This is a genomic window from Archangium minus, from assembly GCF_044360475.1.
GTDB classification, from domain to species: Bacteria; Myxococcota; Myxococcia; order Myxococcales; family Myxococcaceae; genus Archangium; species Archangium minus.
Genome location: NZ_CP043494.1, coordinates 1,774,622 through 1,889,964, shown reverse-complemented (window position 1 = coordinate 1,889,964; position 115,343 = coordinate 1,774,622). Strand labels below are relative to the sequence as shown.

At 67.3% G+C, this 115,343-nt stretch carries 94 protein-coding genes (2 of these 94 running past the window's edge); 41 read left to right on the top strand and 53 right to left on the bottom strand.

The annotated features are described in order from the left end of the window. Together F0U60_RS07940 and pcaF are read left to right on the top strand one after the other, a co-directional pair. Positions 1–362, top strand: partial view of a chondroitinase-B domain-containing protein gene (locus tag F0U60_RS07940; protein WP_395816088.1) — the 3' portion only. Its footprint begins 1,495 nt before the window's first position; only the last 362 of its 1,857 coding nucleotides appear in the window; the start codon falls outside the window, past its left edge; the stop codon is at positions 360–362. 113 nt (positions 363–475) lie between these two features. After that, positions 476–1,684 carry a 3-oxoadipyl-CoA thiolase gene (gene pcaF / locus F0U60_RS07935; RefSeq protein WP_395816085.1) on the top strand — a complete coding sequence of 403 codons (1,209 nt, stop codon included), beginning with the start codon at positions 476–478 and terminating at the stop codon, positions 1,682–1,684. Between the two features lie 21 nt (positions 1,685–1,705). On the opposite strand, the gene F0U60_RS07930 is transcribed toward pcaF, so the two are convergent. From F0U60_RS07930 to F0U60_RS07915, 4 genes are all read right to left on the bottom strand, one after another. Next, positions 1,706–2,368 (bottom strand): DNA-binding protein, encoded by a 663-nt coding sequence (locus F0U60_RS07930; protein WP_395816083.1) that lies wholly within the window; start codon positions 2,366–2,368, stop codon positions 1,706–1,708. A gap of 434 nt (positions 2,369–2,802) precedes the next feature. Next, positions 2,803–3,786 carry a type VI immunity family protein gene (locus tag F0U60_RS07925; RefSeq protein ID WP_395816081.1) on the bottom strand — a complete coding sequence of 328 codons (984 nt, stop codon included), beginning with the start codon at positions 3,784–3,786 and terminating at the stop codon, positions 2,803–2,805. Positions 3,787–3,818: 32 nt separating this feature from the next. Further along, complete coding sequence (locus F0U60_RS07920; protein ID WP_395816078.1) at positions 3,819–4,364, bottom strand: hypothetical protein; 546 nt, start codon at positions 4,362–4,364, stop codon at positions 3,819–3,821. 546 nt (positions 4,365–4,910) lie between these two features. After that, positions 4,911–5,915, bottom strand: a complete 1,005-nt coding sequence (locus F0U60_RS07915; protein WP_395816075.1) for a hypothetical protein — start codon at positions 5,913–5,915, stop codon at positions 4,911–4,913. Positions 5,916–6,897: 982 nt separating this feature from the next. Here F0U60_RS07915 and F0U60_RS07910 point away from each other — a divergent pair. The 6 genes from F0U60_RS07910 (at position 6,898) to F0U60_RS07885 (ending at position 14,033) form a co-directional block, all read left to right on the top strand. Then, positions 6,898–8,010, top strand: coding sequence for an S-(hydroxymethyl)glutathione dehydrogenase/class III alcohol dehydrogenase (locus tag F0U60_RS07910; RefSeq protein WP_395816072.1), 1,113 nt, complete (start codon positions 6,898–6,900; stop codon positions 8,008–8,010). Then, entirely contained in the window at positions 8,010–8,861 is an 852-nt protein-coding gene (gene fghA / locus F0U60_RS07905) for an S-formylglutathione hydrolase (RefSeq protein WP_395816069.1), read from the top strand. Before F0U60_RS07910 ends, fghA begins: the two co-directional genes overlap by 1 nt. A 182-nt stretch (positions 8,862–9,043) precedes the next feature. Continuing rightward, entirely contained in the window at positions 9,044–10,084 is a 1,041-nt protein-coding gene (locus F0U60_RS07900) for a heparin lyase I family protein (protein ID WP_395816066.1), read from the top strand. A gap of 1,052 nt (positions 10,085–11,136) precedes the next feature. Then, a complete protein-coding gene (locus F0U60_RS07895; protein WP_395816062.1) occupies positions 11,137–12,018 on the top strand; it encodes a DUF6345 domain-containing protein in 882 nt (293 codons plus the stop codon). A gap of 37 nt (positions 12,019–12,055) precedes the next feature. Next, entirely contained in the window at positions 12,056–13,129 is a 1,074-nt protein-coding gene (locus F0U60_RS07890) for a hypothetical protein (protein ID WP_395816059.1), read from the top strand. A gap of 505 nt (positions 13,130–13,634) precedes the next feature. After that, positions 13,635–14,033 carry an erythromycin esterase family protein gene (locus tag F0U60_RS07885; protein WP_395825124.1) on the top strand — a complete coding sequence of 133 codons (399 nt, stop codon included), beginning with the start codon at positions 13,635–13,637 and terminating at the stop codon, positions 14,031–14,033. A gap of 87 nt (positions 14,034–14,120) precedes the next feature. Here the strand turns inward: F0U60_RS07885 and F0U60_RS07880 are convergent, their stop codons facing one another. From F0U60_RS07880 to F0U60_RS07870, 3 genes are all read right to left on the bottom strand, one after another. Then, positions 14,121–15,410, bottom strand: a complete 1,290-nt coding sequence (locus tag F0U60_RS07880; protein ID WP_395816056.1) for a nucleotide disphospho-sugar-binding domain-containing protein — start codon at positions 15,408–15,410, stop codon at positions 14,121–14,123. Positions 15,411–15,634: 224 nt separating this feature from the next. After that, on the bottom strand, positions 15,635–16,963 hold the full coding sequence (locus F0U60_RS07875; RefSeq protein ID WP_395816053.1) for a porin: 1,329 nt from the start codon (positions 16,961–16,963) through the stop codon (positions 15,635–15,637). Positions 16,964–17,170: 207 nt separating this feature from the next. Further along, complete coding sequence (locus tag F0U60_RS07870) at positions 17,171–18,538, bottom strand: cellulose binding domain-containing protein (protein WP_395816051.1); 1,368 nt, start codon at positions 18,536–18,538, stop codon at positions 17,171–17,173. 173 nt (positions 18,539–18,711) lie between these two features. Here F0U60_RS07870 and F0U60_RS07865 point away from each other — a divergent pair, with 173 nt between their 5' ends. Together F0U60_RS07865 and F0U60_RS07860 are read left to right on the top strand one after the other, a co-directional pair. After that, positions 18,712–20,298 carry an endo-1,3-alpha-glucanase family glycosylhydrolase gene (locus F0U60_RS07865; RefSeq protein ID WP_395816048.1) on the top strand — a complete coding sequence of 529 codons (1,587 nt, stop codon included), beginning with the start codon at positions 18,712–18,714 and terminating at the stop codon, positions 20,296–20,298. Between the two features lie 110 nt (positions 20,299–20,408). Further along, the gene (locus F0U60_RS07860) at positions 20,409–20,621 is read left to right on the top strand and encodes a hypothetical protein (protein WP_395816045.1); all 213 of its coding nucleotides are present in this window, start codon (positions 20,409–20,411) and stop codon (positions 20,619–20,621) included. Between the two features lie 64 nt (positions 20,622–20,685). Here the strand turns inward: F0U60_RS07860 and F0U60_RS07855 are convergent, their stop codons facing one another. Then, a complete protein-coding gene (locus F0U60_RS07855) occupies positions 20,686–21,396 on the bottom strand; it encodes a DJ-1/PfpI family protein (RefSeq protein ID WP_395816042.1) in 711 nt (236 codons plus the stop codon). 87 nt (positions 21,397–21,483) lie between these two features. Between F0U60_RS07855 and F0U60_RS07850 the strand changes: the two genes are divergently transcribed. Beyond that, positions 21,484–22,488, top strand: coding sequence for a GlxA family transcriptional regulator (locus F0U60_RS07850; RefSeq protein WP_395816038.1), 1,005 nt, complete (start codon positions 21,484–21,486; stop codon positions 22,486–22,488). Then, on the top strand, positions 22,469–22,684 hold the full coding sequence (locus tag F0U60_RS07845; protein WP_395816035.1) for a hypothetical protein: 216 nt from the start codon (positions 22,469–22,471) through the stop codon (positions 22,682–22,684). Before F0U60_RS07850 ends, F0U60_RS07845 begins: the two co-directional genes overlap by 20 nt. 45 nt (positions 22,685–22,729) lie before the next feature. On the opposite strand, the gene F0U60_RS07840 is transcribed toward F0U60_RS07845, so the two are convergent. Further along, on the bottom strand, positions 22,730–23,983 hold the full coding sequence (locus F0U60_RS07840; RefSeq protein ID WP_395816033.1) for a PQQ-dependent sugar dehydrogenase: 1,254 nt from the start codon (positions 23,981–23,983) through the stop codon (positions 22,730–22,732). Between the two features lie 621 nt (positions 23,984–24,604). Here F0U60_RS07840 and F0U60_RS07835 point away from each other — a divergent pair. From F0U60_RS07835 to F0U60_RS07825, 3 genes are all read left to right on the top strand, one after another. Next, positions 24,605–25,264, top strand: coding sequence for a hydrolase (locus tag F0U60_RS07835; RefSeq protein WP_395816030.1), 660 nt, complete (start codon positions 24,605–24,607; stop codon positions 25,262–25,264). Between the two features lie 88 nt (positions 25,265–25,352). Continuing rightward, positions 25,353–27,188, top strand: a complete 1,836-nt coding sequence (locus tag F0U60_RS07830) for an amidohydrolase (RefSeq protein WP_395816026.1) — start codon at positions 25,353–25,355, stop codon at positions 27,186–27,188. Continuing rightward, on the top strand, positions 27,178–28,809 hold the full coding sequence (locus F0U60_RS07825) for an MFS transporter (RefSeq protein ID WP_395816023.1): 1,632 nt from the start codon (positions 27,178–27,180) through the stop codon (positions 28,807–28,809). Before F0U60_RS07830 ends, F0U60_RS07825 begins: the two co-directional genes overlap by 11 nt. Positions 28,810–28,927: 118 nt before the next feature. Here F0U60_RS07825 and F0U60_RS07820 read toward each other — a convergent pair whose 3' ends face one another. Then, positions 28,928–30,430, bottom strand: coding sequence for a hypothetical protein (locus tag F0U60_RS07820; protein ID WP_395816020.1), 1,503 nt, complete (start codon positions 30,428–30,430; stop codon positions 28,928–28,930). A gap of 382 nt (positions 30,431–30,812) precedes the next feature. Here F0U60_RS07820 and F0U60_RS07815 point away from each other — a divergent pair, with 382 nt between their 5' ends. The 3 genes from F0U60_RS07815 to F0U60_RS07805 all read left to right on the top strand — a co-directional run bounded on the left by F0U60_RS07815 (position 30,813) and on the right by F0U60_RS07805 (position 34,619). Next, positions 30,813–32,468: a M14 family metallopeptidase gene (locus F0U60_RS07815; protein ID WP_395816017.1), complete on the top strand. Its 1,656-nt coding sequence runs from the start codon at positions 30,813–30,815 to the stop codon at positions 32,466–32,468. A 70-nt stretch (positions 32,469–32,538) separates the two neighbouring features. Next, positions 32,539–33,198 (top strand): class I SAM-dependent methyltransferase, encoded by a 660-nt coding sequence (locus F0U60_RS07810; RefSeq protein WP_395816014.1) that lies wholly within the window; start codon positions 32,539–32,541, stop codon positions 33,196–33,198. After that, positions 33,195–34,619, top strand: coding sequence for a DUF4082 domain-containing protein (locus tag F0U60_RS07805; RefSeq protein ID WP_395816012.1), 1,425 nt, complete (start codon positions 33,195–33,197; stop codon positions 34,617–34,619). The genes F0U60_RS07810 and F0U60_RS07805 overlap by 4 nt, the downstream gene beginning before the upstream one ends. 39 nt (positions 34,620–34,658) lie before the next feature. Here F0U60_RS07805 and F0U60_RS07800 read toward each other — a convergent pair whose 3' ends face one another. From F0U60_RS07800 to F0U60_RS07790, 3 genes are all read right to left on the bottom strand, one after another. Beyond that, positions 34,659–35,678: a hypothetical protein gene (locus F0U60_RS07800; protein ID WP_395816009.1), complete on the bottom strand. Its 1,020-nt coding sequence runs from the start codon at positions 35,676–35,678 to the stop codon at positions 34,659–34,661. Positions 35,679–36,030: 352 nt separating this feature from the next. After that, positions 36,031–36,834 (bottom strand): phytanoyl-CoA dioxygenase, encoded by an 804-nt coding sequence (locus tag F0U60_RS07795; protein ID WP_395816006.1) that lies wholly within the window; start codon positions 36,832–36,834, stop codon positions 36,031–36,033. A gap of 320 nt (positions 36,835–37,154) precedes the next feature. Beyond that, positions 37,155–37,370 carry a hypothetical protein gene (locus F0U60_RS07790; protein ID WP_395816003.1) on the bottom strand — a complete coding sequence of 72 codons (216 nt, stop codon included), beginning with the start codon at positions 37,368–37,370 and terminating at the stop codon, positions 37,155–37,157. 273 nt (positions 37,371–37,643) lie between these two features. On the opposite strand from F0U60_RS07790, the gene F0U60_RS07785 reads away from it, so the two are divergent. Continuing rightward, positions 37,644–38,690, top strand: a complete 1,047-nt coding sequence (locus F0U60_RS07785; RefSeq protein WP_395816000.1) for a hypothetical protein — start codon at positions 37,644–37,646, stop codon at positions 38,688–38,690. A gap of 56 nt (positions 38,691–38,746) precedes the next feature. On the opposite strand, the gene F0U60_RS07780 is transcribed toward F0U60_RS07785, so the two are convergent. Next, a complete protein-coding gene (locus F0U60_RS07780; RefSeq protein ID WP_395815998.1) occupies positions 38,747–39,331 on the bottom strand; it encodes a TetR/AcrR family transcriptional regulator in 585 nt (194 codons plus the stop codon). Positions 39,332–39,543: 212 nt separating this feature from the next. Here F0U60_RS07780 and F0U60_RS07775 point away from each other — a divergent pair, with 212 nt between their 5' ends. From F0U60_RS07775 to F0U60_RS07765, 3 genes are all read left to right on the top strand, one after another. Then, positions 39,544–40,554: an NAD(P)-dependent oxidoreductase gene (locus F0U60_RS07775; protein WP_395815995.1), complete on the top strand. Its 1,011-nt coding sequence runs from the start codon at positions 39,544–39,546 to the stop codon at positions 40,552–40,554. 39 nt (positions 40,555–40,593) lie between these two features. Beyond that, on the top strand, positions 40,594–41,601 hold the full coding sequence (locus F0U60_RS07770; protein WP_395815992.1) for an NAD(P)-dependent oxidoreductase: 1,008 nt from the start codon (positions 40,594–40,596) through the stop codon (positions 41,599–41,601). Between the two features lie 81 nt (positions 41,602–41,682). Next, a complete protein-coding gene (locus F0U60_RS07765; RefSeq protein ID WP_395815989.1) occupies positions 41,683–42,594 on the top strand; it encodes an MBOAT family protein in 912 nt (303 codons plus the stop codon). Positions 42,595–42,718: 124 nt separating this feature from the next. Here F0U60_RS07765 and F0U60_RS07760 read toward each other — a convergent pair whose 3' ends face one another. Further along, positions 42,719–43,549, bottom strand: a complete 831-nt coding sequence (locus F0U60_RS07760) for a hypothetical protein (RefSeq protein ID WP_395815986.1) — start codon at positions 43,547–43,549, stop codon at positions 42,719–42,721. A 208-nt stretch (positions 43,550–43,757) separates the two neighbouring features. On the opposite strand from F0U60_RS07760, the gene F0U60_RS07755 reads away from it, so the two are divergent. After that, on the top strand, positions 43,758–44,312 hold the full coding sequence (locus F0U60_RS07755) for a dihydrofolate reductase family protein (protein ID WP_395815983.1): 555 nt from the start codon (positions 43,758–43,760) through the stop codon (positions 44,310–44,312). A gap of 27 nt (positions 44,313–44,339) precedes the next feature. Here the strand turns inward: F0U60_RS07755 and F0U60_RS07750 are convergent, their stop codons facing one another. After that, positions 44,340–45,002, bottom strand: coding sequence for an RNA 2'-phosphotransferase (locus tag F0U60_RS07750; RefSeq protein WP_395815980.1), 663 nt, complete (start codon positions 45,000–45,002; stop codon positions 44,340–44,342). 103 nt (positions 45,003–45,105) lie between these two features. On the opposite strand from F0U60_RS07750, the gene F0U60_RS07745 reads away from it, so the two are divergent. Then, on the top strand, positions 45,106–45,960 hold the full coding sequence (locus F0U60_RS07745) for a LysR family transcriptional regulator (RefSeq protein WP_395815977.1): 855 nt from the start codon (positions 45,106–45,108) through the stop codon (positions 45,958–45,960). Positions 45,961–45,970: 10 nt separating this feature from the next. Here F0U60_RS07745 and F0U60_RS07740 read toward each other — a convergent pair whose 3' ends face one another. From F0U60_RS07740 to F0U60_RS07710, 7 genes are all read right to left on the bottom strand, one after another. Beyond that, positions 45,971–46,300 (bottom strand): hypothetical protein, encoded by a 330-nt coding sequence (locus F0U60_RS07740; protein WP_395815975.1) that lies wholly within the window; start codon positions 46,298–46,300, stop codon positions 45,971–45,973. Between the two features lie 182 nt (positions 46,301–46,482). After that, positions 46,483–50,709 (bottom strand): kelch repeat-containing protein, encoded by a 4,227-nt coding sequence (locus F0U60_RS07735; protein WP_395815972.1) that lies wholly within the window; start codon positions 50,707–50,709, stop codon positions 46,483–46,485. Between the two features lie 599 nt (positions 50,710–51,308). Then, positions 51,309–52,292, bottom strand: coding sequence for a hypothetical protein (locus F0U60_RS07730; protein ID WP_395815969.1), 984 nt, complete (start codon positions 52,290–52,292; stop codon positions 51,309–51,311). A gap of 393 nt (positions 52,293–52,685) precedes the next feature. Beyond that, positions 52,686–52,928, bottom strand: a complete 243-nt coding sequence (locus F0U60_RS07725) for a hypothetical protein (protein ID WP_395815966.1) — start codon at positions 52,926–52,928, stop codon at positions 52,686–52,688. Positions 52,929–53,139: 211 nt separating this feature from the next. Beyond that, entirely contained in the window at positions 53,140–53,982 is an 843-nt protein-coding gene (locus F0U60_RS07720; RefSeq protein ID WP_395815963.1) for a carbohydrate ABC transporter permease, read from the bottom strand. Then, on the bottom strand, positions 53,982–54,902 hold the full coding sequence (locus F0U60_RS07715) for a carbohydrate ABC transporter permease (protein WP_395815961.1): 921 nt from the start codon (positions 54,900–54,902) through the stop codon (positions 53,982–53,984). Before F0U60_RS07715 ends, F0U60_RS07720 begins: the two co-directional genes overlap by 1 nt. A 5-nt stretch (positions 54,903–54,907) precedes the next feature. Next, a complete protein-coding gene (locus F0U60_RS07710) occupies positions 54,908–56,218 on the bottom strand; it encodes an ABC transporter substrate-binding protein (RefSeq protein WP_395815958.1) in 1,311 nt (436 codons plus the stop codon). A 401-nt stretch (positions 56,219–56,619) separates the two neighbouring features. On the opposite strand from F0U60_RS07710, the gene F0U60_RS07705 reads away from it, so the two are divergent. Continuing rightward, positions 56,620–60,546 carry a serine/threonine-protein kinase PknK gene (locus F0U60_RS07705; protein ID WP_395815955.1) on the top strand — a complete coding sequence of 1,309 codons (3,927 nt, stop codon included), beginning with the start codon at positions 56,620–56,622 and terminating at the stop codon, positions 60,544–60,546. A 14-nt stretch (positions 60,547–60,560) separates the two neighbouring features. Here F0U60_RS07705 and F0U60_RS07700 read toward each other — a convergent pair whose 3' ends face one another. Together F0U60_RS07700 and F0U60_RS07695 are read right to left on the bottom strand one after the other, a co-directional pair. After that, a complete protein-coding gene (locus tag F0U60_RS07700; RefSeq protein ID WP_395815952.1) occupies positions 60,561–62,333 on the bottom strand; it encodes an OPT/YSL family transporter in 1,773 nt (590 codons plus the stop codon). A gap of 35 nt (positions 62,334–62,368) precedes the next feature. Beyond that, positions 62,369–64,675: an ATP-binding protein gene (locus F0U60_RS07695; protein ID WP_395815949.1), complete on the bottom strand. Its 2,307-nt coding sequence runs from the start codon at positions 64,673–64,675 to the stop codon at positions 62,369–62,371. A 204-nt stretch (positions 64,676–64,879) separates the two neighbouring features. On the opposite strand from F0U60_RS07695, the gene F0U60_RS07690 reads away from it, so the two are divergent. Together F0U60_RS07690 and F0U60_RS07685 are read left to right on the top strand one after the other, a co-directional pair. Beyond that, positions 64,880–66,271, top strand: coding sequence for a serine/threonine-protein kinase (locus F0U60_RS07690; RefSeq protein WP_395815947.1), 1,392 nt, complete (start codon positions 64,880–64,882; stop codon positions 66,269–66,271). 360 nt (positions 66,272–66,631) lie between these two features. Further along, a complete protein-coding gene (locus F0U60_RS07685) occupies positions 66,632–67,591 on the top strand; it encodes a hypothetical protein (RefSeq protein WP_395815945.1) in 960 nt (319 codons plus the stop codon). Positions 67,592–67,667: 76 nt separating this feature from the next. Here the strand turns inward: F0U60_RS07685 and F0U60_RS07680 are convergent, their stop codons facing one another. After that, a complete protein-coding gene (locus F0U60_RS07680; protein ID WP_395815943.1) occupies positions 67,668–70,142 on the bottom strand; it encodes an esterase-like activity of phytase family protein in 2,475 nt (824 codons plus the stop codon). Between the two features lie 58 nt (positions 70,143–70,200). Continuing rightward, positions 70,201–70,965 carry a YqjF family protein gene (locus F0U60_RS07675; RefSeq protein WP_395815941.1) on the bottom strand — a complete coding sequence of 255 codons (765 nt, stop codon included), beginning with the start codon at positions 70,963–70,965 and terminating at the stop codon, positions 70,201–70,203. A gap of 161 nt (positions 70,966–71,126) precedes the next feature. Between F0U60_RS07675 and F0U60_RS07670 the strand changes: the two genes are divergently transcribed. Next, the gene (locus F0U60_RS07670) at positions 71,127–72,317 is read left to right on the top strand and encodes a hydroxymethylglutaryl-CoA synthase (protein WP_395815939.1); all 1,191 of its coding nucleotides are present in this window, start codon (positions 71,127–71,129) and stop codon (positions 72,315–72,317) included. 151 nt (positions 72,318–72,468) lie between these two features. Here F0U60_RS07670 and F0U60_RS07665 read toward each other — a convergent pair whose 3' ends face one another. Beyond that, the gene (locus tag F0U60_RS07665) at positions 72,469–73,803 is read right to left on the bottom strand and encodes a M24 family metallopeptidase (protein WP_395815937.1); all 1,335 of its coding nucleotides are present in this window, start codon (positions 73,801–73,803) and stop codon (positions 72,469–72,471) included. A 134-nt stretch (positions 73,804–73,937) separates the two neighbouring features. On the opposite strand from F0U60_RS07665, the gene F0U60_RS07660 reads away from it, so the two are divergent. Beyond that, positions 73,938–74,171 carry a hypothetical protein gene (locus F0U60_RS07660; RefSeq protein ID WP_395815935.1) on the top strand — a complete coding sequence of 78 codons (234 nt, stop codon included), beginning with the start codon at positions 73,938–73,940 and terminating at the stop codon, positions 74,169–74,171. 3 nt (positions 74,172–74,174) lie between these two features. Here F0U60_RS07660 and F0U60_RS07655 read toward each other — a convergent pair whose 3' ends face one another. Next, entirely contained in the window at positions 74,175–74,603 is a 429-nt protein-coding gene (locus F0U60_RS07655) for a hypothetical protein (protein WP_395815933.1), read from the bottom strand. Positions 74,604–74,947: 344 nt separating this feature from the next. Between F0U60_RS07655 and F0U60_RS07650 the strand changes: the two genes are divergently transcribed. Beyond that, the gene (locus tag F0U60_RS07650; protein WP_395815931.1) at positions 74,948–76,921 is read left to right on the top strand and encodes a thiamine pyrophosphate-binding protein; all 1,974 of its coding nucleotides are present in this window, start codon (positions 74,948–74,950) and stop codon (positions 76,919–76,921) included. A 66-nt stretch (positions 76,922–76,987) separates the two neighbouring features. After that, entirely contained in the window at positions 76,988–78,529 is a 1,542-nt protein-coding gene (locus tag F0U60_RS07645) for a peptide MFS transporter (RefSeq protein WP_395815929.1), read from the top strand. Positions 78,530–78,547: 18 nt separating this feature from the next. On the opposite strand, the gene F0U60_RS07640 is transcribed toward F0U60_RS07645, so the two are convergent. Genes F0U60_RS07640 through F0U60_RS07570 form a run of 15 tightly spaced genes read right to left on the bottom strand, consistent with a single transcriptional unit; the run spans position 78,548 to position 93,052 of the window. Beyond that, positions 78,548–79,312 carry a hypothetical protein gene (locus F0U60_RS07640; protein ID WP_395815927.1) on the bottom strand — a complete coding sequence of 255 codons (765 nt, stop codon included), beginning with the start codon at positions 79,310–79,312 and terminating at the stop codon, positions 78,548–78,550. Further along, positions 79,309–79,863 carry a hypothetical protein gene (locus tag F0U60_RS07635; protein WP_395815925.1) on the bottom strand — a complete coding sequence of 185 codons (555 nt, stop codon included), beginning with the start codon at positions 79,861–79,863 and terminating at the stop codon, positions 79,309–79,311. Before F0U60_RS07635 ends, F0U60_RS07640 begins: the two co-directional genes overlap by 4 nt. Before the next feature lie 2 nt (positions 79,864–79,865). Beyond that, entirely contained in the window at positions 79,866–81,233 is a 1,368-nt protein-coding gene (locus F0U60_RS07630) for an amidohydrolase family protein (protein WP_395815923.1), read from the bottom strand. Positions 81,234–81,293: 60 nt separating this feature from the next. Continuing rightward, the gene (locus F0U60_RS07625; protein WP_395815921.1) at positions 81,294–82,202 is read right to left on the bottom strand and encodes a MerR family transcriptional regulator; all 909 of its coding nucleotides are present in this window, start codon (positions 82,200–82,202) and stop codon (positions 81,294–81,296) included. 28 nt (positions 82,203–82,230) lie between these two features. Then, positions 82,231–83,091, bottom strand: a complete 861-nt coding sequence (locus F0U60_RS07620; protein WP_395815919.1) for a MerR family transcriptional regulator — start codon at positions 83,089–83,091, stop codon at positions 82,231–82,233. Next, positions 83,088–83,771 carry a lysophospholipid acyltransferase family protein gene (locus F0U60_RS07615; RefSeq protein WP_395815917.1) on the bottom strand — a complete coding sequence of 228 codons (684 nt, stop codon included), beginning with the start codon at positions 83,769–83,771 and terminating at the stop codon, positions 83,088–83,090. The genes F0U60_RS07620 and F0U60_RS07615 overlap by 4 nt, the downstream gene beginning before the upstream one ends. After that, positions 83,768–84,115, bottom strand: coding sequence for a lycopene cyclase domain-containing protein (locus F0U60_RS07610; protein ID WP_395815915.1), 348 nt, complete (start codon positions 84,113–84,115; stop codon positions 83,768–83,770). Before F0U60_RS07610 ends, F0U60_RS07615 begins: the two co-directional genes overlap by 4 nt. Beyond that, positions 84,112–84,495, bottom strand: a complete 384-nt coding sequence (locus F0U60_RS07605; protein ID WP_395815913.1) for a lycopene cyclase domain-containing protein — start codon at positions 84,493–84,495, stop codon at positions 84,112–84,114. The genes F0U60_RS07610 and F0U60_RS07605 overlap by 4 nt, the downstream gene beginning before the upstream one ends. Continuing rightward, on the bottom strand, positions 84,492–85,646 hold the full coding sequence (locus F0U60_RS07600) for a glycosyltransferase (RefSeq protein ID WP_395815911.1): 1,155 nt from the start codon (positions 85,644–85,646) through the stop codon (positions 84,492–84,494). Before F0U60_RS07600 ends, F0U60_RS07605 begins: the two co-directional genes overlap by 4 nt. Further along, positions 85,643–86,620, bottom strand: a complete 978-nt coding sequence (locus F0U60_RS07595) for a carotenoid 1,2-hydratase (protein WP_395815909.1) — start codon at positions 86,618–86,620, stop codon at positions 85,643–85,645. Before F0U60_RS07595 ends, F0U60_RS07600 begins: the two co-directional genes overlap by 4 nt. Continuing rightward, positions 86,617–88,074, bottom strand: coding sequence for a phytoene desaturase family protein (locus F0U60_RS07590; protein WP_395815907.1), 1,458 nt, complete (start codon positions 88,072–88,074; stop codon positions 86,617–86,619). Before F0U60_RS07590 ends, F0U60_RS07595 begins: the two co-directional genes overlap by 4 nt. Next, positions 88,071–89,393, bottom strand: a complete 1,323-nt coding sequence (locus F0U60_RS07585; RefSeq protein WP_395815905.1) for a hydroxymethylglutaryl-CoA reductase, degradative — start codon at positions 89,391–89,393, stop codon at positions 88,071–88,073. The genes F0U60_RS07590 and F0U60_RS07585 overlap by 4 nt, the downstream gene beginning before the upstream one ends. Further along, positions 89,390–90,415, bottom strand: coding sequence for a phytoene/squalene synthase family protein (locus F0U60_RS07580; protein ID WP_395815903.1), 1,026 nt, complete (start codon positions 90,413–90,415; stop codon positions 89,390–89,392). Before F0U60_RS07580 ends, F0U60_RS07585 begins: the two co-directional genes overlap by 4 nt. Beyond that, positions 90,412–91,956, bottom strand: coding sequence for a phytoene desaturase family protein (locus tag F0U60_RS07575; protein ID WP_395815901.1), 1,545 nt, complete (start codon positions 91,954–91,956; stop codon positions 90,412–90,414). Before F0U60_RS07575 ends, F0U60_RS07580 begins: the two co-directional genes overlap by 4 nt. Before the next feature lie 13 nt (positions 91,957–91,969). Then, positions 91,970–93,052 (bottom strand): polyprenyl synthetase family protein, encoded by a 1,083-nt coding sequence (locus F0U60_RS07570; RefSeq protein WP_395815899.1) that lies wholly within the window; start codon positions 93,050–93,052, stop codon positions 91,970–91,972. Positions 93,053–93,165: 113 nt separating this feature from the next. Here F0U60_RS07570 and F0U60_RS07565 point away from each other — a divergent pair, with 113 nt between their 5' ends. From F0U60_RS07565 to F0U60_RS07550, 4 genes are all read left to right on the top strand, one after another. Beyond that, positions 93,166–93,720 (top strand): peroxiredoxin family protein, encoded by a 555-nt coding sequence (locus F0U60_RS07565; protein ID WP_395815897.1) that lies wholly within the window; start codon positions 93,166–93,168, stop codon positions 93,718–93,720. Beyond that, positions 93,717–94,622, top strand: a complete 906-nt coding sequence (locus tag F0U60_RS07560; protein ID WP_395815895.1) for a TIGR01777 family oxidoreductase — start codon at positions 93,717–93,719, stop codon at positions 94,620–94,622. Before F0U60_RS07565 ends, F0U60_RS07560 begins: the two co-directional genes overlap by 4 nt. 73 nt (positions 94,623–94,695) lie before the next feature. Beyond that, positions 94,696–95,889 (top strand): metallophosphoesterase, encoded by a 1,194-nt coding sequence (locus tag F0U60_RS07555; RefSeq protein ID WP_395815893.1) that lies wholly within the window; start codon positions 94,696–94,698, stop codon positions 95,887–95,889. 37 nt (positions 95,890–95,926) lie between these two features. After that, entirely contained in the window at positions 95,927–96,577 is a 651-nt protein-coding gene (locus tag F0U60_RS07550) for a TetR/AcrR family transcriptional regulator (protein ID WP_395815891.1), read from the top strand. A gap of 141 nt (positions 96,578–96,718) precedes the next feature. Here F0U60_RS07550 and F0U60_RS07545 read toward each other — a convergent pair whose 3' ends face one another. After that, the gene (locus F0U60_RS07545) at positions 96,719–101,398 is read right to left on the bottom strand and encodes a lamin tail domain-containing protein (protein WP_395815888.1); all 4,680 of its coding nucleotides are present in this window, start codon (positions 101,396–101,398) and stop codon (positions 96,719–96,721) included. 202 nt (positions 101,399–101,600) lie between these two features. Here F0U60_RS07545 and F0U60_RS07540 point away from each other — a divergent pair, with 202 nt between their 5' ends. Beyond that, positions 101,601–102,149, top strand: a complete 549-nt coding sequence (locus F0U60_RS07540) for an FHA domain-containing protein (RefSeq protein ID WP_395815886.1) — start codon at positions 101,601–101,603, stop codon at positions 102,147–102,149. Between the two features lie 18 nt (positions 102,150–102,167). Here the strand turns inward: F0U60_RS07540 and F0U60_RS07535 are convergent, their stop codons facing one another. From F0U60_RS07535 to F0U60_RS07515, 5 genes are all read right to left on the bottom strand, one after another. Next, on the bottom strand, positions 102,168–102,857 hold the full coding sequence (locus F0U60_RS07535; protein WP_395815884.1) for a tetratricopeptide repeat protein: 690 nt from the start codon (positions 102,855–102,857) through the stop codon (positions 102,168–102,170). Then, complete coding sequence (locus F0U60_RS07530) at positions 102,829–104,283, bottom strand: serine/threonine-protein kinase (RefSeq protein WP_395815882.1); 1,455 nt, start codon at positions 104,281–104,283, stop codon at positions 102,829–102,831. The genes F0U60_RS07535 and F0U60_RS07530 overlap by 29 nt, the downstream gene beginning before the upstream one ends. 176 nt (positions 104,284–104,459) lie before the next feature. Then, positions 104,460–106,085 carry a hypothetical protein gene (locus F0U60_RS07525; protein WP_395815880.1) on the bottom strand — a complete coding sequence of 542 codons (1,626 nt, stop codon included), beginning with the start codon at positions 106,083–106,085 and terminating at the stop codon, positions 104,460–104,462. A gap of 2 nt (positions 106,086–106,087) precedes the next feature. Further along, complete coding sequence (locus tag F0U60_RS07520) at positions 106,088–107,341, bottom strand: PEGA domain-containing protein (protein ID WP_395815878.1); 1,254 nt, start codon at positions 107,339–107,341, stop codon at positions 106,088–106,090. Positions 107,342–107,406: 65 nt separating this feature from the next. After that, complete coding sequence (locus F0U60_RS07515) at positions 107,407–108,570, bottom strand: M20 family metallopeptidase (protein ID WP_395815876.1); 1,164 nt, start codon at positions 108,568–108,570, stop codon at positions 107,407–107,409. 195 nt (positions 108,571–108,765) lie between these two features. On the opposite strand from F0U60_RS07515, the gene F0U60_RS07510 reads away from it, so the two are divergent. From F0U60_RS07510 to F0U60_RS07500, 3 genes are all read left to right on the top strand, one after another. After that, positions 108,766–109,200: a host attachment protein gene (locus F0U60_RS07510; protein ID WP_395815874.1), complete on the top strand. Its 435-nt coding sequence runs from the start codon at positions 108,766–108,768 to the stop codon at positions 109,198–109,200. A gap of 173 nt (positions 109,201–109,373) precedes the next feature. Then, positions 109,374–111,272, top strand: coding sequence for a methyl-accepting chemotaxis protein (locus F0U60_RS07505; protein ID WP_395815872.1), 1,899 nt, complete (start codon positions 109,374–109,376; stop codon positions 111,270–111,272). Positions 111,273–111,280: 8 nt separating this feature from the next. After that, on the top strand, positions 111,281–111,883 hold the full coding sequence (locus tag F0U60_RS07500; protein WP_395815870.1) for an HAD family hydrolase: 603 nt from the start codon (positions 111,281–111,283) through the stop codon (positions 111,881–111,883). 6 nt (positions 111,884–111,889) lie between these two features. Here the strand turns inward: F0U60_RS07500 and F0U60_RS07495 are convergent, their stop codons facing one another. Both F0U60_RS07495 and F0U60_RS07490 read right to left on the bottom strand, forming a co-directional pair. Further along, complete coding sequence (locus F0U60_RS07495; RefSeq protein ID WP_395815868.1) at positions 111,890–112,540, bottom strand: glutathione S-transferase family protein; 651 nt, start codon at positions 112,538–112,540, stop codon at positions 111,890–111,892. A gap of 36 nt (positions 112,541–112,576) precedes the next feature. Continuing rightward, positions 112,577–113,179, bottom strand: coding sequence for an adenylate/guanylate cyclase domain-containing protein (locus F0U60_RS07490; RefSeq protein WP_395825121.1), 603 nt, complete (start codon positions 113,177–113,179; stop codon positions 112,577–112,579). A 292-nt stretch (positions 113,180–113,471) separates the two neighbouring features. Here F0U60_RS07490 and F0U60_RS07485 point away from each other — a divergent pair, with 292 nt between their 5' ends. Continuing rightward, positions 113,472–113,870: a hypothetical protein gene (locus F0U60_RS07485; RefSeq protein ID WP_395815866.1), complete on the top strand. Its 399-nt coding sequence runs from the start codon at positions 113,472–113,474 to the stop codon at positions 113,868–113,870. 77 nt (positions 113,871–113,947) lie between these two features. Beyond that, positions 113,948–114,487 (top strand): OsmC family protein, encoded by a 540-nt coding sequence (locus F0U60_RS07480; protein WP_395815864.1) that lies wholly within the window; start codon positions 113,948–113,950, stop codon positions 114,485–114,487. A gap of 60 nt (positions 114,488–114,547) precedes the next feature. Here the strand turns inward: F0U60_RS07480 and F0U60_RS07475 are convergent, their stop codons facing one another. Then, positions 114,548–115,343, bottom strand: the end of a protein-coding gene (locus F0U60_RS07475) for a S46 family peptidase (protein WP_395815862.1). Its footprint extends 1,199 nt past the window's final position; only the last 796 of its 1,995 coding nucleotides appear in the window; its start codon lies beyond the right edge, outside the window — the gene reads right to left on this strand; its stop codon occupies positions 114,548–114,550.

The window sequence follows — 115,343 nt, the reverse complement described above, 5'->3', positions numbered from 1 at the left end:
TGGACTCGAAGGTCGCCAACAACCTCATCCGGAACACGACGGGCACGCTCTACTCCGAGTCCAAGACGAGCAACACCCTGTTCCAGGGCAACATCGGGTACGGCTCGACCCTGAGCAACAAATCGCGGACGTCCAGTGAGATCCGCAACGTGAATCCGTCCCTCACCACGGTCAACGGTCTGCAGAAGCTGAGCGCCACGAGCCAGGCCATCAACGCGGCGACGGGCACGTACGCCTACGTCGCGGAAGACATGGATGGGCAGCTGCGCGCCACCAACGACGTCGGCGCGGATGAGTACTCCACCGCTCCCATCGACCGCGGGCCGTTGTCGTTGGCCGATGTCGGCCCGAACGCACCCTAGGGAAGCCCCCTACCACCTCCGCGAGTCCGGCCGCATGGACGCGCGGAGGTGGCAGGGGCCCGGTAGCGGTCCCCACCACCCCAGGTATCATCTCCAGGAGCTGGAGATGAATCATGAGCGAAGCGTTCATCTGTGATGCGGTGCGCACGCCCGTGGGCCGCCATGGCGGTGTGCTGGCCGGAGTGCGTGCCGATGACCTCGGCGCCATTCCCCTGAGGGCCCTGCTCTCACGCCATCCCAAGCTCGATCCTCGGCTCATCGACGAGGTCTATCTGGGCTGCGCGAACCAGGCGGGCGAGGACAACCGCAACGTGGCCCGCATGAGCCTGCTGCTGGCCGGCCTGCCGCACGAGGTGCCCGGTGTCACGCTCAACCGCTTGTGCGGCTCCGGCATGGAGGCGGTGGGCAGCGCGGCGCGCGCCATCCGCGTCGGCGACATCTCCCTGGCGCTGGCCGGTGGCGTGGAGTCGATGAGCCGCGCGCCCTTCGTGCTCGGCAAGGCGGATGCGGCGTTCTCCCGTGCGCAGACGCTGGAGGACACCACCCTCGGCTGGCGCTTCATCAACCCGGTGTTCCAGAGCCAGTATGGCGTGGAGAGCATGCCTGAGACGGCGGAGAACGTGGCTGCCGAGTTCGGCATCTCGCGCGCCGACCAGGATGCCTTCGCCCTGCGCAGCCAGCAGCGTGCCGCGCGCGCGCAGCAAGCCGGATTCTTCGCCGAGGAGATCGTCCCGGTGGACGTGCCAGGACTCAAGCGCGGCGAGACGGTGCGGATCGACCGTGACGAGCACCCGCGCCCGGACACCACCCTGGAAGGTCTGGCGAAGCTGAAGGCCCTCTTCCGCGACAATGGGACGGTGACCGCCGGCAACGCGTCGGGCATCAACGACGGCGCGGCCGCGCTGCTCATCGCGTCCGAGGCCGCGGTCGAGCGGTTCGGGCTGACACCACGGGCGCGCGTGCTGGGTATGGCCACCGCGGGTGTACCGCCCCGCATCATGGGCGTGGGCCCGGTGCCAGCGACGCGCAAGCTGTGCGCACGGCTGGGATTGGAGCCGAAGGACTTCGACGTCATCGAGCTCAACGAGGCTTTTGCCAGCCAGGCCTTGGCCTGCCTACGGCAGCTCGGCCTCCCGGACGATGCCGAGCACGTCAATCCCCATGGCGGCGCCATCGCGCTGGGGCATCCGCTCGGCATGAGCGGTGCGCGCCTCGTGCTCACCGCGGTCCACCAGCTCCAGAAGAGCGGCGGACGGCGCGCGCTCGCCACCATGTGCATCGGTGTGGGCCAGGGCATCGCCCTGGCCCTCGAGCGCGTGTAGCTCCGTCACCCGCTCCGTGCGTTACTGCACCACGATGTCCGAGGGCTGCCGGGGCGCCACCTCATAGGTGGACTCGTACTGCGCCGAGAGGCCCGTCACCTGGATTCTCTGTCCCACCGTGAGGGCACGCACCGCGGCCGGGTCGAAGCCCGCCGACCCGTGGATGTACACCTGCACCTCGCCCGAGCCGTCATTGACATACAGCTCGTAGCCGTAGGGCAGCTCGTCATTGGCAGCCTGGGTCACCGTGGCGGTCACACGCACGAGCAGCCCCTCGGTGGACTCGCCCACGTCGCCGGTGCGCACATCCCTGGCGCGCACCTGCCGAGTGCCCCCCAGCGTCTCGACGGAGCCGGGCTCACTCTCGAGGATGCGCAGATTGTTCTCATCATTCAACGTGCCCTTCACGCGAACGTGGGTGCCCAACCCGAAGTCGAGCTTCTGCGCCAACTTCACGTAGATGCCAGCGGTGTTGTCCTGGATGGCGAAGCCCTCGTTACCCAAAGCCGAGGAGAAGGCCCCTGGCGGCACCGTGACGTACCCCTCCACCGTCACCTGGGTGCCGTTGTCGAGGTTGCGCGCCTCGGAGATGGGAGTGCAGGCCGCGAGCACCGAGAGCGTCAACAGCAGGAAGCGCGGCCCCATGGGCACGCGCGAAGAGAGCGCCGAGGAAGAGAGGGTCATGAAGCGCTCAATACTGAGCACTCGAATGGAGCGTCAAGGCACAGACGGGAGGAGCGCGAGGAGCCGTTCAAAACTCAGCGCATCCACCCCTCTGCCTTATTGGCTCGACATTCAGACGCGCGGTTGCGCCTCGATGATCGCGAAGCCATAGACCAGGTCGATGGTCCGAGTCAGCTCGAGCCCGGCCTGCGCGAATAAGGTCTGGAACTCCTTCGTTGACGGCATGAGGGAGCTGCGCCCAACCCCGCCAGAACCACTCGGAGCCCGCCAGCATCAAATAGCCCCACAGCGAGTCTGGCACATCCGAGCGCAGCGTCTGGGATAGCGGCGTCAACTCGAAGCGCCCGTCCTCCTTCAAGAAGTCGGAGACGCGCCATTTCCATCTCTCGTCTACCCCTCTCCATCCATATCGAGAAAAGCGCATCGTCCGCATCTCAGCCAAGGAAGCGGCGCCACCATCCTAGAGCCTCTTCCTCAGTGAAGCGCATGAAGGAATTCCCAGCAGCCATCCAGGTTGCGGAAGATGATCTCTCCAGCGGTTCGAGCAGCGGCTCGAGAACGTGCGCGAGCTCCCGGTAGGCAGGCAGGGTAAGTCCCTGGTGCAAATCACCCGACTCAGGCCACTCGCCAAGAGCGACAACCACACGCTCTCCATCGATCTTCTCGACGCGCGTGTCGTCGGAGCGTAATCGCGCTCGAAGACCATATGCGCCTCCGAGTTTGTCGAGCACTGGCGGAGCGAAGAAGTTCATCCAGTGGACCCCATCCACGTGGAAGCCCACGTCCTCCTCCCAAAGCCAGGCCGGACGCAAATCGATGCCTGGATATCGGAAGGCCATGGCACGAAGAGAGTCATCCGTGGACCGCAAGGGCCAGTAGAGTTGAAGGGAGAGGCCCGCGTGCCCCGTAGCGAATCGAAGCGGAGCGGCCATGGTGCGAGCGAGTTCCGCCACACGAGCAGGCCCACGGGACTCCAGGTACTCGGTGGGAACAGTCGCCGTCAGCAGACTCACCTTGTTCGGAGCAGGCGTCCGCCATGGGATACGCGCTCGATACCGAAAGGTGTAACCAGTCCGAGCTCCGCCTCCATCGAGGAAGAGCTGCGTCTCGTAGCGTCTTTTCTCCACCCGGTTCGCGTAGCCCTCGCTGAAGTCGTCAGCGAAGCGCCAATGGCGCTCGGGCCGGAGGCGCTGGTGGATTGCGCTCCACCGTTCCGTCGAAAGCGGAGCCCCTTCGTCGTCATCGATGAAAGCCTCGTTGATCGTCTCGGACCCCTCCCCCACAGCCAGCATGAAACTCTCAAGGGCAAGACTCACACCCGAAGCGATGTCCGGATGATCGTAGGGCAGGTAGAAGGCGAGTCGGACAACCTCGCGGGCGAGCAACTCCTCGCCGCTCGCGGAGTCTATGGGGGGCACACCAACAGGACGAATTCGAGGGTAGCGGTACGTCATTGAGGTAGGCGGGTAATACCTAACTGGGGGGTCACGACAGCGGGCCGACACTCAATGGTCAAAGGCGTATAACTCAGAAGCTGCTGGAGGGTATCCGGGTCGTCGAGCGGGTTACCCATCCGCTTCGGAAGGCACGGAAACTTGAAATCGAAGACGCACTGTATTCGCGTCGCGTTCCGCGTGAAGTGCAGAACGATATCCGGCTTGAGCGAGCCAATCTTCCGATCGGTCAGAACGTATCCGCTTGCACCCGGGTCTGGATCTCGCCGGTACCGCGGCTCGACAGAGAAATTATGCGGGAACCTTTGAGAGAGGCGGGCCCGCACACACGCGAAGGCTGCCGTGTGTTTCAACATACCGAGTTCCCTGGCGAGCGTCACTTCGTCATCTCCCTCTAAACGGAGGACCCTGGCGCATTCGCGCTCATTGGGGAATTGCCTGTTCTTGAAGCTACCGATGTCCTCGCGCTCCTGGGCTGACCGATTTACGTCCGCTTCGGCTTGCCTGGCGCAGTCCATCAAAATGTCCTCCACCTCGCTCATTTCAGCTTCGGTGAGCAACCGCTCGAGGGTGATGAAGCCCTGAACCGTCTCGACGACTCGCGCAGCCGTCTTGACCGCCCGAACGGCTCTACCCGTTGCTGGAATGAGGGCTTCCCCGGTGCTGGTTGACGTCGGGGCGTTGCAGACCCCAGCACCCGCCGGAGTCGAGCATGACTGATTGTACCGGGTCGGGGCACCCGCACAGGAAGAACCCCAACCCACCCCAGAGGGAGGCACGCCATCGAGCCGAGGTGCAGTGGCGCAAGATGCGAGGAGCAGGAGTTGCGCCAAAGAAAGCCAGCGTCCAGCCGCAGCCACCACAGGGCAATTGGATTGAACCGCGGACAGGAGTGAGGACATGACACATCCCGGATGTCATCAACGTGGCCAGCGACAGCGGTCCAGAAGTATACGAAGGAACCGGCGCGACCGTCATGCCTCCGGGCAGGGCGGAAAGGTGAACGAGGCGCGCCGACACTCGAGCGCCTCCAGAGCCGACATACCCTCACCCCGACCCTCTCCCAGAGGGAGAGGGAGGTGGTGGTGTTAGTCCTTCTGGCGCACGTAGATGTCCACGTAGGAGAGGTTCCACACCGCGTCCACCGCGGACGGGTACTGCTCGCCCACCTCGACCTCCGCTTCCGCGATGGAGGTGTTGAGCGCGTACCCGCCACAGCGCTTGCCGCCCGCAGCGCTCCCATCCAGGCTGAACGTCAGGCGATACCACCCCGCGGGACTCACGTGCATGGGCAGCGCGGCACGCCACAACTCCCAGTCGTACCGGAAGAGGGCCTTGCCGCTTACGTCCACCACTGCCGCGAGACCACTGCTCCGGCCTCGGTCACCCTTCTCCCACACCGCGCTGCTGACGAGCGTGTACGCGGCGCCGTTCCACTCGCCCGTGACTGCGTTCCAATGGAAACGCTCTGGCTGTGGCCGTTGCGCGCTCGCCGAGGACTCCAGCTTCTGGATGGTGAGCCGCGCGCACGGCGTAATCACCGTGGCGTCCCCGCTCTCGGTACGCGAGGCAATGGCCGGTTCTGTATTCGACGCCACCACGCCCCGCATCTCCCGGACACCCTGGCCATGGAGGTGCTGCATCTCGTAGGCCGGCAAGGGCTCGTCGAGCGCGGTGTACAGCGTGGTCTCCACGCGAATGGTGGACGCGGTGCTCCAGGTGGTGTTCTCGAGCCCGTCGCTCCAGTCCACCTCGGACACGCCCACGGTGGCGCCCGGCGTCCCATTCAAGACGCCCGCCTGCCAGTGTCCCCCCTCTTCCTGGGGGTACACGCGCCACACGTCCACGCCGGGCGGAGGCGTACAGGTGCTCGGGGCGCACGCCACCGGCTCCTGTCCCTCCATCCATCCGTACCACCAGCGGCCCTCGAGGCGGGGGGCCGTCAGGCCCATGCGCAACGACAGTCCAGCGCCTTCCGGGAGCACCACCGGGTACGACAGGTTGTGGTTCCCCGCCCAGGCCGCCACGGGAAGCAACACAGCTCCCGTGAGCACACAGGTCCTGGTGGCCCGATTCACGACTCCCCGCTTCATGTGAGCGCCTCCTCCGCCTCTCCACGCCCGCCGCTCCGTCAGGTGCTCGGGCGTCTTCGAGGTGCGCAAGGAGGTGGGGATGGGGCTGCGCGGCTTCAAGTGTCCACGAGGGCTCGGGGCCCCGCCGCGAATGAGGAGTGTCTGGCAGGACACCTCCCGCCCAAAGCGTGGTGCCGCCCGGCAACGGGCTCTCGAGGTCTGAGGGTTCGGTGGCGTGGATCCACCTCCCTCGTACGACACCCGGCACCTGCGCTCGACCGCGGCCGACTCGGGCCTCCTGCCGCGGTGCTCCGATGACGACAACTGCCTGACGGATGGCCTCCACCGGTGCCTCACCGGCGGCCACTTGCCGCGCCACTCCCTCGGGCGCGGTCACCCGTGTCCGCGCCATGGCGGACCCGACACCGGGTGCGAGCACCTTCTTCACCTGCGGGTGCTCGGCTCTCCGGGCCTGCCTCGGAGGCTGTGCCTCCTGGCCCGGGGGGTACCGTCGGAGCTCGGTACCCACTGGCATGGGCGGGGTTTCCGCGCGGCTAACCGCGAGGCCCGCGATGAGCATCCCCCGTATCCGGGCGGCGCTCGGCTGCGTGGGCTCCGGCTCCCGCACCGAGGCGAGGTGCTGGGAAGCCGTGCCCTGTCCGGACTTCCCGGCGGTGTCGTGCCGGGGCCGGTCCATCTCCTCCAATCGGAGGATGAGGGAATCAATGGAATCGTTGAAGCGGGTACACCCGGACGCCATCAGGGCAAGCAGCAGCGACACCAGCAGGACACTCGTCCCGCCGGGCCGCACGACCGCTCGCGCTCTGTCGGCCACGCATCTCATGCGTCTCGTCCGATGCTCCTCGATGACCCGCACATCCGACCATGTGTTACCGCGACTGTCGGGAAGCGCAATTCTTCGGCCGGTGAAGCCCCCCGGCCTCCCACGTGCCCGCTACCCTCCGCTGCGCCTCGCTACATCTCGCAACCGGAGGACACGAGCATGGACATCCAAGCCGCCGTGGCGTTTGAACCCGGCAAGCCCCTGCGCATCGAAACGGTACAGCTCGAAGGACCCAAGGCCGGCGAAGTGCTCGTCGAGCTGAAGGCCACGGGCATCTGCCACACCGACGCGTACACCCTCTCGGGCAAGGACCCCGAGGGCATCTTCCCCAGCATCCTCGGCCACGAGGGTGCGGGGGTGGTGGTGGACACTGGCCCCGGTGTCACCTCGGTGAAGAAGGGCGACCACGTCATCCCGCTCTACACCCCCGAGTGCCGCCAATGTAAATCCTGCCTGTCGCGCAAGACGAACCTCTGCACCGCCATCCGCGCTACCCAGGGCAAGGGCCTCATGCCCGATGGCACCAGCCGCTTCCGGCTCGGCAAGGATCCCATCCACCACTACATGGGGACGTCCACCTTCGCGAGCCACACGGTGCTCCCGGAGATCGCCGTGGCGAAGATTCGCGAGGACGCGCCCTTCGACAAGGTCTGCTACATCGGCTGCGGCGTGACCACGGGCATTGGCGCTGTCATCTATACCGCCAAGGTCGAAGCGGGCGCCCGCGTGGTCGTCTTCGGACTGGGCGGCATCGGCCTCAACGTGGTGCAGGCCTGCCGCATGGTAGGCGCGGATCAAATCGTCGGCGTGGACATCAACCCCGCCCGGCGTGAAATGGCCGAGAAGTTCGGCCTCACCCACTTCGTCAACCCGACCGAGGTGGGCGCGGACCTGGTGCCCTACCTCGTCAACCTCACCGGGGGCGGCGCCGACTACAGCTTCGAGTGCATCGGCAACGTGCAGACCATGCGGCAGGCGCTCGAGTGCTGCCACCGCGGCTGGGGCGAGAGCATCATCATCGGCGTGGCCGCGGCCGGACAGGAGATCAGCACCCGCCCCTTCCAGCTCGTCACCGGACGCGTGTGGAAGGGCAGTGCCTTCGGCGGCGCTCGGGGCCGCACCGACGTGCCTCGCATCGTCGACTGGTACATGGACGGGAAGATCCAGATCGACCCGCTCATCACCCACACCCTGCCGCTCGAGCGCATCAACGAGGGCTTCGACCTGATGCACCGGGGAGAGTCCATCCGCGCCGTGGTGAGGTATTCGTGATGGGAGCGGACCTCCGGCTCGCCTCCGAGCACCGCTGCTTCGGAGGCACCGTCGCCTACTACCGCCATGACTCGCAGGTGTGTGGCGGCGAGATGCGCTTCGCCGTCTACCTGCCGCCCCAGGCCCGGGCGGGCAAGGTGCCCGTCCTGTATTACCTCTCGGGGCTCACCTGCACGGAGGAGACCTTTCTCATCAAGGCCGGTGCGCAGCGGCTCGCCGCCGAGCTGGGGCTGATGCTCGTCGTCCCCGACACCAGCCCGCGCAACACGGGCATTGAGAAGGAGGACGTCGACTGGGAGGTGGGCACCGCCGCCGGCTTCTATGTGGATGCCACCTCGCAGCCCTGGGCCTCGCGCTTCCACATGTTCAGCTATGTCACTCGGGAGCTGCCCGAGCTCGTGGGCAGGAGCTTCCCTGCTCGCATGGATCGCGAGGGCATCTTCGGCCACTCCATGGGCGGGCATGGCGCCCTCGTCTGCGCCCTGCGCCAACCGGGCCGCTATCGCTCTGTCTCCGCGTTCGCGCCCATCTCGGCCCCCATGCGCTGTCCCTGGGGGCAGAAGGCCTTCGGTACCTATTTTGGGCCCCATACCGAGGCCTGGCGCGCGTGGGACACCACCGAGCTGCTGCGCTCCGGGGGCTCGCGACTCCCGCCCCTGCTCGTGGATCAGGGCACGAGCGACAAGTTCCTCGTGGAGCAGCTCAAACCCGAGCTCCTCCGTGAGGCCTGCGAGCAATCAGGGCAGCCCCTGACGCTCCGTTTCCAGGACGGGTATGACCACGGCTACTACTTCGTCTCGACCTTCATGGCCGACCACCTCCGCCACCACGCCGCGGCCCTAACCGCCTGAAATAATGAGGGACTCGTGCCTCCTCGCAGGGCTCACCTGCCACGAGTCCCTCGTCTCCCCAAACACAGAGCAAGCAAGACAACGAGCCCCCACTTCAAGGAGGGCTGACAGGGAGGCATGTCGGGAAGTGGGAAGGGGTTCCGTTTGTCGGTGGGGACCCGAACGGAACGAAAGGACCGAGCTTGAAGCGTTTGCTGAGACTTGCCCCCTTCGCGCTGCTGTTGCCTACCCTGGCCATTGCCTCCCCCGTGTGGAAGGGGGACTTCGAGACTGGAAATCTCTCGCAGTGGGACCGCGAGCAGAGTGTCTCCTCGAGCCGCCTGTTGGTGGTCAACTCGCCCGTGCGAGAGGGCCGCTATGCGCTGAAGGTCACCGTCCGCAAGGGCGATGACCCCATCAACGCCAGCGGCAACCGCAACGAGGTTCTCTATCTGGGCCGCGAGGAGCCCGGCTCCGAGTACTTCTACAAGTGGAGCACCCTCTTCCCGAGCAGCTTCCCCCGCTCGTCCAAGTGGGCGCTCTTCACCCAGTGGCATCACGACGGCAACGGTGGCTCGCCGCCCATCGAGTTCTACGTGGTGGATGATCAGCTGCGCCTGCGCGTGGGTGGCAGCAGCGGGAAGATCGTTTGGACCTCGCCGCTCCAGCGCGAGCACTGGAACGACTTCGTCCTGCACGTGAAGTGGTCGCCCGACCCGAAGGTCGGCTTCGTCGAGCTGTACCACGATGGCAAGGTCGTCCTGCCAAAGATGAAGGTGGCCACGCAGTACTCGGGCCAGCGCAACTACCTGAAGATCGGCCTCTACCGCGACGAGTCCATTTCGCAGGAAGGCGTGGTCTTCCACGACGGCTTCATCCAGGCCACCAGCAAGGATGATGTGATTCCCCCCGTTGTCGCCACTCCGGAGACCCCGGCCCCCGAGACCCCTGACTCCGAGCCCGACTCCGACCCCGGTGATGTCTCCGCTCCCCCGGACGACTCCACCGATGGGCAGCCCGGAACCATCGACCAGGGGCCCTCGGAGCCCGGTGATTCCACTCCAGGTGTGGACGGCGTCATCCCCGGTGACGCGGCGCTCGGAGGCGGGATGCAGGCCGCGAGCTGCGGTGCCTCCTCGACGGGAGGGACGCCCCTGCTCGTCGCCGCCGCGCTGACCCTGGCCGCCCTGCTCGGCCGGCGCAAGGCGGCACCGGCCCACGCACGCGCTCGCCGCACACGCTGAGACAAACCCCGGCCCGGGCCTGTCCGCGAGCCGTGGATGCACCCTCGAGCTGGCGCGCACGGGCCCGGGCCACACATAGCTCATCCTGCTTCATCGACGTCTTCGCCAGCATCAAATCGGTGTTCGGCTCCTGCCTCGCCGCTGCATCTGGCGCCACGCGTGCTTACTGTGCACCCGATTGGGGAGCAGAAATGGCCGGAGCTGCGCGCCAGGAGCGAAAACGACGGCTCAGCGTGCGGCAACGGCCCTCCGATGCTGCCACCTTCATCCGTGAGCTGGTCTTGATGTAGGCTCTCACGAACGGACTCCCCACGCTGCTGCACATGAGGCGGCTGGACGAGGTGGAGGAGTGACTGCTCAAGAAGATGCTGGTGGCACTGGACGAATCTCCTCGCTACGCTGGGCCACAACTGCCACGCGGCGCTCGTCGCCCATCGCACCAGCAAAGACACCCAAGCCAGAAGTCCACGCGCTGGTGGGATTACGCCTGATGCGTCAGCGCGCACTTTGTGCTGTTCTGGCGCAAGCGTGCCTGTCCTTGTAGGAGGAGTCACAGTTGGCAAGAGACATCAAGGCCATCGAGCCTCGGAACCTGGCCAACAAGGCGAACTGAGCCCTGCACAAGGCGAGACGGCGCTACCCCGTGGTCCACATGGCCTTGGGGGCACCCGGACCTCGCTCGAAGACCAACCTGGGAGAACACAGGTGCGTGGCACCGTGCCCTCGGCCATGCGCCCCTCCAGATGCCCACCGACGAGAGCTTCGTTCGCCCAGGCCCGTCGCAGCTTCAAGCGCCTAGGGGTCAGGGGCGCACTGTAACTCCTCGGCCTCAATGCCTCCCGCCCCCCGCACGCCAGACGGCTCGCTGAGCACCCGCCCTTCACAGCGGGCGCTTCTCCCTACAGAACCCGACCCACTCCGCCCACGCCTTGACTTGCACCTGCTGGCCTGGATGGAGCCCTGGCATGTCAGAGGGTTTCGTTAAGAGCTACATGCCCTTTTTGAGGGGGGACTCCGGCCACACACCTGCGCCGGAAACATTGGAGACACTTGTGAAATCACTCTCTCGACGCGCGTCCGCGTCCTTGGCCGCTGCATCCCTGGCCTTGCTCACCGAGCTGCCGATGGCGGCCCACGCCTACACCTATACCTACTCCAGCGCCTACATCAACGACTGGAGCAACTGCGACTCTCCATGCAGCAATTATGGTCATCTGAACTACACGGATGAGCAGATCAACATGTTCGACTCGCGGATGACCGTCCACGGGAACACCCGTAAGCACAAGTACAGCAACACAAGCGTCTGGGCGAGCGACTACATCGAGGACCAGCTCTCGTTCTCGCCCGCCTACAGCATGGGAGGGCAGGACTATTACCACACCGACGATTCGGAAATGGTGGCCTACGCCGGCCAGGGCCGCTCCTTCTCCTATACCGTCGATAGTGGGCAACTCTTGCAGATGCACTTGTGCAAGAAGGGCACCGCGGCCAATGGGTGTTGGATCAACTCGGATTACATCCGCTTTGGCGAACAGCGGGGAGAGTACGCGCTCAACCCGGGCCAGGCGCGCTTCATGTTGCTGATGGTCGACTTCAGTGTGGACGAGCGTCCCAACGAGCAATGGGGGCAAGCCATGTACCGCGGACTCGAATACACCATGGGCTATCGCGGCTGGTCGTCCGATGATGCCCGCACGGACGAGGTGGGCGGAGACTGGGCCGACAAGGCCATGGGCGAGTCGTGGACCTTCAAGAGCGCCTGGTTCTGGGCCGTCGAGGACTGGTGGCTCAACGACGTCGGCTCGCTGGTCTCCGTGGGGGTGAATGCGGCGGAGGCCGATATCCGCCGCGACAATCTGGACAAGAACTGGGCCCCGCGCAGCGCTCTCGATGTGAGTAATTGGTACTCCTGGTCCTACCATCAGGGTTGATCTCATCCGCACCATTCGAGACGAAGAAAGACACGACATGAACAAGAGAATCTTCTTAGGGCTGGTGCTCGCCGGGTTGACCGGGACAGGCTGCTCCGAGACGACCGAAGCTGAGCCGGTGCACGAGGCCAAGTCAGTCATCGCTGGCAAGCTGGGGGCCCACGCGGCGCAGGAGGCGCTCGATGAGGACACCATCGCCGTGCAGGCTTATGAGCGGGTGCGGCAAGCGCACGCGGCCCGCCAAGCGCAGAGCGTGAGGCTGGCGGTCTATTCCCTACAGCCGGTGGACGACGTTGTAGCCCAGGTGGATGCACGTGCGCGCACCGTGGGTCTGGAAATGGGGGCCGCGCGCAAGAGCGGGCATGAGCTGATGGTGGAGGCGGGACACCGGGTGCTGTCCATCGACGCCCGCAGCGGGACAGAGCGGTACGTGGACCGCTCGCGTTTCCACTCCGGGCGAAGCGTCGCCACCCTGCCGCTGGCGCGGGCCGACTACATCGCGCGGGCACGCGAGCACGTGCAGCGGGCACTACCCGAGGTGGCGACCCGGAACATGCGAGCCTACAAGTTCCGCCAGTACGTGAACGAGTCCGCCGGCCCCAACGGGGAGCGCACTGGCCCTCAGGTGTACCAGGTAGCGGTGGCCTTCCAGGAGATGGTGGGGGACCTGCCCGTCATCGGGTCGGGAGGCAAGGTGGCCGTGCACCTGACGCCCAACGGCGAGATCATCGCGCACGAGTCGGCGGCGCGCGGCGTGGGCCGACGCCTGGCCGATCTGTCTGGCAGCGAGGTGTTGGATCCGGAGGTAGCCCGCCGGCAGGCCGAGGAGCGGCTGGCAGCGCGCGGAGTGAGGCTCGAAAACTACCGACTCGTCCGAGCGGAGCTGGGCTACCTGCGCCATGGACGGCATAGCCCACAGTCGGTGATGGCACCCCACTATGCCTACCTCTACGAGCCCCTCTCCCCTGCGGTCGGCGGCCGCAAGGTGGTGGAGGTCGTCCCCGCCGTCACCAACCCTGAGGTGCTCGCCCAGCTGCGCCAGGATGCGCAGGCCGAGGCCCAGCGCAAGGCGGAGCGCATGGCCTACGCCCAGCCCGAAGACGTCCGCTGAGCGGACGGCTCGTTACGGCACACGCCAGCCAGAACCGCTGAGGTCCTCAGCCTCGGCGGGTAGGGCCGCCAGGCCACGAGAGCCGAAGGTTGCAGGCAGCCTGACCCTATGTTGGTGGCCGGTGGCAGGGATACGGCATGGACGCGACACTCTCCGTTGGACCGGCACGGGCGATGCTCGACTACCTTGCCCAGGTGGACCCAGCGTACCGGGCGGAAGCAGAGCCGTGGTTGACGAGGCTGCTATCGACAAGCGAGCTCAACGGAGGGAACACGGGGGGGGGCCGTGCGGCTCCGAGCCCCCAAGCACGCAGAGCCCGTGCGGCAATTGAGGGCATGGGCTCGCGGAGCAGCGCGAAGCATACGTCCGCGCCTCAAGAGAGGAGGCCCATTTCAGGGCGGCGCGGCATGCGCACATCCTGGAGCAGGCCATGCTCCAGTCCTCCCTGGCGGGGGACGATCGGCTCCACCGGCGTGACGAGTACATGGCGGAGAACGCACGCTGAATCCTCGAGCACGAGGGACCCGAAGCGAAGATGGCCGTCTGGGCGCACGACCTGCACCTCATGGGAGCGAGTGATTCCACCCTCCCGCTGGGGGCCCACCTGCGGCGCCTGTATGGCGACGCCTTCTACATGTTCCGGCTCAGCTTCAATCAGGGGGAGTTCCGCTCCCACCTCTACCCCTTTGGGGGTCCTATCGGAGACCTCCAGACGCATCGCATCGGACCCGCGTCTCGGGAATCACTCGATGCGTCCCTCGCCCGTACCGGCCTGCCCCTATTCGCGCTCGACCTGCGCGGCGCGCCCACGGACGGGCCGGTGGCCACGTACCTGGAGACGCCTGTGGGGATGCGGGAGATTGGCGCGGCGTCCCCCCTGGTCACGACGACCTCCACCAACTGAGCCCGCGCGGCGCGTTCGACGGCGTGCTCTTCGTGGAGACGACCACGGCCTCGCGGCCCAACCCGCCCCTCACCCCCTGAGGGAGTTTCATTCGGCGTTCTTCAGAATCCCCTCGAGGATACGGGCGGCGTCCTGCGGGCCCTTGCGCGACTGCATGGAGGCGCTGGTGGCTTTCAGCTTCGCCCGCATGACCTCGTCACTCAGACAGGTGGCGATCTTCCCGGCCAGCTCTTCTTCGGTCCACTCGTAACGGTCGAGCTTGAAGCCGTGGCCCGTTTCCTGGGCGCGCATGGCGTTGTCATGACCATCCCAGACATAGGGCATGACGATGGCTGGCTTACCGAAGAACAGGCACTCATTGAAGCTGTTGTTGCCACCATGGTGGATCACCGCGTCCACCTGGGCGATCACCGACGGCTGCGGATACCACCTGGCGATCAGCACGTTGTCCGGCAGCGCGTCGTACCGGTCCAGGTATTCGCCAACGTTGAAGAGTGCCCGGTATGGCAGCTTGCCGATCACCTTGATCAGCCGCTTCAGCAGTTCCACATCGCCGGAGCCCAGGCTGCCGAAGCTGACGTACAGCAACGGCTTGTCGTTGTTGGCCTTGAAGGTGGGAATCTCGTACGGCTTGTCCTTGCGCACGCAGCCTTGCAAGTAATGAAAGCGCTCGGGAGGCAGCGGTTTGCTGCGCGGGAACCTCACCGGGTCCGGATAAAGCAGCAGGTTCATGTAGGGCGACGCTTCGAAGAAGGTGCCCAGCGGATACGGCTGCTCGCCGCACTCGACGAGGAAGCTGTTGAAGTCATCATGGATCGGCTTGATCACTTCCTCGAAGCGCGCGCGGAAGCGTGCATGACCCTCCTTGTCGTCGACGCTCATTCCGGACAGGTGCGGCGGAATGTCCGGGGCCGCCACCTCATTCTCCGAACAGGAGATGATCCGCACCCAGGGCTTGCCGTACTGCTTGATGGCCGGGAACAGGATCACGTTGTCGACGCAGATCAGGTCCGGCTTGATCTTGTCCAGCACGGCCGGCAGTTCCTTCTGCGCCCACCTGGCGGTGTTGACGATGGCTTCCCAGCAATCCTTCACATAGTTGTCGAGCTGCTCGAAGGGCGACTTGCGGAAGTTGGGGATGTGACCATTGATGAAATCAACCCAGTAGCGCGCCATGTCCTCCGGCGGCATGGGGGCTGACATGTTCACGGAGTGCTCCTCGAAGCCGTAGCCGGAGTACACACCCGTCATGCCCGGGTCGGTGAGGAATACCACCTTGTGGCCCAGCGCCTCGCATGCCTGAGCGATGCCCACTGAGTTGAGAGCCGGGCCGTAGGCCGCCTCGGGGAAGAAGGCGATGACTTTCTGCGTGCTCATGTCGAACTCCTTATCGGGAGGGTACCCAGTCGTGACGGGCATCCTAGCCGGGAGGAATGAGCATCAAGGGGCTGAAGCTTGACTGCGCGCCGTGCGCCTCACCCCCACACGCAGCAGTGCAGCAACCAGCACCGATAACCCGAAAGTAACAAGGCCCGAAGCCGCCAACACGTGGCCGAGCTTCGGGCCGGGTCCCCTGCCGAGGAGCAGGGGGCGAGCCGCCGTCAGTAGTTCACCTGGACCTGGAGGCGCGTCACGTGCCCCTGCTCCTGCTCATAGGGAGCGCGCGAGGAGGTGCGATCCGAGATGAGATAGGTGCCCGTCACCTCCAGGGCCTTGAGGATCTGCCACTCCACGCCCATCTCCAGCTCGCGCACATCGTAGCGGGGGGCGTTCGTATCGAACTTCTTTCCGCCCTCGTACAGGGTCCCTCTCACGTAGGGAATCAGCGTGGTGCCGAGCACGTTGTCGAGCCTGTACATGAGCTGCGCATAGCCACCGCGCAGCGGGCGGCTGGCGATGACGGTGCTCTCAAGACCCTCGCCCAGAGACGGTCCCCGGCCCACGTTGTACTCGGCCATGAAGCCGATCGGCTGCGGGTAGATGACCAGGCTCGCGACCGCGCGGGCATCCACGAGGTCGTTCCCGTCCTCGAGCGTGTACGGGGTGCCCGAGCCGACGGAGACGTTATAGCGGCCGTAATAACCCGCCGCGCCGACCTCGACGTACTGCTTGCCGAACAGGAAGGGCCAGGTGACCCGGCCCACGACGTGCAGGTTGTCGTTGCGCTCGGGGCGGTTGGCGGTCTGCCCGTTGTACACGCCGAGGCCCACCACACCGTAGTCGCCCGAGCCCTTCAGCTTGCTATTGGCCAGCTCCTGGAAGCGCTGGCGGATCTCCGCGGGCGCCCAGTAGAAGAACGCGCCCAAATCACGCTCGTCCTTGAGCGCGCTGTTGATGGCATCGTTGCGGTCCAGGGCGACACGGTTCTGGCTCGACTGGAGGTTCTCGAAGCCGAACGGCACCTTCGACTGGCCCAGGCGCAGCCGGAACTCCTTCTTCGCATCGAAGAAGATGTCGGCGTACCAGTCGCGCATGATGGCGACGTGGTACTGATCCCCGATGACGGACGCGAAGTCGGGCTGCAGGTAGATGGAGACGTGCTCGTGGACGTCGGCGGAGATGACGAGCCGCGCCCGCCGGATGCCGAAGCCGTTGTTCTTCCCGAGGAAGCGATCTCCCTGATCATTGATGAGATCATCGTTGACGTCGAAGCTCGGGAGCCGGTTGTAGCGGAACTGCGTGTAGCCCCGGAGCTTGATGCGCTCGTACCAGGGCGACTCCTTCTCCTTCTTGGCCTCGGGCGCTGGCGCGGGCGTAGGCGCGGCGGGAGGAGTCGCGACCTCGGGCGGCTGCGCGGGCTGGGCGGGCTCGGAGGGAGGCGTCTGTGGAGCCGGCTCCTGCTGGGCCAGGGTGACGGGGGACAGCAGGAGGGTGGCGCCCGACAGCAGCGCATGGAGAACGGGGCGGTAGGAAGAAACCATGGGCGTCATGAATGCTTCGCGCCTGCGAGAGCGGAAGTGCTCCCAGGCCGTTGTGACGCTCCCGGTACCTAATTAGACAGGCGACTGCAATGCAGAGAACCGCTGTTGCAGTGACGTCACATAGGCGCCTCCTGCGTGTTGCATTCCACACCCGCCGTGGCCTGACGACCTGCGCCAACGACCACGGCGGGCATGTCCCTGCTACATCGGAACCGCTCAGGGCACGGTGTCCTTACGGGTGACGGCGGCGGAGCGGAAGCCGGACACCTTCGCCTCCACCTGGTTGGGCGACAGGAGCACGTCCTTGGCGAAGTACACCCAGTCCGCATCCTCGTAGTACGTGCGCGAGGTGTTGTTGCTCGTGTCCAGCTCGATGAACCACAGCTGGTAGGCGATGTACTGGCCGATCGTCGGGGCGTACTCGGGGCCGTGGGACGCCCGCTGCACGCCGTCGATGTAGTAGACGATGCCCGAGGGGGACACATGCAGCACGAGCGTGTGCCAACCCGCATGGCTCGCGGAGACCTGGTTCGACCTGGACCCCTTGTTCCTGTCCCACGAGGTCAGGAACATGGTGCTGGTATTGCCCTGGCCCCAGCCGCCGTTGGGCAGGTACTCGTAGTCCTGCTCCGAGTAGTTGGGAGAGCTGTAGGGGGTGATGGTGAAGAAGGTCTCCACGTACTTGTCGCCGAAGAGGCGCGGACCGGACAGCGTCGCGTCGTTGAACCTGAACCGTGACGCGTAGGTGCCGTAGCGGAACTTCTGCGCCTTGGAGAGAACCTCGACCTGGGTCGTGCCGCTCGCGGTCCCGTTCGTGCTCCCGCGCAGCCGCAACAGCCGGTTGCTGGTGGTGCCGTCATTCACCAGCGAGGCGTTGGACGGCAGCCACTGCGCGCCGCTGACGCCAGGACCTCCCGCGTAGTTGCGCAGCTGCCACCAGCTCTGGAACCCGGCATCCGCCGTGCTCGTGTAGCTGAAGTCATCGAAGAACTCGGCCGAAACCGTGCCACCCCCGTCACCGCCACCCCCGTCACCACCGCCACTCGCGCTGGGAGGCGTGCCGCCGCGCAAGCCGCTCAGGGGCGCCGAGCCCGCGTCGTGCACGGTGATCTTGCTCCAGTTGGCGAACGAGGTCTGGTTGCCGTACGAGTAGTCATCCGTCTCATTGACGGAGGCGCCGAACGTGATGCCCAGATCGATGGGCACGCTCGTCTCGCCCGGCGCGAGGCTCCCGGCGGCGCTGGTGAAGCGGACCTCCACGTACTGATCAGCGCCCGTGGCGGACACGCTCCCGCTCGTCAACGTGATGCCCGCGCAGTCCGCCGTCTTCCACCACCAGCACGCCGGAGATGGCGTCCGGCCGTTGTTCGTGAACCAGTAGCGCACGACCACGCTGCTCAAGGGGATGGAGGCCGCGGTGTTGTTGCGCAGCTGGATGCCCGCCTCAACGATGTCATCGTTGGGACCCGCGGCATTGTAGTTCTGATACTGAACAGTGAAGTCCGCCGTCCCGGCGAGGCTCTCTCCCGCCGGCACCACCAACGACAGCAGGGCCAGAAGGCTCGGTTTCCAGATCGTCTTCATCGGCTCTTGACCTTCCCTCCGGGCACGCCCGGGGTTTTCCCCTTTCGAGGGGTTGTTCGGGCTGAAGGAGAGAGGACCGGATTTTTTCGGGTTACTGGTATTTTCCAGGTTCCCCCTCGGGTTCGTTTTCTCAGAAAGAGAGCCAGCCTTTGTTCAGCATGAGTGTCTCCCGTTTGAAGCACGGTCTCTTCCTACTCTTCGCAACAGCAGCGGCCGCGTCAGCCTGCGCCCCTCCCGATGAGGCTTTCGAGCTGGAAGGGACGGAGGGCTCCGATGGCTCGAGCCTGGCCACCAAGGCCCCCTTTGAGCTGAACAACGCGCTCCTGCCGTTCGACATGCCGGCACGCGCGGACCTCGCCCAAAGCGAGTACAAGGTCTTCGCCCACTGGCACAACTTCCCGCTGCGGAGCTATGGCACCAACTCCTCGGGCCAGTACTACGACAACTACACCAACTGGCTCAAACCCACGGGAAACCATGCCTCCATCGGGGGGTGGTTGCGCGATCGACCCGTGCCGATCCTCGCCGTCCCCGCGGTGGAGACGGACTACGGCAAGCGGGACATGAAGACGGACATCCAGACGGCCGCCGCCGTTGGTGTCGATGGCTTCCTCTTCAACCTCTGGTTCCGGCCCAGCGATAACCGCTGGAAGTGGCTGACGAACCTCTTCAATGCGGCAGACGAGTTCAACGCCGAGAACCCGAGCGCGCCCTTCTACGTCATCCCCAACATCGACAGTCACATCCTCTCGACGGGCAGCGGAGCAAATGAGCCGCGTCAGCGGGCCGACGATCTCGCGACCTTCAAGAACCGTGCTTCGTGGAGGAAGCTCAACGGCAAGTTCGTGGTGGGCAGCTTCAGGCCCGAGGCCCTGCCAGTCTCCTGGTACCAGCAGTTCTTCGATCAGCTGAAGACCGTCCATGGGATGGATGCGGTGCTGTGGGGAACCCTGCTCAACCCCTCGGAGGCCAATCGCAACGCGCTGAAGCCCTTCATGGTGGGAGCGACCTTCTCGCGTTGGGACAACCTTCCCTACACCGCCACTCCCCTGACGGGCATCAACACCCTGAAGGCCTGGGGCGACCAGAACGGAGTCCCCTACTCTCCGCCGGTCAGCCATACGGATAACCGCCCCACCGATTCCATCACCACGGAGACGGCGGGCTTCAAGACCCAGTACAACACCTGGAAGGCGGCGATCGACTCGGGCGTGAAGATGGTGCAGATCCTCACCTGGAATGACCACTACGAAGGTCACGCCCTGCGGCCCAACTCGGCCGTGCAGTACGCCTTCTACGACCTGACGGCCTACTACTCGACCTGGTTCAAGACCCGCAAGCAGCCGGCCATCGTGCGCGATGTCCTCTACTACGCGCACCGCATGCACCTGAGCAACGAGCCTTACGATACGGCCCAGCAGGCCAAACCCACCGCCTCGAAGAATGGTGTGACCCTCGTGGACCGGGTCTTCGTCCTGGGCATGCTCAAGTCGAGCGGGCGCGTGCAGATCACCTCGGGCGGGACCGCCTACGGCGCCGATCTTCTCGCGGGCCCACAGTTCTTCGACGCACCGTTGAATGCGAACAACCAGCCTTCCTTCCAACTGAGCAGGAACGGCACAGCGGTCATCAATCTCACGAGCGCCTTCCGGACACGCTCGCCCATCGTCTGGCAGGACTTGCTGTACCGCGCGGGAAGCTCGTCACGCCCGGTGGTCTCGGGGGTGCAGAACAACCTGCCGCAGGATCGCCTCCCCTAACGGCGCTGAAGGTCAAAGCATCGCGTAGACAGCCTGTGCTCGCGTCACATGCTGGCGAGGCCACTCCATCTGTTGGGACCCATGGAGGGTCCCAACACAAGGAGAGCCTCATGGCCTTTGACTTCCAGCGGAGGAGAGCGAGCTTTCCGACGCATAGCGGCAGCCCTCAAACCATGGAGTTCGCGTTTGAGTTTCCGTCCAACGTGCGGTCAGCCGAAGCCGCGCTCAACGGCTTCAACGTTGGATACACCAATGGCGATCATCACCTGCTCAGGACGGAGATCGACACTCTCGCTCCGCGACAGCTCTGGCACGTTCGATGATCCCTACAACGGCTACATAGACTTCATGGTGATCGTGGATCGCGTATGAAGCTCGCCTCAACACTTATGCGGCCGGATTCGAGCCCCGACGGTAGTCCGCGCCCAGGCGCTGCACGACCGCCTCCTCCTTGGCCATGTCGAACCCGAGCGCCGCGGCGACGGTGGGAAGCCGGCCCAAGACCTCCTCGGAGGCCAGCTCGGGGCGTCCGGCGTTGAACGGGGGCGCGGGCGCGTACTCAAGCAGGAGCTGGATGGACTGGGCGGTGACAGGGCCCGCCAGCTCAGCGACGAGGGTCAGTGCGAAGTCGATTCCCGCGGTGACACCTCCGCCCGTCAGCACATGGCCGTCGCGCACCACGCGCGCCGCGTCCGGGATGGCGCCGAAGAGGGACAGCTGCTCGCGTGCGGACCAATGGCAGGCGGCCCGCCGATTCTCGAGCAGCCCCGCCGCGCCGAGGATCAGCGAGCCCGTGCACACGGACGTGACGAAGCGCGCCGTGGAGGCCAGACGGCGCAGCGCGTCCATGAAGACCCGGTCCTCCACCGCGTGCGTGATGGGACCGCCCGGAACACAAAGCACATCACACCGCTGGACGTCCTCGAGCCGGGCCAGGGGCGAGAGCGTCAGGGAGCCCTCGCGGATGGGCTGCCCGCCCACGGAGGCGAAGATCTGCCTCGCCCCGGGGAGCAGCCCGAACACCGCCTGCGGTCCCATGAAATCCAGATACGACACACCCGGGTAGAGAGGGAAAACAATGTCGAGGTTCGACGCCATGGTTTGGACTCCTTGTCTGGGTTTGACGAACGCACTCTCCTCCTTCAGACTCGTGGCGGAAAGGACGTAGTTCCCTCAATTTCCGCCATGGTCCGCGACATCGGGTTCCTCATCTTCCCCGCGTTCCAACTGCTGGACCTGACCGGCCCCATGTCCGTGTTTGAGGCGCCGTCACTCCACGGGGCGACGCCCTATCGGATGTGGCTGCTGTCCGAACACGGCGGTGCAGTGAAGAGCTCCGCGGGGGTCGACATGCTGACGCAGCGGGTGGACGAGGCACCACCGCTGGACACGCTCGTGGTCGCGGGGGGACCTGGAACCGAGGCGGCGATGGAGTCCCCGGCGCTGCTGGACTTCCTGAGAGCCTCGGTGTCGTCCAGCCGGCGTGTCGCGAGCATCTGCACGGGCGCCTTCCTCCTGGCCGCCGCGGGCCTGCTTGATGGCCGGCGTGCGACCACCCATTGGCGCGTCGCCGCCGGGCTGCAACGGCGCTTTCCTCGGGTTCACGTCGACGCGGAGCGAATCTTCATCCAGGACGGCCCGATCTGGACGGCGGCGGGGGTCACCTCGGGAATTGATCTCTCGCTCGCGCTGCTCGAGGAGGACCTGGGCCTGGAGGTGTCACGCACCGCGGCGCGCGACCTGGTTGTCTACCATCGCCGGCCCGGGGGCCAATCCCAGTTCTCCACGCTGCTCGACCTGGAACCGCCCTCGGATCGCATCCGCCTCGCGTTGACCTTCGCCCGCGAGCACCTGCATGAGCCCCTCAACGTCGAGCGGCTCGCTCAGGTGGCGTGTCTGAGCGTCCGTCAGTTCGGGCGGGCGTTCCTCGAGGAGACGGGACAGACGCCAGCGAAAGCGGTCGAGCAACTGAGGGCCGAAGCAGCCCGGGTGCGCGTCGAGACCAGCGCCGAGCCCATCGAGGACGTGGCGCGAGCGGTCGGCTTCTCCGACCCCGAGCGGATGCGCCGAGCCTTCCTGCGCGTGTTCGGCCAGCCCCCCCAGGCGCTCCGGCGCGCGGCGCGGGAAGGCAGCGAAGTGCTCGACAGAACCACCACCTCTCGGAGACCTCATGCAACCGCTGCACGATGACGAAGTCCTGGAGATCATTCGAAGGCTGCAGTCCGGTGGCTACGCGACGGAGCACGAGACGAGCGAGAAGGCACACCGCATCGTCTCGCGCTACCCCGGAGTCTTGGACTTGATCTTCCATGACCCCAGGGAGCTGACACCTGAGCAGATTCTCGCCGAGGCAAAGAATCGGCGGCCGATCCTGCTCGGGCCTTGAGCGACGCTTCCCTGCGCCGATCTCAAGGCCCGGCGACGTGGCGGGTCAGCGCGGCGTGACCTTGAGCAGCTGACCGTTGGTGGCGTCCGTGAGCAGGTAGAGCGCCCCGTCGGGGCCCTGGACGACCTCGCGGATGCGCGCCTTCCTATCGGTGAGCAACCGCTCCTCGCCCACTACGCGGTCATTCCTCACCATGAGCCGCACCAGCGCCTGACTGGACAGTCCTCCGATGAAGACGTTGTTGCGCCACTCGGGGAAGAGGTCCCCGGAGTAGATGGTCATCCCCGAGGGGGAGATCACCGGATCCCAGTAGTACACGGGCTGCTCCATGCCCGGGGCCTGGGTGCTCTGGTGAATGGGCGCGCCCGAGTATTCCTCGCCGTAGCCGATGGTGGGCCAGCCGTAGTCCTTGCCGGCCTCCGGGCGGTTGAGCTCGTCACCCCCGCGCGGCCCCATCTCCACCGTCCACAGGCGATTCTGGCTGTCGAGCGCCGCGGACAGGATGTTGCGGTGCCCCAGCGACCAGATCTCCGGCCGAGCACCCGCAGTGTTGAAGAACGGGTTGTCCTGAGGCACCGAGCCGTCGGGGTTGATGCGGACAACCTTCCCGAAGTGGCTCTTGAGGTCCTGAGCCTGAACCCGGCCCTCGAGGATGGAGCGCTCACCGAGCGTGACGAACAGCTTGCCGTCCGGCGTGAACACGAGCCGTCCCCCTGCGTGCAGGGTCGAATCGAGCGTGGGCAGCATTCGGAAGATGACCTGCACGTTCTCCACGCGCGGCTGCTCGCCGTCCACGAGGCGCGCACGAGCCACCGCCAGGCCATTGCCGCCCTCGCGCGGCTCGTAATAGGTCCAGTAGATGAGCTGGCTCTGGGCGTAGTCGGGACCGATCTCCACGTCGAGCAGCCCGCCCTGCCCGCGAGCATCTACGGCTGGCAGACCCGCGACGGGAGGGGACTTCGTGCCCTGCGGAGTGACGATGTAGAGCGAGCCAAGCTTCTCCGTCACCAGCATGCGCGAATCCGGCAGGAAGGCGATGGCCCAGGGATTCCTGAAGCCCGAGGCAATCTCGGTGACCTGGAGGGCCGTCTTCGTCTGGATGGCCGGAGCGCGCGTCTGACCGGGGAAGGCCGGCTGGAACTCGGGCACGTTGGGAGGACCCTGCTCGACCGGGGGCCCGCTTGGGAGGGGCTCCTCCGGCGGTGGAGTCTCGCCCCCGGGGGGCTCCGGGTCCGGGGGCTTGCTGCTGCAGCCAGACAAGAAAGCGGCAAGGACAACGATCATCGGGAAGGTTCGCATGAGACTCTCTCCACGGCGGTGATGGGTCTACACAGGGGTGATGAACGATGCGTGTTCAGCTTCCATGCGGGGACAGGATCGTATGCCTCCTTGCAGGTCAAATAACCAGGAGGTTCTTGTCTCGCCACAAGCCGAAGGTTCGCGGAGCGAACCGCTCAAAGGCCGCGGAATAGAAGGTAGAGGAGCGCGGAGAGGGCGAGCGAGACGAGAACAGAGCCCAGACACCCAAGCTTGTTGGAAAAGAAGAAGAACATGCCCGCAAAGGTGAGGAGCACCCCAGCGGTTCGCAGGCTCCGCAAGGCAGACGGATGCATGGAGTGTCCGGCGGGCAACACGCGACGCGAGTTCCACCGGACAACACAGGGCACAGCGGGCCTCACGGCCTCCTTCGAGCCTTGGAGATCGCCGAGCGCACTTCCAGTGGAAGTATCAGAGACGCCTTGTGGCTCTGGCGCTCCGCGCGGGCCTTCGCTCCCCCATTCGGGTGAGGCGCCTCATGAGCTTTCGGGTGATTCCCACTAAAGCCAAACGCTCTACTCTGTTTGACGTGGGCGGGACTGCTGAGTCGCGCGCCATTGCGAATTTTTTGAACTGAAAACCCAACCAAAGAGGAACACCCCCATGAGTCCCAAAGCGACCCCGACGCCTGGAAAAGGCCTTCTGTCGCCCACCGATCACGCATTGATCCTGATCGATCACCAATCGCAGATGACCTTCGCGACGCATTCGATCGACATCGCGACGCTGCGCAACAACACCGCGTTGATCTCCAAGGGCGCCGCCGGCTTCCGCGTGCCGACCCTGCTGACCACGGTCGCCGAAAAGAGCTTTTCGGGACCGTTGTTCCCGGAGATCACCGCGGCGTTTCCTGAGGCGAAGATCTACGACCGCACCAGCATGAATGCCTGGGAAGATAAACAGGTGATCGCGCAGATCAATGCCTTCGAGAAGGAGCGACTGGTGTTCGCGGGACTCTGGACCGGCGTGTGCATCGTCGGCCCTGTTCTGTCGGCGCTCGACCAGGGCTTCAAGCCGTTCGTCATCACCGACGCCTGTGGTGATGTGTCCAACGAGGCGCATGAGCGCGCGGTGCAGCGCATGGTCCAGGCCGGTGCGGTTCCCATGACCAGCCTGCAGTACCTGCTCGAGCTGCAGCGCGATTGGGCGCGGACCGCCACGTATGGTCTGACCACGGGCATCGCCGCGACCCACGGCGGCAGCTACGGAATCGGCATTCAATACGCCAAGACGATGTTCGGCGGTTCCGAGGGCGGCCACTAACAGCCGCTAACGGCCATGCGGCCATCGGATGTCATCAGCGATAACGATTGTCTCCGGCATGAACGCCGGACTTGAAAGGACTACACCGATGGCCGACCTGATCGTACGAAACGCCAGGATCACCACCCTGGACCGGGACAACCCGTCGGCGACGGCGCTGGCCGTTGCCGACGGCAATTTGCTGGCAATTGGCAACGATGCCGAGGTCATGGCACATGCCACCGCCAAAACCCGGCTCATCGACGCCGGAGGCCGACGCCTGATCCCCGGCCTCAACGACAGCCACCTCCACCTGATTCGCGGTGGCCTGAATTACAACATGGAGTTGCGTTGGGACGGCGTGCGCACGCTGGCCGACGCCATGGCGATGCTGAAGGCGCAGGTGGCGCGTACGCCAGCGCCGCAATGGGTCCGCGTGGTGGGCGGCTTCACCGAACACCAGTTCGCCGAGAAGCGCCTGCCGACGTTGAAGGAGCTCAACGAGGCCGCGCCGGAGACTCCCGTCTTCATCCTGCATCTGTACGACCGGGCACTCCTCAACCGCGCCGCACTGCGCGCTGTCGGCTATACCAAGGACAGCCCGGATCCGCCCGGTGGCCAGCTCGAGCGCGACAAGGCCGGCAATCCCACCGGGCTGCTGCTGGCCAAACCCAATGCGCTGATCCTCTACGCGACCCTGGCGATGGCACCGAGGCTGCCGCCGGAATACCAGCTCAACTCCACCCGCCACTTCATGCGCGAGCTGAACCGGCTGGGCATCACCTCGGTGATTGATGCCGGTGGCGGCTTCCAGAACTATCCAGACGACTACGAGGTCATCCAGAAGCTGCATGCCGATGGCAAGCTGACGGTGCGCATCGCCTACAACCTGTTTACCCAGAAGAAGGGTGGCGAGCTCGCGGACTTCGACCGCTGGTCGAGGACGCTGAAGCCGCACGAGGGGGACAGCATGCTGCGCCACAACGGCGCTGGCGAGATGCTGGTCTTCTCAGCGGCAGACTTCGAGGATTTTCGTGAACCGCGCCCGGAGCTGCCGCAAGGCATGGAGGGCGAGCTGGAAGATGTGGTGCGCCTGCTGGCGGAACGTCGCTGGCCGTTCCGCATCCATGCAACCTACGACGAGAGCATCAGCCGCGTGCTTGATGTCTACGAGAAGGTGAACCGCGAGGTGCCCTTCGACGGGCTGCACTGGTTCATCGACCATGCCGAGACCATTTCGGAGCGCAATATCGAGCGCGTGCGCGGCTTGAAGGGCGGTATCGCCATCCAGCATCGCATGGCGTACCAGGGCGAGTACTTCGCGGAGCGCTACGGCAGTGAGGCGCTCAAGCGCACGCCGCCGGTGCGCAGAATGCTGGACGCGGGCGTTCCGGTCGGCGCTGGCACCGACGCGACGCGTGTGGCCAGTTATAACCCGTGGGTGGCGTTGTATTGGATGGTCAGCGGCCGCACGCTGGGCGGTCTGTCGATGTACAGCGACGACAACCGGCTGGAACGAGAAGAAGCGCTGCGCCTGTGGACACACGGCAGCGCGTGGTTCTCACATGAGCAGGAGCGCAAGGGCCGGCTGATGGTTGGCCAATATGCCGACTTCGCGTTGCTGTCCTCGGACTTCTTCAGCGTGCCGGAAGAGGCGATCAAGGACATCTCCAGCGTGCTGACGGTGGTGGGCGGCAAGGTGGTGCACGGCACCGGCGACTTCGGCCCGCTCGCCCCAGTGTTGCCTGACCCCATGCCGGACTGGTCACCCGTGAGCCGGTTTGGTGGCTACCAGGGGGGTTCACTCGCGCAGGCCCGTGCAGTGCTCGCAACGCCGTGTGGCGTGCATGGTCACGGCAAGGATCACGCTGCACACCACCACACCCCTAGCGGTGATCTGCGTGGCTTCTGGGGCGCATTGGGGTGCCTGTGCTATGCCTTCTGAAGCGGGCGTGACCGCGGCTGCGCCCCCGGCTCCGGCGGTTGGCGCATGGGAACCGCTTCGCCATCCCGAGTTCCGTGCGCTATGGCTGGCGACCCTGACCAGCAACATCGGGACCTGGGTTCAGGATGTCGCCGCCGCCTGGTTCATGTCGGAGCAAACCAGCTCACCGCTCATGGTCGCTGCGGTGCAATCCGCGACGACGCTGCCCGTCGTGGCGTTCGCGCTTGTTGCCGGCACGCTGGCGGACATCGTTGATCGTCGGCGTTACCTCATCGGGGTACAGCTGTGGATGCTCTTCGTGGCCACGCTGGTCGCCGTGCAGGCACACGCCGGCCGGCTCGATGCATGGTCACTGCTGTGCCTGACCTTCGCGCTCGGTGCGGGTGCGGCCATGGCGATGCCGGCTCAGGCCGCGACCACCGCCGACCTGGTCCCGCGCTCGGTGCTGGCGCCGGCAGTGGCCTTGAGCTCCATTGGCATGAACATCGCGCGTTCCATTGGCCCCGCCTTCGGTGGGCTGATCGTGGCGCGATTCGGCGCGGCCTGGGCGTTTTCACTCAATGCGCTGTCGTTCCTGGGCGTGGTGTTCGTCCTGTGGCGTTCGCGGCCAGCGCAGTCCGTCTCCACCCTGCCCGCCGAGTCTTTCGGCGGTGCACTGCGCGCGGGGTTGCGCTATGCGGCACAGGCCAGCGAATTTCGGTCGGTGCTGCTCAAGTCGGCTTGCTTCTTTGTATTCGCCAGTGCCCTGCCCTCCCAGCTGGCCATCGTGGTTCGACAGGAGCTTTCCGCGGGGGCGGGCACCTATGGAATGTTGCTAGGGTTCATCGGTGCGGGGGCGATCGGTGGCGCCATCGCGTTGCCGCGGCTCCGGAGGCGGTTCGATGTCGACAGCCTGGTGCCAGCCGCGACCCTGCTCTACTCCCTCACCATGCTGGCCCTGGCAGGAACCCGCGACCTCCGGATCCTGTGCGTGGCAATGCTGGTCAACGGCGTGTCGTGGATCACCGTGCTGTCATCGCTCCAGACAGCCGCGCAGGTCTCGGTCCCCGCCTGGGTACGTGCCCGAGCGCTGTCGCTCTACATCGTGGTCTTCTCGGCGGGCATGGCGGGAGGCAGCCTGCTCTGGGGCACGATCGCGCAGCACGCCGGCACGGGAGCGGCGCTGACCTGGGCGGCGGTGTCGGCGGTACTCGCAGGTGTCTTCTCGCTGCGTTTCCGGTTGGGCGCGGCCATGACGCGGGATACCAGCCCGTCCGCACATTGGGCGCAGCCGATCCTGGACGCGAAGCTCGACCACGAGCGCGGTCCGGTGCTGGTAACGGTGGAATACCTCATCAAGCCAGCGGATCGCGGAGAGTTCCTGCACCACATCCACCAGCTCGGAGGAACCCGCCGGCGCGACGGTGCGGTGCAGTGGGGTGTGATGGAAGACGCGGCGCAGTCAGGTCGCTTTCTCGAATACTTCGTCGTCGATTCCTGGCTGGAGCATCTTCGCCAGCATGAGCGTGTCACCCACGAGGAAAAGCACCTGCAGGACAAGCTTCGCGCGCTGCATCGCAACGCACAGCCGCCCTCCGTGCGCCACTTCATCGGTGCCTCGCCCGTAAGCGCGCACCCGTGACCCAGAGAGCATCCGGTACTCACGCCCGAGGTGACACCCCGAGGCCTGAGGCCGCCGCACGGCGACTCCAGGCCTCGGGCGTTTCAGGGGCTCAGTCGCCCAGGCTCAACCCGCCCCCTCACGGGAAGAGTCGGTACACGACGTCGGTCTGCGACTGGATGCTGCCGCTGCCGGGCAGGCCGCTGAGGGCGATGGGGGCAGACCAGGCGCTGGCGGCACCAAAGTTCGGTGTGCCATCCGCGTTCATGGGGATGGTGCGGGTGAAGCCCTGGTTGCCACGCCAGATGCCCTGCAGCATGGTTTGCCCGTTGGGATAGAGGGTCTCGCTCAGGCTCTGGACGTCGCCGGAGCCCGGCAGGACGGAGCTGGAAGTGGGCCCAGACCAGGCGCTGGCCGCGGCCCAGTTCGGCGTACCGTCCATGTTCATGGGGACGGTGCGGGTGAAGCCCTGATTACCGCGCCAGAAGCTCTGCCGCAGCACCCGTCCGAAGGCGATGACAACGGCCTCGGAGGCCTGGAGGGAGCCGGAGCCAGGCAGCCCCGACAGCAAGGCAGGACCGGACCAGGCGCTGGCCGCGGCCCAGTTCGGCGAGCCATCCGCGTTCATGGAAACAGTACGGGTGAAGCCCTGGTCGCCACGCCACATGCTCTGCATCATCGTGCGCCCGTTCGAAAAGATGAAGTCGCCCTGGCCCTGCATGTCACCGGCGCCGGGCAGGCCGGAGATGGCGACGGGGCCGGACCAGCCGCTGGCGGCGCCAAAGTTGGGCACGCCGTTGCTGTTGAGGGGCACGGTCCGGCTGAAGCCCTGGTTGCCGCGCCACATGCCCTGCAGGAGATAACCCGGAACGGACGGGAAGAAGGCGTTCTTGGCGGGGAACAGCAGGGAGATGTCATTGGCGTTGAAGCCGATGGTCGGGAACTCCCACCAGTTGCCCATGACGGAGGAGGCGAAGCTGCCACCGTACGCATCGGGGTGGGGCAGACCGAAGACATGGCCCAGCTCGTGCGCCGCCGCGCCCGTCTGCAGGCGCCGACCGGACCACCAGTACGCGCCCTCGGGCACGGAGCCGTCCAGGCTGTCGATGGCCCAATCGCCGAGGATGGCCCAGCCGCCGTCCCCGGAACCCAGCTCGCGGCCACCGGCCCAACCGCCCGCGCCCTTGACGAAGATAACAACCGAGTAGCCACTCTCGTTCTGCGCGGGCGGCGTGGGATAGCCGCGCCGATGCAGCTCCGCGACAACGGCGCCCTCGAAGCTGGAGTTCACCTCGACGCCGTCCGCATAAATGTTACGGCCGTTCCAGGTGATGCCATAGGCCTCCTTGAAGCCATCCGCCTGCACCACCTCTACGTCATTCAGGCGGAAGGTGCGCATGGAGCCGAGCTTCACGCGATAGTAGCCCTGGATTTCCCGCATGGCGGAGCGGATGGCGGCAGCCTCCGCCTGCACATCGCCGCTGCTGGTGCTCCAGTCGCGGGGAACGAAGAAGATTGGCAGCACCGAGTAGTCAGGCCACCGGTACGGGAAGGTGGGGGCAGCTCTCGCAGCGCCTGGCGCCAGGCCAGAGAGGCCCACGAACGCCAGACACAGCCAGGTAATTGCAGACCGAAGATTCACCGTCAGACTCCTTGTCACCCTGCGAAGACAAGCAGGCATTTGAGATATCTCACAGCTGACTGACATTTTGAGTATTGGCATTTTTCTTCAAGGGTTCGTCCATGAGGCCCCGAGCCTGCGATCGGGGCCTGATTGACTGACACACCTCGGATTTTCAATGTCGCATCATGCCGTTCCCCGTTCCCAGGTCTCAGGCAACTCGTAAGGGATAACTCGTAAAGAGCCCCTCTCCGGGGCACTCGAGTCCTTTGACACCTTCCCGGTACATTTCCGGCACGGGGCCAACGTGTCTCTCAGTTTACGATCATCATTCTGTGAGAATTTTCATAACCGGCATTCCTGGAATAAAACGCATTCCCTCCCTTGCCGTGGAGGAACCCCCATGCCGTCATCCGTCACTGGAGTTCTCGCAGCCGCAGCGCTCGCCGTCTCCCCTCTCGTTGCGCAGGCAGGAGTCCCTGCGGAAGGACAGTCCCGTCCGTCCGTCCTCCTCGCCCGGGTGTCCTTCAAGTCCCGGGTGGATCTGGATCGGCTCGCCGAGACGCTGGATCTCAGCGCGGCGGTGGATCACGAAAAGAAGACCGTGGAGGCCGTGCTCTCGCCCGAGGAGTACGACGCGCTGGTGAAGGAGGGTCGCCGCGTGGAGATCCTCGAGGAACAGACGCGGCTCCTGAATGAGCCACGCGAGGGGCGGGTGTCCCTGGCCGGCGGTATTCCTGGCTACTCGTGCTACCGCACGGTGGACGAGACCTACGCCGCCATGGCGCAGCTGCCCATCACCTACCCGAACCTCGCCTCGTGGAATGACATCGGCGATACCTGGGACAAGCTGACGGCGGGAGGCAAGCCGGGAGATGACCTGCGGGTGCTGGTGCTGACGAACAAGGCGCGCACGGGCTCCAAGGCACGGTTCTTCCTGATGGGCGGCATCCACGCCCGCGAGTACACGACGGCGGAGCTGGCCACGCGCTTCGCCGAGCAACTCGTGAGCCGCTACGGCACCGACCCGGATGTCACCTGGCTGCTCGACTACTCCGAGCTGCACGTGGTGGTGCAATCCAACCCGGACGGCCGCCGCGTCGCGGAGACGGGGTTGTCCAAGCGCAAGAACACCAACACCACCGAGGGCTCCTGCTCCACGACGACGTACGGAGTGGATCTCAACCGCAACAGCAGCTTCGACTGGGGTGGTGCGGGGGCGAGCACCAGCGTGTGCAATGAAACCTACCGAGGGCGCTCGGCGGCCTCCGAGCCGGAGACGAAGTCGCTGGAGAACTACATCCTCTCCCTGTTCCCGGATCAGCGAGGGCCCGCCTCCACGGATCCCGCCCCCGCGGATGCAACGGGCCTGATGCTCAGCCTCCACAGCTACGGCGGTTATGTGCTCTATCCCTGGTCCGCCACCACGGCGGCGGCGCCGAACGCGACCCAGCTGCGCACCCTGGGGCGCAAGTTCAACTACTTCAATGGCTATCAGGCGTGCCAGGTGAGCTCGTGCCTGTACTCGGCCTCGGGCTCCACGGACGCCTTCGCGTATGGGCGGCTCGGTATTGCGTCGTTCACCTTCGAAATGGGGGGTGCCTTCTTCGAGAGCTGCACCACCTTCGAGAACACCATCGTCCCCAAGAACATGCCGGCCCTCTACTACGCCTTCAAGGCGGCACGGCGGCCGTACCAGGTGGCGGCGGGCCCGGACTCCATCAACCTCGCGCTGTCGGCGAGCACCGTGACGCAGGGGACCTCGGTGACGCTCACGGCTCGGGCGGATGACACCCGCTACGGCACCAATGGGGGCACGGAAGGCTCGCAGGCCATCGCCGCCGCGCGCTACTCCATCGATGCCCCGTCGTGGGTGTCGGGGACGCCCACGTTCGCGCTGAGCGCGGTGGACGGCAGCTTCAACAGCACGGCCGAGTCAGTGCAGGCCACGGTCTTCACCTCAGGCCTGGCGGCGGGCCGGCACACGCTCTTCGTGGAGAGCCAGGACGCCAGCGGAAACTGGGGCGTGCCCACCGCCATCTTCTTGAACGTGCGGTAGTTCATTTTCTCCTCGGGCCCGGGGAGCTTCGAGAGAGGCTCCCCGGCGAGGACAGGAGAAAGGACTCGTTATGGCCATCACCCTATCGTCGCAGGACTACGCCACGGCGTTCCGCGTGCTCGCGGCCACCGCCCGGCACCCCGAGAACATCGGGCAGCTCGTCGAAGAGCGAGTCCTCCCCCGGCTGCCCAAGCAGCCCGCGCTGCTGGACGTGGGGGCAGGGTCAGGCAAGGTGGCCGAGCGGCTCGCGCCGCACTTCAGCTCACTCACCTTGCTCGAGCCCAACCAGGCGCAGCTCGCCGGACTCAAGCTCAAGAAGGCGAAGATCCTCCTCGAGCCGCTGGAGCGCTACCACTCACCCGAGACGTATGAGCTCGTCCTGTGCTCGCACGTCATGTACCACGTGCCCCTCTCCGACTGGGGCGAGTTCATCGACAGGCTGCTCACGTTCGTGCGCCCCGGAGGCTACTGCCTGCTCCTCATGGCAGCCGCTCGAGGGCCAACCTATGAGCTGTGTCGCGACTTCACAGACACGCAGCGCTTCAGCGAGCAGGTGATCGCGACAGTGCAGCAGAAGCGGCTTGCGCACGAGGTGGTCGCGATGATGAGCGGGTTTGTCACGAAAACCTTCGAGGAGATGTACACGCTCTCACCCACGGGGTCCTGTGATTCTAAACCGGGAATGTTAGTAAGACGCGCCAGAACCGCTTCTCCTGGAGATGCATCTTGAAACGACATTCCTTTCCGTGGCTGACCCTGTTCGCGTTGGGACTCATGTGCGGCCCCGTGGGCTGTACGGACACGGAAGAACCGGCGCCGGGCACAACGGCCCGGACAGAAGCGTCACCGTTACTGGCGGGTGAGCGCACGCTCTTCCCCGAGTCCGCATTGCCAGACGTCGCCGCCGAGAATGACGGCGAAGCAGTGGAGTTGGGCGTGCGCTTCCGCAGCGACGCGCCGGGCCGGGTGATGGGGGTGCGCTTCTACAAGGGGCCCGGCAACACGGGCACGCACACCGGAAGCCTGTGGACGGCCTCGGGCTCGCGGCTGGCCCAGGTCACCTTTACCAACGAGACCGCTTCCGGATGGCAGGAGGCGCGCTTCGCCACGCCCGTCACCATCTCCGCGAATACCACTTACGTCGTCTCGTACCACGCCCCCATGGGCCACTACGCGGTGACGGAGCCGGGCTTCACGTCCGCGGTGGCCTCGCCGCCCCTGCATGCACCCGCGGACGGGGATGGGGGCAACAACGGCCTCTACCATTACGGCGCCAGTGACTTCCCGACGGGCAGCTACCGCGCGAGCAACTACTGGGTGGACGTGGTGTTCCAGCCGAACGACACCACGCCCCCGAGCGCGCCCACCAACGTGAATGCGCTGGCCACCTCGTCCACCTCCATCGACTTGACGTGGTACGCGTCCGTGGACGGCTCGGGCGAGGTGCGGGGCAACGCCCATGCGCACCTGGTGTACCGCAATGGCCAGCTCGTCGCGGAGCTGCCCGGCACCACCCTGCGCTACCGCGACACGGGCCTGACGCCCTCCACCACGTACCGCTACACCGTGCGAGGCCGTGACCTCGCCGGAAACCTGGGCCCGCCCTCCACGGAGGTCACCCGCACCACCCTGTCTGACGCCGCGTGCAACCCGTGCAGCCTGTGGGACAATGTGACGGGCAAGCCGCAGTACTTGAACGCCGATCCCTCACCCACTGAGGTGGGCCTGAAGTTCCGCTCGGATGTGGCGGGCACGGTGACGAAGATCCGCTTCTACAAGAGCGGCAGCGACAACGGTCCGCATGAGGGCCACCTGTGGAGCGAATCGGGCACACTGCTGGCGACCACCCTGGCGAGAACGGGCGAGGGGACGAGCGACTTTGGTTGGCGCGAGCTGGCCTTCGCCACCCCCGTGCCCCTGCAGGCGAACACGACCTACGTCGTCTCGTACTTCGCGCCCGGGGGCTACTACCCCGTCACCTTCCAGTACTTCGCCACCAGCGGCCTGGACGTGCCGCCCCTGCACGCGCCGTCCACCGTGGAAGCCGGAGGCAATGGCGTGCGCCTCGTGGGGAGCAGCGGGTTCCCCACCGAGGCCTGGTTGAACACGAACTTCTGGGTGGACGTCGTCTTCACGCCCAACCCGTTGTGACGCCTGGGGGCCAGGAGTCGCGCCTGGCCCCACCTTCACCTAGGCACCGGGCTGCACGAGGAGCTGCACGCGGCCATAGTTGTCGTTGTAAGGACTGTCGACGATGCGCACCTGCAGTGCGTTGTCGTCTCCCGTCAGCTCATAGGTGTACTTGTGGTCCTTCTCGTTGAAAGACGCCGTGCTGGCCGGGTGCTTCCAGGTCTTTCCCCCATCCAGGCTGAACTGGATGCTGCCATTTCTCAGGGGAGCAGGCTCCTTGCTCCTCTCCAAGCCAGAGCCAGGGGGCCACGCGAAGACGAACTCGGGGTCGACACCCACCAGCTTGTTCGCCCCCTTCGGGCTGTTAAACATGGGCGTAGGCTCCGGCTTGCCTGACTTCGCTCCGGTTTTGGGGAAGTTCCACGCGCTATACGTCCCCTGCATCGTGACGCGATACGGCTTGCCTCGCGCGAGCACCATCTCGCTGCGGATAGGGGTGTTGCTCCGAGTGTCGAGCCACAACTCCTCCTCGGCAGCCTGCACGGAGATCTGCACGCGCCCGTAGTTGTCGGCATAAGGAGAATCGACGATGCGCACCTGCAGTGCGTTGTCGTCTCCCGTCAGCTCATAGGTGTACTTGTGGTCCGTCGCGTTGAAGGACGCAGTGGTGGCCGGGTGCTTCCAGGTCTTCCCCCCGTCCAGGCTGACCTCGATGTAGCCACTTCTCCGGGGAGCAGGCTCCGGCAGCGAGTCCATGTAGGTGCCAAGAGGCCACGCGAACATGAACTCGGGGTCGACGCCGACCAGCGTGTTCGCACCCTTCGGGCTCGGCCACATGGGCTTGGGCTCCGGCTTGCCTGACTTGGTGCCGGGGGCGTTGAACGTCCACGCGCTATACGTCCCCTGCATCGTGACGCGATACAGCTTGCCTCGCTTGAGCACCTGCTCACTGCGGATGGGGGTGTTGGTCTGGGAGTCGAGCCAGAGCTCTTCCTTCTGCGCCCAGGCGGAGGTAGCCACCAACACCAGCAACCCCGCGCAGCGCGCGGCCAGTTTCGACAAACATCTCACGTCGCTCATATGCAGCTCCTCGGGTGTGTACTGCGCGGTGCTTCAGGACCGCTTCCGCACGGTGCTCTATGCAAGCGATAAGCCGCAGGCCGAGAGCCCGCGTATTCTCCGGCCAGACCGCTCAAGCGCACCTCGCCCAAGGCCCTGCCTTTCCCCTCTGAGGAGGGAGGCCAGGGCAGGGGTGTGCCCCAAAGGCGGTTACGCGGCGCCCAGCACCGGCGCGGCGTGTCAACTGACATGTCAGAGGTGAGTCATGACACGCCGCTGACGTGTCATGACCGCGTCAGCCAGCCAGTCCTCACCTCCACCAAGCCAACTCTCAGAAACCCGCCCGGCAACCCGTCCGCCGGGCGGATTGCATTCAGATGGTCGTCCGTAGGGCGTTGCGGATCGCCCGTTCGACGGGCGAATAGGCACCATCCGGCCGCTCAAGCAGCAGCGGCTGCGTTGGAAGCAGCGCCGGCTGAGCGAGGAACCGCGGTCGCAAACCGTGATGGGGCTGACCCGCATGAACAAGGAAGGGGTGGCAGAGATAGACGGTTCCCGCCTCCCCCACTGCCAACACTTCCGGCAGCTCCGCTGTTTCGGCAAAGCCGTTGGCGGCCAGCTCACGGAGTGTGAGACCGGCCTCTCCTGCTGGCGCCAACCTGCGAGCTATCTCCACATGGGAGCCAACCCGGATCCGAGTGGGCGCATCCTTCTCTCCGACGTCGGAGAACAGGAAGAGCATCAGCAGCGCCCGTCCTTTTGACGTGACGTTCGCGCGCCAAGACATGAAGTCAGGGTTCTCGGTTCCAAAGCTCACATCGATGTGCCAGCCGGCGTCTCCGGGATCTTCGGTGGAGGGGAAACGGATGACGAAGGTGCCGAGCATACCGCGTGGCGCCCACCGCCCCGGTCCGACCAACTGCTCAAAGGCCTGATGCAGGACGGGCGTATTGGCAGCCTTGACGAAAGGCGCCTGTCCATACTGGTTCAGCCGAATAACCGGCCGAGTCCAGGTGGACGGATCCTCTGGGTTGCATCCCGTGTCCCGCCACAAGATGGCACGGGCCTCATCGGCCAGTTGCCGAGGAAAGGCCTCGTTGATCCTGACGAAGCCCTCATGGATGAATTGATGAACTTGCGCGTCGCTCAGCGCGAGCGCGTTCTGATGTAGAGGCATGAAATCTCTCTCTCAATGTCGGCCAGTTTCAGCGTCCGTAGGGGAACGGGCTGGACCAGGCAGCAAGCGCCCCAGCTCGATACCCGCGCTTCGGTGCGACGTGGACTTACTTCTCTGGGAAGAAAGCCGCTGCGCTATTGAGAAAGAGAGTCATCATGGCGGGGCCATCTTGCCGCCGCCCTACCGGAAGTCAACCCCCGCCAGACAGACTGAGAAAGTATCAAACAGTTTCTTGTCTCCGGACACCTCTGCGCAAATCGCATCGACCGCAACCGCTTCGACAATGCGCGGGAGCTCGATTGACGGCAGTCGAGAGGGGGTCAAAGAACTTCCCCTCTCCCCATGGGAGAGGGACGGGGTGAGGGTGACTCCGTCCCCGGGTTGGATCGGAAGGTGCCGAGGTCTCCCTCGGGAAGGTCGAAGATGAGCCAGCCCTCGCCCACGTCCGAGTAGGGCAGCTTCAGATTGTCGCGCAGGAACGCACGCGCCGCTTCCGGTCCGGACGAATAAAACAACCCATGCAGACCGCGAATCATGGAACCCCTCCTCGCGCGTGATGCGCAGGGGCTCATTCGCTAGCACGCGGCTTCTCGCGCCTTCAAGCGTCCGGGACCTCGATGGGGTACGAGGAAGAAGTGGGAGCTGGCAACTCCCGGGTTGGCGTGTCCGTCGTGGCATCCCTACCTTGAGCTGGGAGGCCGAAGATGCAGCAGAAAGGGCAAGGGTCCCAGCCTGGCAATGGTACGATGCCCCCGTTTCTTCCTTCCGGAACAGCCGGGCGAGCCGGACACCGGGCGTCGGATCCCCAGGTGCGCAGCCTCATCACCGCCATCGAAGTCCGGGAGAAGGAGATTCGCACGGTGCTTGAGCGGCCCCGTGCCCCAGGCTGGCCCGGACTCCTGGGACTGCACAAACACCCGGAGCTCATGCACCCTGAACGGATGAAGGCGCTCACCCGGATCGCGGCGCGTCTTGTCGAGTTGCAACGCATCCTCGAACTGTCCGACTCCGACGAGCCCTGGCCCCTTCAGAGTGCGAAGAATCTCGTCGAACGGGCTACCGGGGAGCTCGGCCTGGACGCGGCCTGGGAGCTGGCCGAGGAGCTGAGGATCGAGCTCCTCTGGTTCCAACCCAACGAGAGTCTGTGGGCCCAGTTGGAGGAGAGCCAGCGGACCCGGCCAGTGGCGGGAGACCGGTGGGCGTCCGGCTATCTCGCCGAGAACATGGAGACACTCCGCAAGCAGTACCTGGAGCACGTGTTGAAGGGCCTCCGACCGCCGCGGATGTGGCGGAGCCTAACCGTGGAGGTGTTGGCGAGCCGCTACAGGGCGTGGATCGAAAGCTTCCGTCATGCCCGTGCCCTGGCAAGGCTCCGGGCGAGGTACTTCCTCCTGCTCCTCCTGGTGCTGTCCATCGTGCTCTCCCTGTCGGTCTTGGCACTCCTCGGGGTCGGAGCCGCCTCGCTGTCTGCTCCCCGTCAGTCGCTCTTCGTTGCACTCGCGACCGGGGCACTGGGAGCCGTCCTCAGCGGCGTGTACAGACTGCGTGACCGGGTGAAGAGCATCCGAGATCTGCACTCGAGCTGGGCGACGTACCTCATCCAGCCATTCATTGGCGCCACCGCCGGGTTGCTCCTGTTCGTGGTGTTGCGCAGCGGCTACGTGAAGTTCGGGAACTTCGAGCCGGCCCGCCTGCACTTCGTCCACTACGCAGTGCTGGGCTTCGTGGCTGGATTCGCCGAACCATTTCTGCTGGGCATTGTCGGGCGTATCTCCCACCTCGGGGAGGAGCGAGAGAACGCCGGGGACAAAGACGGAGGAGATAAAGACGGAGGAGATAAGGAGGGAAAGACGTAGCCCCTGCGGAACACAGGCGCGTCTCCCTTCCGCCCGTCACGCGCTCGCCGGGGCGCCTATGTGGAGAGCCCGCGAATGATGAGCGTGGCCAGGGTCGCGGCGGCCTTGGCCTCCTCGACGCGGCCTCGAATCATCTCCCGCGAAATCGCCTCCGCCGCGCCGATGATTCCGACGCAGCGCAGGTGGAGCTCCTCCTCCGACAGGTTCGTGTAGGGCGCGAACGCCTCGCAATAGAGGGCCACGTAGCTGTCGATCAGTTCCCGCTGGAAGGCCTCCATCTCCTCGTCGCCCTTCAGCGCGGCCGAGATGGCATGCCACTCCGGGCCGGCCGACGTGTAGCAATTCATGTAGGCGCGGCTCACCACGCGGGCGACGTCTTCCAGCCGGCGCCGTGTGCGCGTGAGCGCATCCTTCAGCACCGTGACCTGCCGGGCGTCTATCTCCGCGTAGAGCGCGATGAGCAGCCCGGAACGCGTCTTGAAATGCTCGTAGGCCACGGGCTTGCTGACGCCGGCACGCTCGGCGAGATAGCCGAGGGTCAACGCGTCCGTCCCCTCCTCGCGCACGATGGTCTGCGCGATGTCGAGCAACTGGTCGCGCCTCTGGGCCTTCGGCAGCTTCTTGCTGGATGTCTCGCTCATGGCAACGCGGCTCGCACCTGAACCGGTGTTAAGTGACTGTAACGCGCCGCCAGGCGCGGAGCACGAGCCGCGTCGCTGCCCCTGCCCTTTCCTCCGAACAAATCGTGGCGAACCTACCACCAGTAACTTACTAAAGGTAGGAACCCGAGCCGGACGGACGTGGCCGCTTCCGACCACGTCGCCGCCCCGCCATGCAAAGGAGCCCTCCCGCCATGTCCGCGAATACACAGCAGCCCGTCCTCATCATTGGAGGTTCCGGCCTCGTCGGCTCCCAGGCCGCGAAGATGCTCCGCCGGCTCCAACCAGACCTGCCCATCACGATTGGAGGACGCAACCTGACCCGGGCCGACGCCGTCGCCAGAGAGGTGGGCGGCGCAGACACCGCGAAGATCGACCTGGAGCGACCGGACCTGGGCCTGCCTGCCGGGAAGTCCTTCAGTGCGATCGCCCTATTCGTGAAGGACGACACCCTCAACTCGCTGCGGTACGCGCAGGCCCAGGGGGCGGCCTACCTCAGCATCTCGACGGGCCTGTTCGAAATCGGGCCGGAGGTGGGGCTCTACGTCGCCAGGCCCAGCAGCGCACCCATCCTCATGGACAGCCTCTGGCTGGCGGGAGCCGCGACGCTGCCGGCCCTGCACTTCGCCAAGGAGTTCCGGACTCTCGAGGCCATCGAAATCGCCGCTGTTCTCGATGAGGAGGACCTGGGCGGACCGGCGGCATATGCCGACTTCGAGCGCATGACGAAGGCCGCGGCGAGCTCCCTCCTCCTCAAGGACGGCAAGTGGCGCTGGGCCCAAGGAGCGGACGCGGCACGCACCCTCGTGGGCGTGGACGGGGCGGAGCTGCGGGTCCAGGCCTATGCGCCGCTCGACCTCATGAGCCTCGCCGGGGCAACCGACGCCCGGTCCATCCGGTTCGACCTCGCGGTGGGACAGTCGGCGACCCGCAAGCGCGGCGAGCCCTTCTCGACGGAAATCATCATCGAGCTGGTGGGCCAGCAGCGAGATGGAACGACGGGACGCGTCCGCTACGAGCTCGTCCATCCCGCGGGTCAGGCGCCCGTGACGGCCCAGGGCGTCGCCGTGGGCATTGAGCGGTTGCTCGGCCTCGCGGGCGGCCCGCCCGTGGCACCCGGGCTCTACCTCCCGCATGTCCTCATCGACCCGGCCTACATGGTGCGGCGCCTGGAGGAGATCGGCACCCGCATCCGTCGGGTGTGAGCGGCCCAGTTCCAGAACAACTCCAGGAGTGTATCCACCATGTCAGCTCAAATGAATCCCGTTCTCATCATCGGAGGCTCCGGCGTCGTCGGCAGTCGCGCGGCCCGAGCGCTTCGTCGGCTCCAGCCAGCCCTCCCCATCACCATCGGCGCACGAGACCTCGCCCGCGCCGACGCGCTCGCGAAGGAAATCGGCGGTGCGAATGCGGCGAGAATCGACCTGGAGCGCCAGGACCTGGGCCTCCCCGCCGATGCGGCCTTCAGCGCCGTGGTCGTGTTCCTGAAGGACACCTCGCTCAACTCGATGAAGTACGCGCAGGCGAAGGGCATCCCCTATGTCGCCTTCTCGGACTTCGTCTTCGACATCGGACCCGCGGTAGCTCACTACATCCAGAAGCCTGGCAGCGCCCCCATCCTCATGCTCGGTCACTTCCTCGGTGGAACGGTGACCATGGCAGCCCTCCACTTCGCCAGGGAGTTCCAGCGCCTTCATTCCATCGAAATCAGCGCGGTCTTCGATGAGGAGGACGTGGGCGGACCCGCGGCCAAAGGCGATATGGAGCACGTCGCCCAGAGCGTGCCGCATCCGCTGATGCTCAAGGACGGGAAGTTCCTCTGGGCCCGGGGAGAGGAAGCGACCCGCGTCTTCCGGGGCGTGGATGGAACGGAGTGGAAGGGACAGGCCTATCCGCTGCTCGACGTCGTGAGCCTCGCGGCCGCGACGGACGCCAAGACCGTCCGCCTCGACTTCGCGGTGAGGCCCACAGCCAGCCGCCGCCCCGGCCAGGGCCTTTCACACGAGGTCATCATCGAAATCGTGGGCGAGCGGAAGGACGGGACGACGGGACGCGTCCGTCACGCGCTCACCGACGACGACGTGCACTCCGGCATGAGCGCTCGGGGCGCGGCGCTCGCGGTGGAGCGGCTGCTCGGCCTCGCGGGAGGCCCCCCCGTGGCGCCAGGGCTCTACCATCCCGAGGGGCTGCTCGACCCGGCCTACGTGGTCGAGCGGCTGAAGGAGTTCGGCACCCGCGTCCAACGCGTGTGAGATCCTCCAGGAGCTGCCCTCTGTCCCCAGCGACAGGGGGCGCACCGTGAAGGACGAGGATCCGCGTGGTAAGGTGGGCGGGTGCTGCTCCTCGCCCTCTACGTGGGGCTGATCTACGCTGCGGGACTCGCCGCTGCGCTGCTGGCGACTGGACCGGTGTGGCGGCGGACAACGGCGCTGCTCGTCATGAGCGCGGCGCTTCCGGTGGCCTTTCTCGCGCCCGCCGACTACCAGACCTTCCGAGCCTTCGTGGCGCTGGGCAGCCTGTGGTTCCTGGCTCGCACCGTGGAGCTCGTCCGAGAGCCCAGGCACCTGCCCGTGACGCGCCGCATCTGGCATGCGGTAGGACTGGTGGACACCCGCCTCGCGCGTCGCAGGGCCCCTTCGGTAGATCGGCCGGCGCTGGTCCGACTGCTCCTCTGCATACCGCTCGTGGCCGCTGGCTTCGTGGGCGTGTACTACGGCAGCCAGCTCTCCTCGAGCGCACTCCGGCTCGGGCTCCGCTGGGGCTTCGGCGCCTTATTCACGTACACGGCCGTCGAGGTGGTCGTCTCCGGGGTCATCCTCTTCTATAGCGCGTTGGGGATCGACCCGCGCCCGCTCCATGACGATCCGATTCTCTCGAGGACGATCGCGGAGTTCTGGGGCCGCCGCTGGAACCGGGCGGTGCACCGCTTCCTGAAGCTGAACGTCTTCGCCCCCGTGGCACGCCGGGGCTACACGGAGCTGGGGCTGGTGCTCACCTTCGTGGTCAGCGCCCTCTTCCACTTCGCCTTCATGTTGCCGGCGGTGGGACCGGGTCTGGCCGCGATGATGGGAGCCTTCTTCCTGCTTCAACTCCCGTTCCTCTGGGCGGAGCGCGCCCTAGGGGTCGCCCAGTGGAAGGAGCCTCTGGCCCGAGCGTGGACGCTCACCCTGCTCTTCGTGAGCTCTCCTCTCTTCGTTGAGCCGGTGCTCCGGATCGTCGACAGCTGGACCGCGGCTCCGGGGTAGCCCGGCGGTGAGCCTTGTTCCCCAAGTGGAGCCCCTCTTCCAGGGCTTCCAGCGGAAGAGGGGGTCGCTGCCTCGCAATGGAGGTCAGTGCTCCTTCACCGACCGTGCGCCAGATGGCGCGCTCCTACCCGTTACGGCCTGAAGAGGAACATGTAGGCACGCTACTGGGGAGAACGCACGGCGCATTCCCCATCTCTGCGTCGCCCTGCCGCCCGCTCCCTCCTGTTCCCTCGGGGGTCGGTGCCTGACTTGGCCCGAGCGGCTGACCAGGAGAAGTGCGTTCCAGCACCTGCGCGAGGCGGTTCAACCGGCGTTCGGCGGAGAGATCGGCGACCCGCTCCCCAATGAGGAGCGCCTGGAAGAGCAGGACGAGCAGCAACATCCAGAACGCTGGTGCGGCGCGCAGGGGCGTGAAACCGAGCAACTGCTTGGAAGCCGGAGAGTCGGAGGAGCCCGACTCCTTTTCGTCGGAATAGATGGTGGTGGGCTCCAACGACAGTGACTCCAGCACGAAGGCGCGCTCGGATGCGCCCAGGAACGAATTCAGTACGCGTTGCAGCCCCATACGAATGAGTTCCGAGAGCGCCTTCCCTGCTTCCTCGCTCACAGTTTGGAGCGCGGTCCTTCCGAGGCTCCCCAAAAGCAATACTGTGCCTTCCACCACCAGGCTTCCGGGAGCGAACCGCACTTCCGCCTGGACGCGAACAGACGGGGGAAAGTGCTTGCGAAGCTCCGACTCAATTCGCTCCGCGACCTCATCCGCGATTTGATTCAACTCTTGCGCGGCCTTGACGGAATGATCTCTCTCAGAGGAGGGCTCTTGGGAATTCGAGGGGGAGGAGGGTGCATCTACATCAATGTTTGCTTGCGAATGGGGAGAGCCATTCTTGAAGCGGATTCGCCCGGCACTCCCGCGGAAGGCAAACGCATAGATGGTGTTGAGCTGTTCAGACATGGGGATGTCTCCTTGCAAGCAGCAACCTGCCAGGACCCGTGCATGCCTATGACTGAAGGTAGGTCGCTCTTCGACTGCCCAACAAAGCAGGCGAGCCCAGGCAGATTTCCGCCATCAAAAAGAGAGGAGTCACCCGGCAGCGGATGTGACGGCGGAAGATTGATGGTAAGTGGGCTGGAAATCACTCCACCCATCCGAGGAGAACCCCATGCGCAGACTCAGCGTCTTCAACCAGGTCTCATTGGACGGCTACTTCGTGGACGCACATGGAGACATGAGCTGGGCCCACAAGCAGGACGAGGAATGGGACCGCTTCGCCTCAGAGAACGCAAGCGGTGGCGCAGAGCTCCTCTTCGGCCGCGTGACGTACGAGCTCATGTCTAGCTTCTGGCCTACGCGGCAAGCGCTCGAGGCGAACCCCGTCGTGGCGGAGCAGATGAACAAGCTCCCGAAGGTGGTGTTCTCGAGGACCCTCGAGAAGGCCTCGTGGAATAACACCCGGCTGCTCAAGGGCGACCTGGCAGCGGAGGTGCGCAAGCTCAAGGAGGAGCCCGGACTGGACCTCTTGGTGATGGGGAGCGGCTCCATCGTCGCGCAGCTCACCGACGCACGCCTGGTCGACGAGTACCAGGTGGTGATCATCCCCATCGTGCTGGGCGGCGGCCGGTCGATGTTCGAGGGCTCGAAGCGGCTGGACCTGAAGCTCCAGAAGACGCGCGCCTTCACCAACGGCAACGTGGTGCTCTGGTACGAGCCGCGCTGACGTGAGGACGGGCGGTGGCTCCGCGCCTCATCCGCCCCGGGACGGCGCGGGTGGGGAGCTCTCCGTCCCCAGCCGTCTTTTCAGCTCCGCGAGCGCGGAGCGTCCCGGACCATTGCACGCGAGCACGTCCACGATGGCGGCGACGGGGATGGCGCGCGCGAGCAACACCCCGTTGGGTGCGCGGAAGATGCGCAGCCCCGAGGCCCGGAGGCGCGCGGGGGAGATGACCAGCAGCACATCCACACCGGCGCGCTTGCCCACCTTCGAGTCCACCCCGGCGGCCAGGTGGACATGGGTGCGCGCTGCGGAATGGATGCCCTCCCCCGAGAGGATGGCGCGCGCGGCGACCACAGCCGTGCCGTGGTAGAGGGGCGCGTCTCCGAGCACCTCTTCCCAGCTGCGCTCCAGCCCGTCGAGCGTCACGGGAGTGCCCTCCAGGGAGTGGCCCTGCACGGCGCGCACCTGCTTGCCTCGCACCTCGTAGCGCGACTTGTTGTTCTCCGCGACCACCTCGTCAAACTCCTCGCGAGACAGCCCCGTCATCCGCAGCACCTCGCCGATGTGGGCAAAGCCCGCGGAGTCCATGGCAAGGCCCATCTCCCGGGCGCCATGGCGCAACAGCCATGAGAGCTTCTTCGATTTCCTGGCGAGCGCCTGGAGGTCCATCTCCGGGCGACGTGAACTGGCCATGACTTGTTCTTCCTTTCTTCCGAGGAGGAACACTAGCCGACCCCGTTCCCACGCACGAATCGGGACTTCCCTCCAGCTATCGAAGAAGCAGATAGTTGAACTCATGGAAACGGATGGGCTTCGCGCCTTCGTGGCGTTCGCGGAGGCTGGCTGCAATCTGACGCTCGCGGGGCGCGCTATCGGGCTGTCCCAGCCAGCGATACATGCGCGACTGCAAGGGGTGGCGCGGGAGCTGGAGACCACCCTCTACGAGCGGCGGGGCCGGCGCCTCCAACTCACTCCGGATGGAGCGCGTGTGCTCGCCTGGGCGCGTGACGTGCTCGAGCGTGAGCGCGCCCTGCGCGTGGAGCTGCGACAGGGACACGCGGAGGAGCGGGTGGTGCTCGCCTGCGGAGAGGGGGCCCTGGTGCATGTGGTGACCGACCGCGTCGCTCCGCTCCTTCGCGAGCGGACCGGAGTGCTCTCCTTCCTCGTGCTGGATGGCCCCGCCGCGGTCGCCGCCGTGGAGCGCGGCTCGGCGCACCTGGCGGTGGTGGCCGGGCCCGCCTCCAGTCCCCCAGGACTGCGTTCACAGCCGCTCGTCACCGCCTCAATGCTGGCCGTGGCTTCCCGGCAGCACCCGCTGGCGCGGGCGGGACGCGAGGTGGAGGTGGGGGCACTGCTCGAGCACCGGCTCCTGGTGCCTCCGCTCGGCCGCGCCCTGCGCGCCACCCTGGAGGACGCCGCCGCGGCGCATGGACGAACTCTCGAGGTCGCCGCGGAGGTGACCGGCTGGGAGGCGGTCTGCCGGCTCGCGGCATTGGGAGTGGGAGTGGGGGTGATCAACGACGTGGTGGCCACCCCGAACCTCGCCCGCCTTTCCGTGCGCGGACTTCCCCCGGTGACCTACCGGTTGCTGATGCGGCGTGGACGTGGCACGCGGCTCGCGGAAGAGGTGGTGCGGGCCCTGCTCGGCTGACCCTTCCTCCCTACGAGCGGTAGAGACGGTAGAAGCGAAAGGCCTTGGGCCACTCGCGGCGAGGCTTGAAGGCGATGGCCACCTCCTGTCCGCCCAGCGCTGACTCGGTGAGCACCACGTGGTCCTCGAAGGCCTTGGCCCGCTCGAACTCCTCGTCCGTCACCTTGCACACGGCCTTGTAGAAGGGCCCCGACAACCACTCCGCCACCTCTGGCGCGTCCCGGAACTTCAGGTACGCCGCCAGGGACGCGTGTGCCGCCGCCAGCACCGCGAAGCCGGTGGGCACACTCTCGCGAATGAGGATGTACATCTTCAGGTGCCCACTGCCATCCACGCTCATACCAGGACTCCCAGGTGCCGGTGATGCTCTCGCGAAGCGAGGTAGCCTGAGACCCGTGCAGCCGCAATAGGACCCCGGCCGATCGGAGACACAACAGCCCCGGTCACCCATACCTGGTGACCGGGGCTCTTCATCCTCTCACCGCGTTCCCGGAGGGCTTGGCTCTCACCCTCCCGGTGGGGTCACGGAACGTACAACTCGGCCGAGGCTGTATTGCGGTTGCTGACGCCCGCCGCAACGAGCACCCGGCCATCGGGCAGCAGCGTGGCGGTGTGCGAGTAGCGGTCTACGGCAAGGTTACCGGCGGGGCACCAGCTGCGCCTGCGGGGGTCGTACAGCTCCGCCGAGGTGAGGATCCCGCTGTACGGGTTGTAACCGCCCACAACGAGCACCCGACCATCCTGCAGCACGGTGGCAGTGTGGTAGCGGCGGGCCGTCCCCATCGAGGCGGAGGCAGTCCAACTCCTGGAGACCGGATCGTACAGCTCGGTCGTGTTGCTGAGCGTGAGGCTGCTCCCGCCACCCGTGACGAGTACCTGTCCGCCGGGCAAGAGGGTGGCCGTATGATAAACGCGGGCCGTGCTCATCCCGCCCACGGCCATCCAGGTCCCGGAGGCCGGGTCGTACAGCTCGGCCGACGCCAGGAGAGTGCCGCTCCCACCACTACCACCCACCACCAGTACCTTGCCGTCGGGCAGGAGGGTGGCCGTGTGATGGGCACGAGCCGTGGACATGCCGCTCACGAGCGTCCAGGTCCCGAGGACCGGATCATAAAGCTCGGCCGAAGCCTGCGTGATTCCTCCGTCGTTGCTGCCACCGGTGACAAGCACCTTGCCGGATGGCAGCAGGGTGGCGGTGTGATAGCGCCGGGCCGAGGTCATTGCGCCGGTGGGCAGCCACAGGCCGGAATCCGGGTCGTACAACTCGGCGAACGAACCGGACTCGCTGCCATCACCACCTGCGACGAGCACCCGGCCGTTGGGCAGCAAGGTGGTGGTGTGATCTCGGTGGGTAGCAATGGCGCTGCCCGTGGCCGTCCAGGTTCCGCTGGTCGGGTCGTACAGCTCGGTGGCCCAAGTGTAGCCGCCCACCACGAGCACCTTGCCGGAAGGCAGCGGGGTGGCGGTGTGCAACAGGTGGCTAATGTTGGCCAGGTTGCTGGTGGCGACCCACCGTCCTGTGGCGGCGGGGCAGATGCCCGTATCCGCCACGACGTGCACCGTGCGCGCCGTGGTGACCTCATGGCCGGACCCATCTGCCACCGCATAGGTGACAGTGTAGCTGCCCGCAGTGGAGGTATCGACGGTACCGGAGATCCGTACTCGAGAGGTGAGATCCCCCGCGCAGACGTCCGAGGCCGTGGCACCCTGTTCGGTGTACGGGCTCCCCACATCAAGGGTGATGACGCCTGGCCCGTTGAGCGCCAGCGTGGGCGCCTGGGTGTCGACGACGTTGATGGCCGAGGTGCACTGAACCTGTTGCCCGGCGGTGTCCTTCGCCGTGTAGGTGACAGGCGTGGAGCCGAGCGGGAAGGAGGCCTCCGTGGGCTGGGAGACCTCCGCCAACACACAGGTGTCTGCCGCGGTGGCGGCGGGTGGCGTCACGCGGGCGCTCCCTCCCACGCACTCGGCGGTGGTGGTAGCCGGACAGGAGAGGGTGGGGAGCTCGTTGTCCTGCACAGTAATGGGGATGGCGCAGCTGGCCGTGTTGCCCGCGCTGTCGGTGGCAGTGCAGGTCGCCTGGGTGGTGCCCAGCGGGAAGCTGGCACCGGACGGCGGGGTGCATCGGGTGCTAACGCCGCCGCAGTTGTCAGTAGCGCTGGGGGTATAGGTAGCCACCGCGCTGCCATCGCGGCACTCGAGCACCGGCGTCTCTGTGGGGCACACGAGCGCCGGGGGCGTCATGTCCTCCACCGTGACGGTAGCCTCGCACGACGAGGAGAGCCCCAGCTTGTCCGTGCAAGTGAGGGTCACCTTCTGCGAACCACGCACATACGGGCAGCCCGGCGTCTGCACGCAGCTGATTGTGTCGTTCTCGTCCGGGTCGTACGAGCCGTCATCCACAGAGGCGCAGCCGCTGCAGGTCGAGTCCGCTGGGACGGTGAGTCCGCGGCAGCGCGCCACGGGTGGGCGGTTGACGCAGTAGCCGGGGCAGGACGGCCCGTCGGACGGGTCATCCCAAACGAAACTGGCCACCCCGATGGCCGGCTCGGGCATGCCCAGGGTGTAGGCGAACACCTCGAGGGTGTTGTGGCAGGCCTTGAGCGGAAGGGTGAATGCGTAGGAGGGATCGAGCCCGCAGTTGGTGCAGACGGTCACCTCGGAACCACCGTTGAGCCGGTACCAGATGCGGTCCACGACGGCGGGCTTGCTCTTCACCACTCCGGAGATGGGAATCGTCGGGCCAGTGGCGCAGCCGGAGGCAGAGGAAATGCTCACCGCGAGCGGCGGGACGATCTTCACCCGCTGCCCGCAGCCCAGTGTCACACTGACGGGGGCGAAGGTGGCCGTGTTCACTGTGCCGTTGTCGCTCTTCATGTAGGCGCCGGGCTTGAGCGTGTAGGAGCCCTGCGGGAGCGTCATCGACACCGAGCCCTCCGACTGGAACTCCGAATCCAGAGGCGTGTACCCCCAGATCGCGGGGATGCCGTAGAAGCGGCCGCCGACTGAGTAGGTGCTCTGCAGATCCCTCCAGTCCTTGCCGTTGAAGGAGCCGCTCACGTCCGCCCAGGGGTTATAGAGGCGTCCTAAAGTGGTCGCGTACTGGAGTTGCACTTCGTTGAAGCAGTACTCGTGGTCGATGAGCTTTTGCTCTCCAGCGCCCAGGAGCGCGGAGTGACTGCTCGGGACGAGCGACAGGGAGCCATACCGGAAGAGTGACTCGTCATACATTCCGGGCCGGGTGTTGAACGAGGCGCCTTGCGACCAGAAGCGGAGGTTCAGGTTCTCCTGGTTCCACGTGAGCGGCAAATCATACGGGCTGGGGAGGGCCTGCTCGTAGGTGGAGGCCAGTTCGCCGCGGATCCGGTCGAACTTGTGGGGGAAGGCCGTGTAGGAGTAGCCACCCGCCACCGTCGCGCGCAGGAAGGTGCCGTTGTTGCCGATGCTCGGGTCGTTCGGGATGCCATCGCCGTTGCTGTCGTAGTCCGCCTCGAACCAGAGCGACTCCAGGGTGCTGCGGGAGCCGGGGTATAGGGGGATGGAGGGGTCCGCCAGCCGGACGGCGCCGTAGAAGTAGGCCGGCCGCATAACAAAGGCGTGCCGCGTCTCTCCTCCCACCACCTTGGTCACAGGCGTGGTCTGGTTCGCGATGACCGTGACCGGTCCGGCCGGCGTTGAGGGGGACAGCGTGGTGGAGAAGCGGGTGAACTCGCGACCCCTGCGCAAATAGCCAGAGCTCTGGAGCGACCAGTCTCCCTGGTCCATCGCCGTGCTCATCGTCCACCAGGTGCTCGGGTCGCTCAGGGGCGACGTCGGGCTCGTGCTGACATGGCTGCGGGTGATGGTGGGGAGGGCCAGGTACGTGGCCAAGATGGAGCGCCTGTAGGTGGAGGTCTCTCCGATGACCTCCCAGGGCCCGGTGAGATTGCCCTGCGGCGGCGGCCGGAGGTCATCCGAGATGGGGGTGCAGATGTGAACGACCTCGTCGCAGGCGGCAGTCGCCGTCACGGGTCTGGCGAGGGCGTAGATGCGGCCGTCCTTGCCCCGGACGCTGTAGTAGAGGGTGCTGTTCATGCTCTCCCCGCCCGTGAGGTAGGTCGCGTAGCGCTGCTGGCCTGGCAGGCGGAACACGGTGACGTTCCTCACCGAGGCGCTCAGGAACGCGGGGGACGGCGTCTCGCACTTCTCATCCACGCCGAAGTCGAACTGGATGGCGCCGATGCACGCCTCGATCTTGACCTGAGTGGGGTTGGGCGGTGTTTCACGGGGCCAGACCACGACCCCCCTCGCGGGGGGCAGCGTGTAGGCTCCACGCCTGGCTGAGACGTTGTAGACGACGCCCGCATCTCCTCCCGCGCTGGATTCGACGAGCAGTGTGAAGTCGTACTCGGAGGGGCTTTTGAACTGGATGGTGCTGGTCTGACCGATGTAGCCGCTCGGCTTCGTGCTGGTGGCAGAGACGTAGGCGATGCTGGAGTTGTTGGAACTGCCGCTGACGTGCCACGGGTCCGCCGCTAGCAGCGCGAGAATCTCCGGGTCCTGGTTGGTCAGCCTCGCGGTGCCCTGAATGACATTGGGCTCCAGTTCGATGGTGCCCCCATCCGAGGAGGCCGCGGCCATGACGGCCAGCTCGGATGCCGCGAGTCTGGGTACCTCCTCCTCGGGGGCGAAGCCGATGGGAAACCCCTCTCGGGTCAGAGGTTCGTCCCGGGCAGGAGGTTCATCAGGATCCACTAGGAAGGGACCCACCGTCTTCGACTCCCCGGGCGAGAGCTCCAGGGTGGCGGATGGGATGGCCCCCGTCTGCCCTGGTGCTTCTTCCTCCCAAGCGCTTCCACAAGCCGTCAGGAGCAGACAGCTCGACACAGTCAGCACTGCTGCGTACGGATATTTCAAACTTCCCCCTCGTCTCCACCACATGTGGAGATGTTTGATATTGGCAGAAGACAGTGACCTCACACAAGTGCATCCATGCAAGAAATCGCGAACCCCTCAAGATGTCAGGGATGGAACCGCGCTGTTTGTCATGGATGTCTTGGATTGCAGAAATCAGCGTCGGGGAAATCCGAGCCACATCAGGGCGTTACGCCCGCGGCCGTCGTCCTCTCCCACTCGTTTCGAGACCTCGTGCTATCCGAGTCGTCCTGGCAGACAGACCGGGGCAGTTTGCCCACCTCGGCCCCCCACGGCTCCGAACGTGCGGAAATTCCCGCCTCCGGCTCTTCGGCTCATGGAGTCTCCGCGAGCACTATCCGGAGACATCTCGTTGAAGAGGTACGCTCCTGCGTTCTCCCATTCCAGCGGTGCTCCCAGGTCACGAATGCAGCACGCGCCAGAGTGGATGCCCTTCAATCCTCGCCAAAGAAACAGGATTTCTCCTTGTCATCCTTGGCCTCGTAACGCTCGCCATTCCAGCGGAACACCACGGCCGGAAGCGGACCACCATTGCCCCCCTGGACCGCGCCCTTTTGCGAACTCTCGGCCGAGCTCACCTTGACCCAATTGAAGACATCGTTCGTCTTCGACCTGGCCACGGCAAGCACCGAGCAGGACCGTTCCTCCCACTGCCAGTCCTCAAGGTTGACATCGTTGTCGTTGGCGAATCCTGGCGGAGGACCCTCACGGGTGTACTGCCGATAAACAACTGTCTTCAATACGCGCTCGAGCTTGCTGCCGTGGATACGGAAGACCTGGAGTTCCTCCTCCTCGGCCGTTTGATTGTTCAGCACGGGTTCTCCACGACTGCGCCTGAGGCCAAAGCCGATCTCGTTTCCGGTAAGGCGATAGGGGGCAAGATCGAACTTGTAACCATATTCATCTCCGAGGGTAATGGGATGCTCCGCTCTTGCCAGCAAAGAAAGCCGGTCATCAACGCCCATGGAGACCGCGAACAATTCGAGCTCACCCGTGTCGATCACGACACTAACGAGGTAAACATTCTTTCGTGCCTTCCAGGCCCGGACCTCTACCTGACCGTGGTCTGGAGAGAGGTGAAGCACCCTCTCGAGGTCGGATGTAGAGAGGCTCGGTGCATCCTCTCTCGCAGTGGGCTCATAGCGCCCGCATGTCTGAGCCGGGTATGGAATTTCCCAGGTGAAGCCGGGCCGTTCGAGCAAGGGATTGAGAAGGCTATCAGGAAGCTGTGCAAACAGAGTCAATTCCAACCGCAAGCTCTTGAGCGACCCCAACTCAGATGGCAGACTTTCGGGAAGTGTTTTGATGCGATTCCCAGTAAGGTCGAGCTTTTCCAGCGAGGCCAGGCCCGACAACTCCCCTCTCCGCAGCAGGGTCAGGCCCATCTGGGCCAATGACAATTCGCGGAGCTGCTTCAACTGGTCTTGCGTAATCTCCTGGCAGGAGCACTCCGAGCAGATTGCCCGCTTGATGGCGTCGCGGACTTGCGGCGTTCGTTGGCAGAGCGGGATTGAAGCGGATTGTTCGCTCTGCCCATATGCCGACGCAGTGCCAAGAATCAACACACAGCGTAACCAGAGGGCATGGCCTCGAATGCGTTCGGACAACATACCTCGACCCCCGCCGAGAGAACCTACGTGATACCTGGGGCTTCAATGATTGAAAACCCGGCCTGCCTTCTCATGGAAACAGGCATCTCGACGCAACCTACCACTTCTGCTCGGGCGAGCAGACGGTAAGGAGCCGAAGACTCCGAGCGGCGGGTTCGAATCCCACCGCGGGGACCCAATCGGGGGAGACAAACCTAGGGCCTAGGCCTGAGCGTGTCCGCGAGCCGTGGAGCCTCCCGTGAGCTGGCGCGCACGGGCTCGGGCCTTGAACAGCAGCTCCTCCAGGTCTTCCTGCTTCATCGGAGTCCTCGCCAGCGCGGAGTCCGTGGCTCGGTAGAGGAGCGTGGCCAGATCCAGCAGCACCGGGCGCAGCCGCTTGCCGAGAAGCACCGCGCTCGCAGCTGCGCCGGAGCCGAGCAGGAACGAGGGAAGATCGAACTTCACGCAAACACCTCCAGGAGTTGAACAGAGACACGTGAAGCCCCTGACCTCCTCTAGGTGGAGCCGCTCGCCCCACGGTGCAAGGTGCCATGACCCACGGCCCCACACCGAGGGACGGAGCGCGGCCCTCCCCTGTCTGCTTGCACGCAAGGAGCCCCGTGCCTAGTGGAGCGCCCGCACACGGCTCGCGCACGTCGATGATGGAGCCTCCTTCTCAGCCTTTCAGGCCGCTTCGGGAGACGCCCTCAATCACGTGCCTCTGGGCGAGCACGAACAGGATGATCGCCGGGATGCTGGCCAGGACACCGCCCGCCATGATCACCGGATAGTTCGTTGTGTAAGCGCCCTGGAGGATGGACAACCCGGGCGGCAGCGTGAAGTTCCCCGGGCTGAACAGCACGTACACCGGCCAGATGAAGTCGTTGTAGTTGGTGAGGAACGACAGCACCGTCAGCGTCGCAATGCCGGGACGGGAGAGCGGCAGGATGACCCGGTAGAAGATCTGCCACTGATTGGCGCCCTCGAGCAGCGCCGCCTCTTCCAGCTCCCGGGGCAGTGACGTGAAGAACTGGCGCATGAAGAAGACGCCGAAGGCGCTCCCCGCTCCAGGCACGATCAGCGCCCACAGCGAGTCGAGCCAGCCGAGACTGCTGACAATCAAGAAGTTGGGAATCAGGAAGACAAAGGTTGGGATGAACAGCGTCCCGACGATCAACCCGAACAGCACTCGCCTGCCGGGGAACTCCAGCCGGGCCAGGGCGTACGCCGCCAGGACGGACGTGCCCACCACGAGCAGCGCATTGGCCGTGGCTGTGAGAATGCTGTTGAGGAACCAGCGCAGCACCGGCGTCTCGGAGCCCAGCGAGAGCAGGGGGACGTAGGCCTCGGTCGTGAAGGGCCTCGGAATCCACGACGGCGGCAGCCGGGTCGCGTCGGCATTCGTCTTCAGTGACGTGCTCAGCATCCACAGCAGCGGCGCCACGAAGACCCACGTCAGCAGCACGAGCAGGACGTAGAACGGAAGCCGAGAAAGTGGCCGAGCGGTGGTGGCGCGCATCACGTGTCCTCCTGCCGGAGGAGACGGAAGTTGAAGGCGCTGATCACAAGCAACGTGAGGGCGAGCACGTAGCTCATGGCCGCGGCGCTGCCCATGCGGAAGGAGCGCAGGCCCGTGTCGGCGATGAACATGATCGCAGTGCGCGTCTCGTTGGCCGGGGCGCCTCGCGTGACGAGGTAGGACTGGCCGAACATGTTGGCCGAGCTGAGGATCGTCATCGTGAGCACGAGCAGCAGCACCGGCTTCAAGCCCGGCAGCGTGACATGAAGGAACTGCTGCCAACGCGTGGCACCGTCGACCTTCGCGGCGTCGTACAGCTCTCGGGGGATGTCCTGTAGCCCAGCGAGGTAGATGATCGCGTTGAACCCGAGCGTCCACCACACCGTCATGCCCACTAGCGAGATCCAAGCCCACGGCACAGCGGTGGTCCACGGGATGGTCGCGGACAGGGACTGGTTGACCAGGCCGATGTTGGGATCCAACAGGAACCGCCAGAGCACGCCAACCACGGCCACGCCGAGCACGTAGGGCGCGAAGTAGACAGCACGGAAGAAGGTGCGGCCGGGAAACTGGCGGTTGAGCAGCAGCGCGACGAGCAGGGGCACCGTGACGAGGAACGGCACGCTGAACAGCGTGAAGAGCCCGGTGGCCCTCATGCTCTGCCAGAAGTCACTGAAGTCGCGCGACTCTGACGAGAAGAGGTTCTGGTAGTTGCGCAGCCCCACCCAAGGCTTGCGCGGCAGCAGGAAGTCCCAGTCGTGCAGGCTGATCCACAACCCGTAGAGGGCCGGCAACACCACGAAGACCCCGAACAGCACCAGGTACGGGGCGAGGAAGAGGTACGGCGTCGCGCGCCCCGCACGCCGGATCGGCCGGGGCTCGGGACTCGACCGCTGGAGCTTGGGAGCTTGCGTTTGCATGAGCGTCAGTCGCCGTATTTCTCGTGGTTGTCCCGCACCACCTGGGTGGCCTGCGCCGCGGCCGACTTCAGCGCGTCGGCGGGCGACGCCTTGCCGAGCACCGCCTGGTTCACAGCCTTGTCCACCATGGCCAGCGCGTCGGCGATGCCTGCGACCGCTGGCGGGAAGCGGATGTACGGCGCCTGCCTGGCGAACTGGACCTGCGCCTTCATCGCCTTGAACTCCGGGCTCTCCGCCACGCTCTTGAGCACTGGAATCTTGCCGCTCGCGAGCCACTCCACGGAGCGCTGGCTCATCCACTGGATGAAGGTGCGCGCGGCCGCCAGCCTCTCCTTGCTCGGCGAGCGCTGCCTCAAGAGCACGAACTGGTGGGAGTTGCCCCAGACCGCGTCCTGGGTGCCAATCCTCGGAATCGGCGCCACACCCCACTCGAGCCGCGGCACCTCGTCGAGCGCGTTGATCTGCCAGATGCCGTTCCAGTTGAAGGCGTTCTCTCCGTTCTGCAGCGCGATGACGTCCGCGTCCTGGCCGACGTTCGCCGGGCTGTAGCCCTTCTTCACCAGGTCGACCATCCACGTCAGCGCTCGCACGCCGGCGTCGGAGTCAAAGGTCGCTCGGGTGACCTCCGGGTCGAACAGCTCTCCGCCGAACTGCCACAGCAGGGTCTCGAACTGAAACGTCCCGGTGAAGGGAAAGGGTGACATCCAGTGACCTGGGATGCCCTTCCCCTTGAGCTGCTCGAGCGCCGCCATGTACTCGTCGCCGGTGCGCGGCGGCTTCTCTGGGTCGAGCCCGGCCCGCCGCAGCACCGCCTTGTTGTAGAACATCCCGAGCGGATGCATGTCGAAGGGGATGCCGTAGCGCCTGCCCTGGTAGAGACCGCCCTGCCACACCTCCTGCGAGGTGTAATCGGACGCCTTCAGCCCAAGCTCCTGGGCCAGGTCATCGATTGGCACGAGGATGCTGCGCGCGGCGTTGGTCGGGATGTCGTCAACGTGCATGACGCAGACATCGGGAGCCTGTCCGCTGATCACCGCGCCCGGAACCTTCTGGAAGAAGTCGGCCCAGACGTAGATGTTCATCTTGACCTGGATGCCCGGCGTCGCCTTGTTGAAGTCCTCGACGAGCTTCTTGATGTACTCCCCGTCACCGCCGGTGAAGCCGTTCCAGAACGTCAACGTGACGGTCGACCCCTTGGGCTCCCTGCGCGTGCTCGACTCCTCGCATCCGCCCAGGGCGACAGCGGCCCCTGCTCCGAGCGCCCACGCCATGAAGTGCCTGCGGCTCAGTTCCGAAACGAAGCGGGCTCCAGCCATCGTCCAGCGGGTATGCCACACTGGAAGTGCACGACCGGCCACGGTGGACCCGGGGTGTCCAGCAGCATGCGTCTCGCGCGCTCGACTCGCCCCAATACCCTCCCCATTGGGTCACTCTTGGACATCCACGTGCATCTCACCCTCTCCCACACCACGTAACGGCGTCCTAGAGCGGGGCCCTGCCACTCCGAGTGCTGGGCATGCGCGGAGGCCAGCACGGTTCGACCCGCCCCCTACCCAGCCAGGCCATTTAGAAGAGGGTCACCCTGTGGGGTGGTAGGATCCTTCACGTGCCGCGTTGCGTGACATGTGGGCAGCGTTGGGAGGGGACCCACGCGCACTGTCCCCGAGGAGCCACTCCGACCCACGCCCCCTTCGTGGGGCCCGGTCGGAGGGAGCCGTTGCTCGCCATTTCCGGCTACCACCTGGAGGAGGTGGTGGCGCGCGGAGGCTTTGGCACGATCTACTCCGCGCGGCGCGAGCACGACGGCCTGCACGTGGCCATCAAGGTGGCACATCCCGAAGTGCCCCTGGCGCGCACCCAGCTCGCTCGCGAGGCCGAGGCCCTGCGCATCATCGGCCCGCCCACCGTGCCCACCGTGCACGACTCGGGCAACCTGCCCAGCGGCACCCCCTTCCTCGTCATGCAGTTCATCCCGCTGCCCACCCTGGCGCGGCGCCTGGCCCTGCTGTCCGGCCCCATGCCGCTGGCCGAGTTCACCTCGCGCTCGCAGGCCCTGCTCAACGCGCTCGAGGCGGTGCACGGCCACGGCTACCTCCATGGCGATCTCAAGCCGGAGAACGTCTTCCTCGATGACACCCTGCGCTCGGCCGGCTTCTTCGACTTCGGCCTCGCGCGACCCGTGCGCACGCAGATCCCCACTTCCGCCGAGGAGCCCACGCCTCCCCTCGGTGACTCCTTCGCAGGCACCGTCGAGTACATGTCCCCCGAGCAGTGCTCGGGCCAGGCGGACCTGGACGTACGCTCGGACATCTACTCGCTGGGCATCCTCCTCTACGAGATGCTCACCGGCCGGCCTCCCTTCTTCGGCACCCCGGCGGACGTCATCCACGCGCACCTGGCGCGCCGACCCCTGCGCCCCTCGGAGCTGGTGCCCGTGCCCGTGCCCGCCGCGCTCGAGCAGGTGGTGCTGCGCTGCCTCGCCAAGGAGAGGGAGCGCCGCTTCGACACCGTGGCCGCCCTGACGCGCGCGCTCCAAGAGGCGCTGGCCAGCACCGCGAAGCCCCCCTCCCCCGTGCTTTCCCTGCTCCCGCCCCTGGAGCGGAGCTCACCCACGGCGCCCGCGCCCGTGCGGCGCTCGGTGGCAGTGCTCTTCTTCCGCTCGGGCGCCAACCCCGTCACGGTGCAGAAGGCGCTCGCCGGCTTCGGCGGGCAGATGGCCTTCCACGAGGGTACCCGCTTCGCCGGCGCCTTTGACCCGGACGCGGGGGAGAACCCTGTGCAGCGCGCCCGACAGGCCGCCGAGGGCCTCGCCGCGCAGAGCCTGGCGCCCGCCGCGCTGGTGGACGTGGCCACGGTGATGGTGCAGCGCCGTCCTGGCGGCCCCGCGCGCTACCTCGGCCCCGTCTTCTCTCGGAAAGATCGCTACCCCACGGATGACGATGCCTCCACCCTGCTGCTCACCGGCGCGGCGGTCGAGGCCCTACCGGACCTGCTCTGCGAGCCAGTGCCGGATCGCGACGGCATCTTCCGGCGTGCGTCCACCTCCATGGGGCGCGAGGACGTCACCTTCCTCCAGCACGGCAGCGGAGTGCTGGTGGGCCGCGGCAACGAGCTGGCCGAGCTGATGGAGAGTGCGGGCCTGGCATTGGTGGAGGGTGCGCCCACGCTCGTGACCGTGCTGGGGGACCGAGGCCATGGCAAGACGCACCTGGGCGCCGCCCTCACGCAACAGCTTCAGGTGGCCCTCCCCCACGCACGGATCGCCACGTGGCGCGCTCGCGAGCCGGTGCAAGGCGATCCCGAGGGCACCCTGCGCATGCTGCTGCGCGGCGCGTTGTACGGCTTCCACAGCGACACCGATTTGACGGGCTCCGACCAAGGGGGTCGCGCCACCTGCTTCGAGCTGCTGGGACCGCAGCTGGCCACGGAGCTGTGGCCTGGCGTGGCCTCCACCTTGGGGTGGCTGGCTCCTGGGGCCGCCGGGCTGCAGAACTGGGCCGCAGCACCTGGCGCGCTGCGCTCGCTGGCCATGCGCGCCGCCGGTGAGCTGCTGGCCGCGCGCGCTCGCCGCCAGCCCCTGTGCCTCATCCTCGACGATGCGCACTACGCCGAGGAGACGGCGTTGGACGCGATCGAGTACGCCGCGCTCGCCGAGACCCATCTTCCCCTTTGGGTGTGCGTGCTGGCGCGCCCGGGCTTCGAGCGCCTGCGCCCCTCGTGGGGTACGCGCGCCGCTCGCCGCCAGGTGATGCAGCTCGGCGCCCTCGCCCCCTCCAGTGCGGTGGAGCTGTGCCGCACCCTGCTGCGCCCGGCGGAGAACGTCCCCGCCGCGGCCCTCGAGCGACTCACCGAGCGCGCCCAGCGCATCCCCCTCTTCCTGGTGGAGTTGGTGCGCGGCCTCAAGCGCCAGGGCCTGGTGCGCCAGCGCGCCAGCGGCGGGAGCTGGTTCCTGGCCACGGACGAGCTGGAGCGCATGCCGGAGCTGCGGCTGGTGGACTGGCTGGCGGACCGGGAAATGGGCGCCCTGCCCATGGAGCTGGCCGCGCACGCGCGGCTGTGCGCGCTGCTCGGCCCGGACTTCACCGACGCCGAGGCCGAGGGCGTGGTGCACGCGCTGGAGGAGGATGGGGGCGCAGCGGACTTCCCGTTGGATCCGCGCCACGCCACGCGCCGGCTGTTGGACCTGGGCCTGCTGGTGAGCCACCGCCTGGAGGGCATCAGCTTCCGCAACGAGCTGCTGCGCGCCACGGTGGAGCGCTCGCTGCCCGAGGCGGACCGGGCACGCATCCACCGCGCCGCCTTCCGGTACTACCTGAGCGAGGCAGGCGCCGCCGAGCGCCAGCGCCTCCCCCGTCTGGCCCTGCACGCCGCCGCCGCGGGTCTGCGCGACGAGGCCGCCGCTCTCTACATCGACCTGGCCGAGTCCGCGCGCGGACGACACGCGTACATCGAGGCCGAGTCCACGTATACACGTGCGCTGGAGCTGCTGGACGCGGAGGACCGTAGGCGCCGGCTCACCGTGCTCCGGGGACGGGGCCTCATGCGCTATCGCGTGGGGCGCTACGAGGACTCGCTGGCGGACTTCGCCGCGGCGCGCGAGCTGGCGAAGCAGCTCGGGGCCATCTCCGACGAGGTGGACCTGCTGCTGGACGAGGCCATGGCCTACGATTGGATCAACGACTACGCGCGCTCCGAGGAGCGGGTGTACGCGGCCCAGGAGCTGGCCTTCAGCTCGAAGCTGCAATCGCCGCTGCTCCAGGTACGGCTGCTGCTAGGCCTGGGGCGCGCACAGTTCCGCAACGGCCAGTGGGAGGAGTGCTGCGAGCCCCTGCAGGAGGCGGCCGAGCGCGCCCGGAAGCTGGGGGATGCGGGCTATGAGTCGCGGGTGGTGGCCCAGCTGCTGCTCGGGGTCATCCTGCCCAACATCGGCCGCATGGACGAGGCGGAGCGCATCTTCGAGGAGGTCATCACCGCGTGCACCGAGCGCGGGGATCGGCTGCACCTGGGCAGCGCCATCAACAACCGGCGCAACCTGTGGGTGGCACGCAACGACTTCCAGGGCGCGATGCAGGACCAGGTGCGCTTCATGCACCTGGGACGCGAGCTGGGCATGGTGGGCTGGGAGTACTTCGCCGAGCACAACATGGGTGAGCTGCTGCTCCAGGCGGGGGACGCGGAGGCGGCGGCCCCCCACATCGCCCGCGCCATCGAGCTGGAGCGGCACCATCCAGAGATGGCTCCCAGGCCATGGGCGTTGCTGCTACAGGCGCGCGCGCTGGCGTACGCCGGACGGAACGAGAAGGCGCGCGAGCTGCTGACGGAGATCCGCCAGACACTGAAGCAGAGTGGCGCGGAGTTCAGCCCCTCGGAGGAGGTCATCTTCTCCACCGTGGAGCTCGCCACGCGTGACGCCAGCTGCGAGGAGTGGAAGGCGCTGCTGGCGCGCTCCAATGAGTACTCCGTGGAGCAGGAGCCGCTGGAGGTGCTGGAGTTGCAGGCCCTGGCGTTGCTGCGGCGAGGCGAGCAGGCAGAGGCCGTGCGCATTCTGGAGGAAGCGCTGCACCGCGCCAGGACCATCCCCAACGTCATGTGGGGCCGGCTCCAGCGCAGCCTGGAGAACGCGCGCCTCAGCCCCGCCGCGTGAGGCCATGCGCCCCCTCACCCCGGCGGCTGCAGGAAGCCGAGCGCGAGCAGCGCCGCGATGAGCACGCCCAAGAGGGACTCGCCGACGATGAGGCCCGCGCCCGCCGACTGGACCGTCTGCGTGGCAGAAGGCCGGAGGCGACCCACGACCACGGCCACCAGCGCGCCCAGGCACAGCGTCACCGCGTAGTAAGCCGGCACGACGAAGCCAATCCCCATGGCCGCCGCCGAGGGCAGCCATCGCGCCAGCTTGCCGCGTGCTCCCACCGACAGCAGGACGCCCAGGGTGAAGGCCAGGCCCGTGGCCAGCGTGGACGAGGGCGGCATTCCGTTCAGCCCGTGCGAGGTGAGCTCCGCCACCGCCTTGAACTGCAGTCCCGTGGGCACGGGCAGCGCCTGAGAGCCTAGCCCGTGCACGGACACCAGCAGGAAGTAGGTGGGGACAGCCACGGCGGCGCCCAGCAGCAGCCCGGAGAGCTGGACGAAGAGCTGACGGGAGGCACTGGCCCCCAGCAGGCGTCCGGACTGGAGCGACCACAGGCTCGCGCTCGTGTGCGACGCGGCACCCGACACCACCGCAGCAGCGGCAACATTGAGGCCGGGCTGCCCCGGCGCCACCATGCCGAAGCCCCCCTGAGAGAGCTGTCCCACGGGGCTGATGGGGGCGATGTCTGACTGGCCCGTCGCACGGGCGCATACCGCGCACAGCGGGAAGGCCAGCACCAGCGCCAGAAGGAAGTAGAGCGGGCTCAGGTGGAAGGCGAACCACGCCATCCCCAGCGTGAGGAGGATGGCTGCAAACACCGCCCTCGAGGCCCACTGGCCCGCCGTGGACTCCCACCCCTCGCCGTGCTCCCCGAGCCTACGCAAGTCACCCAGCGCGGCCGGCAGCGCGCGCACCTGGGACACGAGCGACGTGGCCGCCGCACCCGCCATCAACCCCACGCCAGGCCAAAGGAGCCATGAGGAGAGGGAAGCAAAGTCGGCCCCCTGCACGAGCCCCCCGCGGACCAACCCTGGCGCCAGCCCCACCCACGCCACCAGCGAGCCCAGCAGAATGCTCAGCCCCGCCTGGGGGCCCACCAGCACGCCAATGCCCAGCAGCATCGGGTTCCAACCGATGCCCAACAGCAAGCCGTCCGCGCCAATCCCCCCCACCCGCACCGTCGAGGGCAGCAGCGAGGCCGCGGGCACGAGGCCGCGCGCATCCCGCAGCCAGGTGAGCACCACGGAGGCGAGACCACTCACCCACAAGCCCCGCGCCCGCGCGGCATAGGCCGAGCCAGTGGAGTGCAGCGTCGAGATGAGCTCCGCGGTGGCCGCCCCGGTAGGAAACGGCAGCGCCTCCTCCTCGAGCAGACGTCGGCGCAGCGAGAAGGCGAACAACACACCGAGCGTCCCGAGCCCCACGCCCCACAAGGCCACCGCCCAGCCGGGCGGCTGCGTCCCCAGGAACGTGAGTGCGGGCACAGCGCCCAGCAGTCCCGCGCTGGCGGGCATCGCGCCCACCGAGACGGCCGTTGTCTGGGAGAGGTTCGTCTCGAGCGGGGAGAGCGGAGCGCCGCGCCGAGCGAGCGCCGACAGGCCACCAAAGGCCAGCAGCGAAGACAGCACGCAGCCGGACTCCCAGAAGCCCGTCTTCAGCCCCATGTAGACGTTGGTGACGGCCAACACCGAGCCGATGAGACCTCCCGCCACCAGCGCGCGCGGCGTCAGCTCAGAGGGAGGGCTCGACATGGGGGAGACGGCATGGAGCGAGCGCGGCGAAACCTCACTGGGGGCCAGCATGGCAGCCACTCCGGCTCGCCCCAACTGCCTCTCACTCATCTCGTGCCTCCCGCGAGGGCGATGGGCGAGAGCGGAGCAGCAGCGGCGGCAGGGGACTGGGCGGAGCGGCCCACCAGCGCCCGGAGCTGCCGCAGGTCGAGCGGCTTGCTGAGCTTCGGGTTGGGCACCTCCTGCAGGAAGCTCAGCGCGCGCGGGGTGAAGGCGCCCCCCGTCATGAACACCACCCGCTGGGCCTGATCCGGTACCGCACGGTTCAGCTCGGCGTAGAGGTCCATGCCCGTCATCCCCGGCATCATCACGTCACAGAGGATGAGGTCGAAGCGGTTGCCCTGGTCCAGCAGCTTGAGCGCAGCCCGGGCGCCGTTGACGGTGGCCACCTCGTGCTCGGGCGCCAACGAGCGCTGGAGCGCTCGCGTCACATAGGGCTCGTCGTCCACCACCAGGATGCGCGCTCGCCCCGGAGCGGGCGCGGGCACGGGCTCCGGCCGCGTCTCCACGGGAACACCGGCCACCCCCAGGTGCACGCGGAAGGTGCTCCCCTTGCCCGGCGAGCTCTCCACGGCGATGCGGCCTCCCATGGAGTCAATGATGCCGTGGCAGATGGACAGCCCCAGCCCCGTGCCTTCGCCCACCGGCTTGGTGGTGAAGAAGGGATCGAAGATGCGCGCCTGCACCTCCGGCGTCATCCCCACGCCCGTGTCGCGCACCTCCACCACCACCTCGCCCGCCCCACTCTCGCGGATGACGACGCGAATCTCATGCTCCTTCGCGTCACCCTCCGGGATGGCGTGCGCCGCGTTGAGCATCAGGTTGAGGAACACCTGGCACAGGCGCGACTCGTTGCCCTGCACCGAGGGCACGGGCTCGAACTGCGTCACCAGCCGGGCGCGGTGCTTGATGACGTTGTCCGCCATCTTGCACGCCAGCTCCACCGCCTTGCTCACCTCCACCGGCCCCAACCGGTCCTCCTGCTGGCCGCGGGCAAACGTCTTCAAGTCCCGCACGATGGAGGCGATGCGCTCGGCGCCCTCCACCGTCTCGCGCACCACCTGGTGGAGCGGCTCCACGGTCTCCGCCACCGGCGAGCTCCTCAACCGCTCCAGCCCCTCGGAGATGAGGTGCAGGTTGACGAGCATGTACGCCAGCGGGTTGTTGATCTCGTGGGCCACGCCTGCGCCCAACGTCCCCACCGAGGCCAGCCGATCCGCCATCTGAAGCCGCGCCTGAAGCAAGCGGCGCTCGGTGGTGTCGCAGTGCACCAGGATGTGGGCAATGGTCCGCCCCTCCGCGTCGCGCAGCGGCGCCACCACGGACTCGCAGTAGCACTGCGTGCCGTCGGGTCGCTTGAAGTCCAGCTCGCCCGTCCACCGGCCCTGGCGCTCCAGCGCCGCGAGCACCTCACCCGTGCGCTTGTCCTCCTCGCCCGGGCGCAGCAGTCCGAAGAGCGTCTGCCCGAGCGCCTCGGCCTTGCCTCGGCCGAACATCTTCTCCGCGCTCGCGTTCCAGTCGATGATGCGCCCGCTCCGGTCCGTGATGACCACGCCCTCGCACAGGCTCTCGAAGATGAGGGCCTGGCGGCGCAGCTCCTGCTCGGCCAGCTTGCGCTCGGTGATGTCCATCACCGTGCCGGTGATGCGCACGGGAGTGCCGGTCTCGTCGCACAGCACGTCGCCCTTGCAGGACAACCACCGGCCGCGCGCGCCCGCCACCTCGATGCGGTACTCCACGTCCAGGTGCGCGCGCTGGGCGAGCGCCGTGGACAGCGCCTCACGCACGCGCGGCAGGTCTCCCGGATGCACCACCTCGGACAAGTCCGTTTGGCGCCCCGACAGCGAGCCCACCGGCAGGGTCAGCAACCGGTCCACCTGCTCGGACCACGTCACCGCGCCGGTGGCGGCATTCCAGTCCCAGATGCCCACGCGCGCCGCGCTCAGCGCCTGCCGCAGCTGCTCCTCTCCCTGCTCCACCAGCTCGCGCATGGAGAAGCGCAGCACCGTCACGGTTCCAATCTGGACCCGGTCCCCCTCGTGCAGCTCCGCGGACGCGATGCGCACGCCATTGAGGTAGGTGCCATTGGTGGAGTCCAAATCCGCCAGGTGGAAGCCGCCCTCAGGCGTGCGCGTGATGCGCGCGTGCCGGCGCGACACACCATGGTCGTTGATCTGAAACCCCGCGTCCGCGCCTCGTCCGAGCACGTGCTCCGGGGACTCGATGCGGAAGACCTTTCCGATCGCCGCCGGCGTCGTGGTGCTGGTGAGGATGAGGCACGCGCTCTCCGAGGAAGGGAGCGGCGTCGCCGGCCCTCCACACATCGTGAGGTCGTCCACCATCTTCATGGCCATGCTCTTCCCGGGGGCAGGAGTTCGTCAGCCTTGGAAGTATCCAGCAGAGCAGAGGCGAGCGACACCTCACCAACCCGGTGCTGTGTCTGCCCATCCATCCACCATTGGACACCTCGCCCTGTGAGGGTAACCCAAGTGCCCGCCGCTCGACAGAGGACCCCCCCCTGCCTGAGTGAGTCCGCCACCGGTGCTAATCTTGAAGTAATGGCGGACACGGACAGCACTTTTCACATCCTCCCTCGTACGGAACGGTCGCCACCCAGAGAAACCCCCGCTCGGGTGCAGCCCGCCCCTGGGGCTCTCGCAGGTGAGTACATGCTCAAGGCGGTGCTCGCCTCTGGGGGGCACGGAGCGGTGTACGAAGCTGAACATCGCATCCTCGGCCGGCGCGCCGCGGTGAAGGTGCTGCATCCGCACCTGACCGATCAGGGTGAAATGTTGCAGCGCTTCGTGCGCGAGGCGAGGGTTGTTAATCAGATACGCCACCCGCACATCGTCGACGTCTATGACTTCGGCATGCTGCCGGATGGCAGTCCCTACTATGTGATGGAGCTGCTGCCCGGGCGCACGCTCAGCCAGCTTCTTCAGGAGCGGGGGCGGCTGTCGCCCGAGCGAGCGCTGGCCTTCTTGGAGCCGGTCTGCGCCGCGCTGGAGGCAGCCCACACCGCGGGCGTGGTGCACCGAGACCTCAAGGCGAGCAATGTCGCCGTGGTGTCCGAGGCGGATCCACCGGTGGTGAAGCTGTTGGACTTCGGTATCGCCAAGTTCATCCACCCGGAGCCAGGGCAGGAAGGACTCACAGTGGCGGGCCAGCGGCTGGGGACCTCGCAGGCCATGGCGCCCGAGCAGTTCCGCGGCGGCAGCATCGGGCCCACCACGGACGTCTACGCGCTGGGCGTGCTGCTGTACCAGATGCTGACGGGCCACTACCCCTTCCAGTCCGAGGACCGGATGGAGGTGGAGCGGATGCACCTGGAGACACCGCCGCCGCGGCCGAGCACCGAAGCCCCTGTACCGCCCGCGGTGGACGCAGTGGTGCTGCGCTGCCTGGAGAAGGAAGCGGACCGGCGCTACCCGGACGTGGCCTCGTTCCGCGCCGCGCTGCGGGAAGCGGTGTCACCTGCGTCCGCGGAGCGAGTGACGGCCATGGGCCGGAGCGTGCGCGCCTTCGCGTTGCACGCGGAGGTGGTGCTCGAGGAAGGCACCGAGGACGACGCCACGTACGTCACTGTCTCCGAGGTGCTGGACGGCCTGGAGCAGGATCTGCGCGCCGCGGGCTTCGTGCTCGCCGTGCAGACAGGCATGGCGCTGCTGGGTGTTCGCCCGCTCGACGAGCCGCCTCGCGTTGACGCTCACGGGCTGATGGAGACCGCGCGCGAGCTGCACCAGCGGGCCTGCGCCCGAGCTGCCGGAACGCGCGTGAGCGTGCACGCCTGCGTTCACGTGGGCCAGGTGGACGCGCGGCGCGGCCCCGAGGGCATTGAAGTCACCGGCGGTCCCCTGGCGGACATCGCTGGCTGGGTGGTGCGCGACGCGAGTGGTTTCGGCGTCACCCCCTCGGCCGCGCGCGCCTGCTCCCTGCCGCTCGTCGGCTGACGGGCGTCCTTCCCCTTCCTTCCCGGACTCGACGTGGGGCCCGCAGGGCCTCACGCGGACCTCGCACGTCCTCTTGTGAACCCCGGTCTCGTCGTGGACCTCACACGTCCCCTCCCCGGAGACGTGACGAGCTTTCCACTGCCTGACACATCGCGCCTCCCAAATTCTCAGACACAACGAATCAGGTGTCGCAATTTTGACCGAGTAGACAGTCCTGGCGGGGGTGTCCTTTTTTTCGACTCTCGCGGCGCTCACACTGATGGCGTGGAGTTCGAGCTGTCGGGCCGATTTCCGAGTGGCTCCACGTGGGGGAATTACAGGCAGAACAAAATTCCGCATCCGTTCCCTGGGGGGTAGCCCATGCTGTTGAAGACCTTCGAGTCTCGGCGCAGTGGTTGGGAGCTTCGTCCGGCGGCGGGTTGGGGGGGGTTGGTGGCACTCATGTTGGCTTGCACCAGCGGGTGCGGACCAGCGGGAGAGCAGCCAGAGGAAGAAACGCAGGAGATGGGCAGCACGACGACGCAACAGGTCGTCATCGGTAACGGCCTGAGCCTCAATGGCCTGAGCCTCAATGGCCTGAGCCTCAATGGCCTGAGCCTCAATGGCCTGAGCCTCAATGGCTTGTCGACGAGCAGCTTCGACTCCTGGTTCAAGGCAGATCCGACAATACGCAACGAGGTGATGCAGTACGTGGTGGCCTGCGCAGTCCCGTCCGGCCAGACGCGCACGTACACGAACTCGAACACCCAGACGACCTATACCTGGAATGGAGGGCTGGGACTGGCGCCGAGCTGGGCCAGCGGCGCGGCGGCCACCACGGCGGAGCTGCAGGTGGTGTCGGCCTGCATCGCGGCGCACGCCAACAAGTTCGGCATCCACGTCAACATCTCGCTGCTCGGGCTGAACGGAGCCGGCAACCCCATCCCCTATACGAGCCAGGAGCTGACGACGTACGGCCTCAAGGAGGCGTGCTTCTTCGGCAACCTCTTCGATGGGAGCACGGGGACGTTCGGCGCCAACGACGGCCTCACCCTGAGCAGCACCCAGAGCAGCCCGCGCGTGTGCGGCCTCTCCGGCTCGCCCAACTCGTCGCAGTGCGTGCCGCTCGTGTACCTGGGCAACTGCTCGACGTACTGCACCCGGGACGCGACCAACACCTACTACACGTCCTGCACGTACAACGGCACCACCTACCGCCCCATCACCACGCGCATGAAGGCGGCGGACATCAACACCTGCGGAGATGGGAAGTGCCAGGCGACGGAGAAGTGCGGCACGGGCACCACGCCCGCCAGCTGCTCCGATTGTGGCGCCTGCTGATGAGCCCGAGCCGAGAGGGCGGCCCGCGCGGCACTGACGCGGACCGCTCCGGCTCCAGGGCTACGTGCGACAAGGGCTACAGCTTGCCCAGCTCCTGGTCCAGGTCGAGGAGGATGAACTCCGTGTCCTCGGCCTTGCCCGCGCGGCGGCCCGCGCTGAACGGGTAGTTGTTGTCATTGATGACGCCGATGCGCCGGCGGTCGAGCACGACCACATCCTCGATGGTGGTGAAGGGGAAGGAGAAGGTGCTGCCCAACCCCAGGAAGTCCTCCGACGCGGTGGTGATGCCGTCCGGATCGGCGATCTTCATCAGGTCCACCACGAGCCGCTTGCCCACGGGCTTGCCGGCCTCTCCCAGCTTCACCTCGTAGATGGCCTTGTGCACGGCCTGGTCGCGCTCGAAGTTGTCGCGCTCGATGATGAGGCCGTGCGTCTCGTCGAAGAGGATGAAGTCGCCGATGTTGGTGCCCTTCTCCTCGAGCACGTACTCGTACTTCACGCCGGTGTAGCGGCGGCTCTCAATGTCGAACTCGTGGATGAGCAGGGTGCGCTCCTTGCCCCCCTTCAGCGGCGACTCCAGGAGCGGCAGCAGCTTCTTGCCGTCCGGCGTGAGGGCCATGCCCTCGAAGCCGCCGCTCCTCGCCACGCGGAAGGAGGAGCCGGGAGCGGTGGAGCGGTACGGCCAGGGCAGCCCCCCGAGCCACGGCGTGGTGTGGTCGCCCTCGGGCTGGAGGTTGGTGCCCTCATCCGAGCCCGCGATGGAGCGGTCGGCGTACACCGGGGAGTCGCCCACGAGGTAGACGGTGCGGATGGACGGGTACTTCTCCTGGACGTGGAGCAGCGTGCGCCAGTCGAAGCTCTGGATGTCCGCCCGCTCCGCCAGGCCGTTGTCGAGGATGACCTTCGCCACGGCGTCCGCGAAGGGACCCGGCGCGACGGTGCGCGCGGCGAACTCGGCGCGCGGGTTGAGCTTCGTCTCGATGTTGAAGCGCACGCGCTCGGCGTTCTTCACGCGCTTCGCCGCGTCCGGGTGCGACTGGCCCGCGCCACTCTTGTAGTACTCGACGTAGAACTTCACGAAGTCGAAGACCTGCTGCAGCGTGGGCTTCACGTAGGCGTCCGACAGGCCCTTCTCCGCGGCGAAGGCCACGGACACAGGCGACAGCGCCCGGTCGTTCTTCTGGTCCGGACGGCCGGAGAGCAGCAGGTCGCAGATGAACCGAGACTGGAGCTCCGCCGCGGTGAGGTCCTTCAGCAGCACCTGGTCAGCGACCGTGTAGGAACCGCCATCCGCGCGGCGGCACTTGGTGGCCCCGAGCCGCGGGTCATGATCGAGCACGGGGACGCCATCCGAGGTGATGCCGGTGTCCGTCTCGAGCGTGGTCATCAGGTAGTCGAGCGCCACCTCCATGGCCGGCAGGGTGTTCTCCGGGCGGAGGTTGCGGCCACCGCGATGGCCCTGGGCGTCGAACTTCTTCGGATCAATGAGGCCGTCCGCGTCGAGGTAGTCGCCAGGCGTGCCGTCACCATTGGCGTCGAAACCGCGCACGGCCTCGAGCAGGAGGTCCGGCCGGTCGCTGATGATGCCGTCCACCTTGAGCGCGAGCAGCCCCTGCATCTCCGCAGTCGTATTCACCGTCCAGGGGACGACGGCGTAGCCCGCGGAGTGCAGCGAGCCCACGTTGAAGATGTCGCTGGTGGCGGCGGCCACTCCCGAGCCCGCGGGCGGTGCGAGCCGGTGGGGGACGCCCGTGGTCGCGTTGCCGTCGTCGATCAGCGCGTACGCCGGCGAGAAGACGGGAGCCCGGCGGTTACCGTGGGCCCGAGCGTGGGTACGCACCGCGTTCATCACCCGGAGGGCAGAGGCCTCCTCGGTGAACGGGTTCTGCGGCGAGCGGAGCTGAAGGCCCTCGTTCTCGAAGTCCGGCAGGGGGATGGGCGCCTCGAGCAGCTTGCCCGTCGCGTCGGTGTGCAGCAGGAAGGGGCCGAACTCGTCACCGAACCAGAAGGTGCCGTCCTTGGCGCGCTGCATGGACTCGATGTCGAAGTCCGCGCCGGTGAGGATGCGCTCCGCGGTGAAGTAGTTCGTGATGGCGAAGGGGATCTTCTTGTCCGGATCCCTCAGCTCGAAGAACTTCTCCACCATCAGGGTGCCGGAGCCACCCGCCTTCGACTTGAAGTCCGGGCGCACCGTGTAGACGCGCAGGTGGTAGTCCGCCGAGCTCTCGATCGTGCCGTAGCCGTTGTCGGACATCACCAGGAAGGAGCCGTCTCCATTGTCCGCCACCGCGGAGAAGCCCTGCACGGGCTGCTTCGCGAAGGGCACCTGGACGCCGTTCTTGTTGGTGCCGGAGAACTCACCCGAGGCGGGGCCCTCGGCGAAGGTGTCGGCCGGGAGCACGGCGCGGCCCGCGAGCTGGGGCTTCTCGGGCAGAGGCTCGGGCTCGGGCGGCCGAGGCTCGTTGCTGGGGCAGCCGGTGACGCAGGCCAGCAGGGCCGCGAACAACCACCGTGCGGAGGTCGGACGGAAGGAAGACGGTTTGGAGATCATGCCCGCGGCGAGTACCGGAGACGAGTGGCGGCCTCGTCGCGAGTCAGTGGAGTCTGCGTTACATCTCCACGCGCTTGAGTCGGAACACGTCCACGTCGACGCCCTCCGAGAAGAGCGCCAGCGGCGGCTCGGGAGGACGGGGGATTCCGGCGGCAGCCAGGAGCGACTCGTCCAGCCCCTCCACGTCGGCGCCCCGCACCTGATAGGGCGTGTGGTGCACCTGGCCGCGATAGAGCACCCCATGGGCGGTCGAATAGAGGAAGTAGCGCTCGACGAGGAAGTGCTGGAGCGTGCCCGGAATGGAGGTGGAGGTGTTCCCCTTGGGAGTGCAGCGCACGGCGCAGGTGGCCGGCGTGGGCCCCGGCCAGCGGCGCTCGGAGCGATAGGCCAACGACTCGCCTTGTGCGCCCACGATGAGTTCCATGCCCGCGTAGTGGTACGGCAGCTTGAACCACGCCCGGGCGATCCTCACCGCGATGGCGTTGGCGGCCTCCAGGCTGAAGAACCAGACGCCCGGGTCCTTTCCCTTGAAGTGCACGTACGTGCGCACGTTCGTCTCGTGGAAGTCCGATAGGAAGCCCACCGCGGGCAGCCCTCGCGGACGCACACCCCGCATGGTGAAGGGCACCAGGCCCACCCACGCACGGCCATCGAACGTGTCGAGCGTCAGCCCCGGCGGCAGCAGCGGCGCCACCACCTCCGGCGGGAACGACCAATGGAGGAACAGGAGTTGCTGCCAGCGCTGGTACATCACCGGCCGCTCATCCGGCCGGCGCGTGGGGCTGATGCGATCGATGTCGGGCTCGGCGATGCGCTCGGACACGGAAAGCCTCCAGAAAACGGACGCTTTCATAATCCCCTCCCCCCGCGAGAGCCACATCCTCCCACCTTGTCACCAGGACAAGACACCTGGAGGGGGTGGAAATGCACCCGGCAATTAGGCCAGAATGATTCAACCCCCCTGGAGTTTTGAAGGAGTGTTGAATGCAGGCAGGACTCGAGAGCCTCGGAATCGCGGTACCGGCCACGTACGTGGAGCTCGCGGAGCTGGCCAAGGCGCGTGGTGTGGCACCGGGCAAGTACGTGGACGGGCTGGGCGTCACGCGGATGGCGGTGCCGCAGGTGGACGAGGACACGGTGACGCTGGCGGCGCGCGCGGCTCGCATGGCGCTGGAGGCGGCCGGGTGCTCTCCGGACGAGGTGGGCATGTTGGTGGTGGGCACCGAGACGGCGGTGGATCACTCCAAGCCGGTGTCCTCGTACGTGCAGGGCCTGCTGGGGCTGTCCACGCGCTGCCGCGTGTTCGAGACGAAGCACGCGTGCTACGGCGGCACCGCGGCGCTGCAGATGGCGCTGGACTGGGTGCGCGCGGGCAGCGCGAAGGGGAAGAAGGCGCTCATCATCTGCTCGGACATCGCCCGCTATGGCGTGGGTACGCCGGGTGAGCCCACGCAGGGAGGTGGCGCGGTGGCGCTGCTGGTGTCCGACAAGCCGAAGCTGCTGGCCATCGAGGCCGGCAAGACGGGCGTGTACGCCAAGGACGTGATGGACTTCTGGCGCCCGCTCTACTCGAAGGACGCGGTGGTGGACGGACACTACTCGGTGCAGTGCTACCTGGACGCGCTCGAGGGCGCGTACAAGGCCTACCAGGAGGCCGCGGGTGACGCGGGCGAGGGGGGCCTCTACAGCGATCGCTTCGCCGCGCTCGTGTACCACGTGCCGTACGGGAAGATGTCGCGCAAGGCGCACCGCCACATCCGCACGCTGGATGGGGACAAGGAGCCGGATGCGAGCTTCGACAAGCTGGTGGGCCCCAGCCTCATGCTGCCCTCGCAGGTGGGTAACATCTACACGGGCTCCATGTACCTGGCGCTGGCGAGCCTCCTGTCGTGCTCGCGCGAGGATTTGTCGGGCAAGCGCATTGGCCTGTTCTCGTACGGCAGCGGCTCGTGCGCGGAGTTCTTCAGCGGCGTGGTGCAGCCCGAGGCGCAGGCGCGCGTGAAGGCGCTGGGCCTGGAGACGCTGCTGGAGCGGCGGCGCGCGCTGGGCATCCCCGAGTACGAGGCCATCATGGCCGCGCGCGAGAAGCTGGACGAGAAGCCCGCCGAGGAGACGCCGGGCGAGGGCTTCCGCTACCTGGGCACGCGCGACCACAAGCGCATCTACGCGCGCTAGAGAACTCCCTCTCCCCTCGGGAGAGGGTGGGGGTGAGGGTAGCCGAGCCCGTTCTTCAACCCGTGGCCCTCGGTGTGGACAGAGGGTTCAACCCGGGTGCATCCGATACCCTCACCCCGTCCCTCTCCCAAAGGGAGAGGGGAAAAGGGGATTAGGGAATGAGGTAGTACGCCTCTTGCCGGGGCACGAAGAAGCGCCAGCCCTCGTCGGTGAGGTACGCGGGATCTTCCGCCATCGCGAACACCTCCTGGCCGTCCCACTCGGGTGCTGGTGTGCGCGTGTTGAGCTCGATGGCGATGTATGAGCCCGCGCGCAGCCGCTGGGGCTCCTCCTTCCGCTGGGTGGAGCGGAAGTCGATGGAGGCCCCCAGTCCGTGCCCCTGGTTGCCCAGTGGATGCGAGTACACCTGCGCCTGGATGCCCTTCTCCTTCATCTCGGCCATCACCGCCTCGTACACCTCGGCGGACGAGCGACCCGGGCGTGACGCCTTCACCAGCGCGTCCTGCAGCGCGTTCGTGTTCGCCAGCGCCCGCTTCAGACCCTCGGGCACGTCCTTCTCTCCCTCGCGCAGCACGTAGGCCATCTTCTGCCAATCGCTGTGCAGGCCCATGTAGCTGATGCCGAAGTCCACGTGCAGCAGGTCCCCCCGCTGGATGACCACGTCCTCCCGCGACACCGCGAGGAAGCCGCGCGACGTTCCACCCGTCTGCCCCTTGCGCTGCACGCGCAAGTCCGGCTGGAACCAGGTGCCCACGCTCCGCCGCCCCAGCTCGTCGTACAGCCAGCGGCGCACGTCCCCCACCCGCGTCACGCCCGGCTTCACCACCTCGGACGAGAACGCCCGCTTCACCACCTGCTCCGTGAGCACCACCAGCGTCCGGTAGTGCTCCAGTTCCTCGGGGATGCGCGTGTCCAGGTACTCCTCGATGAGCGGCGCCGCGCCGATGAAGCGCGCCTCCGCCTCGGGCCCCAGGGCCTCCACGAGGTACGCATACGCATCCCGCGTCAGGCTGTGCGTCACCGCCCGCTTGCCATGGATGCCCAGGGCGATGGTGCGCGGCTGGTATTGCTTGTAGAGCTCGCCCAGCACCTGCTTGTACACGCGCGTCTCCTCCGGCACCTCGAAGAAGCGCGTGAGGTTCTCCTCGGCGTAGCTCGGCAGGGCAATCTTCCTCAGCCCCTGCTCTCCCGCGTCGATGAAGACGAAGACATCACGAAACCCCGCGTAGGGCCGCGGCGGTGCCACGTACTGGGTGAGTGGATCATCGTGGAACTCCTCGTTCACGATGATCCACATGCCCACGCCGTGTCGGCGCATCATCGGCAGCAACAGCTCGTGACGCTTCGCGAGCCAGGCCTCACGCACGGCGAGCTGCTCGGACCAGGACAGCAGCCGCGGTGTCTCCGGTTGCGTGGGAGCAGGCCGACCCGTGGCGCACGCCACGCTCAAGGCCAACAACAGACAGGGGACAGGCCAGCGGTTCATCACGGGGACTCCCAGGCGAAGAGGAGCCCCCAGCCTATCCCAGCGGGCATCCACTCCAGGGACCGCCGAGTCGCCGCCAGGCAAGGTCCCGAGCCTTCGTGGCAGGCCCTTGGGCAGGCGATTACACCCCTCAGGTGACCGATGTGAGAGACCCCCGTGTGCAGGACGCGCTGCAACGGGCGTGCGACGAGCTCGGGTTGCCCCTCTCCTACCGGGCCTGCGTCTACCCGCTCCTCAGGGCTCCTGAGGGCGAGTGGCCTCCATGCTGCGGTGGTGGCTGCTACCCGTGCGCCCAGACGCTCGTCGATGTCGCGGTGCGGACCCTGCAGTTGCTCGGGACTCCCCGCACCGCGCCCGTACCGGGATGAGGCTCAGCGCGCCTGCGTCTGCTCGGCCTGCGGCAGATCCGGGTCGATCGCGTGTCTGATCCACCCCACCGCCTTGGCCTCCCACTCAGGGTCCTTCAGCGCATCCATATAGCGCTCGTAGGCGTACACGCCCGTGGCCTTCGCCAGACGAAGGATCTGAATGAGCGCCACGGTGCTGTCGAGCACCACCACGGAGCGCTCCATGCCGTGACCTCGCAGCCACACCATCGCCTCCTTGATGAGCTCCTGGGTGTCCGGCGGGTTCGCCTTCTGAGAGCGAGAGTCCACCATCATCCCGAAGGATTTGCCCTGCAGGGCGAGGACCCGGATCTTCAGATCCTCGAACCAGGCTCGCGCCTCCGTTGGCGTGATGTACCCGGGGGCGTGGACCCGGAAGCCATAATCCGTGGCGACGTTCTGTGGGACAGGCATCTCACTTGCCTCGTTGTCGTTCGGAGTTGAAAAGCCCCCGCGTCCCCCATGGAGCCGCGAAGGTGCCACCGCGCAGCTTAGCGGACCTCGCCCCAATGAGGTGCGGCGCCCTATCACACCCTCACATTCAACTGACCTGAAAAAATTTAACTTTACTGTTTCATCCGGACGCAGAGTTGGGGTAGTTTGCCATCCCGTCATAGGCCCGACACAACGCGTTGCGCGCACGCGATACTCACCGTGCTCGAGTCATGAGCCCGGTCCCGGTCGACAAACCCGCTGTTCTGGGGAAGCGCGCACCCCGGACCGTCCCCCCCACACCCCACAACAAGAAAGGGGAGCCTGTGTCTCAGCCCGCCCTCGCCAAGGCCGCGTCGAGTGTTCTGATCCGCGGTGAGTCCACCTCCGCTCTGTTCTCCCAGGGAACGCCTTCGTTGCTGGATGGGCACTCCCCGGAGACGTTCGTGGCCGCCCACCCGAGGGACGGCGTGGTGCATTCGGAGGCGCACGCGCACGCGCGATCGGAAGAGCTGTCGGCCTCACTGACGAAGCTGCGCTCGTTCCAGACGTTTGAGAACCTCACGGTGGCGGAGGCGCTGCTCGCGCACTTGGAGGCGGAGCAGGTGGACGCGGTGTTCGGCATTCCGGGAGGGAACATCGCCCCCCTGGTACAGGCCCTGCGCCGCCAGGCACGCATCCGCTTCATCATTGGAAGCCACGAGGGAGGCTCGGCCTTCATGGCGGACGGGTATGCGCGCGCCACGGGCAAGCTGGGCGTGTGCGCGGTGACGGCCGGCCCCGGGGCAACCAACGCGATGACGGGCGTGGCCTCGGCGCACTTGGATCAGGTGCCGCTGCTGACCCTCAGTGGTCAGGTGTCCACCGAGCGCTTTGGGCTGGCCGCCATCCAGGAGAGCACCGACGAAGGTGGCATCAACACGGCGGAGATGTTCCGGCACTGCACGGCCTCCAGCACCACCGTCGTGGACGCGAAGAGCTTCCCGCGCCTGTTCGAGCGGGCGATGAAGACGGCGCACGCACTCCCCCACGGGGCGGTGCACGTGAGCCTGCCCACCAACATCGCCCGGCAGAAGCTGGCGAAGGTGAGCGTGCCCACGGCGCCGGGAGCCTGGAAGAGCAGCCTGCCCGCGGCACCCGCCTCCGAGGTGTACACGACATTCGAGCTGCTGCGACAGGCGAAGCGGCCCCTCATCTATCTGGGCTCGGGCGCACGCGAGGCGCTGGAGAGCCGGGGCGCGGAGTTCTCCGCCTTCGTGCGCCGCTTTTGCATCCCCGTGGCCACCAGCCTGCGCGGCAAGGGGCTCTTCTCCGAGGAAGACTTCCTGTCACTGGGCGTGCTGGGCATCGCCGGCAGCAAGCGCGCCGAGCAGTACCTGAGCGAGGGCGTGGACGTCCTGCTGGTGCTGGGCAGCCGCCTGGGGGAGTGGGCCAGCAAGAGCTTCTCCTCGCTCTTCCAGTCGGCGAGCACTGTCATCCAAGTGGACGCCACCCCGTCCGTGCTCGGCCAGTTCCTCCAGGTGAACCTGCCCATCGTGGCGGACGTGAGCTCGGTGGTGGCAGGGCTGGTGGAGTTCGGCCATACCGCCGCGCCCGCCAGTGAGGCGCTGGTGCGCGAGCGCCGGCAGCACCTCAACGAGCTGAGCCTCGCCCACCGCTCGGCCACCGCGGCCCTGCCCGAGGACGGGCCCCTCAAGCCGCAGCACGTGATGGCGGAGCTCAACGCCCACCTGCACGACAGCACGGATTTGTACGTGGACATGGGCAACTGCACCGGCTGGGCCACGCACTGTCTGCGCATCGCCCCGCCAGCCCGCATCTTCTATCCCTGCGGCCTGTCCTCCATGGGCTGGTCCATGGGCGCGGTCATCGGCGGGAAGATTGGCAAGCCGGAGAACACGGCCATCGCACTCACCGGAGATGGCTCGTTCCTGATGAACGGCACGGAGCTCGTCACCGCGGTGCGCTATCGGGTGGGCGCCGTCTACATCGTCCTCAATGACAACTATCTGGGGATGGTGAACCACGGCGAGCACGCACAGGCGGCAGGCGAGTATCCGCTCGAGGACCCCTACTTCAGCCTGGGAGACCCGGACCTGGTGAAGTTCTCCGAGTCCCTGGGCGCCCGGGCCTACGAGGTGACGAGGCCTGGCCAGCTCGCGGAGCTGCTGCCGCAGGTGCTCCAGCGCGCGGATGAGGAGCGCCGGCCGCAAGTGCTCGTCTGCCGTATCGACTACCGCGAGGTGCCTCCGTACGGGGACCGGTTCGCCGCCGTGGCCTCGGCCCCGAAGGAGGGCTGAGCCGGGGGGCCCCTCCACGGGCGGAGTCCGGCGACTGTAGAGTCCGGGGACAGGAGAGCCCCCGAAATGACCCAGCCCCCCGCCACCGAGTCCGCCCGTGGAGCGGCCGCCCCCCTCGACGCCCCAGAGCAGCGGGGCTTCTTCGGCCACCCACGCGGACTCTCCACCCTCTTCTTCACCGAGCTGTGGGAGCGCTTCAGCTACTACGGCATGCGGGCGCTGCTCATCCTCTTCATGACGGCGACCGTGGAGCGGGGCGGGCTGGGCTTCACCGCGGAGAAGGCGGGCGCCATCTACGGGCTCTACGGCGCGGGCGTGTACCTCACCGCCATGCCGGGCGGGTGGCTGGCGGACCGCATCATCGGCCAGCGGCGCGCGGTGCTTCTCGGCGGCATCATCATCGCCCTGGGCCACTTCAGCATGGCGCTGCCCAGGACGTTCTTCTTCTACCTGGGCCTGCTGCTCATCGTGATGGGCACGGGGCTGCTCAAACCCAACATCAGCGCCATGGTGGGAGGCCTCTACCCCGAGGGCGACGCGCGACGGGACGCGGGCTTCTCCATCTTCTACATGGGCATCAACCTCGGAGCCTTCATCGCGCCCCTCGTGGTGGGCATGCTGGGCGAGCGGGTGAACTGGCACGTGGGGTTCGGCGCCGCGGGCATCGGCATGGTGTTCGGCGTCATCCAGTACCTGCTGGGCGGCAAGAACCTGGGTGAGGTGGGGCAGAGACCCCGAAGCGAGGACGTCCGCACCGAAGCGCCGGGGCAACCGGCGAAGGGCGGCGGCTCGCGCATGGCGGGCCTCGTGTTCGCCGGAGTGCTGGTGGGATTGATGGGGGTGCTGCAGCTGCTCGGGATAGTGGAGCTGACGAGCGCGGTGGGCATGGCCCGCGCGGGCGGACTCGTCATCGTGACACTGGCGCTCGCCTTCTTCGCCTACCAGTTCACGGCCGGCGGGCTGGATGCCACGGAGAAGCGGAGGCTGGCCGTCATCGGCGTCTTCTTCGCCTGCTCCACCCTCTTCTGGGCCGGCTTCGAGCAGGCGGGCTCTTCGCTCAACCTCTTCGCCCGCGACACCACGGACCTGCGGATGTTCGGCTTTGACATACCGGCAAGCACCCTGCAGTCCATCAATGCGCTGTTCATCATCGCCTTGGCGCCTGTGTTCGCCTGGATGTGGGTGAGGCTCAACAAGCGGGGGACCGAGCCGTCGAGCCCGGCCAAGTTCTCGCTGGGGCTGGTGCTGATGGGCGCGGGCTTCGCGGTGATGGTGGCGGCCTCACTGGCTGCCGCGGGTGGAAACAAGGTGAGCCCGCTGTGGCTGGTGCTCACCTACCTGCTCCACACCTTGGGCGAGCTGAGCCTCAGCCCCGTGGGCCTGAGCACGGTGACGAAGCTCGCCCCGCAGCGGGTGGTGGGACAGATGATGGGCGTGTGGTTCATGTCCATGTCGCTGGGCAACCTCATCGCCGGGCAACTGGCCGGGAAGCTCGGAACGAATCCCACGCCGATCTTCGGCGCAGTGGCTGCCACCGGCATCGGCGCGGGCCTGGTGCTGGCCCTCTTCGTCCGCCCGCTGCGGCGGATGATGGGCGGAGTGCACTGAAGGGCCCGCGACGGAGGCTCAGCGCGAGGCCCTGAACTCGGCGGCGAAGTCGAGGAACTTCAGGGCGGCCTTCCGGTGGTCGCCCTGGCAGTCCTGAAGGTATTTGACGTGCCAGCCCTCGCCCGGGAACTCCTTCTTGACGTCCCGGAGCCACTCCTGGAAGGGAGCCACCGTCAGGTCCTTACGAGCGTTGACGACGGTGTTCAGGATCCATCCCGAGGTGAAGGCGTAAAGAGAGTCAACAGAGTCCTGCCCTGTGAAGAAGGACAGGTCCTGTCCTTCATGCATCCGCCGCCGGATCCATGACAACGCATCCAACAACTCCACCTGACGCCCTCCCCACTCCCTCGGCAGAGGTCCATAGGTCGCGGCGACCTTCTCGTCCAGGCTCGCTGCCTTGCCTCTCGGAGCCACACCGAACCGCTCCACGTATTCGGCGACAAGCTCGAGGAGCACCAGTGCGGCTTTTTCGTGGTCGCCCTGGCAGTCTCGCAAAGGCTGAACATACCAGTCCTGTTTCAATGGCTGCCCTCGTGTCACCTGGAACCAATCCAGGAACTCTTGCCATGAGGGCTCGTCGCCTCCATTGAAGTGGGTATGGGCATTCCAGCCATGAATGAAGGGGAGGAGGGACTCCACGGTCTCGAGGCCCGTGACAAACCACAACGCATGCCGCTCCTTCACCTGATAGCGGCCCCACAACAACGCATCCAGCAGCCACACCCGTCGCCCACGCCACTGCGCCAGGAATGGATCCTCCTTGCGAACGTATCCTTCGCTCATAATCCCTCGACCACCTGCTGAATGACATGGCTTCCCGGCCTCGTCGTGAGCCTGGCCAGGTACTCATGCAAGGGAAGACCGGCCAGCCCCGTATAGGCATCGATGACCCTGTCCCCCAGCTTCACCGCCACATGATAGCCATTCGATGAAATCTGTAGGTTCTTGACGAATACTCCCTTCTCGAGCACATCGAATCCCAACTGGCTGTACTTCCCTTCCACGGTGAAGCGGATGAACACCGGCTTCTGCGCGAACTCCACCAGCCCCAGGTGGATGGCCCTGGCCACCTTCTCGCATTCACCGGCGCGGCGGTTCGCAACGGCGAAGGCATTCTGGAACGCGACCAGCCAGTCCGGCATCCTGCCGAGGTCCTTGAGCGCCATGTACTGGGTGACCACGCACTGCATGTCCCCCAGGAGCAGGCAGGCCTTGAGCCGGCCACGAATCGAATCGTCTTGAGGCCCGGGGACAGCCCGAGCCACCAGACACAAGAGCAGCACCACCAGGAGGACAGGACCACTCCGCCTGATGGCACTTGTTCCCAGGGGCATCCTCATCGGTCAGGGCTGGACAAGGAGCCGGCGCTCTTCTTCCTCAACTTCTGCAGCTGCTCGCGCGTGAGCCACTGCCCACGCAGCATTACCCCGAGCGCCCGCTCCGCCTGCCCCACGTCCTCCAGCGGGTTGCCCGGCAGCAGCAGCAGGTCCGCCTGCTGCCCAACCGCCACCGTGCCAAAGCGCGCCGATGGCTCCACATGGTCCCGGATGAAGGAGCCCGCGTTGCGCGTGCCAGCGGCCAGTGCCTCGTAGGGCGACAGGCCCGCCTTCACCAGCTCCGCCAGCTCCAGGTGCGTCGACTTGCCCGGGAAGAGCCCTGCATCCGAGGCATTCGTGCCCAACACCAGCCGCACGCCCTCCTTCTGCAGCGCCAGGGTGAGGTGCTGGACGAACGGGTAGGACGCCTGCTTGCGCTCGCTGAACGCCGCCACGTCCACCCGCCGCGTGGGGTTGGAGTAGCGCCAGTTCCTCAGCACCTCCGGCGACAGGTAGCGGGACTCGGGATCCGCGAAGACGCCCTCCAGGTCCTTCAACATCCGCAACGAGGTCTCGATGTGAACTAGATCGGGAATCACCGACGTGCCCGCCTCTTTCGTCGCGCGCGCGAAGTCGGCGATCCTCGCCTCATCCTGCGAGCCGTCGAAGAAGTACTCCTCCCCGTGGGAGATGAGCGCCTGGCGCGAGCGCAGCACCGCCTCCACCCCCACCCTGTTCGGTACGTGCCCCACCACCGCGATCTTCTGCTGCTCCGCCATCGCCACCAGGGTGGCGTACACCTCGGGGGAGATGTTGTCGTAGACCTTCACGGCGTCGTACCGCGCGTTCTTCTGCCGGACGATCTCCACGCGCGCCTGCTCGGGCGTGGTCACCGACACCACCCTGCTGCCCGGATGGCCCCCATCCAGCAACGGGCTGCTCGTGTAGAGCTTGGGGCCCAAGCGCTGATTCGTGGCGAGCTGCTCCCGCAGCTCGAGGTGCCGGGGCGAGCCATCCAGCTCGAAGAGCGTGGTCACGCCATGGAACACGTACGACAGGAGCTGCTCGTCCGAGTGCAGGTGGACGTGGAAGTCCGCCAGCCCCGGCATCAGGTAGCGGCCTCGGCCGTCGATGCGCTCGGCATCCTTCGGAACGGTGATCTCCGCCGACGGGCCCAGAGAGGTAATGAGCCCGTTGCGCACGATGACCGTCTGGTCCGTCAGGACGCGCTCGGTGTCCATGGGGACAACGTTCACCCCCACGAACGCGACCGCTTGCTCCGAGACGCCGGCGAGGGTCCGCGCCTCGTGCGCACAACCCGGCAACAACACTCCAGCGAGTGACAAAAGGCCGGCGCCCAGGAGTGCCCAGGCCCGCAGGGTCCTCATGACAGATTCCTCATGCAGTGCATGTCCGTCACTGAGTATAGAGGGTCCTGCTGTCTGGGCTCATCCCCCCAGCAGCCGCGCCCAGTCGTCTCCGCTCTCGAAGACGTGCACGCCCAACCGCTCGCCCACCTCGCGATGCAGCAGCGCCGCCGTGCCTCCCACCCAGACCGGAGTCCCCCGGGGGAGCTCCTCCAGGAGGCGAGACAGGGTCTCCTCGAAGTCCCTGGCCCCGTGGTCCGTCACCGCCGAGAGCCCCACGAGGTCCGCCTTCAGCTCTCGCGCCAGCCGGCCCACCTCCACCACCGGCGTCCGCTGCCCGAGCAGCGTGACCGAGAGCCCCGCGTGCCGCATCCGCAACGCCGTGCCCAACAGGCCAATCTCGTGCTGCTCGTCCGGGAAGCACGCCAACACCGCGCGCCGGGGCCCCTTGTCCGGCGAGGCGTGCAGCAGGCTGATGAGCCGCGCGCGCACCTCTTGTGACACCATGTGCTCCTGCCCCACCGAGAAGGCCCCCGCGTGCCAGCGCTCACCCACCGCGCGCTGCAGCGGCACCAGCACCTCCTCATAGGCTTTCAGCGGCGACAGCGCCGCGAGCACCTCGTCCAACACCTCCGACACCCGACGTTGATCCAACGCCTCCGCCGCCGCGAGGGCATCCTCCATCCAGGACGCCACACTCGCGGGGCTCGGCTCCTGGATGGGGGCCGGGGTTGGAGCCGGTTGCGCCGCGTCGAGCTCCGCCAGCAGCTGCGGCAGCATCGTCGCCGCCTCGCTGATGGACACTCCCTCCTCGGTGAGCTGCTTGAGCCTGCGCAGCAACGCCACGTCCCGGTCCGTGTACACCCGGTAGCCCGAGGGCGTGCGCTTCGGCGCGAGCACCCCATAGCGCCGCTCCCAAGCGCGGATCAGCTCCACCCTCACCCCGGAGAGCTCAGCGGCCACGTGGATTCTGTAGGTGCGCTCGGCCATGGCGACTCCCCTGCCCTTCCCGCCCACCTCAAGTTCGGTTCAACGCGCCTCGCGCCTGCTGCCAGAGGGCCACGAGTTCCTCCGTGGTTTCAGCGTACTGCGCCCCCACGCTGAAGAGGGTCTTCAGGTGCTCGCGCGCGCCAGGACCTCCTACCACTACCAGCGCCGGAGCACACGCCTCCACCGCGGCCTGCAACACCTGCCGCAGTTCCTCCGCTTCTCTCTTGCGCACGCAGGAGAGCGCCACCAACTCCGGTCGCACCTGCTGACACGCCGCGTGTAACGCCTCCGCCGGAGTGTCCGCGCCCAAGAGCGTCACCCGCCACCCCTTGCGCTTGAGGTGCAGCCCCAGCGCCAGCAAGCCCCCCTCGTGCGTGTCCCGCTCGGGACAGGCCAGCACCACCCGAGGCCCGTCCGGGCGCGAGTCTCCGGCCAGCAACAGGGCCCGCAGTCTCTGGCGGATGAGCGCCGAGGCCAGGTGCTCCCGCGCGATGTCCAGCCGCTGCCCCATCTCCCTGAGCAGCGGCATGAGCAGGGTGTCCACGTAGGGCTCTACTTCCATGGAGGCCTGGGCCTCACCCAGCACCCGGTCCGCCTCGTCCCCATCCAACACCATCACCGCCGACCAGAAGCGCTCCTCCAGCTGCTCGCGCACCGGCAGCTCGCCCACCGGCGTGGATTGCACCTGGGCGATGGCCTCGCTCACCGCCAGTCCCTCTTCGATGAGCTTCGCCACCCGGCGGATGTTCTCCACCTCGTCGCGGGTGTAGACGCGGTAGTTGCTCTCGTTGCGGTGCGGGCGCGGGAAGCCATAGCGCCGCTCCCAGGCGCGCAGCGTGGCCTCGCGAATGCCCGTCAGCCGAGCAATGGTTCGGATGCGCAGCGTCATGCCGAAGGCGCCCTCCCTCGCACCGCGTCCCAGCGCTCCGCCACGCCCCTGCCTCCCGACACCACTTGCGTGAAGCCCTCCAGGCTCGTCACCTCCATCAGCCGGCGCACCGCCGACTCCAGCTCCGATTGAAAGCGCGCCAGCGCCCCCGCCGGGTGCGGCGTTCCCACTTCCACCAACACGTCCGGCCGCTCGTGCTCGAAGAAGGCATAGCGGATGGCCAGCGGCAGGCACTCTGCCTTTCCCACTCGCGCCAACAGTTCCACCCCGCGCTCCAGCCGCAACGGCAGCACTCCAAAGGGGCGCAGCTCGCCCTCCGGGAAGATGCCCACCGCCGCCCGCGGCTTCTTCAGCAGCTGGCCCGCGTAGCGCAGCGTCTCCAGCGACGAGGCCCACTCGCCCCGGCGGATGCTGAACGCCCCAATTCGCGCCAGGAAGCGGTAGCGCTCCAGGTTCTGCTCCTCCATCACGCAGTACGTGTCCCAGCCCGCCGCCCGGCCCACCTGGTGCAGCACGAAGCCGTCCCACCAGTTGGAGTGGTTCATATACACAAGCCGTGCGTCGTCTCCCCTCGGCAGCTGCCCGCGCACCCACAGCCCGCGGAACGAAGACCGGAGCTTCCACCCGACGTACCCGTCGACGACCCGCCCGAAGAGTCCGCCCTTCGCCGCGCGTATCACGGCACACGCGCCTCCCGCCGCGACAGCAGTACCGTGAAGAGCGTCAGCCCCAGCGACACCATGATGCTCGTCAGCAGGAAGAAGAGAATCTCCTCCAGCGGCACCCCGGCTACGTAGATGCCCAGGTGCTTGCCCTCGCCGAAGTTCCAGATGCCCTCGCGGATGGCCAGGTGGTCCGCCACCGCCAGGTACGAGCCCACCACCAGCGCCGGTGGCAGCACTGCCCTCAACACCACCCACGACCGGCCCCGGAAGTGGTGCACCAGCACCGCGAGCTGCAACACGATGAAGGGCACCGCCCACGCCATCAGGTGGATGATGTACGCCCAGCGCGTCTCCATCATGACGCCACCTCCTCGGCTTCCACGCGGGGCTCGCGCGTCCCGGTGCTCGTGGCCTGGTGCTTCCGCGGCTCGGGCGCCTCGAGCACCCGACGCAGCCGCTCGCGCGCCCACAGGCCCACCAGCAGCGTCTGCAGCCCGAAGAAGAGGTACTCCTCCAGGGGCAGGTAGCCCACCTTGATGCCCCAGATGCGCTCGGGGTCGAAGCCCCACAGCCCCCACTTCACCGCCAGGTTGTCCCACGGCGACGTCGCCGCGTAGACCACCACCAGCAGCAGTCCCATGGGCGCCAGCCCCTTCCACGACAGCGTGCGCCGGTAGCGCACCAGCTGGAAGAGGATGGGCAGCACGACAAACAGTCCCAAGAAGCGTGCGTAGGTCATCCCTGTCCTCCACTCAGCTCCGTCCACACCGGCGACATGCGGCCCCCGGAATGCAATGCGTAGGTGCGCCCCCGCCACGTCACCCGCAGCGGTCGCACCAGCGAAGAGAGAAACGCGGCTAGTAACAGGGCCTCGCCTAACAGCCAGTCCAGGGCCACGTGGCGTACAGAGGGACTCACGGGGGTGAGCCCTATACCCTCACCCCGTCCCTCTCCCAAAGGGAGAGGGGTGCTGAGCACTGTGAGACGCCAGGACAACAGGGTTCGTATCGCTAGGAGTGTTGCCACCCCCAGCGCCAGCCACCTCGAGCCCACCAGCAGGCTGAACAGCAACAGCGGCCACGTCGGCGTGAAGAACAGCGGCACCGTTGGGTAGAGCCCGGGTCGGTGGCTCATCAGCACCTGCATCCACCTCGTGAAACGCGCCAGCGCCGCGCTCCACGTGCCCGGTGCTAATGGCACGAGCGCCGGGACCTCGCACAGCGCCACGTCCAGGCCTTTTGCGTGCAACCGCTTGGAGAGCTCCAGGTCCTCGCCAATATGGTCCGCCAGCTCCCGCAGCTCATCCACTGCGAGCGCGCTCAACCCCAGCGCCTTGCCGCACACCGACTTCGCCCCCGCGCTCATCACGTGCAACGCCCGGAAGCTGTGGTGCGTACGGCGCAGCAGCCCCGCTACCGCACGGTCCGCCAAGCCTCGTTCGCCCACCGGTGTCGGCACCGCTGTGCTCAGCGCCGCTCCCGCGGCTATCGGTGCCGCTAATCCCTCTACCAGCGCCCCTGTCACCGCCACGTCCGCATCCACCACCAGCACCACCCGTCCGTCTCGCGGCAGCGTCTCCAGCCCGTGCAGCAGGTGCCCCACCTTCCGGTTCGGTGTCACCGGGTCGCTCCGCAGCCAGCGCACGTCCTCCGGCAGCATCGGCCGCGAGGGCGACAGCACCACGTGCGCCAGTGGCCCCGCGTAGTCGATGGGCCGCGACAGGTTCTCCAGCTCCCGAGCCGTGGGGGCATCCACCGGTCTGAGCAGCACCACCGGCACCCGCGTGGACTCCACCGGGCGGCGGCGCCGCGACAGGCGGCCCAGGGCCACCGCGCTGAAGCCCCCAGCCAGCACCGCCCAGCCGAGTCCCATCGCCTCCAGCGCGTTCATGCCGCACGCTCCACGCGCGTACGGAAGTGCGCCATCCAGCGGATGAAGGGCGAGTGGAAGCGCCGGAAGTCCGCCACCTCTCCCATCACGTCCAGCCCGTCTCGCCGTGCCTCCACCCGCGCATAGAAGGGCGAGGACTCCAACAGCCGCGGCGTGCCCACCACCGTGTTTCCCGAGTACAGCTGCGCCGGCACCCGCAGGCCCCAGCCCGTCAGGCTCGTCGGCCGCGCCTCTGACAGCAGGGGCCTCCGCTCGGACTTCGTCCCCAGCACGCCCGCCGTCACCCGCAGGGGCGCCACGCCGTCCGGCAGGTGGTAGTCCACCACCGTCTCCTCGGGTCCGTGCACACGCGCCCAGTGCCACCTCGGCAGCCGCGCACCCAACAGCTCCGCGCCATGGTTGCCGTCGTGGTAGCCGATGCCCTCCACCGACACGTCCTCCGAGAGCACGTCCAGGCGCGCCTTCGCCCGCGGCGCCAGTGCCCTCCAGAAGTGCGGCAGCCCAGGCACGAGTTGCAGTTCCTCCGCCGCCGGCACCTGGGGCTCCAACACCAGCCGGGCCCGCACCGCCTTCCCTAGGGGCGCGCATCGCTCGTCCACTTCCATGCGCACCGTACCGTCCGGCGCGTACTCCAGCCGCGAGCGGCCGATGCGCAGCTCCCGGCCCTGCCGCAACACCGAGGCCTGCGGGTACTCGCTGAGCACCCAGCGTCGGCTCACCCCTCGGTGGTACAGCGCGAAGTTCACCGCGCAGTGCTCGAGCGGAAGGGCTCCCCGCTTCACCCGCGCCGAGTAGCGTGGCGAGAAGAGCGAGCCCACCATGAAGATGAACACCGCGCTGTACTCCCCCGCCGTCACGTCAGCGTAGAACCAGCGGTAGGCCCCCGGGCTGTCTGGCAGCGCCGGCAGCGCGTTCAGCCACTGGTAACCCTTCGGAGCAACCGGCAGGGCGGAGATGGAATCCAGACGCCTCATGCACTCCTCCGCAGGTGCGCGGACGCCATCTCCGCGGCAAAGCGGCCCGAGAGCATCACCAGCGGCACCCCGCCTCCCGGATGCGTGCCCCCTCCCGCGAAGAAGAGCCCCGGCGTGCAACCCCGAATCCGCGGCCGGCGGAACGGCCCGAACTTCCCGTGCGGCAGGAAGCCGTAGATGGAGCCCCCCGGCGCGCCCAGGGCCGCCAGGTCCACCGGCGTGCGCTGCCCCACCACCCGCATGCGCCCCCGCAGCTCCGGGTAGTACGCGAGCAACTTGTCGAACATCTGTGCCTTCACCCGCTCGGCCTGCAGCTCCCACGCGGCCGCCGCACGCTCGTATGCGCCCGGCTCTCGCGGCAGCGCCGGGGCGTTCACCATGACGAAGAGGCCCGTCTTGTCCGCGGGTGCCACCGTCGGATCCGTCGCCGAGGGGTTGCAGAAGTACACCGTGGGATCATTGGCGAGCTGCCCACCGAACAGCTCGTCGAACTCGCGGCGGTAGTCCCGGCTGAAGAGCACGGTGTGGTGCGGCAGCGGCGGACGGCCATCTACCTCCAGCAGCAGCACGTAGCCCGACAGCGACAGGGGCTCGCTCCCGCGCCCCAGGGTGTCCAGCGGGTCCGCGTTCACCACCACCGAGTCGAAGTGCGCCTCGCCCCCGTGTGGCCCCACCTGGTAGCCCCGCGCATCTCGCGTGTACCGGGAGCGAGCGTTGAGGTGCACCTTCACCCCCTGACGCTTCACCGCCTCCCCGAGCGCGTCCACCAGCGCGCCGATGCCCCCCTGCACATGGTGCACGCCGTACGCGCGCTCGATGTGGGGGATGAGGGCGTAGGCCGCGCTCGCCTCGTAGGGCGAGGCCCCCGCGTACGTGGCGAAGCGGCCCACGAACTGCTGCATGTGGTCCGTCTTGAAGTGCGCCCGCGCCAGCTCATCCAGCGTGGCCAGCTTCATTCCCCGGGCCATGGCCACCACGCCCCGCTTCGCCACACGGCCCATGAAGCCGGCCATGCCCTCGAAGGGGGCCTCCAGGTACGGCTCACCCGCGGCCCGCCAGATGGCCTCGGCCTCCGCGTAGAAGCCGTGCACTCCACGCCGCTCACTGGGACGCAGCTCGCCCGCACTCTCCGCCGTGCGCTCGACGTCTTTGTACGCCACGAAGCCGCACCCGTCCGCGAAGCGGTAGGTGCACTGGGGCTCCAGCTCGGTAATGGGGGGCAGCAGGTCCGCCGAGCCCAGCCGCTCGAAGAGTCCCTTCACCACGTCCGGCAGCGTGAGCAGCGTCGGCCCGGTGTCCAACCGGAGTCCGCCCACCCGCACGCACTGCGCCTTTCCCCCGAGGGTAGGGCCTCCCTCGAAGAGCGTGACGTCGTGGCCCTCCTTCGCCAGGAGCCCGGCGGCCGTCAGCCCTCCGATTCCGCCGCCCACCACCGCGACACGCATTGCCTTCATCGCGCAGCCTCCTTCCGCCGGACCTCCTCGGCGAGGATCTCCCGCGCACGCTCCGGCCGGTAGATGCGCTCGCGAGCCAGCCGCTCGGCGACGATCTCCACCAGCTCGCCCTCCGCCCCCACCTCCGCAGCCACCCGTCGGGCGTGCAGCGCCATGTGTCCCTTCTGAATGCCCTCGGTCCCCAGCGCCTTGAGCGCCGCCAGGTTGGTGGCCAGTCCCGCCGCCGCGGCCAGTCCCGCCAGGTCCACCGCACTCTCGACTCGGGCCAGCTTCAGCGCCCGCCGCACGCCCGGGTGAGTGCGCGCCGCTCCGCCCACCGTTGACGTGGCCAGCGGCATCTCCAGCAGACCCACCAGCTCGCCCGCGGGCCCCTTCTTCCACGAGGTGAGCGGCCGATACACCCCCGAGCGCGACGCGTACGCATGCGCCCCGGCCTCCACCGCGCGCCAGTCGTTGCCGCACGCCACCAGCACCGCGTCCACCCCGTTCATCACGCCCTTGTTGTGGGTGACAGCGCGGTACGGATCCATCTCCGCGAAGAGCTGGCCCTCGAGGATGGCATCACGCACCGCCTCACCATCGGGGAAGCCCTCGAAGGCCAGCGCCGCCGCCGGCACCGTCGCGCGCACGTACACCTTCCGGCGATCCGCCAGGTTGGTGAGGATTTTCAGCCCCGCCCGACCGCCCGTGAGGGCCGCGAGCTGGGGTGCCATCTTCTCGGCCAGGCTGTTGACGAGGTTGGCCCCCATCGCGTCACGGGTGTCCACGTGCAGGTGGACAACGAGCGTAGTGCCGTCCAATACGCGCACCTCCAGCTCGCGCGCCCCGCCGCCCCGAGCGCACATAGCGCCCAGATAACCATTGGCCTCGGCCAGCAGCTCGGCCGTGTTCGTACGCAGCGCGGCCTCGGCGGCGATCAGCGACGGCACGTCCAGCAACTGCACCTGCGCGGTGGTGATGGGTGCGTCCGCCGTCACGCTGAAGCCACCGCCCTCGGCACATAGGCGCGCGGCGTAGCTGGCCGCGGCGATGATGGAGGGCTCCTCCACCGCCATGGGCACCAGCCGGTCCTCTCCGTTCACCACGAAGTTGAGCGCCAGGCCCAGCGGCAGGCCGTGCAGGCCCACAACGTTCTCCACCATCGCGTCCGCGCAGGCCTCATCGAAACCCGCCAGGCCCGCGCACGACTCCGCCTCTTCGGGCGACAGCCAGCGCGACTCCACCAGACGCGTTCGGCGCCGCTCCGGCGACTGGCGGTAGAAGCCCGACAGGCGCGAGGAGCGCTTCACCGTCAGCGTCTGTATCTTGTCGTCACTCACGAGCCCACCCCCGTTGTCATCCGCGTGGGAAGGAGCGGCACCTTCACCTCGGGCGTGGCGGGCGCGGGCAGCACCCCCGACGGCCGCACCAGGATGGCGGTGGCCAGCGCCAGCTTGCGCGAGCCCGGCACCGAGAGGCGCCCCTTGAAGACGTCGTAGTCGTTCAGCTCGATGACGCGCAGGATGTCCCCGTAGATGGAGCCCATCAGCTTCACCATGCGCTGACAGCCGAAGCCGGAGAGCGCGGGGATGCCCGCCGCCGCCCGCGCGTAGTAGGCGCGCGCCCGGGCAATCTGGCAGCGCATGAAGTCGCGCCACCGGTCATCCACCACGCCGAGGCGCAGGTCATCCACCGTGAGCCCGAAGGCCGCCAGCTCGTCCAGCGGCAGGTAGACGCGGTCGCGATCCAGGTCCTCCTTCACGTCGCGCAGGATGTTGGTGAGCTGCATGGCGCGGCCCAGGTCCGCCGCCGGCCCGAGCGCCCACTCCTCCGAGCAACCCAGCATGGGCGCCATCATCAGCCCCACCACACCCGCCACCCGGTAGCAGTACAGGTCCAGCTCGGCCCAGCTCGCGTAGCGGCGCTTCGTCAGGTCCATCTCCATGCCGGAGATGAGGTCCTGCATGGGCTGCTCGGGGACGCGGAAGCGGCGGATGACGTCCTGGAGGGCGGCGAACTCCGCAGGGTCCCACGGCCCATCTCCCCCACTCGCGCGCGTGGAAGGCGGCGGCATGCGCGGATCCGCGAGCTCCGGCGATTCGAGGAAGAGCTCGGCCACCGCGCGGCGAGCACGCACCAGCCGATCGGCGAGGCCCTCGGGTACCGCGCCCTGATCCGCACCGTCTGCCACGTCCACCATGTCGTCCAGACGTCGACAATATGCGTAGAGGGCGAAGGCCGCCTTCCGCCGCATACCGAAGAGCATGAACGAGGCGAAGAAGAAGCTCTTGGCGTGATTGCGAGTCACGCGCTCCGCCATCTCGTAACCACGTGCCACCAGGGTGTTGTCGTGCGCCTTCATGCCGCCTCCTCAAGTGCTCCGCGCCCGGCTCCCCGGGGCTCCGTCACCACGTCCGCCGCTCCCGACCAGGCCAAGATGCGCTCCACCACCAGCCGCGCGGAGATGAGCACCGTGGGAAGACCGGTGCCCGGCTGGGTGGAAGCCCCTACGAAGAACAGGTTCCGCACGCGCGCATCCTGGTTGGACGGGCGGAAAGGGCCGATCTGAAAGAAGTTCTGTGCCAGCCCGAAAGCACTGCCTCGGGCCAGGTTGAAGGTGCACGCCCAGTCGTCCGGCGTGAAGACGCGCTCCACCTCGATGTCTCGCTCGAGCTCCGGGTAGCCAAGCTCAGCCAGGCGCTGCAGCACCTTCGCGCGCACCTTGGGGCCTTCCACCTTCCAGTCCAGGCCCGGGTGCTGATGGGGCACCGGCACGAGGATGTAGAGCGCGTCCTTGCCCGGCGGCGCGAGGCTCGGGTCCGTGTGGGCCGGAGCATTCACGTAGAAGCTCGGGTCCTCCGGAACGCGGAAGCGCTCGAAGATGTCGTCGAACGAGCCCTTGTAGTCGTGCCCGAAGACGACGTTGTGGTGGTTCAGCCCGTCGTAGCGGCGGCGGAGTCCCAGATAGAGCATGTAACCGCTGGAGGTGTAGCGAAGCTTTTCCGCTCGCTTGAGCCGGGTGGCGCCCGGGTCCAGCAGCTTCTCGTACGCGTAGGGCAGATCCGCGTTACACAGCACCACGTCGGCCTTCACCACCTGCCCGTCCTCGAGCTCCACCCCCGTGGCACGAGCCCCCTCGGTGAGGATGCGCTTCACCGGCGTGCTGTAGTGCAGCCGCACGCCCTCCTCGCGCGCCACCTTCTCGAGCGCGAGCGGAATGGCATACAGGCCCCCCTTGGGGAACCACACGCCCACGCCCAGCTCGGTGAAGGGCAGCAACCCGTACACCGCGGGCGACGCGAAGGGCGACACGCCCAGGTACATCGTCTGGAAGGTCATCGCCGCGCGCAGCCGCTCGTCCTGGAAGAAGCGGCTGACGTCCGCGTACATGCGGCGGTGCGCGCGCACCTGGAAGATCTTCTTGAGCACCGAGGGCGCGAAGTAGTCGGAGATGCCCGCGTAGTTGCGGCCCACCAGGTGGTCCAGGCTGGTGCGGTACTGCGTGCGGCCCTGCGCGAGGAAGGCCAGGTAGCGCGCGTAGCTGCCGGGCTCCACCCGCTCCAGCTCCCGCCCCATGGCGCACAGCTCGGAGGTGAAGGTGATGGACGAGCCGTCGCGGTAGTGGATGCGGTAGTTGGGATCGCACCGCAGGAGCGTGAGGTAGTCCTCCATGCGCCGGCCGAGCGCGGCGAACGTCTCCTGGAACACCTCGGGCATGAGCACGATGGTGGGGCCGATGTCCCAGGTGAAGCCGTCCACCTGGAGGCGGTTGCAGCGCCCGCCAGGGCCCTCCGTCTTCTCGAAGAGGTGGACGTCGAAGCCCTGGTGGGCCAACCGCGCCGCCGCAGCGAGCCCGCCCACGCCCGCGCCCACCACCACCGCCTGTCTCTTGCCACTTCTCACGGTGCGTCTCCTCTCAAGCCATTCGGTGGGCCAGCTGGCCGATGAGCGACTGCATCAGGTCTCGCAAGCCATTGGGGTTGGGCAGCGTTGCCAGGGCGCGCACGGCAGAGCGCGAAACCCGCGCCACCAGCTGCTCGGTGGCGGTCCGGCCCCCGGCCTCTTCCACCAGGCCACGCGCCCGAATGAGTGCAGCCCCGTCCTTGCGCTCGGGAGGCAGCGCCCACAGCGCCTCCAGCTCCGCTCGCGCCTCGGGACGGGCACGCGACCAGGCCGCCATCACCGGGAAGGTGCGCCGGCCCTGGATGAAGTCGCAGTGCGCGGCCCAGTCATCGCCCCGCTGCTCCTCGAAGAGGCCGCTCAGCTCCCGCCGCAGCTCGTAGGCCAACCCAACGTTGCAGCCCACCCGCGCCAGCCGCAGCCGCAGCGACTCGTCCGCGCCGGCCAGCATCGCTCCACACACCAGCGCCGAGCAGAAGCCCTCGCGCAGCATTTTCAAGCGCGCCATGCGCAGGGTGTGGCGCACCCCACCCGGCTCCAAGGCCTGTCCGCCCTGCTGCACCGCGTACTGCCCCACCGCGGAGTAGCGGCACAGCCGCAGGTGGTACTCGCTGGCCTGCGCTGCCCCCGGCAGCTCCGAGCCCACCATCGTCTCCAGCGCCCGAGCGAAGAGGTGATCTCCCACCACCACGGCCAGGTGCTGTCCCGGACGGCCCGGCCCCAGCAGGTGGTGCATGGCCAGCCCACCCCGCCGCAGCACCGTGTCCTCCGTCACGTCGTCATGGACGAGCAGGAAGGCGTGCAGCAGCTCCAGCCCCGCGGCGAAGCGCCACAGCCCGGCCGGCACCACCGCCGAGCCCCGCGCCAGGCAGTAGCCAGCCAGCAACAGCGCCGGGCGCAGCCTCTGGGTGGGGCGCAACACGTACTCGCGGACGTGTCCCAGCGCCGCTGTCCAATGAATGTCCAACCCCGCCTCGTCCGGCAGCTCCAGCAGCTCGACGAGCGACCCCTCCACCTGGGCCTGCACCAATTTCAGCCACGCCTGCTCCACCGAGGGAGCCGGCATGGGCGGTGCGGCAATGAACGGCGTGGGGCCCATACAGCTGTCCTCCCGAACGGTGGGTACCTTCGAGCTTGGAAGTAATCTTTGTGTCCAGCCCTTGTCAAGACTATGTCTAAGGTTCGTACAAGCTTTGTCCACGGGAGTCCCTGATGACCACATGGATTGCAGGCATGCTGACGACCGCCGTACTGGCCACGAGCCCGACGCTCACCACCGAACCCCGGGTAGGGCCGATGAACGCAACCTTGCGAGGCTCGAACGGAAAGGAAGTGGCGCTGTCCCGGTGGCGGGGGAAACCGGTCATTCTCTTCTACGAGGACCGTCACTCGACGACACTCAACGCGGCTTTCAAGGAGGCCCTCTTCGCACGGGGCCAGTCCATGGGCCTGCTCGACGCGGCGTGGGTGGTGGCGGTGGCCAACCTGGAGTCGTTCAACTTCTTCCCCGCTCGGGACATCGCGCTGTCGTACGTGCGCGACGAGGAGAAGAAGTGGGGCATTCCCATCCTCGTCGATTTGAAGGGAACCCTCGGGGCAGCGCCGTGGAACCTGCCCACGAAGACGTCCTCCGTGTTGCTCCTGGACGAGCAGGGGAGTGTCGTCTTCCGCTACTCAGGGCGCATGGACGCGGAGGACATGGAGACGTTCTTCCAAGCGCTCGCTACCCTACTCGGCCGGGACATTTCGCCGGGGGCGCATCCGTGAAGATTGCGATGACGGGAGCGAGCGGTTTCCTAGGCCCTCAGCTCGTCGAGCGGTTGCTGGAGCGGGGCCATGGCGTGCACGTGCTGGCGCGCGACGTGAAGCGCACACTGGCGCGTCTGCCGACGGGCGTGACGGGCTCCTACTTCGACGCGGCCACGCCGCTGGCGCCGGACGCGCTGGGAGGAGCGGAGGCGGTGGTGCACCTTGCGGGCGAGCCCGTGGCCCAGCGGTGGACGGAGCGCGCGCGCCAGCGCATCCACGACAGCCGGGTGGTGGGCACGCGGCTGCTGGTGGAGGCCATGCGAGCAGCGGGCACGGTGCGGCACTTCGTGTCCGCGTCGGCCATTGGCTACTACGGCGGAGACCGGGGTGCGGAGCCGCTGACGGAGAGCAGCTCGCCCGGAGAGGACTTCCTCGCGCGGGTGTGCCGAGCCTGGGAGGCCGAGGCGCTGGAGGCAGCCGCGTCGGGCATCCGCACGGTGGTGCCGCGCATCGGCGTGGTGCTGCACCCGGAGGGAGGCGCGCTGAAGAAGATGCTGCCCGCCTTCCGGTGGGGTGTGGGTGGACGCATGGGCTCGGGGCAGCAGTACATGAGCTGGGTGCACCGCGACGACGCGCTGGGACTGCTGCTCTTCGCGCTGGAGCAGCCGGAGCTGCGCGGGCCGATGAACGTGACAGCGCCGGAGCCAGTCACCAACGCGGAGCTCGCACGGGCGTTGGGAGCGGCACTCCACCGGCCGGCGGTGCTGCCCGTGCCCTCGCTGGCGCTGAAGGTGGCGTTGGGAGAAATGTCCGAGGCGGTGCTGGGAGGTCAGCGCGTGCTGCCCCGGCTCGCGCAAGAGTCGGGCTACCGCTTCCAATACCCCGAGGTGCAGGGGGCACTCCGGGCGCTCCTCGGGTGAGGGAGCGGCTTCACGCTTCTTTACAGACGAAGGAGTTGCAGCGCCTGGAGCGCCGGTAAGTAATCAAGGCCTCATGACTCCCGTGCTGCGCTTCGCCCTCTTCTTCGGAATCCTGTCGTTGTTGGTGGTGTCCGGTCACGTCTACCTGTACCGGCGCCTCTTCCGGGACACGGCAAGGCACTCGGCCTGGCGCAGGGTGGGCGTGGGCGTGATGGCGCTGCTGGCCGCGACGCTGCTCGGCTCGCGGATGCTGACGTACCTGTGGCCCTCGGAGGCGACGGCCCTGGTGGAGCAGGTGAGCTGGTTCTGGATGGGAGCGGCCACCTACCTGCTGCTGGCGGTGCTGTCACTGGGCGGCGTGCGCACGCTCTCCGGGTGGCTGAAGCGCCGGCGCGCGGTGGAGGCGGCTCCGGCCCCTGTGTCCGAGGAACGGCGGGAGTTCCTCGCCCGAGCGACCGCCGGAGCAGCGCTGGTGGCCACAGGGGGCATTGCCAGCTACGGCGTGTGGCGCGCCTACCACCCACCGGTGGTGAACGAGGTGGCGGTGAAGCTGCCCGGGCTGCCCAAGGCGTTGGATGGCTTCACGATCATCCAGCTCAGCGACATCCACGTGGGCCCGCTCATTCAGCGCCGCTTCATGGACGCGCTGGTGGCACAGACCAACGCGCTGAAGGGTGACCTGGTGTGCATCACGGGCGACCTGGTGGACGGCAGCGTGGAGGAGCTCGGCTTCGCGGCGGGCGCGCTGCGCGAGCTGCGCTCGCGTTACGGCACGTACTTCGTCACGGGCAACCACGAGTACTACTCGGGAGACGAGGAGTGGAGCGACGCGCTCACGCGCATGGGGATGACGGTGCTGCGCAACCGCCACGTGCGCATCGGCGAGCCGGGGGCCTCGTTCGACCTGGTGGGCGTGGATGACTGGGGGGCGCAGCGCTCGGGCTACCCACGCGAGCGCAGCTATGACCTGGCGGCGGCCACAGCGGGGAGGGACTCCTCACGAGCCTCGGTGCTGCTGGCGCACCAGCCCGCGGGTTGGCGCGAGCAGGCGTTGAAGGCGGGCATGGGTCTGCAACTCTCCGGGCACACGCACGGCGGACAATTCTTCCCCTTCAACCTCGCGGTGGCGGCCATCTGGGAGCACGACGCCGGGCTGTTCCGCGAGGGCGACAGCTCCATCTACGTGAGCCGAGGCACGGGCTTCTGGGGCCCGCCGCTGCGAGTGGCCGCGCCGCCGGAAATCGTCAAGGTGACGCTGCTCGCCTGAGGCTAGAGGGTGACGCAGCACATCCACGGTGGGTAAAATGCGCACTGGGATGCGCAAGGCAGCGGCGAAACGGGAGATCAAACAGGAGCGCGCGGCGCGGACGCGGTTGGAAATCATGGAGGCCGCCATCACGCTCTTCGCGCGACGGGGCATCCTCGCGACGACGATGTCGGAGCTGGCCAAGGCCATCCGGATGACGCCTGGGGCGCTCTACTGGCACTTCCCCACGAAGGAGGATCTGCTGCTCGCGGCCATCGAGGAGCTGCACGAGCGCTTCCTCAGCGAGTTCCAGGAGCTGTCGAACGAGCAGCGCCGGCTGACGGCGCGGCAGCAGCTCGAGGCGTTCCTCGGACGGGGGCAGCAGTTCCTGCGCTACCACCGCGAGTACGGCATCTTCTTCGGGATGGTGGCGGTGGAGTCGGCGTACACGAACGACCGCGTGGCCGAGTCCATCCGGGAGAAGCTGGAGGTCTACGTGGGGGTGCTGGAGAACATCATCCACCACGGCCAGCACAGGACGAAGGAGTTCCGCACGGACGTGGACGCGCACGTTGCCGCGCACAGCATCTTCGGCGGCTTCATGGGCACGCTGCTGCACCAGAACTCGTTTCGCGAGTCGGTGGCGTACGACCCCGTCCTCACGACGTGGCTGATGCTGACGGCGGACGGCATCAACCCCAAGCGCTGAGCGGTATCCGCGCCCTTTCCTCCCCCGGAAACGACAACGCCCCCCGCGTCACCCAGACAGCGTGACACGGAGGGCGTGAGCACCTCACCGGCCCGCCCGCCTCACGGTGGAGGCGAGCGGACCCGGCATCCGCTCAGGGACTCAAGGAGCAGTCGGTGCGCCCGGAGTGGGCGCGGCCGTCAGCTTGAAATCGTCCACGTTCGAGTCGGAGTCCTGCGCATTGGGCGTGCGGGACAGCGAGCCAGCGCTCGACGAGTCCTCCAATTTGTTGGTGGTGGACGTGGTGCCCTCCAACAGATCGAACTTCGTCGTCGTCTCCTTGATCGTGCATTCCGACATGTCGCCCTCGTAGGCCAACGAGTCGACGATCGAGTCCGTCGCCTTGTTGTAGATGGCCACGGCGTCGGGCGAGCCATTCTGGATGATGTCCGTTTCGGCACCCGAGCTGGACTTGATCGCGAGCGTCTTCACCGTGGGGGAGGCAGGCACCTTGGCGATGAGCTTGGCCGAACCGACGACGAGGTACTCACCCGCCCCCAGTTCGCCGAGCGGAGCCAACTCGGCCCTGTGGTACTCGGCGAAACCGCTACCATTGACGAAGACGAGGACCATGTCGGCCAGCGAGATGGGCGCACTCGAGGAGTTGTAGATCTCCACGAACTCCTCCGAGTCGCCGGCTCCGGGCATGTCGTAGTCCACCTCGTTGATGACGAGCCCCTTCCTGGTGCTGGACACCGTCACCGGAGTGGAGAGCGTCGTGCCGTCGTAGGTGGCGACGAAGGCGCCACTCGCCCCTTCGGTATTGGAGGTGGCGGTGAACGTCACCTTGCCCGAGGTCTGGCCCTCGGCGATGAAGACCGTCGCGGAGCTGAGCGAGCCCAGGCCGGTGGCGGGCGTCAGGGAGACGGCGACCGTGGCACCACCGGCCTCCGCCTTCTTGTCCAGCGACACGGTGAACTCCTGCGTTGCCCCCGGCACCACCCTCGGGTTCGTCGGGCTGATGCTGGCGAGCTTCGGGTACGGCAGGAGCACCGACACATTGGCGGTAACCTTTTGCGTGCCGATCGAGGCAGTTACCGTCCCCTCACCGTAGCCCGCGGCATCCGCGGTGAAGATGAAGGAGGCCGAGTCGCTGCCCTTGGGCACCACCACCGTCGAGGGCACCGTCCCAAAGAGCGCTCCCGCCGAATTGGGCGCCGCCGCGAGCTTCACCGTCAGGTCACCCTCCGCCACCTTGTCCAGCGTCACCGTGAATGTCTGGGTCGTGCCCTGGACGACGGTCGCCGTAGGCGGAGTCAGGCCGCTGAGCGCCGGGAAGTTGTCGGTGAGTCGGACCTCGGCCGTCTTCTCGATCGAGCTGCCACTCACCCGGGCCGTGATGGAGCCCGAGGCCGGAACGGACGCCGCCGGGTTGGGCATGAAGGTGAAGGTGACCACGGTGGCATCAGTCCCAACCTCCACCGTCGAGGGCTCCACCGTTCCGAGTTCCGCCGGCATCACGACGACCTCGAGCGTGGTACCCGCGGGCGCCGGGATGTCGAGGGTGGCGGTGACCGTCACATTGAGGCCCAGCTTGGTCACGAGAGGGTCAGGCGTGAGCGTCTCCAGTGCGGGCAGCTCGCTGGTAGCCAGCACACGCACCGTGTTCTCCAGGCTCACCGTGCCAAACTTGGCAGTCAGCTTCACACTGGCGGCCTGGGCCTTCGAGATGAACTTCACCGCGGCGCTGGTCTGCCCCTTGGGGATGACCACCTTGCCGCCATTGGCAACCTCCAGCGCACCCGAGTTGGAGGAGGTGACGGTGACCTCGATATCCTCGGCATAGGGGCTTGCCACGGAGACGCTGAGCAGTCCGCCCAGAGTGGTGCACCCGGCAGGAGCGCACGAGGGGTCCACGCGGGTGAACAGGCCTTCGGGGCCGAAGCCAACGAGCGCAGGCGGGGGGCCGAGCAGGTCGTCCGCATTGCGCGGCTCCACCTTGGAGTTGCTGTTGCGCCAGGTCAGCACGCCACGGACCCGGTGGAACTCCGTGCCCACCGCCGGCAGGGGCGAGACCTTGAAGAGGAAGTCATCCACGTACACCCCATCCGTGCTGCTCCCCTTGGTGTTGACGAAGAACTCGCCATAGGCGGCGTCCTGCTTCGTCACGACGACGTCAGTGAGCTGCACCAGCACGCCCTCGAGCGCCTCGGCGCGCGAACCACCCGTAACCACCTCGTCCGGGGTGACGGAGACGGGCGCCGGCACCTCGTGGATGAGGTCGTCATCCAGGACCGTGATGAAAGCGCTCACGAGCTCGAGCTGCCCGTAGAACTGCTTCAGCACAGCGTTCTCAATGCGGATACGGTTGCCGACCTTGGGCGTGATGTTCGAGGAGTAGACGTAGAGACCGGACCAATCCACACCACCCTTGGCCCGAGTCTCATCGTCGACCTGGATGAAGTAGCTGGGATTGGTGCCACCCGTCACCGCCGTCACGATCGCGCTGGGAATGGTGACCGTGTAGGCGCGGAACGGGTACTTGCCCTCCACCGGCTTCTTGAGGTCGTAGATGGTGACCGGGCAGAGCACGTCATCCGGGTCCGCCGTGAGGCAGGCGTCGCACACGTCACCGCGGCCATCCTTGTCCGTATCCGTCTGGTCCGGGTTGGCGACACCGGGGCAGTTGTCGGCGGGCATCAGGATGCCATCACCGTCCTCGTCCGCCGGATTGGCGGCCGTGCACGTCGTGGAGCCGGCGTCGAGCGGGCAGGGATCGCACGCATCACCGAGGCCGTCGTTGTCGGTATCCGCCTGCTTGCCATTGTCCATCGGGCGGATGGGGTTGAAGATGATGGGGCAGTTGTCCTGGGCGTTGGCAATGCCGTCGCCGTCATAGTCGGTGAGCCGACGCATGCCGGTATAGACGGTGGAGCCGTTCACCGAGGCCGCCGGGGTCGAGGCGTTGCGCTGCGGCTCGCAGGTGGGCTCGTTCGTCGGCTGCGAATCGGCGCAGAAGAAGAGCGCATAGGAGGACTTGTTGGTTTCCTTCAGTGAGGCGAATGTCTTGCCCGTCTCCGACTCCACGCACGCCGCCTTGGCGGTGCCGCACACCGGGATCTCCTCACAGGCCTTCGCAGCGCCCGCCGTCAGCGCGGCCACCACGGCCTTATCACCATAGAGCGGCTTGCCACCGCGCACGGTGAGAACCACGTCCTCCGGATGGGCGGCGATGACGGCGCGGTGCGGCGACTTCGTGAAGGAGTTGAGCTTGTAGATGGCCAGGTCCGCCACCTTCCCCTTGGCGATGCGGCCCACCTTCTCCCAGGTCTCCGTCGCATCCGCGGCGTTCGCGGTAACCATCCGCCACAGCTCTTCATCCGTGAAGGCCTGCGAATAGTGCGCCTGGTTCAGGTAGTCCGCGCACTGCAGCTCGCGCAGGAGGTTCATGGAGCCCAACTGCAGTCGGTGCGTACCCAGCGCGATGTTCACGCCCAACTGCTTGTAGGCGGTGACCATGGACGTGTCGCCGTACAAGGACACGTTGGCACGGGGCGACCAGACGAGGCTCGTGCCACGCTCGGCCAGCTTGGAGATCTCCGCTGCCGTGAGGGCCATGCCGTGGAGGATGGCCGTGTGCGAGGTCAACAGGTCCTGGCTGTCCTCGCCCTGACCGGACAGGCAGCGGAACTCGTTGTACGCCGACTCCTCGATGCCCTCGGCCACGTTCGCCAGGTAGGCAGAGAGCGCCGGGATGTCATCCGGCGTCTTGATGGTCGGGTAGCCGCACCCGTTCGTCAGCTCCTTGCCACTGCTGTCACCGAGCGGAGCGCGCTCGAAGGACAGGCTCGGCTCGCGCAGGCCTTCCTGGCTGAAGCTGGTGGACCAGGGCGCGGCGGCCAGCTCGCGCAGCAAGCCCTTCCTGCCGCCAGAACCGGCGAGCGAGGTCGTACCGGCCATCACCTGGCGCAGCTCGGCCCAGTGCAAGACATTGTCATCGCTCGTGTCGCGAGCCGCGGTCAGCGGGGTGTGGCCATCGTTGCCCCTGTCCCAGTCGTAACGGTGCTCATAGCGCTCGTCCGACCCGGCCTCCGGCGTCAACTGGACGCTGAGGCGGTCATTCGCGTTGATGAGGCCCGGAGAGATGACACCTGCCGGGCAGGAGATGCGCACGGCTCCGGCGGCCTCCGCCTCGCCCGAGCAGTCGCACGCCGCGCACGTGATGGTGCCCTCGGCGTTCACCAGCACCTGGCCCCCACTCAGCGTCTTGCCGTCCATCAGCACCACGCCCATGTAGAGGCGCGCGCCGTTGGCGGTCCCCTCGGGAGGAATCACCTGGCAGGTGGCTCCAGCCTCCGGCTGCGGCAGGCTCGCCGCCCCGGGGCACTGCTCCACCGGCGACGGCGGGAGCGCGCAGGAGTTCGTGCACTCGTCACTGTCATTCTTGTTGCCGTCGTCGCAGGCCTCCCCAATCTCCCGGATGCCGTTGCCGCACTCGTGCAGAATTTCCTGTCCCGGCGGGGTGATGCTGCAGTCGTTCTGGCAGCCGTCACCATTCTTGGAGTTGCCGTCGTCACACGCCTCGCCTACCTCGACCGAGCCATTGCCGCAGACGCCCGCGACGGGGGTGCATTGGCTGGAACAGCTATCTCCGTCGGCGGTGTTGCCGTCGTCACATTGCTCCTTGCCTTCGACGCGGCCGTCGCCGCACACAGGATCAGAACCCGGGCACGCTGTGAGCAGGAGGAGTCCTGTACTCAACAGTGCCAGGAGATGGCGTGGGTTGTTGCGCATGCAGTCCCTGGGGGGTTGTGGGTTGGACTGGGCAGTGGGCTCCGTCATTGTGACGACTGCTTGAAGCCCACTGAAACATTCGAGCGACACCTTACGCCGGAGGTGAGCCAAGGAAAAATCCGTGCCCCTTGGTTGGATGCCTGCTCATGCCCGCGTCCGCTCCTCTCAAACGCGCACTCTTGGACAGCCCCGCGACCCTGGATCAGCGATCTGTAGCGCTCAAGCGCCGAAGATGATTGGCTCTCCTCCCATGGCACGCGCTCTGCTGCTCTCGCTGCTCGTGCGGCAGCACCTCGCACTCAAGGAGAAGTTTCGTGCCCGTTACCCACACTGTTGGTTGGTGTGGGAGGCGGGGGTTTGGAACGTTCCGGAAAGCAGCGAGCAGAATCACGGCACCACCCGGCTACCCACCTCGGAGCTCTACGACTGTCTGCCCTCGGGGGACGCGATGTGCTTCGAGCTGGCCCCCGTCCCCGGGAGGAACGAGCTGTCGCTGGGACGGGCCTCGCACAACACGTTCGTCATCAACGACGCCACGGTGTCACGCGAGCACCTGGTGCTCCATGTCCGGCCGGACGGAGGCTGGGAGGTGGAGGCGCAGGCCCAGGGGGGGCCGGCGCTGCTCAGTGGGAAGCTGCTGCGGCCCGGTCAGCGCACGCCGTTGGAGTCCGGCATGCAGCTGCAGCTGGGTGACGTGCGGCTCACCTTCCACGATGCGGACAGCTTCCACCTCCGCATGGGACATACGGCCGCGCTGATGCTGGCCACCCAGCGAGGCCCCCGAGAGAGCCCGGCCTGAGCGGCCGGGCGCCGGGCCCTAACGGATGGTCCCCAGGGTCGTGGGACGCGGCTCGGGTGCGGTGGCGGCGTAGATGACGCCACCGGCGATCACCGCCACGGCCCCTGCCCCCGCCCACACCCACCACTTCTTCGCCAGACTGTCTTCGCTCTTCATCTCGGCCTGCGTCGACGCCGTGGCCCGGGGCGCGAGGGTGGACTTGCGATCGCTCTGCTGCTTCACCCGGCGCGCGGCAGCGGCCTCCGCCTGTGCCCGCAGGGCCGCGGCCCTCGCCTGATCCCTCGCCGTCTCCTCCCGAGCCAGGCGCCGCTCCTGCTCGAGGCGCACTTCCTCGTCCATCTCCGCGATGAGCTCGCGCACCAGCGGCGCGTTCGACGGCTCCTCCTTCGAGAGCGACAGGTAGCGCCGGTAGAAGAAGGCGGCCCGCTCGGGGCGGCCCAGCTGCCGGTGGCACTGGGCGATGTTGAAGAGGAACCCCGGCAGCGGCTTCAGCCGGTACGCCTCGCTGTAGGCGTCCAGGGCCTTCTGGAACTCGGCCAGATCGTAGGCGAGGTTGCCCTCGGCGAACTTCGCACGCGCCTGCGCCTCACCATTGCTCCGCGACTCCATGCTGGCGGCGGAGGAGGACAGGGGCGACACGGCGAGCGCCACTGCCACCAGCACCGGCAGCACGGAGCGCTCAGTGAGCGAACGGATCAATGACATCATCACGAATTCCTGAGTTCTTCTTGCGCGGAACGTGGGAACGGGAGGGACTCCGCCCCTCCCCGCGCTGTGGCCGCACCTCCACTGGGACGAGCGGCACCTCGAGGGTCGCAGGCGAATCGAGCCGCACCTTATGCTCGCTCGGAGCGTAGCCCGCCAGCTCAACCCGCAGGCCCAGGGGTGCGTCCGCGCGCGGCTGCTGCGTCACCAGCGGCGTCACCCCGAGCACTTCCCCCGTGTCGGCGCGCAACACCCGCGCGCCCGCGGGCAAGGAGTTCACGGTGAGGGTAATGGAGGCCGGCGCGAGCTTCTCGACCACAGCCTGCGCCTCCACGGCCGTCGGGGCGCCACGCTCCACCGCCCGCCAGAGAACGAAGCCCGCGCCCAGCACGGCCAGCGCGCCCATCGCGATCGCCAGCCATGGGCGCTGCGAACCGGACAAGCCCGCGGGCACCGGCATGGGCACCGTGGGCCGCTCGCTCTCAGAGCGCGCCAGCTCCGCCCCCGTGTCCGTCAGCAGCGCCGTGATGACCTCGGCGAGCTGCTGGGGCCGCTCCTCGGGCTCCTTGGCCAAGCAGCGCAGCGCGAGCTGGGCCAGCGCCTGCGGCATCGGCTCGCCCGCCGGGGTGTGCGAGGGCAGCTTCGGCGGCGCCTCGGTGAGGATCTTCACCATGAGCTGGCCGAAGTTGGACGCCACGAAAGGGGGGTGCCCACTGAGCATCTCGTAGAGGACGGTACCCACCGCGTAGACGTCCGCGCGATGGTCCACGGGCAGCCCGGCGGCCTGCTCCGGCGACATGTACGTGGGCGTCCCAATGAGGGTGCCGTCCAACGTCCCGCTGGTGCCCTCGGGCGTGATGACCTTGGCCACCCCGAAGTCGAGCACCTTGACGAAGTCCGCCTGCCCACCCTTGTGGGTGACGAAGAGGTTGTCCGGCTTGACGTCCCGGTGCACCACCCCGAGCTGGTGTGCCGCCCCCAGCGCCGCGCACACCTGAACCAGGATGCGACGCATGCGCGTCACGGTCAGCTGCTCTTCCTTGAGGAGCGCCGACAGGCTCTGCCCCCGCAGCAGCTCCATCACGCAGTAGACGCGTCCGTTCTTCGCGTCCTCTACGAAATCGAAAATCTCGACGATGTGCTCGTGGTTGATCTGATTGACGGCGCGCGCCTCCTGGAAGAAGCGCTGCACGAAGCTGGCGTCATGGCCGAAGGCAGAGCGCAGCACCTTGAGGGCCACCTGACGTCCCAGCCGAACGTGCCGGGCCTGGAACACCTGCCCCATGGAGCCCTCGCCCAGCAGACGCTCCAATTGATAGGTGCCCAGGACATCGCCTTCCTGGAGCTCGCGATTCACGACGGTGCTACCTCCAACGGCCTGGAAGCTGCCGGAGAGCACCGTACTCGAGATGACATCGTCGCCGCCCATTGGCGGCAAACCTTTCCATCCTCTCATCTCCCGGCAAGCCATTCGGGAAAGGTTGTCGCCAGGATGACGACTCTTCTGTCCCGCGGATGGCACGGTGCGCCATCCGCGGGTGGTCAGAAGTGAGGAGAGGCCCGCCTTCAGGAGGCGGACCTGCGCACTGCCGCTACAAGGGACGGCTAGTTACACGAACCACCCGACGCACACGTGCCCGTGCCACCACCACCCGGCTTGGTGCAGCTCTTGCCGGTACAGTCGTTGTCGGCACAGTTCAGCTTCCCGTCGCCATCGTTGTCCACACCATCGGCGCAGGCGGTCTCGGTCTTGCTGCCGCCCGAGCAGACGCAGCCGCCGCCACACGACTTCGTGTTGCAGTCGGTGGTGTCGGCGCAGTCCGTCTTGGAGTCCCCGTCGTTGTCGGAGTTGTCACTGCAGGTGGTCTCCGTCTTCACCCCGGACGTGCACGTGCAGCCGGTGCCGCACGTCTTGCAGTCGGTGTCGGCGCAGTCCGTCTTGGAGTCCCCGTCGTTGTCGGCGTTATCGTTGCAGGTGGTCTCCGTCTTGCTGCCGGCCGAGCAGACGCAGCCGGTGCCGCAGGTCTTGCCGTTGCAGTCCGTGGTGTCGGCACAGTCCGTCAGGCTGTCGGCGTCATTGTCCTTCGTGTCCCAGCAGGCGCTCTCTACCGGAGTCGTGCCCGAGCACATGGTGCCGTCGCCCCGCTCCTTGCCGTTGCAGTCCGTATCCTGGCAGTCGGCCTTGCCGTCACCATCGTTGTCCTTGCCGTCCCCGCAAGCGCTCTCCACCCGCGTCGAGCCCGAGCACGAGGTGCCGTCACCCAGGTCCTTCCCGTTGCAGTCCGCGGTGTCGGCGCAGTCCTTGAGGGAGTCCCCGTCGTTGTCGACGTTGTCGTTGCAAATGGACTCGCTCTTCGCGCCACTGGTGCAGGAGCAACCAACGCCGCACGACTGGCCGGAGCAGTCGTTGGTGTCCGCGCAGTCCGTGAGGCGGTCCCCGTCGTTATCCGCGTTGTCGCCACACGAGGTCTCCGCCTTGCCGAAGTTCCGGCACTCGCAGCCGGTGCCACAGGACTTGCCGCCGCAGTTGTCATCGAAGCAGTCCTCCGAGCCATCCCCGTCATTGTCGGACCTGTCGTCGCAGACAGTCTCCGTCCTGGCGCGGCCCTGGCAGACACAGCCGGTGCCGCACGACTGGTTGTTGCAGTCGCTGTCCGCGCAGTCCTTGAAGGTGTCCGTGTCATTGTCGAGGCCATCGCTGCACACGGCCTCGCCCTGCTTGCCGCCGATGCAGATGCAGGTAGCGCCACACGACTGGTTGTCGCAGTCCTCGCGGTCCGCGCAGTCCGCGGTACCGTCCCCGTCATCATCGGTGCCGTTGGCGCAGTCCAGCTCCCCGCGCGCCTTGCAAGCCCCCGCGACACACGTCTGCTCAGCGTCGCAGGGCTTGCCGCACCCGCCGCAGTTGGCGCTGTCGGTCTGGAAGTTGAAGTCCTCGTCCGTCTTGCCGTCGCAGTCGTCATCCTGACCGTTGCACAGCTCGGCGGGCGGGTTGGCCAGGTTGTCCAGCTGGCCATCACAGTTGTCGTCCTTGCCGTTGCACACCTCGGCGGTGGCCTTGCAGCAGAAGCCGCTCTGGCCCGTGCGGGCCATGCACACCACGCCGTCCTCGGCGCAGTCGGCGTCCGTGTCGCAGCTGAAGACGGTGTCGTCCGGAAGCTCCGGCACCCAACAGCCCGCGGCGGAGACCGCGAGCACCCAACAACAGAAGAGGGAAGAAATGGCCTTCATGTTCAGAAGCTCCCGCCAAGCACAAAGTGGAGGGCCGTGCTGCTGGTGCCCGTCCCGCTGGAAACGGGGGCCACCGTGGAGGACGCCGGCGTCGAGCGCTGCGGGACAATGAGGAGCCACAGCAGGCTGCCGCCGGCCACCGCGCCGCCTCCCGCCATCAGCGCCGTGGAAAGCATCGACTGCTGACGGGCGGCCAGGTAGTCCTTCCGGGAGATGTCCATCACGCCATCCCCGTTCGCGTCCTGCGCCTTGCCCTGAAGGCCCATGCCGAGCGCCACGCCCGCGCCCGCCGCCGCCAGGCCCAGCACCGTGGTGTAGAGGGCGGGACGGCTGAAGATGGAGGGGCCGCTGGAGGACTTGCGCCGGGACTTCTTCGCGCTCGCCACCGCGTCCGAGGGAGGGCCTTCCGGCGCGGGGCCGTTGAGCTCCAGCCGCACGGACACCTCCTGCGTCTCACCCGAGGCGAGCGTCAGCGTCTTCGTATAGGTGGAGTATTCGTCAGCCTCCACGATGAGCTGCACCTCACCGGGCGGCAGCTTCGCCTCGACGTTGCCCACGCCCAACATGCGCTCGCCCACGCGCACCACCGCCTGGGACACGTTGCAGGACACCTTCAGCAGGGCGCGCGGCCTGGCCAGCTCCGTCACCCGCTTCGACAGCACGGCGCCCGCCTCGCGGATGAAGTTGCTGTCGTTGGGCTTGCGGCCCGTCACCACGTCCGTCTCCACCACGCCCCGGTCCCGGTCGTACGTCCACAGCCGCAACGTCCAGCCCTCGTCCTCGAGCGCCAGGCGCGCCGTGGTGAGCAGGTCCGCGTCGAGCGTGTCCGCGGGCCCGCTCAAGCACGAGGACTCCTGGCAGCGCAGGGCGGACGCGTAGTCCGACTCCAGCTGCTGCCGGACCTCGGCCGTCTCCGCGGCCCTCACCACTCGGCCGGTGCGAAAGGCCTGTGCCTGCAACCAGCCCACCCACCGCTTCGCCACCGCGGCGCCGGCGCGCTCGGGCGTGTCGAGGCCCACCAGCGCGAAGCGCGGCTGCAGATCCGCACCGGCGCTGCCTCCGCTCAAATCCAGGCCCAGGTTGCCGGAGTCCTGCGCGGCATCCTCACTACTGGCGTCCTGGGACTGCTCATTGGGGGTCTGGGTGTTCGAATCACCACCCGAGAGGTCGAGCCCGAGGCCCTCCTGGGCTCTGGCCGGGCCAGCGGCCAGCGCAAGCGCCAGCAGGCCGGCCACACACACGACAGGAGTACGCATGGGCCCTGTTCTACCCTGAACAGAGCCTGCTGCGGAGCACTCGTGCGGTCATTCCGCGCGGGAGGTCATCCTGCTCGGGAAGCGAGGTAGCGCACCAGGGCTTGAGCCTTGGGGATCAAAGTATCCACCTCGATGAACTCATCCACCGTGTGGAAGCCCTTGCCCCGAGGGCCCAGGCCGTCGATGGACGGAATCCCCATGGAGGACGAGGTGCTGGCATCCGAGCCCCCGCCCACCAGCGCCGCCTCGCCGTGGCCCAGCCCCGAGGCATGTGCGCACGTGCCGTAGGCGGCCATCAGCGCCGCGGAGGCCTCGGTGCGCTCCAGGGGCTCGCGTGCCACACCTCCACTCACCTCGATGCGAGTGCCAGGAACGCCGGCCGCGGCCTCCTCGGCCGCCTGACGGAAGCGCCGCACCAGCTCCTCGCCGTCCGCACGGGTGCAGAAGCGCAGGTCCACCTCCGCCACGCCGTGGTCCGGCACGGTGTTCTTGCCCTGGCCTCCCGTCACCTTGCCCACGTTGACGGTGATGCCGCGCGGGTAGTCGGTGAACTGCTGCACCCGGTCCACGAAGCGAGCGAGCGCCCAGAGCGCATTGGCGCCCTCCTGGTGGGCATTGCCCGCGTGGGCGGCCTTTCCATGCGCCACCGCCGTGGCCATGCCCGTGCCCTTGCGTCGGGTGATGATGGCGTCCCCGGCCCGGCCGGACTCGAAGACGAGACAGGCGCCCGCTCCAGCAATGGCCCGACGGATGACATCGGCACCCTCGGGCGAGCCCACCTCCTCGTCCGACACCACCACCAGGCGCAGCGGGGGCAGCCGCTCCAGTCCGCCCGAAGCCGCGAGCGCCTTGAGGGCCCAGGTGATGACGACGAGCCCGCCCTTCATGTCCAGCACGCCCGGGCCGCGCCGCAGCGCCCCGTCGCGCCGGTAGCCCTCGAACTTGCCCGGGGGAAACACCGTGTCCAGGTGGCCCACCAGCGCCACCGGCTCCAGCCCCGCCTTCCCTTGCGAACGGAAGACGAGGTGGTCCGCGTACCGCTTGCTCTGCACCACCTCGGCCTGGAGGCCGGGCATGGTCAGCTGCTCGCGCAGCAGGGCGCCGACCTTACGGCCGCCCTCCGCGTTCTCCGTCCAGGAGTTCACCTCCACCAGCGCGGCGAGCGCTTCCTCCATCTCCCCCAGCCTGCCCACCAGCCAGCTGGCCGCCGCTTCACCCATCTCGCGCATCGTCCTTGGCCTCCCACCGAAAAGCTTCACCCCCGGGGTGCATCCCCGGTTGCAACCCGGGCATACGTCAGGCCCCCGGCTCCAGGGAAGGTGCCCCGGCGCCCGCTCGCCCGGCGCACCAGCGAAGGCCGCCCAGGGGAAGGAAGCTTGCCGGGGCCGGTGGGGGTCCGCACCTCAAGCTCAGGAGGATGAACGATGGCGGACGCGCTGTGGATATTGGTGGCCAATGGGAGCCGGGCCAAGCTCTTCGCGACGGATGAGCGGGCCGAGAGGTGGGAGTTGCGCGAGGAGTTCCTTCACGAGGAGAGCCGCTCCATGTCCCGGCAGCTGCTCAACCAGCCGGACAACCCCAACGCGGGCTCCCTGCACAAACCCCAACCCGAGAATCAGCCCGATGCGCGCCAGCAGCTGGAGCATGATCGCTTCGCCCGCGAGCTCTCCGCGCGCTTGGAGCGGGGCCTCAACGACCATGCCTACGACAGGCTGGTGATCGCCGCTCCGCCGGGGTTCCTCGGCCTGCTGCGCAAGCTCATCAGCCCGCGCGTGCACCAGCGGCTCATGCTGGACATGCGGGCCGACTACGTGAACGTGCCCGAGCGCGAGCTGCCCGAGCGCATCCCGCTCTCCTAGGTAGGGAGGCGGGCAGGCGAGGCTCATACGCAGTAGTTCCGGCTCCCACCTGTGCTCACCCGGAGATGTGACCGCTTCCGTCGGGCGCGCTCCGTGGTACAGGTGGGAGATGCGTCAGGTGGGGGACACTCCAGTCCTCTCACGCGGCGCCCTCGGGCGGACGTAACGGATTCATGAGACCTTTCCTGATCAGCGGAACCCTCAAGCTGCGTGGCCGCCTGACGCTGTACGTCACCCTGCTGGCCGTCGCGCCGCTGCTCCTCTCCACCTGGGTGGGCTCGAACACCACGCAGCAGATGATGCAGGAGCAGGTGCACGAGATGCTCCGCATCGAGGCCCAGGGCCTGAAGGACCTGGTGGAGGCCTCGCTGGTCGAGCGCGAAACGAGCGTGCGCAGCTGGGCCGAGGACACGCTGCTGCGCGAGGCGCTGCTCACGGGGAGCTACGAGCAGAGCGACGCGGTGCTCTCGCGGCTGCAGCTGCGCTACACCACCTTCACGGGGCTCGTGCTCTTCGACGAGTCGGGCCGGGCCGTCTCCGCGAGCACGCCCGCGCTGAAGGACTCCTTCCTGGGCCAGGACGCGGCGGTGCGTGACACCCCCTGGTTCAAGGCGGCGCAGCAGGGACGCTTCACCAGCGAGACGCTCACGGAGGAGGACCCTGTCTTCGGCATGCAGGTGCTGCACCTGGCGGCGCCGGTGATGGAGTCTCGGGGCGGGCGGCGACTGGGCGTGCTGCTGGCGGCATATGACTGGGGCCAGATAGGCGAGGTGGTGAAGACCGCGCTGGAGCGCGCCCGCAAGCGCAAGAACGAGAGCTTCGCCCTGGAGGTTCAAACTGCCTCGGGCAAAGTGCTCTTCGACTCGCGGGGCCAGGACGCGCGGAGCATCCGCAACGCCGTGGCCGTCGAGGCCCTCAACGGGGAGGAAATCAAAGACGTGGGAGACGGCTGGCGCTTCGTGGCGCTGTCGGATCCTGAAGAGGTCTACGCCACGCTCCACAAGCTGCGCACCGGCACCGTGGCGGCGGTGATGGGCGTGGTGGCGCTGGCGGCCCTGGCCGCCTTCCTGCTGGCGCGCGGCATCACCCTGCCCATCACCCGGCTCAACCAGGCGGTGCGCCGCATCGTGCAGGAGGGAGACCTCACCCAGAAGTTCGACGTGCGCACCAAGGACGAGGTGGGTGAGCTGGCCGAGTCCTTCCTCCAGATGGTGGGCAACCTGCGCGAGACGACCGAAAGCCTGCAGCGCGGCACGCGCGTGCTCACCGACACCGTGGCCGAGCTCACGCGCGCCGCCGAGCAGCAGGAGAGCAACATCACCCGTCAGGCGGCGGCGCTGCAGGAGACGCAGGTGACGGCGCAGGAGATCAAGCAGACGTCGATGGTGGCCGCGGAGCGAGCCGGCGCGGTGCTCCAGGTGGCCTCGCGGGCCGAGGAGCTGGGCCAGGGCGGCGCGCTCGCGCTCACCGAGAGCATGAGCGGCTTCCAGACGCTGAGCGAGCAGGTGGACGACATGGCCCAGCAGATCAGCCGGCTCAACGAGCGCGCCCAGCGGATTGGTGGCATCACCCAGACGGTGAAGGGGCTGGCGGACCGCTCCAACATGCTGGCGCTCAACGCCGCCATCGAGGCGGTGCGCTCCGGCGAGCACGGCAAGGGCTTCGCCATCGTGGCCAAGGAGATTCGCACCCTGGCCAACCAGTCCATCCAGTCCACCGCCCAGGTGGGCACCCTGCTCGAGGACATCACCGAGGCCATCCTCCGGACGGTGGAGCTCAGCGAGCAGGGACAGGCGCGGATGGAGGCGGGCATGGTCCAGGCTCGCACCAGCGCCGACAGCATCCGTGCCCTGAGCAGCATCGTGCAGGACAACATGAACGCGGTGAGGCAGATCGCCAGCGCCGTGAGTCAGCAGAACGCGGGCATTGAGGAGATCTTCAACGCCATGACGGATCTCTCCACCATGATGCACGACACCATGGTGGGACTGCAGGCTTCCCAACGCGTCACCGAGGCGCTACGGGAGGTGGCCTCGCAAATGGAGCAGGTGGCGCGCAGCTACCGGGTATAACCACTGCCATGACCTCTCCGCTCCGCGCCGTCATCCTCGATCTCGGCAACGTCCTGGTCTTCCACGACAACGGCCTGCTCTTCCGCAAGCTGGGAGCACGCGCGGGACTGTCGCCCACGGAGACAGAGAGTCGGCTGCTCGCCACGAGCTGGACACCGGCCAACCGAGGCCTGCTGGGGGCCGAGGGCCTGCGGCGAGAGATCTGCCGCTCGCTGGGGGTGGACCTGCCGATGGACGAGTTCAACGCCCTGTGGAACTGCCACTTCACCGTGCACGAGGCGGTGCTGCCCCGGGTGGAGGGGCTGGTGGGGCGGGTGAAGCTGGTGCTGCTGTCCAACACCAACGTGCTGCACGCGGCCTACCTGCGGCCCCTGCTGCCGGTGTTGGAGCGCTTCGACAGCCTGGTGCTCAGCTGCGAGGTGGGCCACGTGAAGCCGGAGCCCGCCATCTACAAGGAGGCGCTCGCGCGCGCGGGCTGTGCCCCCGAGGAGGCCGCCTTCTTCGACGACGTGAACGAGTACGTCCAGGCCGCGAACGCGCTGGGCATGCGCGGCCACCTCTTCACCACCGCCCAGTCCTTCGACGCGCAGCTCAAGGCGCTGGGCCTGTAGGAGCGCCTACTTCTCGTAGCGCGCCACGGGCGGCTCGTTGCGGGCAGCCTCCGTCCAGGCCTTCAGCGCCGGCAGGGCCAGCACCGCGTCCCGGTAGGCGACGCACACCGCGTCCAGCTCCACGTCATAGGTGACGAAGCGCGTGACGACGGGCGCGTAGAAGGCGTCCGCGATGGAGAAGGCGCCGAAGAGGAACGGTCCGCCCTGCCCGAAGCGCGCGCGGCACTCCTTCCACAGCGAGGTGATGCGCGCGATGTCCTCGGCGACGCCGGGAGCACGGCCCTCCCCGGGCCGGCGGGCGCGGATGTTCATCCCCATGTTGTTGCGCAGGTTGGCGAAGCTCGAGTGCATCTCCGCGGAGACGGAGCGCGCGATGGCGCGAGCGGCCGGCGCCTCGGGCCACAGCTTCGCCTGGGGGAACTGCTCGGCCAGGTACTCGCAGATGGCCAGCGAGTCCCAGATGACGAGGTCCCCGTGCAGCAGCGCAGGCACCCGGCCGCTGGGCGAGTACTTCGTGATGTTCGCGGCGGTGTCCGGCTTGTCCAACTGCACCACCACCTCGCGGAAGGGCTGCCCGGTGTGGGCGAGCGCGAGATAGGGCCGCAGCGACCAGGAGGAGTAGTTCTTCGAGCCGACGACGAGGGTGAGTTCTTTCATGGGGGCGCACCTTAGCGCCCCCACTCCGAGGAGTGCTCAGCTCCGGGAGTTGCCTCTGTGCAATAGCCCGCGCAGGCGTGACATCCACGAGCGGCGGCGCCGACGCACGGGCGGATCAATGCGGTAGACGGGCACCGGCAGGCGGATGTTCTTCAAGTCGCTCCGGCCGAGCCGCACCACAGGCGCCAGCACCTGGCTGCGCACCTGCCGCACCACGGGCTCGCTGACATAGAGGGAACCGGGCCGGGCGAGCGACTCCAGCCGCGCGGCCAGGTTCACGCCCTCGCCAAAGATGTCTCCGTCGCGGTGCACCACCGAGCCCAGGTGGATGCCGATGCGCAGCTCCACCCGGCGCGAGGACGGCACGCACTCGTTGCGCGCGCACAGCGCCGACTGCAACTCCAGCGCACACGCCACCGCCGGCAGCGCCTCGTCAAACTCGACGAGGAAGCCGTCCTCCAGCCTCTTGATTTCGCGTCCTCCATGTCCAGACAGCAGACCGCGCACGAGCCTCCCATGCTCTTCGCGCAGCTCGTTGTTGAGCGCCTCGTCCCGCCGGGCTTCGGGGCTGAGCCCCACCATGTCCGTGAACATGATGGTTGCTACTTTCCTGGGTTCCGGTTGCGGTACCTCCGCCATCATCAACGCGTCTCCTTCCCCCCCGACCAGACAGATGCGAATGTTACCCGACCGATACTCGCTTGGTCTCCAGACCCCCCAGCCTGGCAAGCGGGTGAAACCCGGGCCGCCTTGAGCCCGGTCGGGACGAGGCGCCCGACACCTACGCCTCAACCCCACCTTTTGACTGCGATGAAAGTAATTCATCCCTAACGCAATGCACAACGAGGGGTGGGCTCATGACCCGGGAATGCGTCGGAGATGTGACATTTCAGTGACACGACTGTCCGCCTGTTACTGTTGAGTCCCGCCCATGTCCGCGCCCGAGGAAGAACAGGATGAACACGCCCCGCTCTGGCCACCGCTGCTGCTGACGCTGGGCGTGTTGGTGCTCGCCATCGAGGCGCGGCACCAGAAGCTGGCGCTCACCGCGCTGGCCACGTTCGTGTTGCTGCCCACGGTGTGGCGAGTGCTGAAGCGCCGGTGGGTGCGCGGAGACGTGATTCGAGGGCTCGGCATGGGGTTCATCGCCAGCCATGTGCCGCTGCTGCTCGGCGCGTGCACCACGCTGAATCGGCCCGAGTGCCGTATCCACGTGTGCATGGATGGCGTGCTCGCGGGAGCGCCCTACGTGCCCTGGGCTGGGGTGTTGGGCACCCTCCTGTATTGGGCTTGGACTCGGAGTCCGGGCGCGGGCCATCACTCTCCGTGAGAGCGCGGAGCGTCGCTTGCGGCACCTGACAACGCCGACCTAGCGTCAGGGCCCTTCGACCCCGCTGGGAGACCGCCATGGAGAACATCGGAAGCTGCTGCACGCTCGACCTCGACACCTTCCACAAAACGAAGGCGCACGTGTCCGCCAACCCGGAGGCCGGCAAGGGCCGCTTCGAGACGGTGACGGAGTGGCGCGATGGCGCCCAGGCGGTGACGCGGGCGCGCTCCTTCACGCTGGAGACCGACGAGCCCACGGCGCTGGGCGGCAAGGACCAGCACATTGACCCGATGGAGCTGCTGCTGGCGTCGCTGGGGACGTGCCTGACGATCGGCTGGGTGACGCAGGCGCGGATGCGCAACCTGGACTACCGCAACCTGCGCATCAAGGTGAGCGCGCCGTTCGACCTGCGCGGCTACCTCAACCTGGACCCGACGGTGCGCGCGGGCTTCTCCGAGCTTCAGTACACCGTCGAGGTGGACACCGACGCGGACGCGGCCACGCTGGAGGAGATCCGCAAGGCGGCGGAGAAGACCAGCCCGATGTTCGACAACATCCTCAACCCCACGGCCATCTCCGGCCGCGTGACGAAGCTGAGCGGCAACGTAGCGGCCTGACTCCCTCTCCCTCTGGGAGAGGGCCGGGGTGAGGGTCGTCCATCCCTCACCCCTGTCCCACTACTGCTGGTTGGCCCGCAGCTCCTTCACCAGCCGCGAAGCGCCGTAGATGTGCTCGAGGGCCCGCAGCAGCCCCTCGCCATGCACGGCCACAGCGCGGTTGGTCTCCGGCACATAGGCATAATCACCGCCGATCGACTGCAAGTTGCCGTCGAAGATAAGGCCCACCACACGCCCGTCGCGGTTCACCAGGGGCGAGCCCGAGTTACCGCCGATGATGTCGTTGGTGGTGGCCATGTTGAACGGCGTCTCGCCGGGCACCTTGCCCTGGGCCTTCATCCACGAGTCCGGGAGCCGGAAGGGCTCCTTGCCCGTGTGGCGCGCGTAAGCACCGGCGAACGTCGTCAGCGGCGGCACCTGCCGGCCGTTCTGCTCCCAGCCCTTCACCACGCCGTAGTTGAGGCGCAGGGTGAAGGTGGCGTCCGGGTAGCCCGAGGTGCCATAAACCGCCAGCCGAGCCTGCGCGAGCAGCTCGCCATTCTTGTTCAGCACGGACTCCACCGTGTCCTCGTAGCGCTTGCGCACCTCACGCGCCTGCGCGTCCACCCGGCGGGCCAGGAGGATCATCGGATCCTTCGACGCCTCCACCGCGGCCTTGCCGCCCTCGAGCAGCCGCTGGCGCTCCTTCACGTCGAAGAGCTTCGTGCCCTTCACCAGCACGCGGGCCAGCTCCTCTGGAGCCTCGCGGCCGAGCACCGTCTGGACGAAGGGATCATCCGCGCCCAGCGTCTCGCGCAGCTTGTTGAAGCCGAACGTCATCGAAAGGATTTCGTACTCCGGGGTGATGGGAGCCTCG

Excerpts from the sequence above, each read along its gene's own strand:
- F0U60_RS07920 (WP_395816078.1), bottom strand. The coding sequence starts at position 4,364 with ATGAGCGAGGTGGAGGACATTTTGATGGACTGCGCCAGGCAAGCCGAA.
- F0U60_RS07795 (WP_395816006.1), bottom strand. The coding sequence starts at position 36,834 with ATGCCTCTACATCAGAACGCGCTCGCGCTGAGCGACGCGCAAGTTCAT.
- F0U60_RS07930 (WP_395816083.1), bottom strand. The coding sequence starts at position 2,368 with ATGACCCTCTCTTCCTCGGCGCTCTCTTCGCGCGTGCCCATGGGGCCG.
- F0U60_RS07550 (WP_395815891.1), top strand. The coding sequence starts at position 95,927 with ATGCGCACTGGGATGCGCAAGGCAGCGGCGAAACGGGAGATCAAACAG.
- F0U60_RS07515 (WP_395815876.1), bottom strand. The coding sequence starts at position 108,570 with ATGCGCGAGATGGGTGAAGCGGCGGCCAGCTGGCTGGTGGGCAGGCTG.
- F0U60_RS07690 (WP_395815947.1), top strand. The coding sequence starts at position 64,880 with ATGGCGGACACGGACAGCACTTTTCACATCCTCCCTCGTACGGAACGG.
- fghA (WP_395816069.1), top strand. The coding sequence starts at position 8,010 with ATGGGAGCGGACCTCCGGCTCGCCTCCGAGCACCGCTGCTTCGGAGGC.
- F0U60_RS07545 (WP_395815888.1), bottom strand. The coding sequence starts at position 101,398 with ATGACGGAGCCCACTGCCCAGTCCAACCCACAACCCCCCAGGGACTGC.
- F0U60_RS07625 (WP_395815921.1), bottom strand. The coding sequence starts at position 82,202 with ATGGCCGAGCGCACCTACAGAATCCACGTGGCCGCTGAGCTCTCCGGG.
- F0U60_RS07825 (WP_395816023.1), top strand. The coding sequence starts at position 27,178 with ATGCCTTCTGAAGCGGGCGTGACCGCGGCTGCGCCCCCGGCTCCGGCG.
- F0U60_RS07840 (WP_395816033.1), bottom strand. The coding sequence starts at position 23,983 with ATGCGAACCTTCCCGATGATCGTTGTCCTTGCCGCTTTCTTGTCTGGC.
- F0U60_RS07590 (WP_395815907.1), bottom strand. The coding sequence starts at position 88,074 with ATGAAGGCAATGCGTGTCGCGGTGGTGGGCGGCGGAATCGGAGGGCTG.
- F0U60_RS07610 (WP_395815915.1), bottom strand. The coding sequence starts at position 84,115 with ATGATGGAGACGCGCTGGGCGTACATCATCCACCTGATGGCGTGGGCG.
- F0U60_RS07800 (WP_395816009.1), bottom strand. The coding sequence starts at position 35,678 with ATGAGCGACGTGAGATGTTTGTCGAAACTGGCCGCGCGCTGCGCGGGG.
- F0U60_RS07605 (WP_395815913.1), bottom strand. The coding sequence starts at position 84,495 with ATGACCTACGCACGCTTCTTGGGACTGTTTGTCGTGCTGCCCATCCTC.
- F0U60_RS07845 (WP_395816035.1), top strand. The coding sequence starts at position 22,469 with ATGCAACCGCTGCACGATGACGAAGTCCTGGAGATCATTCGAAGGCTG.
- F0U60_RS07855 (WP_395816042.1), bottom strand. The coding sequence starts at position 21,396 with ATGGCGTCGAACCTCGACATTGTTTTCCCTCTCTACCCGGGTGTGTCG.
- F0U60_RS07670 (WP_395815939.1), top strand. The coding sequence starts at position 71,127 with ATGCAGGCAGGACTCGAGAGCCTCGGAATCGCGGTACCGGCCACGTAC.
- F0U60_RS07830 (WP_395816026.1), top strand. The coding sequence starts at position 25,353 with ATGGCCGACCTGATCGTACGAAACGCCAGGATCACCACCCTGGACCGG.
- F0U60_RS07740 (WP_395815975.1), bottom strand. The coding sequence starts at position 46,300 with ATGAGCGTGGATGGCAGTGGGCACCTGAAGATGTACATCCTCATTCGC.
- F0U60_RS07890 (WP_395816059.1), top strand. The coding sequence starts at position 12,056 with ATGAACAAGAGAATCTTCTTAGGGCTGGTGCTCGCCGGGTTGACCGGG.
- F0U60_RS07745 (WP_395815977.1), top strand. The coding sequence starts at position 45,106 with ATGGAAACGGATGGGCTTCGCGCCTTCGTGGCGTTCGCGGAGGCTGGC.
- F0U60_RS07490 (WP_395825121.1), bottom strand. The coding sequence starts at position 113,179 with ATGGCGGAGGTACCGCAACCGGAACCCAGGAAAGTAGCAACCATCATG.
- F0U60_RS07780 (WP_395815998.1), bottom strand. The coding sequence starts at position 39,331 with ATGAGCGAGACATCCAGCAAGAAGCTGCCGAAGGCCCAGAGGCGCGAC.
- F0U60_RS07580 (WP_395815903.1), bottom strand. The coding sequence starts at position 90,415 with ATGAAGGCGCACGACAACACCCTGGTGGCACGTGGTTACGAGATGGCG.
- F0U60_RS07680 (WP_395815943.1), bottom strand. The coding sequence starts at position 70,142 with ATGATCTCCAAACCGTCTTCCTTCCGTCCGACCTCCGCACGGTGGTTG.
- F0U60_RS07715 (WP_395815961.1), bottom strand. The coding sequence starts at position 54,902 with ATGCAAACGCAAGCTCCCAAGCTCCAGCGGTCGAGTCCCGAGCCCCGG.
- F0U60_RS07485 (WP_395815866.1), top strand. The coding sequence starts at position 113,472 with ATGTCCGCGCCCGAGGAAGAACAGGATGAACACGCCCCGCTCTGGCCA.
- F0U60_RS07750 (WP_395815980.1), bottom strand. The coding sequence starts at position 45,002 with ATGGCCAGTTCACGTCGCCCGGAGATGGACCTCCAGGCGCTCGCCAGG.
- F0U60_RS07505 (WP_395815872.1), top strand. The coding sequence starts at position 109,374 with ATGAGACCTTTCCTGATCAGCGGAACCCTCAAGCTGCGTGGCCGCCTG.
- F0U60_RS07540 (WP_395815886.1), top strand. The coding sequence starts at position 101,601 with ATGGCACGCGCTCTGCTGCTCTCGCTGCTCGTGCGGCAGCACCTCGCA.
- F0U60_RS07495 (WP_395815868.1), bottom strand. The coding sequence starts at position 112,540 with ATGAAAGAACTCACCCTCGTCGTCGGCTCGAAGAACTACTCCTCCTGG.
- F0U60_RS07595 (WP_395815909.1), bottom strand. The coding sequence starts at position 86,620 with ATGAGGCGTCTGGATTCCATCTCCGCCCTGCCGGTTGCTCCGAAGGGT.
- F0U60_RS07520 (WP_395815878.1), bottom strand. The coding sequence starts at position 107,341 with ATGCGTACTCCTGTCGTGTGTGTGGCCGGCCTGCTGGCGCTTGCGCTG.
- F0U60_RS07720 (WP_395815963.1), bottom strand. The coding sequence starts at position 53,982 with ATGCGCGCCACCACCGCTCGGCCACTTTCTCGGCTTCCGTTCTACGTC.
- F0U60_RS07510 (WP_395815874.1), top strand. The coding sequence starts at position 108,766 with ATGGCGGACGCGCTGTGGATATTGGTGGCCAATGGGAGCCGGGCCAAG.
- F0U60_RS07500 (WP_395815870.1), top strand. The coding sequence starts at position 111,281 with ATGACCTCTCCGCTCCGCGCCGTCATCCTCGATCTCGGCAACGTCCTG.
- F0U60_RS07570 (WP_395815899.1), bottom strand. The coding sequence starts at position 93,052 with ATGGGCCCCACGCCGTTCATTGCCGCACCGCCCATGCCGGCTCCCTCG.
- F0U60_RS07755 (WP_395815983.1), top strand. The coding sequence starts at position 43,758 with ATGCGCAGACTCAGCGTCTTCAACCAGGTCTCATTGGACGGCTACTTC.
- F0U60_RS07810 (WP_395816014.1), top strand. The coding sequence starts at position 32,539 with ATGGCCATCACCCTATCGTCGCAGGACTACGCCACGGCGTTCCGCGTG.
- F0U60_RS07480 (WP_395815864.1), top strand. The coding sequence starts at position 113,948 with ATGGAGAACATCGGAAGCTGCTGCACGCTCGACCTCGACACCTTCCAC.
- F0U60_RS07530 (WP_395815882.1), bottom strand. The coding sequence starts at position 104,283 with ATGGGCGGCGACGATGTCATCTCGAGTACGGTGCTCTCCGGCAGCTTC.
- F0U60_RS07525 (WP_395815880.1), bottom strand. The coding sequence starts at position 106,085 with ATGAAGGCCATTTCTTCCCTCTTCTGTTGTTGGGTGCTCGCGGTCTCC.
- F0U60_RS07655 (WP_395815933.1), bottom strand. The coding sequence starts at position 74,603 with ATGCCTGTCCCACAGAACGTCGCCACGGATTATGGCTTCCGGGTCCAC.
- F0U60_RS07815 (WP_395816017.1), top strand. The coding sequence starts at position 30,813 with ATGCCGTCATCCGTCACTGGAGTTCTCGCAGCCGCAGCGCTCGCCGTC.
- F0U60_RS07645 (WP_395815929.1), top strand. The coding sequence starts at position 76,988 with ATGACCCAGCCCCCCGCCACCGAGTCCGCCCGTGGAGCGGCCGCCCCC.
- F0U60_RS07880 (WP_395816056.1), bottom strand. The coding sequence starts at position 15,410 with ATGAGCACGCAGAAAGTCATCGCCTTCTTCCCCGAGGCGGCCTACGGC.
- pcaF (WP_395816085.1), top strand. The coding sequence starts at position 476 with ATGAGCGAAGCGTTCATCTGTGATGCGGTGCGCACGCCCGTGGGCCGC.
- F0U60_RS07665 (WP_395815937.1), bottom strand. The coding sequence starts at position 73,803 with ATGAACCGCTGGCCTGTCCCCTGTCTGTTGTTGGCCTTGAGCGTGGCG.
- F0U60_RS07685 (WP_395815945.1), top strand. The coding sequence starts at position 66,632 with ATGCTGTTGAAGACCTTCGAGTCTCGGCGCAGTGGTTGGGAGCTTCGT.
- F0U60_RS07875 (WP_395816053.1), bottom strand. The coding sequence starts at position 16,963 with ATGACGCCCATGGTTTCTTCCTACCGCCCCGTTCTCCATGCGCTGCTG.
- F0U60_RS07700 (WP_395815952.1), bottom strand. The coding sequence starts at position 62,333 with ATGCTGGCCCCCAGTGAGGTTTCGCCGCGCTCGCTCCATGCCGTCTCC.
- F0U60_RS07565 (WP_395815897.1), top strand. The coding sequence starts at position 93,166 with ATGACCACATGGATTGCAGGCATGCTGACGACCGCCGTACTGGCCACG.
- F0U60_RS07710 (WP_395815958.1), bottom strand. The coding sequence starts at position 56,218 with ATGGCTGGAGCCCGCTTCGTTTCGGAACTGAGCCGCAGGCACTTCATG.
- F0U60_RS07860 (WP_395816045.1), top strand. The coding sequence starts at position 20,409 with ATGGCCTTTGACTTCCAGCGGAGGAGAGCGAGCTTTCCGACGCATAGC.
- F0U60_RS07695 (WP_395815949.1), bottom strand. The coding sequence starts at position 64,675 with ATGGCCATGAAGATGGTGGACGACCTCACGATGTGTGGAGGGCCGGCG.
- F0U60_RS07635 (WP_395815925.1), bottom strand. The coding sequence starts at position 79,863 with ATGCCCCTGGGAACAAGTGCCATCAGGCGGAGTGGTCCTGTCCTCCTG.
- F0U60_RS07600 (WP_395815911.1), bottom strand. The coding sequence starts at position 85,646 with ATGAACGCGCTGGAGGCGATGGGACTCGGCTGGGCGGTGCTGGCTGGG.
- F0U60_RS07790 (WP_395816003.1), bottom strand. The coding sequence starts at position 37,370 with ATGATTCGCGGTCTGCATGGGTTGTTTTATTCGTCCGGACCGGAAGCG.
- F0U60_RS07760 (WP_395815986.1), bottom strand. The coding sequence starts at position 43,549 with ATGTCTGAACAGCTCAACACCATCTATGCGTTTGCCTTCCGCGGGAGT.
- F0U60_RS07640 (WP_395815927.1), bottom strand. The coding sequence starts at position 79,312 with ATGAGCGAAGGATACGTTCGCAAGGAGGATCCATTCCTGGCGCAGTGG.
- F0U60_RS07620 (WP_395815919.1), bottom strand. The coding sequence starts at position 83,091 with ATGACGCTGCGCATCCGAACCATTGCTCGGCTGACGGGCATTCGCGAG.
- F0U60_RS07630 (WP_395815923.1), bottom strand. The coding sequence starts at position 81,233 with ATGAGGACCCTGCGGGCCTGGGCACTCCTGGGCGCCGGCCTTTTGTCA.
- F0U60_RS07850 (WP_395816038.1), top strand. The coding sequence starts at position 21,484 with ATGGTCCGCGACATCGGGTTCCTCATCTTCCCCGCGTTCCAACTGCTG.
- F0U60_RS07770 (WP_395815992.1), top strand. The coding sequence starts at position 40,594 with ATGTCAGCTCAAATGAATCCCGTTCTCATCATCGGAGGCTCCGGCGTC.
- F0U60_RS07535 (WP_395815884.1), bottom strand. The coding sequence starts at position 102,857 with ATGATGTCATTGATCCGTTCGCTCACTGAGCGCTCCGTGCTGCCGGTG.
- F0U60_RS07910 (WP_395816072.1), top strand. The coding sequence starts at position 6,898 with ATGGACATCCAAGCCGCCGTGGCGTTTGAACCCGGCAAGCCCCTGCGC.
- F0U60_RS07870 (WP_395816051.1), bottom strand. The coding sequence starts at position 18,538 with ATGAAGACGATCTGGAAACCGAGCCTTCTGGCCCTGCTGTCGTTGGTG.
- F0U60_RS07775 (WP_395815995.1), top strand. The coding sequence starts at position 39,544 with ATGTCCGCGAATACACAGCAGCCCGTCCTCATCATTGGAGGTTCCGGC.
- F0U60_RS07915 (WP_395816075.1), bottom strand. The coding sequence starts at position 5,915 with ATGAAGCGGGGAGTCGTGAATCGGGCCACCAGGACCTGTGTGCTCACG.
- F0U60_RS07555 (WP_395815893.1), top strand. The coding sequence starts at position 94,696 with ATGACTCCCGTGCTGCGCTTCGCCCTCTTCTTCGGAATCCTGTCGTTG.
- F0U60_RS07835 (WP_395816030.1), top strand. The coding sequence starts at position 24,605 with ATGAGTCCCAAAGCGACCCCGACGCCTGGAAAAGGCCTTCTGTCGCCC.